The organism is Vreelandella zhanjiangensis DSM 21076, from assembly GCF_000377665.1.
Lineage (GTDB): Bacteria > Pseudomonadota > Gammaproteobacteria > Pseudomonadales > Halomonadaceae > Vreelandella > Vreelandella zhanjiangensis.
Genome location: NZ_KB898651.1, coordinates 115,343 through 230,685, shown reverse-complemented (window position 1 = coordinate 230,685; position 115,343 = coordinate 115,343). Strand labels below are relative to the sequence as shown.

Sequence of the window (115,343 nt, the reverse complement as noted above, 5' to 3'; positions counted from 1 at the left end):
CGATGGGGCGTGATTTAATCGATAAAACCCGCCACGCCCGCAGCCGGTTGGCCGGGTTACGCAAGCTTTCCCTGGCCTACTGGGGCATGGTGCTTGGCCATATGGGCATCGCCGTAACGATTGTCGGGGTGGCAGTCGTCTCCAACTATGCCAGTGAACGCACCGTACGTATGGCACCCGGTACAACAGTCGAGGTCGCCGGGTATCAGTTCACCATGACCGAACTGACCAGCCGTCGGGGCGCCAACTTTCTGGCCGACACGGCGGTGCTTGAAGTGCAAAATATCGACTCGGCACGCGGCTTTTTAATGCGTCCGGAAAAACGCTTTTATCTAGCCACCGGCATGCCCATGACGCAGGTGGCGCTGCGCCCTGGCCTGTTTCGCGATCTTTACGTGGCCATGGGTGAGGACCTGAACGACGGCAGCTGGGCCATGCGCATTCAATATAAACCCTTTGTACGCTGGCTATGGTTGGGTGGCCTGTTGATGGCGCTCGGCGGCGTGCTGGCAATTGTGGATAAGCGTTATCGCCGTGTAAAAGTGACGAATAAAGCCTCAGCCGCTACGCCTAGTCAGTCTGAGCCGCAGGAGGCCACGCTATGAGCCGCCGGTTGCTGTTACTGCTTTTGCCTGTGAGTTTTCTACTGGTAGCGCTGTTTCTGTATCAGCGACTGCAGCATGACCCGGCACAGCGCGACTCAGCGTTGATGGCGCGGGAATTCCCAGCGTTTGAAGCTACTACTCTGCGTGACGAGCAGCAAACGGTCGATCAATCACTCTTGAAAGGTGAGGTCACGCTGGTCAACGTGTGGGGCGAGTGGTGCCCGGCGTGCAAGCAGGAAATGCCGCAGCTATTGGAGCTCGCCGATCAGGGTATCCGTATGGTCGGGGTCAACTACCGCGATACCCGCGAGAAAGGCATGAGCTTTCTCAACCAATACGGCGACCCTTTTGAGATGAATATCTTCGACCCTGAAGGCAGTCTGGGGTTTGATCTGGGCGTATATGGTGCCCCGGAAACTTTCCTGGTCGATGCCGAGGGGATTATCCGCTACCACCATAAAGGCTATATCTCGCCTCAAGACGTTTCAGAGCGCATTCTGCCGGAGGTGGCCAAATGGCGTTAATACGTATCGTCACAGCGGCCATTCTGTTGGCTCTTACGTTAAGCGCAGCGGCCGGAGGGATCGAGCTACGCGAGTTTGACGATCCGGTGCTTGCGCAGCGCTATCACGACTTAACTGCCTCAATGCGCTGTCCGCTGTGCGAGAACCAGGCAATTGGCGATTCCGACTCGCCGATTTCCGGCGATATGCGTGAGCGGGTGTATCAAATGCTGCAAGACGGGCGCTCGGACAGTGAAATTGTAAGCCACATGGTGGAGCGCTTTGGCGACTATATCCTCTACAACCCCCGCCTGGAGAAGCGTACCTATTTGCTGTGGGGGCTGCCGGTGGGGTTGGGTATCCTGGGCTTTGTACTTCTGATGCTAATAATCCGCACCCGGCGTAAATCCTCGGCCAAGGCTCTGAGCGCTGAAGAGCGTGCCCGCCTGGACGCCTTGATTCAGCGCAGGAGGTCGTCATGACGCTATTATGGGTTGCCATGGCCCTGGTAATGCTACCGGCGATTGTCTGTTTACTCGCTCCGCTGCGTAAGGCGGGAGCGCTTTACGCCGAACAGCATGCCTTTGAAGCTAATGATACGGCTGCCGAGCAAAACGTCGCGATCTTTACGCGCCGCCTGGCATCGTTGGAAGCCGCTCATCGCCGGGGAGATATCAATACCGCCGCGTTTGAAGAGAGCCGCCTGGAGCTTGAGCGCAGCCTGCTCGAAGATACGCATACGCAGGCTATGCGGCCGCTCAAGTCGCCCCGCGCGGGTCGATTGGCGGTGCCTTTGATTGCGTTGGGTTTTGCCGTGCTTAGTTTGTTCTGGTATCTAGAAGAGGGCGCGGAAGGGGATCTTGCTCTTTACGAAGTTCAGCAGGCACTCCAAAGCGACCCTGCTGCCACCGCGGATACGTATATCGCTCGAATAGAAGAGCAGGCTTCGCTCCAGCCCAATAACCCGAGCGTGTGGGCCATGCTGTTCCCGCTGTATCGTGATACGGGCCATCAGGAAAAAGCCGTCGATGCTTTGGAGCGGCTGATCGCCCTTGAAGGCCGGCTTCCTGGGCTGCTGGCACAGCTGGCGCAAATTCGCTTTTTTATGGCGAACCGTGAGATGACTGCAGAAGTGCAGTACCTGGTGGATGAAACGCTGGCCCAGGACCCGCGCCAACCAACGGTGTTAGGCTTATTGGGCATTCACGCGTACGATAACGGCGACTTTAATAGTGCCATTGACCGCTGGCGCCGGGCGCTGGCAACGGTGGAAGACCCCAACACGGCAGCCTCGCTACGTGAAGGTATTCGCGCAGCCCAGGAGCGCCTGGCCGATGTATCCGAGAAGGCTGCGGTCGATGAGTAGTCAAGCCCTGAGTCAACACACCGCTGCCGAAGTCGTGATTAACCGTGTATTTTGAAACCCCCTCATGTTCATCAATAAACTCTTTGTAGGATCGGCATGCGCTTAACCTCTATTCGCCTTGTTGGGTTCAAGTCGTTTGTCGACCCGGTCACGGTACCTTTCGACGGTAATATGACCGCGATCGTGGGCCCCAACGGCTGTGGAAAATCCAATATCATCGATGCCGTACGCTGGGTAATGGGCGAGTCTTCGGCCAAAACCCTGCGCGGCGAGTCGATGGCCGACGTTATTTTCAATGGCTCCACCGGTCGCAAGCCGGTGGGCCAGGCCTCTATTGAGCTCAAGTTCGACAACCGCGACGGCACCATGGGCGGCGTGTATGCCCAGTACGCGGAAATCGTGGTCAAACGGTTGGTGACCCGCGACGGTCAGTCCAACTACTTCTTCAATGGCCAGAAGTGCCGTCGGCGGGATATCGCCGACCTGTTTATGGGTACCGGCCTGGGCCCACGCTCTTACGCGATTATCGGCCAAGGCATGATTTCAAGGCTGATCGAAGCCCGCCCGGATGACCTGCGCTCCACACTTGAAGAAGCCGCGGGCATCTCGAAGTACAAGGAGCGCCGCCGTGAAACCGAAAACCGCATGCGGCGGACCCAGGAAAACCTCGAGCGCTTGGACGATATTCGCGAGGAGCTGGATAAACAGCTTGAGCGCTTAAAGCGCCAGGCCGAGGCGGCCAAACGCTATCAGGAGCTGAAACAACAGGAGTACCGGCTGAAAGGCGAGCTGGCGCTGCTGCGTGGGCGTACTCTACGCGCCGAGCAGTCGCAGCAGGAGAGCCGGGTTCGCGAGCTGGAAATCTCGGTTGAAAAAGATGTGTTTGGCGTACGTCAGTGTGAAACCCGCCTGGAGCAGGCCCGCGAGCAGCATGACGAGCTTGCCGACGTGCTTGAGCGCCACCAGCAGCAGTTTTTCGAAACCACCACACGCATCGCCAGGCTCGAGCAGGATCAGGCGCATCGGCGTAGCCGTGAGGCCCAGCTGGCTAACGACATCGCCACCGCCCGGCGGGAGTTGGACGAACAGCGCCGGGTCAGCGAAGGCGACCGCGAGCGCCTGAGCGTTATCGACGAGCGCTTTGAAGCGCTTTCGCCCGAACACGAAGCGCTGGAAGAGCAGCTGGAAGCCCTGGAGCAGGCGCTTGCCGATGCCACCCCTGCCATGGAAGCCGCCGAGCAGCAGTGGTCTGAAGCCGAAAACCGCTGGCGGGACTCAAGCCGTGAGGCCGATCGCAGCCAGGACCAGCTACGCGATTTAGAGCAGCGCATTCAACGCCTGCAGGCAGAAGGCCAACGTCGGCGCCAGCAGCGCGGTGATTTAGCGGATCTTAGCGCGCTACGTGAAGAACACGCTCAGTTTCAGGCCCAGCTGGCAGAAGCCGAAGAGCGCTCCGAAGCCTTCACCCAAACCCGTGAACAGTGGCAGCAGCAGTACAGCGATGCCAAAAATGCCTATCAGCAGGCCACACGCACCCGCGATGACCAGCGCGCCAGTTTGAGCCAGCGCCAGGGCGAGCTGGCCTCGCTCCAGGCGCTGATTGATGCTGCACTGGCCGACCATGACCCGGATATCGAAGCAACCTTGGCGACCCACGGGTTGAGTAATGCCCCGCGCCTGGGTGAAACGCTAAACGTCACGCCCGGTTGGGAAACGGTCATTTCCTGGTTGCTTGCCCCCTGGCTAAATGCCCGCCTTGTGGCAAGCCATCAGCTTGCCGCGCTGCCGGAAGCCCTGGCGACCGACTGGTGTCTGATCGATGAAAAAGCGCCCGCTGTTTCAACTGGCAGCCAGCGCCTGGATTCACTGGTAAGCGGCGCCGGTGCGCTGGGTGAATGGTTAGCGAGTATTCACTACGTTGAATCCGGCGCGGAAGCCGAGCAGCTTGCGCCAAGCCTCGCTCCGGGGGAAAGCGTGGTCAGCCGCGACGGTGTCTGGTACGGGCGAGGCTGGTTGCATCAGCAGGCCAACGGCCAAGGCGTCGATGGGCTGCTGCTGACCCGCCGACGGTTTAACGAGCTGGATGCCCAGCGCGAACAGGATGAAGAAGTCCTGGCGCTAGCTGAAGAGCAGTGCGAGACGACCCGTGAGGCAATTGAAGCGCTGGAGCTTGCCCGCGAGCAGCAGGCCGAGCAGGAACGCAGCCACGCGGCAAGCCTTCAACAGCTGGCGATTAAAGAGCGCAGCGCCGCCCAGAAGCTTGAACATCTGCAAGGCCGGGCCACAGAACTTGATGCCGAACTTAGCCAACTGCAAGAGGATGAGGCGGAGTTAACGCTTACTTTGGAAGAGCAGCGTGCCCGCTGGCATATCGCCATGGAAACGCTGGAAGCGGCTTCAGAGGCGCGGGAAGTTGCCACCGAATTGCGCGGCCGTCAGCGTGAACAGCGCGAACGGTTGACCCGAGAGCACGCGCCGCTGAAAACCCAACAGCAGACGCTGGCCCTGGAGCGCGAACGCTTAACCGCTGAGCGCGATAGCCTGCGCTCCCAACAGGCGCGCTCAAGCGACAGCGAAGAGCGCTTGACGCTACGCATAGCAGAACTCGAAGAGTCGCGGGAAATGCTGCTTGAACCGGACGAGCTGGCCGGTGAAGAGCTTGAAGAACTACTTCATCAGCGCGAACAGCAGGAGCGCAGGCTTAACGAAACCCGCCAGCAGGCTCAGTCACTGGCGGAGCAATTGCGCAACGACGAACTGGCCCGCCAGCAGCACGAGCGCAATCTTGAACAAAGCCGTGAGCAGCTTCAACAGCGGCGCATGGACGTTCAGGCGCTGGCCCTGAAGGCGTCGACCCAGGATGAGCATCTGGCTGAATTGGGCCACGACGCCGAAGCTTTGGCCGAGACCCTGCCAACCGATGCCAGTGAGCAAACCTGGCAGGAGAAACTGGAAAGCACCGGCGAGAAGATCCGCCGTTTGGGAGCGATTAACCTCGCAGCGATTGAGGAGTACGACCAGCAGGCCGAGCGGCGCAACTACCTCGAAGCCCAGCACGCCGAGCTTACCGAGGCGCTGGAAACGCTGGAGCGGGCGATCAAGCGTATTGATCAGGAAACGCGGGTACGCTTCCGGGAAACCTTTGATCAGGTGAATAGCGGCTTGCAGGAACTCTTCCCGCGCGTGTTTGGCGGTGGTGCAGCCTGGCTGACGCTAACCGGCGACGACCTGTTGGAAACCGGCGTCGCGATCATGGCGCGCCCGCCGGGCAAGAAAAACAGCACGATTCACCTGCTTTCCGGTGGAGAAAAAGCGCTCACGGCGCTTTCATTGGTGTTCTCCATCTTCCAGCTCAACCCCGCGCCGTTTTGTATGCTCGATGAGGTCGACGCGCCGCTGGATGATGCCAACGTGGGGCGTTATGCGAAGCTCGTGAAAGAGATGTCGGAAAACGTCCAGTTCATCTATATCACCCACAACAAGATCGCCATGGAAGCCGCCGAGCGCCTGATGGGGGTGACCATGCAGGAGCCCGGCGTTTCGCGTCTGGTGTCGGTAGGGATTGATGAAGCCGCGGCGCTGGTAGATTAGGCGAGCTTGGATTCTGGCTTAACCTTCGCCCAGCTCGCGCATTACCGCATACAGCTTGGATTTGGCTTCAAAGCCCACGCCGGGGATGTCCGGCAGGCCGACGTAGCCATTTTCAACCTGAATGCCGTCGGCAAAGCCGCCAAACGGCTGGAATACGTCAGGGTAGGATTCGTTGCCGCCCAGGTGCAGGCCAGCGGCGATGTTAAGGGACATCTGGTGGCCACCGTGGGGTACCACGCGGCGCGATGACCAGCCAAGCTCATCCATCACCTTGAGCGTGCGCATGTACTCCACCAAGCCGTAGGAGAGGGCGCAGTCGAACTGTACGAAGTCACGGTCGGCACGCATACCGCCATGGCGCAGCAGGTTGCGGGCATCCTGGTGTGAAAACAGGTTTTCGCCGGTCGCCATGGGCAGCTCATAGTGATTGGCAAGCTCCGCCTGAAGTGCGTAATCCAGCGGATCACCGGCTTCTTCGTACCAGAAGAGGTTATACGGTTTCAGCGCCTCGGCGTAAGCAATGGCCGTTTCTAGATCAAAGCGCCCGTTGGCATCTACCGCCAGACGGCTGCCATCGCCGACTACTTCAAGCACGGCTTCAATACGCCGGATATCTTCCTCAAGCGGCGCGGCGCCAATCTTCATTTTTACTACGTTGTAACCACGCTCCAGGTAGCTCTTCATTTCGTCCTGCAGCTTGGTGTGGTCTTTACCGGGATAGTAGTAGCCGCCAGCGGCATACACCCAGACTTTATCATCGGCTTGGCCATTGCGGTAACGCTCGGCAAGCAGCCGGTAAAGAGGTTTGCCTTCAATTTTGGCCACCGCGTCCCAAACCGCCATGTCGATAGTGCCTACCGCGACCGAGCGCTCGCCGTGACCGCCGGGTTTTTCGTTTTTCATCAGGGTATCCCAGATGGCAAACGGGTCCAGGTTGTCGCGTTCTTGGTCGATCAGCGTGTCGGGGTTGGCTTCGGTGATTCTATCCAGAAAGCGGTCGCGCATTAGCGCACCCTGGCCGTAGCGGCCGTTGGAGTTAAAGCCGTAGCCAATCACTGGCTTGCCATCGCGGATCACATCGGTGACCACGGCCACCACCGAACAGGTCATCTTGGAAAAATCGATATAGGCATTGGCAATCGGGGAGGCGATCGAAACGGTTTTCTCGCGAATATCCACAATACGCATGGCAAGCTCCTTAAACGGTTAAGAGCTTAACCCTATGCGTGACAAGCGCCGCTGCCCAATGCTATTACTGCGTTACCCCATGCTGAAACGGCATTGCCCTATGGAACTTGTCTGGCTTGAAGATTTTACCGCCCTTGCCGAGCACGGCAGCTTTGTGCGCGCCGCCGAGGCTCGTCATATCACTCAGCCGGCGTTTAGCCGACGCATCCGTGCGCTAGAGCAGTGGATGGGCGTTAGCCTGTTTGTGCGTACCCCCCAAGGCACTACACTGACACCTGCCGGTCGGCATATTCAGGCGAGCGCCTTTGAAGCCATCGGCCGGCTTTACCGATTGCGTGCTGAAGCCCAGGAAATTGAAGGCAAGGCAACTAAAACGCTGCAGTTTGCGGCCACGCATTCGCTTTCATTTACGTTCTTCCCGCGCTGGGTAAGAACCCTGGAACAGGGCGCACCCATGGAGGCGGTACGGCTGCATTCAGATACCATGACTGCCTGCGAACAGTTACTGCTGCGCGGCGATAGCCAGTTTTTATTAAGCCATCATCATATAGCCGTACCTTCAATGCTTTCCCCGGAGCATTTCGAAAGTATCCAGATAGGCGAGGACACGCTGATTCCGTTAATGGGTAAGCAAATGATCAAGCCGCGGACACCGGAAGAGATGCCGTATCTGGCCTATGCCGATGCGTCGGGGCTGGGCCGCGTGGTAAATCACTGGCTTAAGCAAAATGCAGGTGCCCGGATATTCACTCCCCGCTTCAGCAGTCATCTAGCCGCGGTACTGATGTCAATGGTAATAGAAAACAAAGGCTTGGCATGGATACCTAAAAGCCTGGCGGAGCAGGAAATAGCGGAGGGAACGCTGGTTCGGGCACTCGATGAAGCCTGGGATATCCCGTTGGAAATTCGTCTTACTCGGCCACGCGTATTAGCCAGCACCTTTGCCGATGCCTTTTGGCACAGGCTCATCAAGCGTTAATAAACCGCTACAAGTATTAACATTTGTAGTTAAATTGATAAAAAAATGTGTAAAAAGGCTCAACTTATCTATATTGATCATTATAAAATTGTGGTTAATGCTATGGTGTAGTAGCTGGAACTGGTACAGCTAAAGCATAGCAATAACGATAAACTGTTTATGTATACAGTAATTGGTTGGTTAGTTCTCAAGTTGTTTAGGATTTACCGTTCTGAGTTTAAGTAAACATAATGTTAAGTATAAAGGCACTGGCTTATTAATATTAAACAGCAAATTTATGGCACTATTAATCGCCGCAAGGGTCTAGTCGCGATAAGCGTCAAAAATTTGCTCAAAAAACGTTAAAAACTGTGCCATAACGTGAAGATCGCCCATAAGTGGCCCTTTTTGTAGCAACCGCGCTATGCTGGTGATAATTATTAATCACCTTGAAGGCCAGCATTTTCAGGTATGGCGCTTTAGCAACCGGTAAGATGACCCATGGAATGTTCGACATGGAACTAAGAGAGTGGCTAATTATTCTAGGTTTGGCGTTGGTATCGCTCATCGTAGTCGACGGTGTGAGGCGACTTCAGCGCCAGCGGCGTGTCCCACGTCTGGATCAAGCGGTTAAGGATCTTCCCGAAGCGAAGCTAACCGACCTTGATGACGAAGCTAAAGAAGCAGAGATTAACTGGGAACTGCCTAACGGTGGTGCGCGGGTCGTTAAGCCTGCTGACTATACCGGCCTGGGTTCAAAACCCAAACTAGAGCGTCAGGATCATCCCGGGCCTTCCCGCGTACTATCCGAGTTCAGGCGCTCCTTCGCCAATGCCGTGCCCAAGCGCAAAACAGCTGCCGCACCGCCGGCTGCCGCAAAGCATGCTGCACCCACTGCGTCTAGAGCCGCGCCTGCTGCTTCGCCAGCGGCTACGTCACCAACAGATTATGAGCGTCGTGAACCCAGTTTCTCTTTAGATAGTTCTTCAGATGGTTCTTCAAATAGCTCTTCAAATAGTGCTTCAAATAGCGAGCCGTCCGCCACTCATGCTAAGCCCGCTAAAGCACAAGCGCCTCACGAACACACCAAGCCCATGCCGACAGCTGCCCAGGAAAGCCCGTCAGCGCCTGCGCCCGCTCAAAGCGAACGCCACATTGATGAGCCGTCTATCTCTTTATCTGCTACCAATCAATCGACTACCGATGAGCTGCCCGTTACTGATGAATTAACCACTGGCGATGCAGAAGTCGCCGCGGTTAATAAGGTAGATGCGGTTAATGAGGTAGATAAAGAGAGCGTCGCTGAACCTGCGCTGTCCACCGCCGCTACGCCAGCTGAACCTGTTTTACGTGCCGAGCCAGAAGACGCCGTGTTTGCCAAGCAGGATACGCCCAAGCGTCGCCAGCTGCGCGAAGATACGGTTGGCGAGTACGACGAGCTTAATGATGATGAAGTCGACGAATACCGGTTGGTCGATTTTGAAGGTATCGGCCGCTCCTTTAAGCGTCGTTTGATTATCCGTCGTAAAGAGAAGGCGCGTAAAAAAGCTGAGAAAGCCATACGTGCTGAAGCGCTGGCCAAGCAGAAGGCTGAGCGTAAAGCGCTGGAAGCTGAACAGCGCCGTGAAGCCAAAGAAGCCGCCGAAGCAGAAAAAGCCCGTATCGCTCAGGAGCAGGCAGAGGCACGCGAGGCCGCTGCTCTCGCCGCCGCTCAAAAAGCCGCCGCGCCGCGATATGACGAGCCAGAGCCCGCTTATGCGTATGACCAGCCGGTCGATGAGTACGAAAGCTACGAGGCTTATGATGACGCGCCGGTTCGTGCTCAGCGTGACTCGGTAGTACGTACTCACCCAACGCTTGAAAAAGCATTGCGTCATGATGTGTCTGGCGAGCATGCCAAAGAAACGCTTTCCAATGCTGATGAGGTTATCGTGATCAGCGTGCTTTCGCGTGACCCGGAAGGCTTTGACGGCAGCAAGCTGCTTGATCTCATTATGGCGTGCGGCCTGCGTTACAGCCGCCCGATGGGTGTCTTCCACCGCTTTGAAACCGAGAGCCCCGATAGCGAACTGCAGTTCTCGATGATCAACGTGGTCAAGCCTGGCACCTTCCCGATCGAGGAAATGGGCGAGTTTGTTACTCCAGGCGTTACTTTCCTGATGCCCTTGCCGGGAGCGGTCGACAGCTCAGCCGCTTTTGAAGCCATGGTCGAAACCGCCATGGTAGTGGTACGCCATATGGGCGGTGAACTGAAAGATGAACACCGCAGCGTCATGACGGCGCAAACCATCGAGTTTGCCCGTCAGCGGGTACGCGATTTCGAGCGGCGCCATCGTCTGCATCGCCATATGCAAGCCCACTAAGTAACGCTTGCGATTAAACACCCGCCTTCTTGCAGAAGGCGGGTGTTTTTGTTCTAAGATGTGTCTTTTTTGTGATCGCTTTTAGCCTGTACGATGGAAACCAACGTTAATGAGTCAGCCTGACCCCCAATTGCTGGAAGAAGTCACCCAGCTGCGCGCCGAGCTTGATGAAGCCAACTACCGTTACTACGTATTGGACGAGCCAACGTTAACTGACGCCGACTACGATCGTAGATTGCAGCGTTTAAAACAGCTGGAAGCCGAAAACCCCTCGCTTATCTCACCGGATTCACCTACTCAGCGGGTGGGCGCCGCCCCAGCCGATGGCTTTCCCTCAGTGGCTCACGCGATTCCCATGCTCTCGCTGGATAACGCGTTTAGCGCAGAGGATATTGTCGCCTTTGCCCAGCGCGTGGCCGAGCGTCTGGAATGCGAGGCTGATGAGGTTGAATTTACCTGTGAGCCTAAGCTTGATGGTGCGGCGGTATCGCTGGTCTATGAGCAAGGCGTATTGGTTAGCGGCGCCACCCGTGGCGATGGCCGTACCGGGGAGGGCATTACCTCTAACCTGCGCACGCTGCGCTCGGTGCCTTTAAAGCTGATGGGCAAGCACATCCCTGAGCTTTTGGAAGTGCGCGGTGAAGTTATCATGCGCCACAAAGGCTTTGAGGCCCTCAACGAGCGCGCCCGGGAAGAAGGCAGCAAGGTCTTTGCCAACCCACGTAACGCTGCAGCGGGCAGCCTGCGCCAGTTAAACCCCCAGATTACTGCTACCCGCCCGCTTGAGTTTCACGCCTACCAGGTTGCTCGTATCGATATGGCGAACTTGGATGACAGCGTAATGCCAACACATAGCCGTCAAATGCAACGGCTTAAAGATTGGGGCTTTCGCTCAAGCGCAGAGTTAAAAGTGCTGACCGGCCCGCAGGCTGTGGTCGAGTATTGCGAGCAGCTGGGCGCGAAACGTGATCAGCTGGGCTACGATATCGACGGCGTGGTGATCAAGGTCAATGCGCTGCGCTACCAGCGCGAGCTGGGGTTTGTGGCCCGAGCCCCCCGCTGGGCCACCGCGTTTAAATACCCTGCTCAGGAAGAAGTCACCACGCTCAACGACGTTGAGTTTCAGGTCGGCCGTACCGGTGCCATCACCCCGGTGGCAAGGCTTGAACCGGTGAGCGTGGCGGGCGTTATCGTTTCCAATGCCACGCTGCACAACGCCGATGAAATCACCCGCCTGGACGTCATGATCGGCGATACGGTCACCATTCGGCGCGCAGGCGATGTTATCCCTCAGGTAGTGCGGGTGGATGTGGATAAGCGCCCGGCCGATGCGCAGCCGATTGTGTTCCCCGAGCACTGCCCGGTATGTGGCTCGGATATCGAGCGTGTAGACGGTGAAGCCGTTGCCCGCTGTTCGGGCGGGCTGTACTGCGCCGCGCAGCGTAAGGAAGCGCTTAAACACTTTGCCAGCCGCAAGGCTCTGGATGTGGATGGCCTGGGTGTGAAGCTGATCGATCAGCTGGTGCAGCTTGATTGGGTTAAAACGCCTGCCGATCTTTTCCACTTGACCGTTGAGCAGCTGCAGAGCCTGCCGCGTATGGGTGAAAAGTCATCGGTGAATCTGGTCAACGCGCTGGATAAAGCCAAGCACACTACGCTCGCCCGGTTTATCTACGCGCTGGGGATTCGTGAAGTGGGTGAGGCCACGGCGGCCAACTTGGCAAGCCACTTTGGTACGCTGCAGGTACTTCAGGCGGCCGAGCTTGCAGCGCTTGAGGCGGTGAATGATGTGGGCCCGATTGTGGCAGCCCACGTGCATACGTTTTTCCGTCAGCCGCACAACCAGGAAACGATTGCCGCGCTGATTGAAGCAGGCGTTACCTGGAAGGAAGCCGAAGTCGCTCAAGGTCCCACGCCGCTTGAAGGCCAGACCTGGGTGCTGACCGGCGCGCTGGAAAGCATGACCCGCGATGAAGGCAAGGCGCGGCTGCAGGCGCTGGGTGCCAAAGTGGCGGGTAGCGTTTCGAAAAAAACCACGGCGCTGGTGGCTGGCGAAGCGTCAGGCAGCAAGTTAACCAAAGCTGAACAGCTAGGCGTTGAAGTGGTCGATGAAGCGACCTTTATCGAACGCCTTTCGCAGTGGGAGCAATCTGAATGAGCCGTTTTATTGAAGTACCCGCCCGCATGCTGCCCCCGGAAACCCTCGATGCGCTGCTGGAGGCCTTTGTTACCCGGCAGGGTTACGACACCACCGACACCGGTGAGGGAATGAAAGGCTGGGTGGAAGAGCTTAAAAAGCAGCTGGCGCGCAGCGAGTTGATTATCGCCCACGACCTGAAGCTTGAAATGACCGAAGTAATGACCCTGGCGCAGTGGCGTTCCTTCGGTCGGGATCTGGCGGATGATGAGGAAGAGGGCGACTACTGACCGCGAATGATCGCGCTGATGATACGCCGCCCGGCGTGAAGATGATCGACCAGCGGTGCCTCCAGAGGCATTGGGTCATCGCACAGCCGGGAGGCGATCACCTCAGCGCATAGCGGCGCGCTTGATAGCCCACGCGAGCCGTGAGCGGTCGATATCCACAAGCCGGGGTAATGTTCGCTAGCCACATCAGGTACTCGCGAGGCGTCTTTGCTCAATACGGCATACGCTGACTGCCAGGCAGAAGCGTTGGGCACCGGGCCTGCATAGGGCGTTTTATCCGGGCTTGCCGCGCGCACCGCCGCACGCCCTTCAAGCGCCTGTGGCGTCAGTTGGGCGCCTGTGCTTTCAAACGCTGTCTCAAGTTCTGCCACCAGTGCCGGGAGCGTTTGGCGAAGCTCCTCGATATTGCGCTGATGGTCGGTATCGGTCACTTCGGTAGAGTCATTGTTAGGCACAAAGCTTGCGCCAAAGGTCAGCACGCCTTCAAACGCCGGTGATACATAGCCACCCGCGCACACGACCCGCTCAGGGCCTTTTACGCCGGCGGGGAGGGTTACTTCACTAACCTGGCCGCGCACCTGCTGTAGAGGCGCAAAGGCCGTCTGAGTAAACGTGTTGGCGTAGTGAGCGCTTGCAATCACCACGTGGTCAGCATTTAGCGTACGCCCATCAGCAAGCTGCAGCTGCCAGTGTTCATGCTCACGGTTAAGCGACGTTACCTCACCTTGGGTAAGGGTAATGTTGGGGCTTTGAAGTAAGTGTTCACATAGCGCCTTGGGCCGCACCCAGCCTGCTTGTGGATAAAAAAGCGCGTGCTGGGCGTTAATGGCAACGCCGGCCGCCTCGCTAAGCCCTTGGGTCAGCGGTGACACCACGGCTTCTGGTAGCGCATGCTGCTCGCTAAAGCGTTGCTGGCGCTTGGCTTCTTTTGCGTTCGTCGCCAGCTGAACCACGCCGCAGGGTTGCCAAAGTGAAGGCGCTTTTAATTGGCTAAGCCAGCGCTGGCTGTACAAAAGGCCGGAGAGATAAAACCGGCTCTGGTGGTTAGTATCAGCGGCAAGCTTTACATAAAGCGCCCCCTGACGATTACCCGAACCGCCTGCCCCCGGCGCCGTGCGCTCAATCACGCTAACCTTGATGCCGCGCCTGGCAAGCGCCGCCGCCACGCTACACCCGGCAATCCCTGCACCAATCACCGCCACATGCTGAGTTTTGAGAGGCGCCGGTGGTGTAAACCAGGGCGTTGCTTCACGGCGTTTATCAACAGGCGGTGTTTCAATCATGCCTGCGAGAATTTCGCGCTTACGTCCGCAGCCTGGGACTTTTTTCCAGGTAAAGCCTGCCGCTTTCAAACCCCGCTTAACGATGCCTGCGCAGGTGAATGTGGCAAAGGTGGCCCCCGGCCGAGAGCGCGCCGCCATGGCTTCAAACAGCTCGGGTTGCCACATCTGAGGATTTTTGGAAGGCGCAAAGCCATCTAGAAACCAAGCATCGACCTGGCCGTCTAAAAGCGCCAGCCGCTCGGTGGTATCGCCATAATGCAGATCCAGCGTAACCCGGTCGCTCAGGTGCAGGCGGTGTACGCCGCTAACCGATGCGGGCCACTGCTCGCAAAGTATCTGTGAATAACCGGCAAGCGACGGCCAGGCGCGCAGGGCGCGCTCAAGTGACGTCCGATCCAGAGGATACTTTTCTGTGGATAACAGATGCAGCCGCGCCCCAGTGGGTGCGTGCTGTTCAAAGCAGGCCCAGGCGCACAGCATATTGAGCCCCGTCCCAAAGCCGGTTTCCCCGATTACAAACGCCCGCGTGCTTTCCCAGGCGGCAAAGCGTTCAGGTAAGCGGTTGGTATTTAAAAAAACGTGCTCGGTTTCTTCAAGGCCACCCTCACGGGAAAAATACACGTCATCGAAGTCATCCGAGTGCGGTGAAGTGTCACTCCAGGTGAGTAAAGGCGCGCTTAACGCCGTTAGAGGAGGCAAAGCAGTAGGGCGTTGAGGCACGCGGGTATCCGTAATGAGAGAAATGGTTAAAAAATAGCCAATTTGTTAATCGGGGCGTTATCTCTGGCTTAGCGCAAAGCGTCCGCTGGGTTTGCACAGAGTTTTCCACAGGCTCTGTGAATTAGCTGGCGGACCCTCCACACTAGCGACTTTCGGTCAAGGCAAAACTTTCTTGAACGGCTTAACAATTACCTTGGCATAGACACCTGCAATGATGTATGGATCGGCGTCAGCCCAGCTCTGAGCGGCTTCTAGGCTATCGAATTCCGCCACGATCAAGCTGCCGCTAAAACCCGCATCACCGGGGTTTTCGGTATCGACCGCCGGATGCGGTCCTGCCAATACCAGGCGGCCTTCATCGCGCAGCGCTTCAATACGGGCCAAGTGATCTGGGCGGGCGGCCATACGGCGCTCCAGGCTATTCGATACGTCTTCACTAATAATCGCGTAAAGCATGGGGATAACTCCTTAAAAGCATGCAGTAAAGCGCTCTATGCGGCATTGACCGCACTCGTATAAGCGCGCACCATGGCGAGCATTCGTGCACCACCGTTTCAGACTGAGCATTATGCCTGGTCGTGTACGACATCCCTATTCTGACAAACTCGCCACACGACGTCATGCCCATGCCCTTGATCCCCACGTTACTTCCTGCGGTGTTTGATGCCGATCAGCGCTATTCGGCTGATCTGCACATGCACTCAACGGCGTCCGACGGCGCGTTAACCCCCACGGAGCTGGTAGCGCTATGCGCTCAGCGCGGCCTTACCCACATGGCGTTGACTGACCACGACACCATGGGCGGTATCGACGAAGCCGGACAGGCCGCCAAGCAGGCCGGGATTTGCCTGGTACCCGGCTGCGAGTTATCCACCCGCTGGCAGGGCATCAATATTCACGTGGTCGCACTCATGCCGGGTGGCTTGCAGGGGCCGCTGGTGGAAGGGCTTGAACAGCAGCGCCTGGCGCGTATTCAGCGCGCAGAAGTGATTGCTGAGCGCTTGGAAAAGGTGGGCCTGACCAACGCCCTGGAAAAAGCCCGTGAGCAGGCGGGTAGCGACCGCCCGTTGGGGCGGCCTGATTTCGCCCGCGCGCTGGTTGCTGACGGCGTAGTGGCTGATTGGGCTACCGCGTTCAAACGTTACCTGGGCAGCGGCAAGAAAGGCGATGTAAAAGCCCACTGGCCGGAAATTAGCGAGGTCGTTGAGTGGGTGGTGGCTTCCGGCGGCGTAGCGGTCATCGCGCACCCGTTACGCTATGGGTTAACCCGGCGTAAACGGGGGCTTTTAATGGACACCTTTCAGGCGGCGGGCGGTGACGCAGCTGAGTTGGTCAGCGGCCAGCAGAACCCGGATGTCACGCGCGACCTGGCCCGCCAAATGGTCGAGCGTGGGCTCTATGCTTCATTAGGCAGCGACTTTCACTTTCCCGGCAGCCACGCCGCCCCCGGCAGCATGAGCATGGTGCCGCGCACGGCTGCGCCGCCTATCTGGCAGCACTCCCGCTTGGCGCACCTGCGCGACGCGCCCGCTGGGCCATTAGCCGCTGGGTCAGCTATGGTATGAGTACGCGTATATATAAGTAAGCGAACACCCCAATGGACTGAAACGCGCCCACGGGCAGGAGCAAACAATGAGTCAGTATTTTCAGATTCACCCAGAAAACCCGCAAAAGCGTCTGATCGATCAGGCCATCGAGATTATTCGCAAAGGCGGCGTGGTGGCTTACCCCACTGATTCGGGCTATGCGCTGGGCTGCCACCTGGGCGAAAAGAAAGCGATTGAAAAGATAAAGTGGCTGCGCTCGCTGGATGACAAGCACAACTTTACGCTGATGTGCTCGGACCTTTCGGAAATTGGCACTTATGCCAAGGTGGATAACGCCGTTTTCCGGCTGCTGAAAGCGCATACGCCGGGGCCGTATACCTACATCCTGGATGCCACCACCGAAGTGCCGCGCCTGCTATTGCATCCCAAGCGTCGCTCGATTGGCGTGCGCGTACCCGACCACCGGATTACCCACGCACTGCTTGAGGCCCTGGGCGAGCCGCTGATGAGCGTGACGCTGATCCCGGTGGGGGATGACCTGCCCATGAGCGACCCCGAAGAAATTCGCGAGCGTTTTGGGGCACATCTGGACCTGATTATTGATGGCGGCGCCTGTCATCTCGACCCCACCAGCGTAATTGATTTGCGTGAACTGCCGCCTAAAATTGTGCGTGCAGGACGCGGCGATATTACCCCGTTTGAAAGCTAAGCCCTGGCTTATCGCCATGCCCACGCGAGCGTGGGCATGGCGTTACTAGATTTTTTGATTAGCCAGCCAAGCTAGGGTTCTTTCTGCAGGTTTTCTTTGTGCGGGTCTTCCGTTGTTTCATCCAGCCAGGTACCGCAGCGCAGGCAATAACGAGCACGCTTTTCATGACGGTCATGGCCGCAGCCCGGGCACGCTTCATCAGAGTAGCGGTCTTCACGAATAGAGCGGATTACCTGGGCGGAAAAAATACCCGTGGGCACCGCGATGATCGAGTAACCAATCAGCATCAGAACCACGGTAATCGCTTTGCCCACCGCTGTACCGGGAACGATATCGCCATAACCTACCGTGGTAACGCTTACCACTGCCCAGTAAATAGACATGGGAATACTGGTAAAGCCTGTTTCCGGCGACTCAATGGTATACATAAGCGCGGCGAACATAGTAACGACCATCAAGATACTGCAGAAGAACAGCAGTACCTGATGAAAACTACGTTTTAAGGCATCGATCAGCAGGCGTCCTTCACCTACAAACTCCATCAGGCGCAATATACGAAAAATTCGCAGCACCCGTAGAATGCGAATAATCACCAGCGCATGAAAACCCGGCATTAGTAATACCAGCCAGGCGGGCAGAATGGAGATCATATCCACCACGCCGTAAAAGCTTTTCAAGTAAATAGACGGACGCTCAAGGCAGTAGATACGCACGGCAAGTTCCAGCGTAAACAGTATCGTGAACGCCCACTCCAGGTAATAAAACAGCCAGCCGTACTCCTGAGAGACGCCTTGAACGCTGCCCAGTAAAATCACCCCAACACTGGCCATGATCATTACGATCAGCGCAATATCGAATCCTTTGGCAGCCGGGGTATCGGATTCAAAGATAATATGAAAAAGCTGGGTGCGTAGCCCCTCAGCCGCAGGTGTCAGGTTGAAGCTCATGGCAATCCCAGTGAAATAAACAATCACTTATCTTGTGATTTGGCCTATTGGCAAACATTCTTGATATCCAGCACGTGTTCCAAGCCAGCATGGTCTGAACCGATGTCGCTTAAAACAGTATGAATGTCAGCTTAGCGCGCTTTGCAGTGCTAAACGATGTGAAAGCGTCAATAGATTAACGCCATAGGCAATGCCGGGCTGGCCATCGCCCAGAAGCGCTGCCGGTAAGGCTTTAGCCTGCATCTGCATGTCGGCAGACAAACCTGGATGTTCGGCCAGCTGGGCTAACGCGTCCTGGGCCACGTTAAGGTAGTGGCCTTGCTGGCTATCGTGATAGGCATCCAGAGCAAGCGTTGCCCGGTGAAGCCATTGCGCGGGAGTGGTAGCCTCAGGTAGTGACCACTGCTGGGCAGCCAAGGCGTTGCCGCGGGATGCTTTACTACTGTCAGACGGGCGCAGCGGGATCTTTTCGGCAAGCGCGATGGCTAACGACCACAGGGTTTCCGGATCACCGGCTTTTAACTCCAGCTCTAGTTCACAAATAGGCGTGCGATACGCGCCGCTCTCGATCTCGCCTTCATCCATTACCAACTCAATATGACTGCCTTGCCAGGTCAACTGCCAGCTACGCCGGATAAAATCGGTGCGCAGTTTGGGGGCAAGGCTTGCAAGCCGCTCGGCCAGCTCGCCTTGAAAGGGCGGTAGTGCGGCCAAGCCTTCCTGGTCCAACTGGTTGCCAGTGACCGGCCATTCCCACTCTTGGCGGCTGGATAATCCACCACCGCCTTTACCTGCGGTTTTCACGGTTTGCAGTACGCGTTCATCTATCTGGCGCAGGCGAACGGCCACGCGAGCGTTGGCTAAGTCGTTGGTTGGGGTATCGAAATAGGTATTGGCGAGAGTTTGCGTGAGCGATGGTTGAGACGCGAGTAACGGGTGGCTTAACAGGGCCTCAATGTTTGCAGGCGCAAGGGCAAGTTTTAGCTCTACTTCAATAGGAGTTGCATTTTTCATGACAATAGCCACTCTTAAGCGTGAAATGCTGATGAAATTTTTGCTACCAATATGAACTTTTCATGACGGCGGCGAGCGCACTCTTTATACTGGCGTCGCCATTTCCAGGCTCCCCGAAAACAGGCTAAAAGGCACTATGGTTACCTCCAACCCTTTTTCCGCGATGTTTGGCCGCTCGCCATTCCAGCCGTTGCTGGCCCACATCGTCAAGGCCAATGAATGCGCCGATCAGTTGTTGCCATTTTTTGAAGCATCCCTTGCTGGCGATTGGGATAAAGCTGCTGAGCTGCGTGAAAACGTGACCCGTCTAGAGCATGAAGCCGATGTGCTGAAAACAGACCTGCGGCTTAACCTGCCCAGCACCATGTTTTTGCCGGTTTCCCGGTCTGACCTGCTGGATTTGATTAGTGTGCAGGACAAAATCGCCAACAAGGTGCGCGACATTACCGGCATTATGCTGGGGCGTAAAATGCGCGTGCCTGACGAGCTCGCCGAGCCGATGCGCGATTATATGATCACTAGCGTGGCATGTGTTGCTCAAGCGCGCCAAGCACTTGAAGAGCTGATGGAACTCCTTGAGTCCGGCTTTGGGCGGAATGTTTCCGATGTTATGCACAACATGATTCGCGAGCTGCATAACTTTGAACACCAGGCGGACGCTCAGCAGGTCGCCATTCGTCGGCAGCTTTTTCAGCTTGAAAGCCAGCTGCCACCCGTCGATGTGATCTTTCTTTACAAGATCATCGAATGGGTAGGTGAAGTGTCCGACCGCGCTGAGCGTGTGGGCAGTCGCTTGCAGATTTTGACCGCTCGCTAAGGGGACTTCATGCATATTATTGCCCAGCACGGTGATATTTTTATCATTCTGGCCTGTTTGTTTGGCTTTTTTATGGCTTGGGGCGTTGGCGCAAACGATGTTGCCAACGCCATGGGAACCTCGGTGGGGTCGAAAGCGATCACCATCAAACAAGCTATTATCATTGCGGTTATTTTTGAGTTTTTAGGCGCCTGGCTTGCCGGTGGTGAGGTTACGGCCACCATCCGTGGCGGTATCATCGACGCCAACCTGCTTGAAGCGAATCCGCAGTTTCTGGTTTACGGCATGCTGTCCGCACTATTGGCTGCCGGTATCTGGCTAATGGTGGCTTCCGCCCGCGGTTGGCCGGTTTCCACCACGCACTCGATTGTCGGGGCTATCGTGGGTTTTGCCGCAGTCGGCCTGGGTGTGGATGCGGTTGCCTGGGGTAAAGTGGGCCAGATCGCTTCCAGCTGGGTCGTTTCTCCGCTGATCGCCGGTACCATCGGTTATATGCTGTTTAAATCAGTACACCATCTGATTTTTGAAAGCTCAGACCCGTTTGCGGCGGCCAAGCGCTATGTGCCGGGCTATGTGTTTTTAGTCGGCTTTATCGTGTCCATGGTGACGCTCACCAAAGGGCTTTCCCATGTTGGCTTGCACCTTACCTTCAGCCAGAGCCTGTTGCTGTCGATCTTGATTGGCGTACTGATTATGGGTCTTGGCGTGATCATGCAGCGGCGTATCAAGTACACCAAAAATGCCAACGATCATTTTGGCTATGCCAATGTAGAGCGCGTGTTTGGTGTGCTGATGATCTTTACCGCGTGTGCCATGGCGTTCGCCCACGGTTCTAACGATGTCGCCAACGCGGTTGGTCCGCTGGCAGCCGTCATTAGCGTGGTGCGCAGCGAAGGTATGATTGATAGCGCCGCGCTGGTGCCCTGGTGGGTGCTGGTGCTGGGCGGTGGCGGTATTGTGTTTGGCCTGGTTACTTACGGGCATAAAGTCATCGCGACGGTAGGTACCGGGATTACTGAGCTAACCCCAAGCCGTGGCTTTGCAGCAACGCTTGCCGCTGCCAGCACCGTCGTGGTTGCTTCGGGCACAGGCCTGCCAATTTCGACGACTCACACTTTGGTTGGCGCGGTACTCGGGGTCGGCTTGGCACGCGGTATGGCGGCGCTTAACCTGCGCGTTATCGGCACGATCGTTATTTCGTGGCTGATTACGCTGCCGGCTGGCGCGGGCCTGGCCATCGTGTTCTTCTTCATGTTTAAAGGCATGTTCGGCTAGCGGTAAACGCCTGACTCTCAGCGGCACCTTCATGCAGATTTGCGTTAGCCAATTTGCGATAGAAGGTGCCGCTGTTTTTTGCGCTCTGGTAAAGTAGCGCGAGTAGATTGGTAAACACTGAGTTTTTCTTTCACCTGCTGCCGGAGAGCGGCCTTGGATAAGCACTTCCCCTTTGTTGATTGGTTTCGTAACGCTTCCCCCTACATTAATGCGCACCGGGGGCGAACCTTTGTCATCTTGATTGAAGGCGAAGCCATGGCGTCTGGCCGCGGGGAACAGCTCATTCAGGATTTAGCCCTGCTGCATACGCTGGGCGTGCGGTTGGTGGTGGTATTCGGCACGCGCCCTCAGGTGCAGGAAGCGCTTACCCAGGCAAACGTTGAGCCTACGCGCATTAACGGCCGCTGGGTGGCCGACCGTGCGGTGATGACTCATGTAGAGCAGGTCGCCGCGCATCAGCGGCTCTGGCTTGAAGCACGCCTGTCACTCGGCCTACCCAGCACGCCGCTTCACGGCGTTGAACTCAGCGTTATTTCCGGCAACCTGGTCACCGCCAAGCCCTTGGGCGTGCGTGAAGGGGTTGATTTTGACCACAGTGGCGAAGTGCGCCGCGTACGCGCAAGCGCCATTGAAGGGCTGCTGGATAAAGGCTCGTTAGTGCTTCTACCGCCGCTGGGCTTTTCAAGCACGGGTGAAGTGTTTGACCTGGATGCCTCGGAAGTTGCCCAGCACGCCGCCGTAGCGCTCAAGGCCGATAAGCTGATATTGCTGGGCGACTCGGAAGGCCTGCAGGATGAAGAAGGTGCCTTGCTGCGCCAGCTAACGCCCGCCGATGCCGAACCCCGCCTTGAGAGCGCGCTGCCCGGTAGCGAGCTTGCCCGTCACCTTCAGGCGGCGTGTAACGCCGCACTTGAGGGCGTGGCCCGCACGCACCTGTTGTCGTGGCGCAACCACGACGCGCTGCTGGGGGAGCTATTCACCCGCGACGGTGTGGGCACCATGATCACCCAGCACCGCTACGAGCAGCTACGCCCGGCCAAGCTCAACGATATTGCCGGGCTTCTTGAGCTGCTTGAGCCTCTGGAGCGCCGCGGCATGCTGGTGGCCCGCTCGCGCGAGCGCCTGGAGCATGAAATTGATGACTATATGGTCATTGAGCGTGACGGCATGGTGATTGGCTGTGCCGCGCTGCACCTGTTCCCTGAGACCACCATTGCCGAGCTTGCCTGCGTGGCGGTACACGGCAGCTACCGGGGTGGCGAGCGCGGCGAACGTTTGATGGAAGCGCTGGAGCGCCGTGCCCGCCAGCGCGGTTTAACCGCCATATTTGTGTTAACCACCCACACGGCCCACTGGTTTGTGGAGCACGGCTTCCAAGCGGCCAGCCTGGATGATTTGCCGCCCTTGAAGCGCGAAGCCTATAACCACGCACGTAAATCCAAGGTGTTGGTAAAGACATTAACAGGCTAGCCAGGCGTTAAGGAGTGCAGGATAAAAGTAGCGCGTGGTAACGAGCGAAGCGAGGCACCCGCAGCGGCGGCCCGGCGCGAAAGGGCGGCAAAGCCGCCCCAGCTCTCTTCCGCTATGTACTCAATTCAGGTGTTTCGTTTAAGTATTTAAAATAACCCCACCATTAAGGTGCAGTGTCTGCCCGGTCATATACGAAGACTCTTCGCTTGCCAGGTACACATAGGCGGGCCCCATTTCGCTAGGCTGACCCGCGCGTTTCATCGGCACCTGGCCGCCAAACGAAGCCACCTTCTCATCATCGAAGCTTGCTGGAATCAGCGGGGTCCACACCGGGCCTGGCGCCACGGCGTTAACGCGAATGCCCCGATCCATCAACGACATGGCCATCGAGCGCATAAACCCTTGAATCGCCCCTTTGGTGGCACTGTAATCAATCAGCGTATCGTTGCCTTTAAAGGCGTTGATAGAGGAGGTCTCGATGATGGTATCGCCCTTTTGCAGATGCGGCAGCGCGGCTTTTGTCACATAAAAGTGGCTGAAGATATTGGTCTGGAAGGTACGCATTATCTGTTCATCTGGAACCTCGGTCAGATCGTTCCAGTCGTACTGCTCGGCGGCATTGTTGACCACAATATTGAGCTTGCCGAAGTGATCCAACGTCTTCTTGACTATCTCACGGCAAAACTCAGGGTCACCGACATCGCCCTTTAGCACCAGGCAGCGGCGGCCTTCGGCCTCTACCAGCGCTTTAGTGTCTTCAGCATCTTTATCTTCTTCCAGATGGACAATAACGCTATCGGCGCCTTCACGAGCGTAGTGCACCGCAACGGCACGTCCGATACCGCTATCGCCGCCGGTAATAAGGGCGACCTTATCTTTAAGCTTTTGAGTTCCTTGATAGCTATCGCGAATGAACTCAGGCTCGGGGTGCATTTCATGCTCATCGCCTGGCTGCTCATCCTGATGCTGAGGCGGTTGCTTTTGCTCGCTCATGTGCAATTACTCCTTGTTGGCACAGTAATCTTTCCAACACCGAAGGCGACGTCGCCAAGGCGCTGTTACGTCAATATTTACCCTAGCGCACACACGTAAAGAGAGCCAAACCGAAAGCTTGCTAAGCTGGCTTTTTTATTAATGTTAGCGGTTAACGCTAATAGTGGTGGCATTCAATAATCGATTTTTTAATGTCGGTGCATCTAAATAGCGTTGTCGTAGTTAGCCAGGTTTGAAATCAGGATTATACGGAGAAGGAGGTTAAGCTATTAATAAAGATGTCTTAATAAAGTAGGCGTGTAATAAAAGAGTAATCATTGCCTTGCGGGAAAGGGAGCTCATTGGCATTGAACAATCATTTATAAAGTTATCGCTCATATACTGATTCCGGTGTTTGGTTTTTATTTAAGTAATTGTAATTTATGAATAAAATTAAAAGTAATGGTGTTTTAATAGGATTTTTTAATATAGGTTAATAAATGTGTGTTGATAATGATTAAAGTTATTCGCTATTAGGGGGAGGGTGTGGGTATAAATTGACAGGGTAAGGAGGCGCACTATATTGAAAAGACGCTTAAATTAAGTGTTCCGTTAAATATTTAATGGAAAGCTTTATAAAGCGCTTCTTAATGTAGCAGTGGTCCAGTTCGTTTTGTTTCACCTAGCGTACTTGTTCGATACGGTCGCTAATGAGTGAAGCGACAAGGAGGAAGTGACTAATGATTGATCATGGAAAACAGGCTGACCCAGGTTCTTCATCCACGCCAAATACGGCTACCGGTTCGCCTCAATCGAATAACGGTACAGCGCATTCTCCCAATAGCGACCATCTAAAGCAGCAAGGTCGGGATGCCGTTCATGATGTAAGTGATGCAGCCCAGCATCAGGCTGAACACTTTTATAACCAACAGCGCGATACCGCTGCCGAGCAGACGCAAAAATTTACCAGCGTCTTTTATAAAATGGCAGATGAGTTCGACAATCAGCAGCAGCCCTATTTCTCCCAACAGGTTAGAAAGCTTGCTGATACCGCTGATCGTTTCTCAAACAAACTGCGTGACAAGGACTTAAAAAGTATTTGCCAGGAAGCGCAAAGCTACAGCCGTCGCGAGCCAGCTCTCTTCTTTGGTGGCGCGATTGCTGCAGGCTTTTTGCTAACACGCTTTTTACGCAGTTCTGGTCAGCATTCGCATTCATCAAGTGATCATTCTCACCAGTCCAGCGGTTACTCCAACCAGCCTTCGGGCGCATATTCCAGCCATTCGTCTCCAACGCCCGACAATCCCTCGTCAGGCATTATGCACGGCGCTTCTGCCGGGGTGGCGCACGACCCTACTCAGCAAAGCTCGTCGCTGCAGGGTTCTTCGCGCGGCCCAACAGTCAATCCCGGGGCTTCATCCGGTACTTCCTCAAGTACTTCTTCAAGTACTTCGCCCAGCACATCTCAAGGCTTGGCCAATGACCCCTTGGGTGGTTCGGGTTCCGTGAATAAGCCTAGCGGCCCCGGTGGAAGCATCTGACGGTTTTCTTTGGAGACTCGATGCGATGTGCGAGTAGCTCTAAGGTATTTTGATTAAACCCTCATGAGCTACTGCTTAACCCAGACCCAGGTTTAGAACAGTTGAGCGTTCTAAACGTCTAGCTAAGCGCCCTGGCTACCGGGCAAAGGAGGTTACGAATGGATTCAGATCATAAAACTTCGTCGCAAGGATCATCTGTCGGGTCGCTTCTATCGACGGTGATGCAGGAAATAACGTCTCTGGTGCGCAATGAAGCCGAGCTTGCCAAGGCCGAGATGTCGGAAAAAACGCATCACGTAATGACGAGCATTGCGGCTATTGCCATCGCTGGCGCAGTGCTGCTGGGCGGCTTTCTTACGCTGCTTGCCGCGCTGGTATTTGTGCTAAACGAAGTGCTGCCACCCGATATGACGCCTTGGCTATCCGCGATCATCGTCGGTGTCGTCGTGACACTGATCGGCTTCATTATGCTTAAAGGCGGTATGAAACAGCTTCAGGCGCGCAATCTAATGCCTAATCGCACGATCAACAGTTTGCGTAACGATAAGGAATTCGCCAAGGAGCATCAGCGCAACGTCAAGGAGGAGTTAAAATGAGTGACCACGATCACGATCATAAGCGCAGTGACCATATTCACGATGAGCGCCATGATCATCGCCCCGATCATCGAAGTACGGAAGAGATCGAAAAGGATATCCATCGTTCGCGTGAACGCCTTGACTCCACTCTGCACGAAATCGAGGAACGCTTTTCTCCTCAGCAGCTTTTAAATACGTCCTATGAGTATATCCGGCATGGCGGCGCCAACGAGTTTGTGTCCAACCTGGGCAATACCATCAAGCAAAACCCGGTGCCGTTTCTGGTAACTACCGCAGGCCTCGGTTGGTTGATGCTAGCTCAGCGCAATCCAAATCAAGGGCATAACTACCAGCGTGGATCTTCGCATCACTATATGGACGAGCATGCCTCTACCGGATATAGCGGCTCTCACGGATCGCCGGGTGTTCCTGTTCATGAAGGGACGCATACGCATGGTGGTACGCCGAACTATACCAGCACGCCAGGCTACGTTGCCGGTAACCCTGAGCACCATGGTGAAAGCAAAGGCCGGATGAGCAGCATGAAAGAGGGCGCGAAAGATAAGGCCCATCATCTCAGCGATAAAGCCAAAGACGTCGCGCATCAGATAAGTGACAAGGCGCATCATCTTGGCGAAAAGGCACAGCATATGGGAGGCAGTATGCGCGATTCTACATCCCACCTTCAGCACGGCACGCGGGATCACCTTCACAACATGTCTGATCGCGCCCGCCACATGGGCAGCAGCTCATCTGATTTTATTCAGGAGCATCCGCTAGTGGTAGGCGCCTTAGGCGTTGCCCTGGGCGCCGCCCTGGCAAGCCTGTTCCCGACCACGCGCAAAGAAGATGAGTATATGGGCGAGTACCGCGACCGCGCCCTGCATAAAGCAGCGGAGGCGGGGCAGGAACAGGTAGATAAAGCCCAGCATAAGATCCATGAAAAGGCAGAGCATATGAAAGAGGATTCGCATGGTGATAAGCACTCATCGTCCAGCGATAACCATCAGTCAACGTCTCGCTCCAGCACGCCGGGCAGCTCTTCGACCAGTAGCCAGGCACCAGGCCATAACTCGGCCTCAGGCATTAGCTCAAGCACTACCGGTACCACGCCGGATACCTCAAAGGGCGTTAGAGAACCAGGCCTGGCGGGCTCGAACACGCCTTCCGGTAACACTCAGGGCTCAGGTACCAACAAAGCCCCGTAAGCGATGAGCGTTATACTCTTATGAAAAGTAGTGCCCGGTTCCGGCCGGGCACTTTTTTTATGTGCGGTACTTTCGCAGGTACTTTCGCAGCGCCAACGCTGGCTAAAGCGATACTGCTCATTCCCGCCTAGGGAGAGTATTTGAGTAGGTATTAAGGTGGGCAAGATGGTCATCGGCGTCCTGCAGGGCTTTCAATGCCGAAGGGCGATCGAACTCGGCCAGCAACGTGCAGAGCACTTCCGAGACGGCCAGGGCAGGGGTCAGGGTATGAAAAAAGCTGTAGCTCTCGGTGGCGCAATAAATCGTATGCTCAGAAATTCCCGCCAGCGGTGATACCTCACTATCAGTAATCGAGAGAATAGCCAGGCCTTTCTCTTTTGCTAGCTGCGCAAGCGTCAGCGTATCTAACGCGTAGGGCTTGATGGATACGACCAACACTACCTCATCCGGTTTTGCACGAATCAAGGCGTCGCCACCCGTTCCGGCAGGGCCATCAAGATGAACCGAGCGCTCGCCCAGCAGCGACATCACGTAATGAAAATGCCAGGCCACCACATGGCTTGAGCGTAACCCCAACACATAGACTTTTTTGGCCGCCGCGAGCCTTTCGGCCATGGCGGTTAAGCGCTTGAGCGGCTCAGGCTCACAGAGCGCTGCCATCTGGGCGCTTAGCCCGTGCAGCATGTGATAGGCGATATCACTGTCTGGGGGGCTCGCCGCCTGAGCATCGCGTTGGCGTACCTTCGCCGCAAAGCCATCGTTTCGCTGACGTACCGTTTCAGCATAGTGGGCACGGATTTCGTTATAGCCCTGAAAGCCCAGCACCTTGGCAAGCCGCGTCATGGTCGCCGGCTGAACAGCCGCCAAGCGTGCTAATTCGCGCATGGACACCAATGCCACTTCTTCCGGATGCTCAAGTACATAGCGCGCAGCCTGTTGCAGCTGTGCTGACATACCATCGAACTGAGCAATGATCTGTTCTCTTAGCGGATCGCTCTGTGAAACAGGGCTTTGTGGCATAGGAAAGTGCCTCTTAACACGCCTAGGGCTTGAGGTGATTGCGCATGAGTGTAAACGCGGCTTTTCAACGAAAACAATGATCCATTTGTTTTATTGAATTATATAATGATTGTATTGTTGCATTGATAAGTGAGGTCATGCCACTCTTGCGCTGAACACAGCGTTTGAAAAGGAACGATAATAATGGCGCGTATTCTTCATCGCAGTATTGGCCAGGCGTTGCCGCATGCGGCGTCAGCGCAGGGCGTCTATATCACTGATACCCAGGGGCGCCGCTACCTGGATGGCTCAGGCGGGGCGGCGGTGACAAGTGTGGGCCATGGCCACCCGGAAGTGCTGGCGGCCATGCGCGCCCAGATTGATAACCTCTGCTACGCCCATACCGGATTTTTCACTACGGACGCCGCCGAGGAACTGGCCGAGAAGCTGGTGAACCTGGCACCAGACGGCCTGGATTACGTTTACCTGGTCTCCGGCGGTTCCGAGGCGGTAGAGGCCGCATTAAAAATGGCCCGCCAATATTTTGTTGAAACCGGCAGGCCAGAGCGGCGGCATATTATCGCCCGGCGCCAGAGCTATCACGGCAATACCCTGGGCGCGCTTGCCACCGGCGGCAACGCCATGCGCCGACAGCAGTTCCAGCCGCTTTTGCCCCAAACGCACCACGTTTCGCCCTGCTACGCCTACCGTGACAAGGCAAACGACGAATCTTTTGAGGCGTACGCCGCAAGGCTTGCCGATGAGCTTGAAGCCAAGATTCTCGAGCTGAGCCCTGAAAGCGTGATGGCGTTTGTGGCTGAGCCGGTGGTGGGGGCGACCCTTGGTGCGGTGGCCTCTGAGGCGGATTACTTCAAGCGGGTGCGTAAGATCTGCGATCAGTACGGCGTGCTGCTGATCCTCGATGAAGTCATGTGCGGCATGGGGCGCACGGGCAGCATGTTCGCCTGCGAGCAGGACGGCATAACGCCGGATATTCTCACCGTGGCCAAAGGCCTGGGCGGAGGCTATCAGCCGATTGGGGCTGTGCTATTGTCCTCCGCTATCTTTGATAGCTTCGCCAACGGTTCCGGTCTTTTTCAGCATGGGCATACGTACCTTGGCCACCCGGTCGCGGCGGCTGCGGCGAATAAGGTTGTCGAGATCATCGCGCGGCCTGAAACGCTGGCCAACGTCAACGCCATGGGCGCGCGCTTGCAAAGCGGTCTTGAAGCGGCGCTGGGTGCATCACTTTACGTAGGCGATATTCGGGGTAGGGGATTGTTTCGGGGCATTGAGCTGGTGGCCGACCGAGAACAAAAGACGCCGTTTGACCCCGCTCTAAAGATTCACGCCAAAATTAAACGCCAGGCAATGGCACGCGGCCTGATCAGCTATCCCATGGGCGGCACCATTGATGGCGTGTATGGCGATCATGTACTGCTAGCGCCTCCGTATACCATCCAGGCGGACGAGATCGATCTGCTCATTGAGCGGATTACCCAGGCGATTGACGCCGCAATAGCCGAATAACCCGACGCGATAGCCAAATAATACAAGAGGAAATACCAAGATGAAGCAGTCGCCTTGCCCGCCGATAACCGATGCCGACTGGCCAGAAGGTATTGCAGAGTTACGTGAAGGTTTTGCCGGGCGCTTAAACGTGTACCGCACCATGGCACATCACCCGGCTCTGTTAAACGCTTGGGCGCCGTTGCGGCAGCATGTGGTGAAAGACAATGCCTTGGGCCCCGAGTTAACCGAGGTAGTGATTCTGCGTGCAGGCTTTCGCTTGGGGTCTGCCTATGAGTGGGCCCACCATGTCAGCCGTGCGCTGGCGTTAGGGTTTTCTGAGGCGCGAATAGACGCTATTCGCGGTAAGCCTGAAGCGATTGACGGCGTTGATGGCCTGATTGTTAACGCGGTGGATGCGTTGCTGGACGCGCACCTGCTGGCAAGCGATCAGGAAGAAGCATTGGCTGAGGCGCTTGGGCGTGAGGCCGTGATCGACCTGATCGCCATGGTCGGCTTCTATTCGGTGCTGGGATATCTACTCAAGACCTATAACACACCGATTGATGAAGCCATTCAAACAGAGGTTAGGTCGAATCCAGGGCTGTTTTCACTAACGCCGCCGCCTGTATAGCAAGCTAAGGTCTCGGGCAGCCCTACGCGGTGGCGCTGTGAACCCTTCCCTGGGCGCTACTTTCGCCATCCTTGGCGAAAGACCCCCGCTACGGGCTGCCCGAGACCACGCAGTCATTCACGTAGGTATCCTCAGTGCAGCCCTACTTAAACCGCCGCTTTACCTCAACACTCAGCCTGCCTTCACCCAAACGCAGCGAGAGCTTCTGGCCGGGCTGGGTCTCCTCGGCACGGCGCACGATCTGGCCCTTGTCATCCTGAGCAATCGCATAGCCCCGGCCCAGCACCGCCAGCGGGCTGATGGCGTTAAGCTCCCGCGCCGCACTGGTTAAGCGCGCCTGCTGACGTTGAAGCTGGCGCTGCATGGCATTTTCCAGACGGCGGTTCAGTTGACCCACCCGCTCGCTTTCGGCGCGGTGCAGGCGCGCCATGTCCTGGCTCGCCAAACGCCTGCCCAGCTGCGTCACCTGTGTTTGCTGCTGGGTAAGGGTTTGCTGCATGGCGCGAGTTAAGCGCTGGGCAAGCGTTGCCACGTGCTGGCGCTGGCGGTTTAGCTGTTCACCGGGGTGCCTGAGCCGGGCACGCAGGCTATCCAGCTGTTGGCTATCGCGCTCCAATCGGCGCTGCATGGCGCGGTGCAGGCGGCTTTGCTGGTCGGCCAGTTGGCGCTTCAAAGCGTGTTGATCCGGCACTAAGCGCTCGGCGGCGGCAGAAGGGGTCGGGGCGCGAACATCGGCGGCAAAATCGGCAAGCGTGACATCCACCTCATGGCCGACCGCCGACATTACTGGCAGGCGCGAATGAAATATCGCCCGCGTTAAATGTTCGTTATTAAACGCCCACAAATCTTCCAGGCTGCCGCCGCCCCGGGTGATGAGTACCACATCGCGCTCAGGATCCAGCCGCGCCTGGCGGTTGAGTAGCCCAAGTGCTGCGATCATCGCGGGGGCGGCTTCCACGCCCTGCACCGGCACCGGGATTAGCGTGACATCCGCCAAGGGCCAGCGCGCCGCGAGCACGGCCAGCACATCGCGAATGGCTGCGCCGGTGGCCGAGCTTAAAATCAAAATCTTGCGCGGCGGAAAGGGCAGGGCGCGCGTATTGGCAAACACGCCTTCACCGTCCAGCTGGGCTTTGAGGCGCTCAAACGCGGCCAGCAGCTCGCCAAGCCCCGCCGCCTGCACGGCTTCGGCAATCAGCTGGTAGTCGCCGCGTGGCTCAAACAGCGACACCCGCCCGCGCAGCTTTATCTGGTCACCATCGCGCATGGGCGCCGACACAAAGCGCGCCCGCTGACGAAACAGTGCGCAGCGCACCTGGGCGCGGTCATCTTTGAGCGTGAAGTAAATATGCCCCGAGGCCGGGCGCGAAACATTGGAAAGCTCGCCTTCCACCCACACCTCGCCCACATCGCGCTCAAGCGCCTGGCGGGCCTGCTTGTTAAGCTCGCTGACGGAAAGGGCTTGGGAGGCGTCTGGCATGGCAATCACCTTGGTTGTCATGAAATAAAAGCGGTTAGTTTAGCCTACCACCAATGCAGAGTAGATAATTGGTCGCATGCTCACATTGCTGGGGCGCCCCTCAAAACGTTATAATGGGGGATTAACTTTTCACGCCCCTTCTTCCCACATCAAATTGGGTGTTGCCGCTATGCTACGTATGGCCCAAGAAGCGCTTACGTTCGATGACGTACTTCTCGTTCCTGGCTTCTCCGACGTCCTCCCCAAGGATGTCAGTCTCAAAACCCGCCTGACCCGTAATCTCTCGCTTAATATCCCGCTCGTTTCTGCTGCAATGGACACCGTGACCGAAGCGCGTCTGGCGATTGCGATGGCTCAGGAAGGCGGCATCGGCATCATCCACAAGAACATGACCATGACCCAGCAGGCTGCCGAAGTCCGCAAGGTCAAAAAGCACGAAAGCGTCATTGTAAAAGATCCCGTCACGGTTAGCCCCAAGGCCAAGCTTGAAGATCTTCTCGCGATGGCGAAAGAGTACGGCTTCTCCGGCTTCCCGGTGGTTGAAGGCGAAACGCTGGTGGGTATCGTGACCGAGCGTGATATGCGCTTTCAGCCGAACGTCGGCGACAGCGTGGCCGATATCATGACCCCGCGTGAGCGGCTGATTACCGTCAAGGAAGGCACCGACCTTGAAACCAGCAAGGCCAAGATGCGCGAACACCGCATTGAGAAAATGCTGATTGTCGATGACGCCTTCCACCTGCGTGGCCTGGTGACTTTCCAGGATATCGAAAAAGCCCGCACCTACCCGATGGCCGCTAAAGATAGCGACGGCCGCCTGTTAGTCGGCGCTGCCGTAGGTACTGGCCCGGAAACCCCGGACCGCGTTGCTGCACTGGCGGAAGCCGGCGTTGACGTCATCATCGTGGATACCGCTCACGGCCATTCCCAAGGCGTTATCGACCGCGTTAGCTGGATCAAAGAGCACTTCCCGGACATTCAGGTGATTGGCGGCAACATCGCTACCGGCGCCGCTGCCAAGGCATTGGCCGAAGCGGGTGCTGACGGCGTGAAAGTGGGCATCGGCCCCGGCTCCATCTGCACCACGCGCATCGTGGCAGGTGTTGGTGTGCCGCAAATCACCGCGGTTTCCAACGTGGCCGCCGCGCTTAAAGAGTACGACATTCCGTTGATTGCCGACGGCGGCGTACGCTACTCCGGCGACCTGGCCAAGGCGATTGCCGCCGGCGCCAGTGCCGTAATGGTCGGTGGTCTCTTGGCCGGTACCGAAGAAGCGCCGGGCGAAGTCGAGCTGTTCCAGGGGCGTACTTATAAAGCCTACCGCGGCATGGGCTCCATGGGCGCCATGGCGCAGAACCAGGGCAGCGCCGACCGCTACTTCCAGGATAAGGATGCTGGTGCCGAGAAGCTGGTGCCCGAAGGCATCGAAGGCCGCGTACCTTATAAAGGCATGATGAGCGCCATCGTTCACCAGATGATGGGCGGGCTGCGCGCTTCCATGGGCTACACCGGCTGCCGCGATATTCAGGAAATGCGCACCAAGCCGGAATTTGTCCAGATTACCGGTGCTGGCTTTAACGAATCCCACGTTCACGACGTGCAGATCACCAAAGAAGCCCCCAACTACCGGGTGAGCTAACCAGCGCTTTAAGTAACACGGCGGCGGGCATTGCTCCGCCGCTTGCTTTTCGGCCTTACAAGCAGCGTTTCCTCTGTTTAATCGAGATAACTCCATGAATGATATTCACGCCCATAAAATCCTGATTCTCGACTTCGGCTCACAGTACACGCAGCTGATCGCTCGCCGGGTACGCGAAATTGGCGTGTTCTCTGAAGTTCGCGCCTTCGATATCACCGAAGAAGAGATCCGCGAGTACAACCCCAACGGCATCATCCTGGCCGGCGGCCCGGAATCCGTCACCGAGCTGGATTCCCCGCGTGCGCCCCAGTGCGTGTTCGAAATGGGCCTGCCCGTGTTTGGCGTTTGCTACGGCATGCAAACCATGGCCGAGCAGTTGGGTGGTAAGGTGGAAGGTTCCCACAAGAGTGAGTTCGGCTACGCGCAAATCAGCATCGACGCTGAAAACGCGCTGTTCAAAGACATCAAAGACCACGTAGACACCAATACCGGCAAAGCCCTGCTGGACGTATGGATGAGCCACGGTGACAAGGTAGCCAAAGCGCCTGCCGAGTTCACCGTTACTGCTTCCACGCCAAGCTGCCCGATTGCCGCCATGGTCTGGGAAGAGAAGCAGTTCTACGGCGTACAGTTCCACCCGGAAGTGACCCACACCCTGCAAGGCCAGCGGATGCTTGAGCACTTCGTGCTGGATATCTGTAAAGCCGAGAAGCTGTGGACGCCTGCGCAGATCATCGAAGACCAGGTACAGCGCGTACGCGAGCAAGTAGGCGACCGCCACGTACTGCTCGGCCTTTCCGGCGGTGTGGATTCTTCTGTCGTCGCCGCGCTTTTGCACAAAGCAATTGGCGACCAGCTGACCTGCGTATTCGTGGATAACGGCCTGCTGCGTAAGCAAGAGGGTGACCAGGTCATGGAAACCTTTGCCAAGCACATGGGCGTCAAGGTCATCCGTGTAGATGCTGAAGATCTGTTCCTGGGCAAGCTGAAAGGCGAGAAAGACCCGGAAGCCAAGCGCAAGATCATTGGCAACACCTTCATCGATGTGTTCGATGAAGAAGCCAGCAAGATTGAAGGCGTCGAGTTCCTGGCCCAGGGCACCATCTACCCCGACGTGATCGAATCCGCCGCCTCCAAAACCGGCAAATCTCACGTGATCAAATCCCACCACAACGTGGGCGGCCTGCCGGAAACCATGAAGCTCAAGCTCGTCGAGCCGCTGCGCGAACTGTTCAAGGACGAAGTGCGCAAACTCGGCCTGGAACTCGGCTTGCCCTACGACATGGTTTACCGCCACCCCTTCCCGGGGCCGGGCCTGGGCGTGCGTATTTTGGGTGAAGTGAAGAAAGAGTATGCCGACATCCTTCGCGAAGCCGACGCCATCTTCATTGAAGAACTACGCGCCGCCGGCTGGTACGAAAAAACCAGTCAGGCGTTCGCCGTGTTCCTGCCGGTGAAATCGGTCGGCGTAGTAGGCGACGGCCGCCGCTACGAGTGGGTCATCGCCATTCGTGCGGTCGAAACCATCGACTTCATGACCGCCCGCTGGGCGCACCTGCCTTATGAACTGCTGGAGACCGTCTCTAACCGGATTATCAATGAGCTGGGTGGGGTGTCTCGGGTGACTTATGATGTCTCCAGCAAGCCGCCGGCTACTATTGAGTGGGAGTGATTTTGCATCGCTTAGAATGAAGATTGGCTAGATTCGTCAAGGCCGCTCGATGTAACGAGCGGCCTTTTGTTTGCCTGGCGAAGTCGGCAAACCCAGTCACCTGAAAGAATGTAGAGCCATTCCTGTTGAGGGAAAGCCAATCCGACTGGCAAGAGCGTCACTGGTCAACGGTGGGGGCTGAAGAAAGCCGTCCAACGGTACACAACGCAAGCGATCCTGCTTCGGCAATCAGCGGGAGTGCTCTAGCTACCCCTTCTCTGCTTGTTGCTCCGAGGTGCTCATACAGGCTATATCCCCGACTGAACTTGGAATCGTGTTCGGAGGTCTGTTTCAATCTCATTCCGCTCATCGATAGGAGAAAGTTCGTCTGGTGTAGGCAATCCACTTTCTTGAAGTTTCTTGAGCATTGCCCACGCTTCAAAGTCATGGAATGGATTCAGCCCGATCACATTGCCTAGCATGAGATCAATCTGATCTGGAGTCGTTGAAAGGCGTGCGAATAGTTCTGTAGCTTTAGCTAGATTCCAGTCACTTATGAACAGAAGAAGCGCAGATAGGGCAAGTACGCAGCTAGCAACATCGTTATCACTTCTCTTGCTGGCGGACGCCAAAGGCGCGTAGTTATGGGATATAAATCTTGCAAGGGAGATACTTTGAGTGTACTCCGTTTGGAGCACCGTCGGATCGAATACATCCTCGCCATGGTAGCGCTTTGCGAGGGACTCAACGCGAGCCGAGAGGGAGTGGATGTGCCAAAGACGCTCTTCCCGCATAGTGTCGAGAGTGGCTTTGTGGCGTTTAGCTAAGACGCGTGTTGCTTCTGTTTTCCAGTCGAAGCCGGGTATCGCAACAATGTCGGCTGACAGCGGGACCTCAATGTGTAACATATACCGTACAGGGCCGGTTATACGATGAAGGTTGTCTAGCCACTTGGGAAGGCATGGGTCTAGGTTCACATGAAACAACGCACTGGCTTTCTTTTGGAAAAACCACTTTCGCATATCTCGAATGGACTTCTGGCTAAATACACCTGCTTGTATGCCCTTGCATACAAGCTCTCGAATAGCTCGGGTTAGATTTGAGTTCGCCTTACCAAAAGCAACCAGGTTCTCCGGAGTGAAGCCAACAGAATCATTCCCGGCATAGTCGCATTCGGGCTTATGACCAGGAGAGGAAAACCGGAAGTAGCCTTGTCGTATAGCCTTCTTAGAGGTACGGGAGATACTTTCTCGGACAACATCTGCGCCTGTGACAAAACAACATGGGCATTCGATATCTGTTCGAAGAAATGCTCGCCATTCGCCCGGCATTTCATTTACATCCAGAGGTTTCTGTGTTCCATGGCGACGAGACAAGGAGTTCAGGGCCTGCTCAAGGTCAACCTCTTTTTGTTCTGATATGGAATAGGCTGTCAGGGGCATTCGGATTCTCTGGTTGAATAGGTTGAAGTAAAAGAACTGAGACACAGCCCTTTCACGTGTCGGCGAGTGGCCAGCGCAGTTTCCCGCGACCGATACGCACGACTTCCACAAGCTTTGTATTGCCCTGCAGTCGGCCCGAAAAAAGGCTGGGCTTAGGGTCGAGCGCTGGCTTCTTGAACACGGCGACCCGCTGATAGTCTGGAGTGACTAGCCAGGTTCGCCCATCACCCTCATAGGTGGCAATCCGATAGAGGCCAGTAGGTGGGGCAGTCCCAATATCGAGTAGACGCCTACAATGCCTGATCGACCATCTCTGTATGCCGCTGCTGAGGGCTTCTGTTCGGAACCGCGCCCATAGTGCAGCCGAGTCCGGAGTCGGCCAATCACCAGCATCGGTGTAGGCCGTGATCTCGTCGGATTCGAGCCAGGCCCGCATCTCTGCCGGCGTAACGAAGACCGGCTCAGCATCCTCTATTGCGGCCATTGCCGCACGTCGTGATGGAAGGCCGGCACGGATCAGCATCGCCATCATAAATTGCGGAACGCCAGTTTCGACCGCTGCCGCGGCACCACCCGCCACTATCTCCGGTGACCAACCGAGGGACATGCGGCGGGTACGGACAGCTTCCATCGCCCAGACCAAACGATAGGTGAAGGCCTCTTCGACGGCCCGCATATTCTGCGGTCCGATCTTGGTGACATCCTCGCCAGAGATCCAATTACGCAGGATGTCCTTCCAACTTGCCGGCAGCGCGTTCGCCTTGTCGGGGATGAAAGGCCGTATGAACAACAGGCGTTCGCCGAGACCACCAAGGGCTTCGACAAGTTCGTCGACGTCGCCACTCAATGCTGCAGTGTCAGCTCGATCGAGGAGCTCGGCAAGCTCGTCCGCCATGGCATCGATGGCGAGGCCAGCCTCTAGGCCAACCCCCATCGCGAAATGTCCGCGACGCGTCTGTACCGTTGTGGCCTTCCAAATGAGATCGGCGCGCGCCTCGAACACCTTTTTGTGCAGCGGGGCAACGTCCTCATCCTCGCGGGCGATTTGGCGGGCCCAGAGCGATCCCTTGAGGGCCTCGTCCAAAAGGTTGGGTAGATCGGCGCGATCGGCGTCCAGCGCATCAATCAGACCGAACACGGTCGCATCGAGGCGTTCGACAATCTGAGTCAGCGGCTCTTCGTCGATGCTTTCCTCGTAGCCGTCCTCATCGCCTTCATCATCGTCGTCGCTGTTTGTATCGTTTGTCATGGTTGAGGCCAGGCGCTCGGCTACCTCGGCCTCTTCGTCGGGTGATTTCCATGCCTCTCGGGCGTTGGCGAGATATTCCCAGGCATCGTCGCGATCGAGCACGCCCTCGCGCGACAGGCGCTCAAGGATTTCAGCAACGATCTGGATGAGACCGCTTTTCAGGGTGCGAGCCTTGGCGGAGACAACCAGTTTTCTCCACTCCTTTTTTCGCCAGGCGATCTTGTCAAACATGACATGGACGATGAGGCCTTCGACATCGACGAACGCGCGTCCCGCACGGCCGGCGACGTTGGCGAATTCCTCGCCCTTGATCTTCTCACCCGCACGGTAGAGCGCGGGCACCAGCAGGACGGCGGCATTGAGGTTGAGACCTTGGGCAAGTGTTGGCGAGGCAACAATGACCTTCAACACGCCTTCGGACAGGAGGACTTCCAATTCGCGCAAGAACGGACTCGGCAGGCGGCCATGGTGGATAGCGACGCCAGCCTTCAGGCTGGCTACTGCGGGATGAGCTTCGCCCAACCATTCCTTTCCAACCTCTAAGGCGCGAGCAATCAACGCCTCATCCTCCAGAAGCGAGTCCAAATAGCCTCGCTTACAAAGATCTACGACCTGCTTGCCGTAACTCTCGACCCAATTCGCCTGTGTGGAAAATATCAGGGTCCGCTTACCTTGGCCTGCGAACTCCCATGCAGCGAACAAGGCAAGATGCGAGTTCTTGCGCGGATATGGCTTCTTCTCTTTACCCCGCGCCGGCTTATGTAAGACGAATTTATCGAGGAAAGGACCGTCGTCGTCGAGGTCGAGCCGAAGCAGCGCATCCTTGCCTCGCCAGGTAAGCGCACCGAATCGCTGCCGCGTGGGGCGCCAGTCGGAAAGCACGGGTTCGCCGGGTTCGTCGGAGCGTATCCATGCGGTAAGATCGTCCAGTTCATCGCCACTGGGCAGGATCGCTGAGAGACATACGATTCGGCGCTCGCTTGTATCTGTGCGCCGAAGCAGGCGTTGCACCAGCGTCTCGTAGCGGATCTCACGCTCGCTCGGGCCGATCATATGACCTTCGTCGAGGACGATAAGGCCAACATCATCGATTAGCGATGGGTCACTTCGCAGGGCGAAATCGAGCTTTTCGGGCGTTGCGATGATGATTTCACAGGTGCGCAGCGCGTCTTCATCGCCTGCCGAAAGACCGCTGGCGCCGTAAAGGGAGGAAACGCTGAAGCCGAGCGGTGCGAAGGTCTTTCTGAAGGAGCGCTCGGTCTGTGCCGATAGCGCGCGTAGCGGAGTGACCACCAGCACCCGGCGAGCCGACGAAAGAGTCATCAGCGCGGCGATCTCTGCCACTCGTGTCTTTCCGGCGCTGGTCGGCAAGGCGACGACAAGGTCATCAGTCACGTCAGTGGAACGCTGGGCCGCTTCGCGCTGTGATGGCCATAGCTCTACCTCGGACGTCTTACGCGTGTAGAGCGACGAAATGAATAGTCGGCGCAAGTCTGGGTATTTTTCTTCTGAACCCTCCGGCGGCTCGATCGGCAGGTTTTGGTGCAATGAGTGCTGCCAAAGGTCGTCGATCAGATGACGGCAGAGGTTCGAGATCCACCACAGCGGAACATTCTCAGCGTTGTTTGCCAAGCTGACTGCATTGGCGAGCAAGACCCGTGAGTTTTCGGCTAGTTCAGGTTCTCCAGTTTCAAGTGCGAAGTCGAAAAACGCCAGGGCTCGGCAAATAGTTGTGTTGAGAATGGTCGACAGCACTTCGTCAACGTCAGGGGCTTCGCCTCGCAGCTCCTCTGCGATCTGCTCGTCGGTATGAGCCTCGTCGCCGAGCCATTCGCGAACGAAACCACGTAATTGATCGAGATCCCGCAGAATCAGATGGCGGATCGCCGTTTCTCCAGGCGATGTATTGAGGTCATCGGTCATCTCATTGAACAATGAATAGGCGACGGCCGAGAAGCCGGCCAGGTGGTAGGCAGCGGCGGCCACTGTTCGGCGGAAGCCGCGATCCGGGGCCTCAGGGTCACCATTACGCACTAAGGCTTCAAAAGCGTTCGCGGCGCGCTCGAAGGCCTTGCTGGTCAGTTCTGAAGTACCTGTCTGGGCGCGCATGGCCATTGCGCCTCGTAGCAAGGCGAAGCCATGCTCGGCGAGGTCTGTTTCAATTGTCGCGCCAAGAGGAGGGGCGTTCTCCGGTAGCACACCTTCCTCGCGCATGAGTGACCAAGCGGCACCACGATAGAGAAGGCGGCCAAGAATACCGTCGGCGGTCGCCGTCGTCAGGAACTCAGTTAGTTCATCAATCGTCTCCAAGATTTTCTGCCTCGATGTACATAGTTGCGATGAAGTCTTGGTGATCTTCGACGTGGATGTTCACGACATAATGGTCCCGATTAGCCTCAGCGGCGTCGAGATCATCTTTCAGAAAGACGTGTGGACCGTTGCCCGAAATTGTAAAGAGCATGTGGTCAATGCGATCAGCATGTAACGACTTCAGGCCAACCTCGTCGCGAAGGCTGCGACCCAGATCGTTGTCATCTAGGTCGTTGCTTTCCAGCAGGCGATTTGCAATGAACAACAACGAGTCGGGCGTACAACGGCCGCTATCACGGTTGAGTACCTTGCGAGCGCTCATGACTGTGGCTTTGCCCAGTACCTTGTTACTCTTGGCTTCCCCCTTCAAGAGCCAGAGCTTTTCACCCTTGCCGTCGTATCCGGCGCCGATAAAGTCGTCGCCGCGCATGGCCATGTTGCGGCCGTCCTTATAGCGAAATCGACGCACGGGAACACGAAGACCAACCTCTTCCTCGACCAGCTCGGTCGCGAGAATCTCACCGAGGTCGCCGGAGCGGCCCTTGGTCGTTTGAGGCATCGCAGAGTTGAGAATTTCACTGGCGACCTCGTATCCGAGTCGTTTCACATCTTCAGCGATGCGTTCGAGTCGATCGTAGTGTGAGCGGATGGTCTCTACGAGGTCATCCCGGATCTCGTCGCGGCCGCCATCCTTCTCAACATAGGTCCAGTAATGCTTGCGTTTGTTTTTTTCTTTGGTGGGCTCGCACCACTTCTCATATAGCCCCACGATGCTCCTCCCCGGTCAATCAGTTTCAGTTCTGATAGGCGGTCATGGAGTACCAGCGAGCACACCGTGACGACTTCGATTAACCAGTATGCTCCCTTCATGCAATTTCGAAAACTAGTGCGATTATGGGGAAGCCTACATTCACTGATCCATCTATGATGAACATAGGATTATTCATCCCGTATGATTGGATTTGCCGGGGTAGCGGTAGCACAGCCATTTAGCCTTCCAGCGCCTTCCCGCAAGGCTTGATATCTGCACTAACTGCCTTGCGTACCCGAAATACCTTCTGATCCAGCGCTCACTATTAGTATTAAGGTGATGCAGTCGTGTTTTAGTGCTACATCCTTTGGTTGATGATGGCGCGGAAAAAAAAGCCTCTGGAAAAAACACTGCATTACCTTTGGAAACAAAGAACCCCCTGATTCTGACGATAAAAGCGACGGTAGAGCCCAAGTTAATCTTTTATAAATTTTTTCCTTCAATGGGTTATAGCCCTCGTTGATGATTGAGTTGGAGTGAAAGCTAGTTAACTAATAGCTAAGGAGAGATTAAAAACATTTCTTTGATGAGTTTTTTTAAGATAGGGTCGAGTTAGTTACCCAACTCCTCAGAGCAGTTATTTCAGCAAACAATAATTTTTATATCGGCTGGATTGTAAGGTTACCTCTAAGTATAAGGGGAAGATATTCTACTGGGGGGCAGTCATGGCAATTTTTGACATCGTGAAAGACGAATTACTCCGGTTGTCCGATACTCAGCTAGAAGAGTTGATTGCTCGCCTCGCTGAGGCCGAAGTGGCAGCGCATGGATATAGTCCGGCATGCGTAAGCTGGTCAGGTTCAATCAATGCTCCTGACGGCGGAATTGATATTCACGTTCAAGTTTCTGCCGATCAACTGAGTACAGGATTTCTTGAAAGGCCTAATACGGTTCTTCAGGCCAAGAAGCACTCGATGTCGAAGGGTTCGATCGCAAAGGAGATGTCCTCTAAGGGGGAGCTTTCTGAGATGATTTCAGAGCAGGCTTCGAGTGGGGGTGGCTACATCATTGTCAGTTTGGAAGATGACTGTTCTCCTCTCATGAAGAAGGAGCGGCTCAAAGTGATGCGGAATGCCGTTAAGGATGATCTTAACAGTGGTGGTATCCACTTGGATTTCTACGACCGCTCAAAGCTGGTTCAGTGGGTACGTCAGCATCCTTCAGTTATGCTGTGGGTCAAAGGAAAGCTCGGACAAGGTTACTCCGGTTGGCAACCATACGGGCCTTGGAGTAATCCACCTCAAGGCTCAGATGATACGTTAATTTCGGCCCCTGGCGTTATGGTCACGTTACCATCGGGCCTGGGGCAGAAACTGAGCATAGAATATGCCATTGATCCAATGCGGAACCTCATACGTTCTACTACGAAGGCCATCCGGATTACGGGATTATCTGGAGTCGGGAAGACCAGGATAGTACAGGCACTATTTGACGAAACAGTTGGCACAGATGCTCTCGATCGAACCGTAGCCGTATATGTGGATACGGGGGCTGACCCAGACCCTTCGGCAACAGCGATGTTAGAGAGGCTTATCACTGAAGGCCGACGTGCCGTTATGATCCTCGATAATTGCCCATCAGAACTTCACTCTGCTCTTGCCAGCAAAGTATCAGCTGTGGGAAACGAGGTAAGACTCATCACCGTCGAGTACGATATTAAGGACGACAAGCCGCAGACAACTGAGGTAATCCATATTGAAGCGGTTGGGCCGGAAGTGGCCGAGCAACTTCTGATTCGGCGCTTTCATCACATTGGTAGAAACAACGCCCGCCGAATCGCAGAATTCGCCGATGGTAATGCAAGGGTGTCCTTGGCAATTGCCGAGAGGGTCGAGGAAGACGAGAGTTTAGCTCAGCTTTCTGATGCTCAATTGTTTGACCGCTTGTTTGAGCAGCGCAAACGTCCTGACGACGATTTGCGGCAACAGGCTGAAACCTTGTCTCTTGTATATTCCTTTTCGGTCTCAAACATGGAAAGTGGTAACAGCGAACTGGAAGTGCTGGGCTCGATATTCGGATATTCCCATACCCAGCTGTTTCGATCCGTCAAGAAGTTGGTGGATCGACATGTTGTACAGAAGAGGGCTCATTGGCGGGCTATCTTACCTCATGCCATAGCAAACAAATTGGCTGCATCGGCGCTTGATAGTATCCCGGTCGATCGACTCAATACGGCCTTTGAGGTTTCTGGTCATCAACGCTTGTTAATGTCGTTCGCGCATAGGCTGGGACTGCTGCATGATCATCCCGTCGCGAAAGAGATAGTTGAAGCTTGGCTCCAGCCTGATGGGCTGCTAGGTCGCATATCAACTTTGGAAGATACGGCAGTACGAATGCTGAACTATGTTGCCCCGGTCGCGCCTGAAGCCTTACTAGATAGAATCGAAACAGAGCTTACCGTGTCTGATTTTGAGGGTATGGGATCGCCTTACAATACACGCCGGAGGACAATTCTTAATCTTTTACAGTCGTTGGCATACGAAAAAAGCGCCTTTGAACGTTGTGTCAGACTCTTAATCCGTGTGGCGGATCTTGAAGACGAGAGCAATAACTATGATGCGGTTCGGAATAAGATCACAAGATTTTTCCAGGCATACCTGTCTGGCACACATGCTTCTCTAGATCAGCGCATAGCGATCATGGATGAATGCCTTTCATCAGGCGTGGCTGAGCGTAGGTCGCTAGGCTTCAGGATGCTTTCGACTGCTTTGAATGGGCCACCATGGACAGGGTTCGGGGCGAGTGAGTTTGGTGCTCGCCCAAGAGATTTTGGATTTCAACCTAATCATGATGAACTTGTTGAGTGGCGTGGAGCCTTTATAGACGCTGCAGTGTGCTTAGGAACCTCCGGCAATCCTGAGCTTGAAGGCCCCGCACGGCATATCCTAGCGGACACGTTTCGAGGGATGTGGCATCAAAAAGCCATTAGGGACAAACTCGTCGATGCTGCTCGCAAGTTACATGCTTACTACCCTTGGGGCGAAGGCTGGAAAGCTATCCGTTCAACAATCTATCTCGACTATTCCAAGCGCAAAGACGAAGTTGATCCAGCTCCGCTGCCGGACAGCCTTGCGATACTAGAGAGGGAGTTAGAGCCCTATGATTTGATTTCGACAATCATGACGTACGTGCTGAGCACGGGACACGATTACTGGGCGTTAGACGACGATTTTGATCATGAAGATACCAATAAGTATCGTGATGCGGGGAATCGGCTTGAAGCCAAGGCTCTCCGACTAGGTGAGGACTTTGCGGCATCAGACCATGTTCTTGGCGAGTTGAGTTCCGAACTCTTTTCCAACGATTGGATGCCCTATTGCACTACATTTGGGAGAGGGCTAGCGAAGGGGACACCTGATTTACAAGTTTATTGGAAGCAGCTCGTTGATCAACTGGAACAGCAGCCGGAAACCAGTAGGAATTTTGCAGTTTTTGCTGGCTTCATTGAAGAGACTGATTCTATTGACCAAGCACTAGCACAGGAGTTACTCGACCAGTGTGTACAGCATCCTAAACTTCGAAGTGTATTGGTTGGCTTACATCCTCGTCGGGAGTTCACAGAAACCGACCTAGATCGTTGCATGGCTCTTCTACATAATCCAGGTACTCACCCAGGGATGTATGGACCAATTCTGTGGAGGGACGATTATGCTAACTTGCCTAGAGAACGTGTTCTCGATCTTGCCCGGAAGCTCTTGAGTAAACCGAACGGTGATGACGTGGTTTTGGATGCTCTAAGTATGAAGCTACATGGCAAAGATTGCTCAGTGGATACGCTTGGTTCCGATCTTCGACTGGTCGGCCTAAAAGCAGCGATCCAGAGGCTACAAAGAGACCACAGTGATCCTGGAGGGATAGGGGCATATCACATTGAGTGCGTTATTGGTGCCACGCTCAGTTTTGAAGGTAACGAGGCCGAAAAGATAGAGTGGCTAGACACGATCTTTGCTGTTATTGATGAGTATTATGGCCATATTTATGAATTCGAAAGTGCCATCGAAACGACTATCGCGTTGATGCCAGACACTTTTCTCAATCGCGTTTTTGAGGGTACTGAAGAAGAACAATATCGAAAACTGCTCTTTATTCGCCATGGAGGCATGCGGCGTTCTCCTCTCGCCAAAATTGATGCGGACATTTTGATTGAGTGGTGTCGTTCTAGAAATGATAACAGCGTATGGGAGGCTATCGCGGCGGGTATCAGTCTTTGGTCTGAGGACAAAGATCAGAAAGTAGTTGAGATATCGGAGTCAGCGATCAAGTTGTTGGAAGCCTCCCCTGAGCCAGAAGTAGTCTTGGATGTATTCGCCGAGCGCAGTACACCTTCATCTTGGTCTGGCAGCCGAGCGAATGTGATGCAACCTAGAGCGGATGCCATTGCTGTATTGGTTGAACACAAGAATGCGCAGATCGCTATGGCTTCTAAATCGGTGTCTGCAAAACTGGTTAAGTTGATCGAATACGAGAAAGAGCGTGAACAGCGGGAAGACGAGGAGCGTGAACAGCGGTTTGAATGAAGCCTGCTCTGCCCGGACTTCTGCAGATTCAATTTCAAAATGCTGCAGCTTGTATGTATTTCAGCAGAGGTTGGCTCTTAAGTCGTCGACAAGGGCTGAACGCGTAGCTTACTCCCCTGACCAAGTTTCGGCCTTGCACCGCCCACCTCCTCCGTTTCTTCGCTTAAGACGTGATCTATTAGCAGCTTTTACTCAATAGAATGCGACACCTAATGCCACTCGTTGAGCTATCTAACGGGGGCAGTTAATTGAGAGGGAGACTGAAACAACACTGCCCTTGGGGCAAAAGGGGCGACCCGCCCCAGCCGCAGTATGCTTTACTATCTGCAACGGTTATTCACGGAGGAAGCATTCTTGGCCATCGGCGGCTTAATAGGATTACTGGATGACATTGCCGCATTGGCGAAGGTGACCGCAGCATCACTGGACGATGTAAGTGCCGCCGCTGGGTGTGCGACGGCGAAGGCGGCCGGGGTGGTGGTGGAGGATACGGCGGTGACGCCGCAATATTTGCAGGGGGTGGCAGCGGAGCGTGAACTGTCGCTTGTGAAGCAGATCGCGCTGGGATCGATACGCAACAAGCTGATTTTTATCCTGCCGGTGGCGCTGCTGCTGAATCACTTTTTGCCCGCTCTGTTACCAATCATCCTGATGGTGGGCGGCACCTATCTGGCCTTTGAGGGCGCGGAAAAAATCTGGCACAAGCTTTCCGGCAATCATGACGACGACAAGCCAGCGGTAGAGCAGGGGCTGGAAGCCGAGAAAAAGATCGTCAGTGTTGCCATTCGCACCGATCTGATTCTGTCCGCTGAGATCATGGTGATAAGCTATCACAAGCACCGGCGGTCTATACTGAACAGACAGCTTTGACTTACTTGCTTGGCTACCAGACATAGGGATGACTTTTTAATGGTACGTAAAAGTGTACTAAGAGCACTCTATAGTTCTGATTTAGGACAGCCGACACAACCAGACATGGAACAATGGGTTGGACAAAGCGCAAAATGGTTTGAGCGAATGAGTTTAAGCTGTAATCGTATTGGTTTTGTTAGACGCGAATGCTGCTATCAGATGTTGAAAGAGTAAACGCAATATTTTTTTATAGCATTTTAAGGGAAAGCTGCTTTTATTAATGTTTGAATAGCTCTTCAGCCATAAAATCAATAAATACACGTAGCTTGGGGGCCATGTATTTGCTGGTAGGCCACAGCATTCGAAAAGTCCCTTGATGCTCGATATAGTCATCCAATAAGGTAGTTAGCTCACCTCTGCTTATAGTTTCACGCACCATAAAGTCAGGTAAGCAGGCTATTCCTAAACCAGATATTGCCACATCAAGCAGCGCTTCAGAAGTATTGCATACCATAGCCGCATGTATCGTAGGTTCTGATTCCGTATCAGTTCGGATCAACGGCCACGCCTCGTATTTACCTGTGCTGGGAAACTTATGCTGCAAGCAAGCATGATCGATCAATTCGGCAGGGGTCTCAGGCTTACCAAACTTGGATATGTAGTCCGGTGAAGCGACAAGCAACAAGCGATATGTCCCAAGAGATCTGGACATTAGCCTGGAGTCTGTTGGCTCACCGGTGCGAATAACTGCATCGAATCCTTCTTCAACCACGTCCACCATTCGATCTGAAAAGTCGACATCTAACTCAATTAACGGGTATCGGTGCATAAATGAAGTAAGCACTGGCATAACCAAACTGCCAACCAGCGGTAGACTTACATGAAGTTTACCTTTGGGTTCCTTATGGATTTCTGATAACTCGAGTTCTGCTGCTTCAACCTCACTTAATATACGGCGGCAGCGCTCAAGAAATAATCTTCCCTCTGAGGTCAGTGTGATGCTGCGTGTGCTTCGATGAAGCAATCGAACTCCCAAACGGGCTTCCAGTCGAGCTACGCTTTTGCCGACGGCAGATGAAGATACACCAAGATTGCGCCCAGCCTCTGAAAAGCTTCGGGTCTCTGCCGCTTGTACAAAATAATCAATACCACTTAGCGCGTCCATATTTCACCATTAAAGAATTTTTTTCCGATATGTTTTGAACTCTAGCTTTATTGTCCCCTTTGTTCAACATACTTAAGGTAGGTATCTACTCTCACATGCGATAGGGAAGCGCTAATTGATAGCGTTACACCTTAGCTTTTAGCGGACTAGATAATATGGGTACATCAGAAACAAGCAGCTTAAATATGGACACTAGTGCTACAGGACAATCGGATCGTCTTCCGATTACGGCATTGCTCGCACTTGCATTGGCGGGGTTCGTCACAATTTTAACCGAAGCTTTGCCTGCTGGCCTGTTGCCCCAGATCGGAGCGGGGCTGGGGGTTTCAGACTCACTTGCTGGCCAGCTTGTTACCATCTATGCCATCGGCTCCCTTGTTGCCGCCATTCCGTTGGTGGCCGCTACCCAAGGGGGTCGGCGCCGTCCCTTACTGCTGGCCGCTATCGTAGGTTTTGCTATCGCCAATACGGTCACTACGTTCTCAACGAGCTACATCTTGACCATGGTTGCCCGCTTCCTGGCTGGTATGGCGGCAGGACTGCTGTGGGCGCTCTTGGCAGGCTATGCCGCCAGAATGGTTCCTGAACATCTAAAAGGGCGTGCTATCGCGATTGCAATGGTGGGCACACCCTTGGCTCTATCGTTGGGTGTACCGGCGGGGACTTTTCTTGGGACGCTGGTAGGTTGGCGTGCTTGCTTTGGGATAATGAGCGTTATGGCGCTAGTACTAATCGTTTGGGTTCGTGTAAAAGTACCTGACTTTGCAGGACAGTCTGCTGGCAAAAGACTCACACTGAGAAAGGTATTCACTATGCCTGGTATTCGTCCTGTATTGTTCGTAGTTCTTGTTTTCGTTCTCGCGCATAACATTCTTTACACTTATATTGTACCTTTTTTGGCTAATGCCAATTTGGCTGAACGAACTGATCTGGTTCTGCTAGTCTTTGGTACTTCCGCACTGATCGGTATCTGGATCATCGGTGTTTTGATTGACCGGTATCTTCGCATACTGACTTTAGCTAGTACTTTTATATTCGGATTGGCAGCGCTGGTGCTTGGAGTGGCTGGCGATGTGCCAAGCGCAGTGTATGTTGCAGTCGGTGCATGGGGGCTCTCATTCGGCGGAGCTGCTACTTTATTTCAAACAGCTCTCGCCAAAACAGCTGGAGAAGCAGCAGACGTTGCGCAGTCCATGCTAGTTACAGCCTGGAACTTGGCTATCGCAGGTGGCGGCATCGTTGGTGGTATATTGCTGGATCGTTTTGGTGCCGTTTCATTCCCACCCGCGCTGCTTGTCCTACTTGTAGTAACCCTGTTAGTTGTATGGTCTGCACGGCTACATGGTTTTCCGGCTTTAAAACGCTAGCAGTACGGCTAGAACCACCGGTGGTTAGAGCTATTCATAACTATCCGTGCCGCTTGTAAGTTCAGAACTGCAATCTAAAGAATGGAATATTGGTTCCCTTTCACATTAAATGAGATGAGTGTAGGCAATTGAAGCATCAATAAATTGCAGAGCATTGTAACGGCCTTGATTGGATGCGGGCTGACTCTAGATGATCATGCTTCAATGCTAATGGCGGGAAATATACCTACTGAGTGTAATGCTCAGATTTGAATTGGAGTAATTGATAGCAATGAATAATACGGGGCATAACTCGCGCACGTTACAGAACCATGGGGCTGATTGGAAAGTTGAGGTTCGGAGGGCGGCAGATTTTGTGATGAGCTATTGGGCTTTGCTGGGAATTGGAACACTGGTTCTCTCTGTTATTGCAATGCATGGCTATCTAGTAGAAGAGGCAATTCCGCTTAGTATCACCTCCCCTGATGTTGTTACGGGACTTCCGGCTCTTTTTATTCTCATCGCATATGCCATCTTCGTTTTAACATGCTCAGCTGCTTTACCAGCGATGGTATTGCTAGGTCGAAGCAAAGCTCTAAGTCGAAGCCTTTTAGAAGACATGTTGCTGAGTCGTAGTAACTATTCTTATGGTGAACATAAGGTCCGCATGCGTTTGATTATGTTTTGGAGTTTGGGGCTAACCGTTACTGCAATCATCGTTATATCGCTTTTATATTGGCCAGCATTCTTGAATTGGGTGGGGTACCCAGGTCTGTTGATTACTGCCACTCTGCTATTTTCCTTTTCTTTAATTCTAGCTGCACGTCAGATGTTGCCAGAGGGTTGGAAAGCCCATACTAAAGAAAAATGGGGTGGTTTTGTGTGGTACGGTGTCATTCAGACGTTCGTCATGATTAATGTAGGGGCAATTGTTGAGAAAAACGTAAGGACCGGGTTAACGGAATTATTTGGTTTTCTTATAATTGCTATGTTATTGCTATCTATATTCCAGATGGTGATTGTGTGGGGCATATGGGATGTCGCTCGAAAGCCTAGGCCGATTATACGTGCGGGAGGTATTGCTGGAATTGTTATTCTGGTGGTTTGTGCCATGCCGCCATTAAATCAGATATTTGTTGGTTATGCTATGTCAAGCTCGGCAACAGGTGGCCGTGGTTGTACTGTGTTCGTTTGGGCAGAGGAAGCTAAAGTTCTGTCTGAACTGCGCAGAGAGGATGACGGCTTGCAGAGTGTCGATCTAAGGATCCCTATGGCTACTAAGGATATTTTTTATGCTCGACCTTGGCAGGGCGACGTATCGAAGGAGATTGCTTTAATCCCATATACCAGTGTAGCGAAGGTGATGGAATGTGACTCTTGAATGTAGAGCCACTGCAGCGTAGAAGAACCTCTGGAAAAAGGCTGCTCTTGCAAGCTACCTAGTGTGCTTGAGCGAACAGTGGATGTGGCGATCGTCGCTATTAAGCGCCGAGTCGCCACTGTAACATTGTAAATTATCTAGCTACCTACCTCTGCTGTTTATACCGCGTTAATCGTATAAGTGAAGCCACCGTAATCGCTGCCATGCCGCTTATATAGGCGATCAGTGGCCAAGCGGTACCACCATTTAGCACTATTACCACGCCCGTTCCTATTACCCCGACGATAATACTCTGAACGCAGAAGTGCAGGGCAACGGCCGTGCCTGCCATCGCACTGAATTCCTGAAGTGCACCATTGGCTGTAACGGAGGTTATTAATACAATACCGATCGCAACCAACCACATGGGTAACACGAAAGACCAGAAGCTGGGTGTTAGGAATATTTCGCCCAACCCAAGCAAGCTCGCACTGAAAAGTAGCATTAGCATCCCACGAATTACGCAACCAGGGATCCCCCAACGTGCCAAGAAGCGCTTGGCGAAGCGCGTTGTGGCAATCATCACAACAGCTACCGTGGCAAAGGCAACGCTAAAACCCAGCTCGGACAAGCCTGCTCTCTCGATGAGTACCCGAGGCGCAGTAGAGAAAAAAACAAAGAAAGCCCCCATCGCAGTGCCAAAAGCCAGCGTATAAACCCAGAAGTAAGGGCTCCTAAGCACTAAACCAAAATCGGCGCTGCTTGAGTGCTGCCTATTTTGTCGTGTCTCATGCCATTTCGGTAATACAAAGGGGAGTGCCATGAGTGCTGAGATACATAGGGCAAGAAATATAGCTTCCCAGCCGAAATATCTCGCCATTAAGGCCCCTGCAATAGGCCCGAGCGCGGGAACGCAAGCCAACATCGCGTTCATTAAGCTATAGATAACGGCACTTTCGGGAGTATTCGCATAAATGTCGCGCACCGTTGCGAAAACGGCTACCAACATCGCGGCTGCCCCAGCAGCCTGTATTAGACGTAGTAAAACGAAAAGCCAAGCTGAAGTGGTCAGCGCGAGTGCCAATGAAGTTGCAGCGAATACTAATACCCCGCCAATTAGTATCGGGCGTCGGCCAAAACGGTCTGAAAGTGGCCCGAAGATAACCTGACCTACGCCAAGCATAATCATGTAGAGGGTAAGTGTTAGCTGCACCACCTCGGGCGCCGTTCCGAGAATTTCCGGCATCGCGGGCACTATCGGCAGGTAAATATCCATACCGAGTGACGCTAGAATATTAAAGGGGGCCAATAGCATCAGTGCTATCGGCAGGCTGTAAGTCCACAGCTTAGGATGTTTAGTAGGCACGATAAAGTCTCCGCGCAAATAAGATTATTTGGCGGCGGCCTACATGTAAGGAGTTGGTTTAAGCAGGCAGCCGCAACAACGAGAAAGGAAAGTTGTTGCGGCTTAATAGTCTGACTTTTTTGAACTCATATGTTTGCTCTTCGGAATGTGCCTTTGGCCCTATTAGCGTATCAGACAGAAGGAGCATAAGGCCATTCGGATGCATTAGTGGGCGGTGGAGGTTTATAAAAAGTATATTTTAGTCACTATGAGTGATCAAAGTGAGAGTAAATTAAACCTTCTGCTTGTACTGGCTAGCGCAATGACACCCATGCTTTGGCGATAAAAACAATGGCGAGGCATTGTTAGCGCTGCTCTTGGAGCAAAAGAGGCAATCCACCTAGCCTGCTATGTGCTTTACTATCAGCAACGGTTATTCACGGAGAACCCCCCATGGCCATAGGCGGCTTGATTGGGTTGCTGGATGACATTGCCGCCTTGGCGAAGTTGTCCGCAGCATCATTGGACGATGTGAGCGCCGCCGCTGGACGTGCGACGGCGAAGGCGGCTGGGGTAGTGGTGGATGATACGGCGGTAACGCCGCAATATTTGCAGGGTGTGGCAGCGGAGCGTGAACTGGCGATTGTAAAGAAGATCGCGCTGGGGTCGATCCGTAACAAGCTTATTTTTATCCTACCGGCAGCACTGTTGCTGAACCATTTTTTGCCCGCACTATTGCCGATCATCCTGATGGTGGGCGGTACCTACTTGGCCTTTGAGGGCGCGGAGAAGGTTTGGCACAAGCTCTCTGGCAAGCATGATGACGAGAAACCTGCGGTAGAAAAGGGGCCGGAAGCCGAGAAACAGATCGTAAGTGGTGCCGTTCGCACCGACCTGATTCTTTCTGCTGAAATCATGGTGATTGCGCTTTCCACGGTTTCCCATCAAGGGTTCTGGTCGCAGATGGTGAGCCTGGTGGTGGTTGCGTTTGTTATCACCATTCTGGTGTATGGCGTGGTGGCGATGTTGGTCAGAATGGATGATTTCGGCCTGAAGCTCGCCCAGCGGGAGAGTTCGGGCATGCAGAAACTAGGCCGTGGTCTGGTAACGGCCATGCCCAAGGTGCTAGCGACCATCGCCGTGGTGGGCACCATCGCCATGCTCTGGGTGGGAGGGCATATCCTGATGGTCAATCTGGGGGCCGATGGAACGGGCTGGTTCAATGCGCCCTATGAGTGGGTACATCATATTGAGCATGGGATTAGCGAGGCCACCGGTGCCTTGGGCGGCTTGCTGGGCTGGAGTTTCAATACGCTGTGTTCTGCGGTGATTGGCTTTTTGGTGGGCTCGGTGGTGGTGGGTGTGCTGCACTTCATCCCTACCCAAAAGGCACATTCGGCATAGGTGCGGCCGCAACTTCATTTGCTCGACAATCCGCCAGCGCCGGGCGCAATCACATGACTGCTTAACAGGTAGTGAATCCAATGGATCAGTAAGCGACGCGCTTGCAGTTGTCTTGATAGAGCGGGGCATCGGTGCCGAGCGCCAGTCGCTTGGTGTTGCTGTTGTAGTAGAAACGATCGGACTCGGCGCCTGCAAGCGCATAGTCGCCGCACACCCCATAGCCCTTGTTGACAGTCGCCAGGTTGGAGATTTTGGCCGGTGCTTGGCTCTCAAGACGCTCCGAAATCATCTCGGCGATGTGGGCATCACGCTGGGCCTCGGAATAGGCCTGGCCACCGAATATCAGGCCCGCCACGACGAAAATGGCGACGACGGGAATCCATAGGTTATGCATAGCGTGTCCAGTTAGCGAATGAAAAAGTGCATGACTTCGGCAGAAAATTATTTAGCGGGATAATAACTTTTTGCTCATCCCATTTCATTATGACGTTGTCAGCTTCTGGCCTATGAGCCGAATATACACCATAATCGGCTCATAAATTGATTCGAATAGGTGGGGCAATCGGCTCATGTATATCTGGGAACAGCAACATTGGCCGCATTTTGATTGGGATGAATCCCTACTGCAGCCTACGTTAAATGCCGTAAGACTGCTGCAAGGGCGGGTACTGGGCAGAACGGACGCGGCTCCCGAGAAGACGGATTTGGACGTGGAGATGGATGCGCTTATTCAGAACGCTATCCGAACCAGCGAGATCGAGGGTGAGCGCCTGGAAGTTGGCTCCGTGCGCTCTTCGGTTGCGCGTCATTTGGGGCTTGAGCAAGCGGGGGTATCCACCAGAACCACGCCGGAATCCGAAGCGTTGATCGAGCTTTTACTGCAAGCAACCCATCATCCGGATGAACCGATGTCCTACCAGCAACTCTGTGTCTGGCAGTCTCTGTTGTTCGTGCAAGGCTCTGGTGTGTTGGAGAAGGTACGGGTTGGTGAGCTGCGTGGGGATCATCCCATGCAGGTCGTATCTGGGCGCATTGATCAGCCCACGGTGCATTTCGAGGCGCCACCGCGTGGGCAGTTGGAAACTGAGATGGATGCGCTTATTACCTGGTTCAACCACCCACCCGAAGGTCTTGATCCCTTGGTACGCGCGGGTATCGCCCATCTGTGGTTAATTACGCTGCACCCGTTTGATGATGGTAACGGGCGTGTAACGCGTGCGGTAACGGATAAGGCGCTGGCACAGGCTGAGCGGCAGTCTGTTCGCTTTTATTCGCTGAGTGCGGCTATCATGGCGCGCCGTGAGGCGTATTACGCTCATTTGGAAAGCACCCAGAAAGGCAGCCTGGATATTACGCCTTGGCTGGTGTGGTTTCTTGATACGTTAAAAGAGGCACTTGAGCAGGCGCTGTTGCGCATCGACCGAGTGCTTTCAAAAACCAATTTCTGGCAACGTCATGCGACCACCGTACTGAACGAGCGCCAGATCAAGGTATTGAACCGCTTGCTGGATACGAACGGGGAGGAGTTCGCGCAAGGTATCAATGCCCGCAAGTACCAGTCACTGGCGAAGGTGAGTAAGGCCACCGCTACGCGGGATATGGCCGAGCTGGTAGAAAAAGGCTGCCTTTACAAGTTGCCTGGCGGCGGGCGCAGCACGCGCTACGCGGTGCTGTTTAGGTGAAAAGCGCCCCCTTGTCTAATGTGCAGTGGTCAATCAACTTGCTCGATACGTGGGCCTTATACCTTACGCTCGGCTACCTACCAGCCGAACGCCCATGCCGATGAACAACGTACCGCTGACACGACTGAACGCCGCTTTCCATCGCTGGCCCTGGAAGTGATGCCCCAAACGCCGCACGGCTAGCGCATAGCTAACGTGTACGCCGATGACAATGAGCGCAATAGTGAAATACATGATGGCAAACTGGCGGGTGACGCTTGCACTGTGATCGATAAACTGCGGCAGAAAAGCAGATAGAAAGAGTAGGGTCTTGGGATTGCTGATAGAGACTAAAAACGCTTCCAGCAATAGAGAGTGACGTTTTGATGCTACATCGCTAACTACCGGGCTGGCCGTCTGGTTACTCTTGAAAGAAGCCATCCACTGGGCCACGCCAAGATAGATAAGATAGGCCGCGCCGACGATTTTCAATACCGTGAACGCCACCGGTAGTGTGCTCAATAACGTACCCACCCCCAAGGCCACCAGCATGATAGTGATCAATTGAGCTAGAAGGTTGCCACTAAGCGCGATAACCGTACCGGTTGCGCCATACCGAAGCGTATTACGAATGACCAGGAGCACGTTAGGGCCTGGTGATAGGGTAATCAGAAGGTAGGCAATGAAAAAAGTCAGCCAAACGTGCAGAGACATAGGGTGTTTTTCCTGTAAGGACTCGCTTTTATTCGGATTTATTGATTCTGCGCTGGTCTGTAACGTTTATGCAAACAAAGGCTCATCCTTAGCAGAAAACTGGCTGGCGCCAGTTGCCTCTAGCACGACGGCAGTCTGTGTATTCGCCTCGAGTGACTAATTAACTATGTTCCCATCCTATTATGAATATTTCTAAACTTCCCATGAAATAAAGACATTTTTATTCATCTTCAGGCTCCTGTATAAAATCCACAGCGCTCTTCGTGATAGACCCTTCGCAGCTTCTTGTTGGCCAGGCTGTCAGGCACAAACGCTGTGAAGATGCCGGATTGAACCTGCCGAGCAGTCCAATAAGAGCGAAGAAAAGACTCCGTTTCCTCAACATTGGATGCCAGATAACGATGAATAACGACGTCGCATTTACTATCCAGCGTATCGGCTTCGATGAGAATTATCGTCCGTCGGACAATACGCGTATTACCACCAACTTCGCCAATCTGGCCCGGGGCGAGAGGCGGCGAGAAAACCTGCGTAATACGCTGGACATGATCAATAACCGCTTCAACGCCCTGGTGCATTGGGACAACCCGGAAGGGCGTCGTTACAGCGTCGAGCTCGATATCGTCTCCGTGAATATGGCGGTGGGTGCTGACGGCCAGGGCCAGCCGTTTCAAATCATCGAGATACTCAAACCCCGCTTTGTGGATACGCAAACGGATCGGCGTATTGAAGGCATCGTGGGTAACAACTTCTCCTCCTACGTGCGCGATTACGATTTCAGCGTGCGGCTAACCGAGCACAATAAGCACCAGTCGAGCTTCAGCATCCCGGACGATTTTGGCGTGCTGCACGGCAACCTGTTCAAGAGCTTCGTGAACTCCTCGGTTTACCAAGAGCATTTCGACAAGCCCCCGGTCATCTGCTTGAGCGTTTCCGATAACAAGGTTTATCACCGCACCGATAATCGGCATCCCGTATTGGGCGTTGAGTATCAGCCGAACGAGTCTTCGCTGACCGAGCAGTACTTCAAGAAGATGGGGCTTCAGGTTCGCTACTTCATGCCGGCCAACAGTGCCGCTCCCTTGGCGTTCTATTTTTCCGGGGATCTGCTCAACGATTACACCAATCTTGAGCTTGCCGGCACCATCAGCACCATGGAGTCTTTTCAGAAGATTTACCGGCCTGAGATCTACAACGCCAATGCGGCGGCGGGCAACGTCTATCAGCCCAACTTGAAGAACCCGGATCATTCGCTCACTCAAATCGTTTACGACCGGGAAGAGCGCAGCCAACTGGCCGCCGAGCAGGGGAAATTTGCTGAAGAGCATTTCATTAAACCCTACCAGGCGATGCTTGAGCAGTGGTCTTCCAACGGCTCGCTTTAACCTAATCAAATGCACGGGATGATGACTCATGAGTAAACGCTTACCCACCTCAACGGCAGGCAGCCTGCCCAAACCTTCCTGGCTTGCCGAGCCCGAAACCCTTTGGTCGCCCTGGAAACTGAATGACGAGGCGTTGATTGAAGGTAAACAGGATGCGCTGCGCGTGTCGCTCCAGGAACAGCAGCAGGCCGGTATCGATATCGTCAGCGACGGCGAGCAAACGCGTCAACATTTCGTGACGACCTTTATCGAGCACCTTAGCGGCGTCGATTTCGAAAAGCGCAAAACCGTGAGAATTCGCAATCGCTACGATGCGAGCGTGCCGACGGTCGTGGGTGCGGTCAGCCGTCATAAGCCGGTTTTCGTCGAAGATGCCAAATTCCTGCGCCGCCAGACCGACAAGCCCATCAAGTGGGCGTTACCGGGTCCGATGACCATGATCGATACGCTGTATGACGATCATTATAAAAGTCGTGAGAAGCTGGCATGGGAATTCGCTAAAGCGCTCAATCAGGAAGCCAAGGAGCTAGAGGCGGCGGGAGTCGATATCATTCAGTTCGACGAACCTGCGTTCAACGTATTCTTCGACGAGGTGAATGATTGGGGAATCGCCGCCTTGGAAAGAGCCATTGAAGGGCTCAAATGCGAAACGGCTGTCCATATCTGTTATGGATACGGCATTAAAGCCAATACGGATTGGAAAAAGACGCTGGGATCGGAGTGGAGACAATATGAAGAAGTCTTCCCCCGGCTGCAAAAATCCAACATCAATATCGTTTCGCTGGAGTGCCAGAACTCCCACGTGCCCATCGAGCTGATCGAACTTCTGCGCGGCAAGAAGGTGATGCTGGGTGCCATCGACGTCGCCACCAACACCATCGAAACGCCGGAAGAAGTCGCCGCAACGCTTAGAAAGGCACTTCAATTCGTTGATGCCGACAAGCTTTACCCGTGCACCAACTGTGGCATGGCGCCGCTGTCTCGCTCGGTCGCCAGAGGTAAGCTCAGCGCCTTGAGTGCCGGGGCGGAAATCGTTCGAAAAGAGCTTTGAACCCAGTGCCTGGCGCTATGAGTGCAATTCTCTTTTTGGTCTGATTTTACGGCTGTTAACCTATGAGCCGAATATAACCCGTAATCGGCTCATAAATTGATTCGAATAGGTTCGGTAATCGGCTCATGTATATTTGGCAGCAGCACGCGCAATTCTGTGCCGTTGGGTTAACTTCTAGATGGTGCAGCACGCCGGGGGCGTGGCATACCGTGGCGACCATCAAGTTGTCGAGAATTGATCAATAGGCGTGCTTATTACTCTTCCTCCTGGCGATTTGCCGCCTGGACGAAAGCGGTTGGCGATTGGCCAAGCACCTTACGAAACATGCTGGAGAAAGCGGCTGGGCTGTCGTAGCCGAGTTCCAGCGCGGTGCGAGTAACGGAACTGCCGGATAGCAGTTTGGGAATAGCAGCCATCAGGCAGGCCTGTTGACGCCATACGGCAAAGGACATGCCGGTCTGCTGACGGAATAGGCGATTGAAGGTGCGCTGGCTGCGGTGCAACTGCCGGGCCCAGTCCTCGGGAAGGCTGTGAATATGTGGCTGGCCGAGAAAATCTCGGCACAGACTGGCTAACGGAGGGTCATGGGGCAGGGGGGCAAACAGCGGCAGGGCCTGAGCCTGTTGCAGTTCGTATATGAGTAATTGTGCCAGGGCGCCGTCGCGGCCGCTTTCATCATAGAGTGCGGGTATATGGGCGGAAGCCAGCAGCAGGTGATGCAACAGAGGCGTCACGACCAGTACCTCACAGCTGCATGAAGCGCGTGGCGCGACATGGGGCTCGATATACAGGCTTCGGGTGCTCACCCCATTCATACGCACTTGATGGCGCTTGCCCGCAGGCAGCCAGACACCGCTATAGGGCGGCACCATCCAGGTGCCGTCATCCGTATTGACTTCCATCACGCCTGTCATGCCATAGAGAAACTGGGCGCGGCGATGGGTATGAAAGTCAAGGAGTGTGCCAGGGCTGTAGTCAGTGCCGATGGCCACCATGGGCCGTGCCACATGATCCACGTCTGTTAGAGGAGTATTGAGCATAGTCGTCATTCTGGCCGAAGCGCGATGATTATTGTCCAAAAGGCGAATGTTGGCCAGTTCTAGCCGGAATATTCTCTCTGCTATTGAGTCTTATTAGGAGAGTGGCGGTGTATAGCGTATTACTTCTTTGTGGCGGGTTGGCGGGCGTCACCACCGTGCTGTTCGGTTTCGGTGGTGGGTTTGTGGTAGTTCCCTTGCTGTATACCTTACTGATTGCCGTCCATGGGTCGGATAGCGCGGCAGGTCTGGCGGCCATGCATATTGCGGTGGCCACCTCGACTGCACTGATGATCTTCGCGGCTTCAATGGCAACATGGCGTCATCATCGGCGACAGACCGTGCAGTGGCATCTGGTACGTCCGTTAGTCGGCTATATCGCCATGGGGGCGGTGCTCGGCGCGGCAGTGGCAGTATCGTTAAGTGGGAACTGGGTCCGCTGGGTTTTCATCGGCTATCTTTGCATCACTATTGCGGACGCCGTTCTGCGGCCTGGTTTTCTGCATCAGACGGGGAGTGATGTGCGTCCTATGGGACGTGCGGTAACAGCAATGACGGGTACATGCATTGGTACAGTGGCCGCCTTGCTGGGCGTTGGTGGTAGCGTGATGACCGTGCCGCTCATGCGACGCAGAGGGGCCAGTATGACGGCGGCCACGGCCATGGCCAATCCGTTGTCGTTGCCCATGGCGGTGAGTGGCACCGCGACATATGTGTTGCTGTCGGCAAATCACACAGCGTTAGGAAACGGGTATGCAGGCTACGTGGATCTGCGCGCCTTGCTGGTACTTGCGGTGGGCTCATGGCTCGGTATCCACCTGGCGTCGATCTGGATCGGGCGCATCCCTGACCGTATTCATGCCAAGGTGTACCTGCTATTGCTGACAATGGTGCTTGTGGTGATGGTTTTCATACATTGAATCGACCCAGGCTTTAGCAAGAGACTGTTTGGCTGAAACAAGCGCAGGTGAGGTATTTGTTTGCTACAAAGCCTGAAACGCCTGATGGGATTGCAGGATGTTTTTAAAAGCGCTGGTCGCCTTTCTTGCCAAGATGCATGTCGAGTTTATATTGATCCGCTCACTCCTAGAAGACAACGGACGAATACCTCGCTTGCTGCTGGACGTAATGACCGTTAATGCGGGAGCTCAATCACTACCGTGCGCCCCCTGTTTCAATCGCGCTTGAGCAGGCCACTGCACGCACAATATGTTCGCGGGAAACCGTGATTTTATTAATTGGGTTTTACGAATCACCTCAACGCTCCAAGAGCTGATCGATAGGTGCCATCATAACAGCCATTTCGAATAGGCGTGATTGTCGTGGTCGATATTAGGGGTTTACCGTATCTGTATAAATAAACAGCTTTATGGTAAGTTTTACTTAGCTTAAAGGCAGGCTGGCTTGACTGTTTGCTGCAGCAAAAAGTACATGCTGCATTGAAGAGAGCTTGCTTTGGAAATGCATTGAGCTTGTAAACCTAAAGGAAGCGATCATGAATGACCAACAAATCCAGATATTCACCAGCGAAGATGGGCAGGCGCATCTTGAGGTAACGCTTGAACAGGAAACCGTTTGGTTAAGCCAGGCACAGATGGGCCACCTATTCGCTACTACGCCTGAAAATGTTCTGATGCACTTACAAAATATTTTTAAGGATGGAGAATTAGGCGAGCAGACAACTGCTAAGGATTTCTTAGTAGTTCGCCAAGAGGGAAAGCGCCAAGTTCGACGCCGGATCAAGCACTATAATTTAGACGCGATTATTTCAGTTGGTTACCGGGTTAGCACAAAGCGAGCGACTCAGTTTCGCAAATGGGCCACCCAAGTACTGAAAGACCATTTGGTACAAGGCTATACACTGAACCAGCAACGCTTAACCGAGCGAGGAATAGAGTTCGAGCAGGCGGTAAGTTTGCTCAGCCGCACCTTGACTAACCAAGGCTTGGTTTCAACAGAAGGTGAGGCCGTGGCCCGCGTGATCAGCGATTACGCCCGTTCCTGGAGCTTGCTGCAAGGCTACGATGAGCAGCAATTGGCCGAGCTAAACATCAAGCAACCTGGTATGAAGTCGCTAGGATTGAAAGAGGCTTTGAAAGCGATTAGCGAGTTGAAGCACACCTTAATCGCCAAAGGTGAGGCAACTGAGCTGTTTGGGCAGGTACGAGGCGATGGTTTGACGTCGGCCTTGGCTACTATCGAGCAAGGGTTTGGCGATGAACTGTTTTATCCCAATGTGGCGACTCGGGCAGCACATTTGCTTTACTTCGTGATTAAAAACCATCCATTGGCCGATGGCAACAAGCGCTGTGGCTCGTTTCTGTTCCTATGGTACCTGCGCCGCAACGCAGCCTTACTGGCCCGGCCTGTTGAGCAGTTGATCAACGACAACACCTTAGTGGCGCTGGCGCTATTGGTCGCAGAGAGTCTACCCGACCAAAAAACGCTGATGATTCGACTGATTGAGCATTTTATACTGCTGAAAGAAAGCTGATTAATCGTTCCACCCAGAAAGAACAACTCCGCTATTGGCAGTTAGAACAGCTCATTGGTGAATAAGCCAAGAGTTATATTGCTATTCAGCCATGAGGCATAGACATGTTGGTCTTTGAAAGTATAAAAGGGCCGTTCGTGGTTTAACGAACGGCCCTTTGTGCGTCTATACGTAATTGTAAAAAGACTTAAGCCTCTTCAACCCCATCAACAATAAACACGCGGTAGTCAGCACCCTGAAAACGGTGCTTGCGGGCTTCTTGGTAGGCGTCGCTTTGGTACCAGGCGCGGGCGGTGGCCATGTCGGGGAAGCGAAGGATTACCGCGCCTTCATGTCGCTGCCTTCCATTACTTCAAAGTCACCGTAGAAGGCGAGCGGCTTAGGGTCGTGGCCTTCGCGGGCGGCTTTGGCCTTGGTGGCGTATTGCTCCATTTCCTTGGCGTCGTGGGTGCGTTCACGAGTCAGTACAACTTAAGCCGGCATTCCATTCTCCTTGGTTAATTATCAGGAAAGCTTCTTTAACAGCGCTTGGGCGGTGGCTTCAGACGAGCCGGGGTTTTGGCCGGCAATCAGTAGGCTGTCCACTTCTACAGATATTTGGTAAGGAGTTCTGCTGAAAAATAAAAGTACTGGTTATGTAAACCTTCCAGTGCGTTGAGAAATACTCGTCCACGCCCGTAGAGTTAGTTTAAGCGCCAACGCGATAAGCAAAAAACGTGTAAAATCATTCTGAAAAAAGGCACTTATTCTCATGCTATGGGTTCCTGCAAGCTCCCCTGAAACCATCCTGATGTTAACAGTATAATAAGCGTAAGCTGGGCTAATGAATTTATGACACGCCATCAAAACCAAAGCAATGATGCACATGAAAGCGCTGATCTTTCCCCTAGTGAAGGAGTCGACAAAAACGAGGGTATTCCAGGTACAACGCCTTCGGGCACGGGAAACAAAGTCGTAGAGAAATATGCTGAAGATTCCGGCAAACGTCAGCTTGCGGGTTTTACTCTGATGGTGATGCGCTTAACGGCCTTATCCATGGCGATATTTCATCTTTACACAGCGGTTACCGGACCTGTAAATACGCAGAACGCTGTGCACCTTTTGTTTGCGCTACCGCTGATATTTTTAGCCTACAGCTGCCGGATGCGCGATACGCATCGCATTCCGTGGTACGACGTTGTACCTATCATATTGAGCGCCTTGGTCAGCGCTCATTATGTTATGAACTTTGACCGAATTATCTACCAGATGGGCTATCTGATGCCCACCACTCTCGATATCATCTTTGGCATTTCGGCTATTTTGCTGCTGCTTGAAGCGTGCCGCCGGGCTATTGGCTTGGCTTTTCCATTGCTGGTGCTGGTCGCGCTGGCCTACGCCGCTTTCGGCCAATATCTACCGGGTGTATGGGGCCACGGCGGTTTTCGTTGGGATGACCTGGTCGCGACGTTTTATATGGGGCCTACTGGTGTCTACGGTAGCCTGATGCGTACCTCTTCGACGGTCATCGTCATTTTCATCATGTTTGGTGCGTTGCTGGTCACCACCGGTGGCGGCGACACTTTCATGCGGCTTTCTAATGCCGCGACCGGACGTATGGCGGGCGGGCCAGCTAAGGCCGCTACTTTATGCAGCGCCATGTTCGGTAGTATCAGTGGCAGCACCGCCGCCAATGTGGCTACTACCGGTATCTTTACTATTCCCTTGATGAAGAAAAATGGCTACAGCCCCAGGTTCGCTGCGGCCACTGAGGCTTCCGCGTCGACCGGCGGTCAGATTTTACCGCCAATCATGGGAGCGGCGGCTTTTGTGATGGCTGATGTAATTTCGACGAGTTATCTGGAAATCATCGGTGCAGCACTGATCCCGGCGTTGTTGTTCTACCTTGCCATTTGGATGAGCGTGCACTTCGAGGCCAAGCGCTTGGGGCTGAACCCGATACCTAAATCAGAACGTCCAACGTTGCGTGAAGGGCTATTCAATATCGAGACGCTCGTGCTGCCGCTGGTGGTGTTAATCAGTATGCTGATGATGCGCTACACGCCAACCACGGCGGCGGTTTCTGCTTACTTTACTGCCTTGGCACTTTATCTAGTATCACCACGTAGCCCCGGTTCATTCGTTGAGCGTTTGAAGTCGCTTCCGGCGGCGCTGGAAGCAGGCGCGATGACCGCTGCCATGATTGCGGTCATCGTCGGCAGCGTGGCGATCATTGCTTCCGTTATTAGCTTGACCGGCCTGGGCCTGAAAGTGTCCTCGGTGATCTTGCTGGTAGGCGGTGGTGATGTGCTGATTACGTTGCTACTCGCCATGGTGGTGGCCATCATTCTTGGAATGGGACTGCCTACCGTTGCAGCCTATATGTTGGCTGCATCGGTTGTGGCTGCCGCCTTCGTTGAGGCTGGCCTGCCAAGCCTTTCATCGCACCTGTTTATACTCTACTTCGCCATTCTTTCGGGCGTGACGCCGCCGGTGGCGTTGGCTGCCTATATCGGCAGCGCCATTGCGGGTGCCCACTGGTTTCGCACGGCGCTTACGGCTACCAAAATATCCTTGGGCGGTTTTTTAATTCCCTTCATGTTTATTTATCACCCACCGTTGTTGGGTAATGGTACGCCTTTAGAGATTGCCATGGCGGTAGGGTCGGGTGTACTAGGGATTATTGCGCTTGCCGCTTCGACTATCGGCTATTTCCTGCGGCCCTGTTCCTGGCTGGAGCGTGGTTTATTGCTAGGTGCCGCATTAATGCTGATCAGTGGTCAGGCTATTACCGATGTTGTTGGGGTTGTACTAATTGTCATACTCTTTGCTTGGCAGTTTTTTCAGCAAAAGACTCATGGCTCTATTCATCCGGCAAGTGACGGAGAGCATCGTCAATAAATCTGAGAGTGGAGCGGTGCGGCCCTGGTATGGCTCACCGCCCGTTTAAAGAAAGAAACTGAGCTTTGTCCCATTACGCCAATAACAGCATCGCAAGCTGTATATGAAAGTAAAATAAGGAGAAAACATATGACACGCCGCTTACCCCTTACTCGATACGCTTCGTCGCTGGCATCAACGCTACTGGTTGCTTCACTTGCGGCGCCTGCGATGGCTAACGAAGCGATCAGCATTGGCGTAGCGCCGGCTGCTTCCGGCTGGTACTTCGGATACTCGGAATTGTCACGTTTGATTAGCGCCGACTCCCCGGTAGAAATCTCTGTTCGAGAGACGGGTGGTTCTCGTGAAAATACTATCCGCTTGGGCCGTGGTGAGATCGATTTAGCCTTGGTGGATGCTTCCGGTGCCTATGAAGCGTACAACGGAGAAGGCCGCTACGAGAACAACGCCATTGATCAGATGCGCATGATGCTATGGGTGGCGCCGTCGACGATGCACTGGGCAGTACGCCAAGATAGCGGCATTGAAACCTTTGAGGAACTCAATGGCGAACGCTTTAATCCCAGCAGTATCGGCGGTGGTGGCGAATACATCACCGAGCTGGTGTTTGATGCGCTGGATATCACCCCGGACTATCAACGTATGAGCATGGGTGACGCTGCCGATGCAGTGGTAGATGGCCGCATTATCGGTTTCAGCTATAACGGTATTCCACCAATTCCTGCTTTCACTGAAGTTCACTCTTCTCGGCCGCTGCACATCCTCTCGTTCGACGATGAGCAGATAGAGAAGGCTACCGAAGCGGTGCCTTTCTTGTCCCGAGCTGTGATCCCCGCCGGTACTTACCGTGACGTGGAAGAAGCCACCACTTTAGGCTCCTACATTGGTATTGCTGCAACGGATGAGCTGTCAGAAGAAGCCGCCTATGAAATCACTCGCGCTTACTGGGAAAATGTCGAGAATTTAGGCCGCACGTTCGCCCCTGCTGAAGGTATGACCGCTGAAGTATCGGTCGAGAACACCGCCACGCCATTACACGCGGGCGCGCTTCGTTACTACCGCGAGATCGGTATCGAAGTACCTGATGAGTTGGTGCCGCCTGAAGCGGAGTAACCCTAACGGGTATTAACGCTCGGCGAAGCGCAATGCTTTAAATCGGTTGCGCTTCTCCGAGCCTTCTGCTTTCTAATACCCTATCCGTAATAATTGTGTTCTTCAGTGGTACGTGTACTTGCGAACTTGGATCAGCGTACCTGACTCTCTTCCTTTTAGCTCAAGTGAATCAATCCAGATTTTTATCAGCGAAGATGGGCAGACGCATCTTGAGGTAACGCTCAGCAACGCTTAACCGAACGAGGAATAGAGTTAGAGCAGGCGGTAAGCTTACAAAGCTGATTAACCGTTCCACCTAAAAAGAACAACTCCGCTATTGGCAGCTAGAACAGCTCATTGGTGAATAAGCCAAGAGTTATATTGCTATTCAGCCATTAGGCATAGATATGTTGGTCTTTGAATATATAAAAGGGCCATTCGTGGTTTAACGAACGGCCCTTTGTGTTTCCAAGTACTACTGCAAAATGGCTTTACGCCTCTTCAACCCCATCCACAATAAACACGCGATAGTCAGCACCTTGAAAACGATGCTTGCGGGCTTCCTGGTAGGCGTCGCTTTGGTACCAGGCGCGGGCGGCGGCCATGTCGGGGAAGCGCAGGATTACCGCGCCTTCCATATCACTGCCTTCCATTACTTCGAAGTCGCCGTAGAAGGCGAGCGGCTTCGGGTCGTGGCCTTCGCGGGCGGCTTTGGCCTTGGTGGCGTATTGCTCCATTTCCTTGGCGTCGTGAGTGCGTTCACGAGTCAGTACAACGTAAGCCGGCATTCCATTCTCCTTGGTTAATTATCAGGAAAGCTTCTTTAACAGCGCTTGGGCGGTGGCTTCAGACGAGCCGGGGTTTTGCCCGGTAATCAGCAGGCCGTCGACGAGTACGTAAGAACTCCAGTCATCGCCTTTACTGTATTCGCCGCCGCTCTCTTTGAGCATATCTTCGACTAAAAACGGTACCACGTTTGTCAGACCCACGGCGTCTTCTTCGCTGTTGCTGAAGCCGGTGACTTTGCGGCCCGAAACCAGCGGTTTGCCGTCGCTGCCTTTTACATGGCGAAGCACGCCGGGGGCGTGGCATACCGTGGCGACCGGCTTGTTGGCGGCAATGGCGTCTTCGATCAGGCGCACGGACGTGGCGCTCTCGGCTAAGTCCCACAGCGGGCCGTGGCCGCCGGGATAGAACACCGCGTCGAACTCGGCGATATCGATATCGGCAAGCTTATGAGTGTTGGCCAGTGCTGCTTGGGCGTCGAGGTCCGCTTGGAATCGGTTAGTAGCCTCGGTCTGGGCGTCCGGCGCGTTGCTGCTGGGGTCGAGCGGCGGCTGGCCACCGGCGGGGGAGGCCAGGGTTAGCTCGGCGCCTGCGTCAATGAAGGTATAGTAGGGCGCAGCTAGCTCTTCGAGCCAGAAGCCGGTCTTGTTGCCGGTGTCGCCAAGTTTATCGTGCGAGGTAACCACAACGAGAATTTTCATGATTGAGTCCTTTCTTGGGTGAGAGAGCGGTTGGGGTCGAGATTTAACAGCGCGTAGGTGGCTTTGAAGGCGGCATCCAGCGGCACCCGGTCGCGGGTAATCTTGGCGCGCAGGCTGGCGCCTAGCCATAGCTGGTAGAGAGTGGTGGCTAGTTCCAGGGCACTGCCTTGAGCGCTGACAGATTGAGGCAACGAGCCATCAGCAAGCGCGGCTTCGATCGACTGCGCTAACCTGGCAATAATGCGCTCGGTGCCCTGTTGCAGCACGCAGCGCATGCGTTCTGAAAGATCACTGACTTCGGCAGCGAGCTTCACCGCCAAGCATTTGCCGCTGGGGTCGCAGTGGTGTTGGGTATCCCGCCAATGTGCCCAATAGCTCAGCAGGCACTCCGCATGGGAAGCGCCCGGCTGGGTAAGGCGTTTTTGCGTCTGCGCGAGATACTCAGTGAAGTAGCCTTGCAGTAGCGCTTCGCCAAACGCTTCTTTGGAGCTGAAGTAGTGATAAAAAGAGCCCTTGGGCACCCCGGCGGCTTTGAGGATCTCGTTAAGGCCCACTGCTGAGAACCCTTTGCCACCGATGATGACCTGGCCGGTGTTAAGAATGTGCTGCCGGACATCGCCGGTGACTTGTGTCATGTTCATACCGCTAGCTTACGCCTAATTAGACCAGTCGTCTAGCGGGCTTGATTGGCCGCGTCTATGGTTACTGTTCCCACATTGGCTTGAGCGGGCCGCCCACCGGAGCAGTGTCTGGAATGGTGACGGAAGCCACTCGCGCTTGTGCCGCTGCAAGCTCGGCCGGGTCGCCGCGCTCGTTCTCCGGGTCTTGTCCTGGTGGGTAGGCGCCGACCATGCAGAAATCGTCGTCAGCCTCTACGCAGGCATGCCCAACCCCGGCGGGCAGTACTAGCACATCGCCTGGATAAAGCACTGTTTCTCGGCCATTAGGACCGCCAAGCCGAGCTCTTGCCTGGCCCTGAAAAATGCCTAGCGCCTCGTGGGCGGTGGAGTGGAAGTGGTCAAAATCATATAGATAGTAACGCCACGCTGGCGGCCAGCCGTGCTGCTTGAACATGCTTTCAAAAGCATCGGCCCGCTCATCTGCACTGCTGAGGTCAAGAACCTCGCGGTAAATCAGTACAGGCAGGGGGGAGTTGGGGTAACCGCTCGTTTCATCGCTGTCAAAATGGAGTATTTCGGGCTGTGGGATGCGCACTGTGGCCTCCTTGCCTATGCCTTCTTAAGCTCAGTATGAAGTTTTAAGACTCTGCTGCCGTTCTCTTGCTTGATTAAGTACGCGGGGTTCTTCTCGCTACCTTTGCGAGTTACCTCGCTGCCCTGCAGCTTGCGGGTTACTTCTTCCTGAAATTTCCGGGTCACTTGGCCCTCGGCCCAGTTGTCTGCCCATTTCCATTTCACCCACTCGCGCTGCTTGAAGTCCGCCATTGCAAAACTCCTTTACTACAAACACTGTTCAAGCATTGTTCGTTTTTCGGGTTTCTGCAATGTCGGGCTTCACCACTGCTGTTGCAAAACAAGCGAACCTTCTGGGTTACTTGGGTAGCCTCGCAATCACTTTGATTTCAAAATCGAAGCCTGCCAGCCAGTTTACGCCGACCGCCGTCCAGTTTGGGTAGGGTTTATCTGGGAACGCGCGGGTCTTGGCTTCCAGCACGGTAGCGAATTGAGTTTCAGGATCTGTATGGAAGCTTGTGACATCGACGATATCGTCAAAGCTTGCGCCCGCGGCTTCCAGCACGCTCTGCAAGTTGTCGAAGGCAAGCTGAACCTGTGCGGCGAAGTCAGGCTCAGGCGAACCATCTTCACGGCTACCCACCTGGCCCGATACAAATAACAAGTCGCCCGAGCGGACGGCCGCAGAATAGGCATTCTTTTCATAAAGAGCCTGTCGGCCCTGGGGGTAAACTACGTCACGCTTTGCCATATGTTTTTCTCCATCAATCGTTCAATGCAGGTCTGTCCGTTGGGTGAATCTACTGTAGGCCTGCCTTCAAGCTGGATAAACGGAGAATCCTGATCAACACTGTTCGCACTTTCCAAACAATCACAAGGCGATATCGCTCTAATGGACCGTTTCAATGCAATGCAGGCATTTGCTCGGGTCGTCGAGACGGGCAGTTTTACCAAGGCCGCTGAAACGCTGCATATCAGTAAAACCAGCGTGACCCAGTTGGTGCAGCAGCTGGAGGCACGGCTGCGGGTAAAACTTCTCAACCGCACCACACGCAAAGTTAATGCGACGGCAGATGGCGCGGCCTACTACGAGCGCGTTATAAAACTGTTAGCCGACATGGATGATGCTGAAACCAGCCTCTCCAATGCGGTGGTTTCGCCTCGCGGACGGCTTAGAGTCGATGTGCCCAGCCCGTTTGCGCGAATGATTTTGATACCGGCACTACCGGCTTTCTACGCGCAGTATCCCGATATTCAGCTCGATATGGGGGTAAGCGATCGTATGGTGGATTTGATTGATGAAAGCGTGGATTGCGTGGTGCGCGGCGGAGAACTTACCGATTTATCTTTGGTGGCGCGCCGGGTAGGGGAGCTGAGGATGGGGGTTTACGCCGCCCCCAGCTATTTACAAAAGGCGGGGGTACCGTCGCATCCGCGAGCGTTATCCGCTCCGCCTCATTACATCGTTAGCTTCAAGTGGCGTGCCGGTTTGGCTTCTCTCTATACCCTTCGCCGCGAAGCAGAGAGTGTTAGCATCCAGGGACGCCATAGGATTACAGTCGATGATGGCAATGCGGGGCTAGCGGCAGGTTTGGCGGGGCTTGGTGCGATTTTGCTACCTGATTACATGGCCAGGGAACACGTCGCACGGGGTGAGCTGGTGCCTTTGCTTGAGGAGTGGCACCTGAATCCCATGCCAATGTTTATCGCGTTTCCGCCCAATCGTCATGTAAGCGCCAAGCTGCGTGTGTTCATTGATTGGGTAGTTGCACTGATGGCTGAGCGCGAGTCTGGGCATGAACAAAACCGCTCATAGACTAAAGTTCAGGGGCGCGAATCGCTCTAGAGGCGGCGTTACTTGGTACGCTAGCTGGGGTTAGCATTAAGGTTTCAAGTGTACGGTCACTTCTCCGTTTCCCGTGTCGAGTTAAGGCGAATTCATGATCATTTCAAGCCCTTCTGATTACCGGCAGGCTGCCAAGCAGCGTATCCCTCGTTTTCTGTTCGATTACCTTGATGGTGGCTCGGTGACCGAAAGCACGCTGCGCAATAACGTGGAGGCGCTACAGGCGATTCCTCTGCGTCAACGCGTACTGCAGGGTGGTGGCACGCCGTCGCTTGAAACCGAGCTGTTTGGCAACCGGTGGAAAATGCCGTTGGGGTTGGCACCTATCGGGGCAACGGGAATGTACGCCCGGCGTGGTGAGGTACAGGCCGCGCGTGCGGCAGAGAAAGCCGGGGTTCCCTACACGCTTTCCACGGTGTCGGTGTGTTCGATTGAGGAAGTGGCGAAAAATGCTCACGGCGAGCTTTGGTCGCAGCTTTACGTATTGAAAGATCGCGGCTTTATGAAAAACGCCCTGGACCGTGCCTGGGAAGCGGGCATGAAAACACTGGTGTTTACCGTGGATATGCCGCTGCCGGGCTCGCGTTATCGCGACCGTCGCTCGGGTATGTCGGGCCCCAATGCCAAGCTGCGCCAGTACGCTCAGGCAATCACCCACCCGCAGTGGGCGTTCGATGTGGGACTCAAGGGCAAGCCGCTGTCGTTCGGTAATATCGAGGCGTATACCGGACGCCAGATGAACATGGACGACTACATGGGGTTTCTGGCCAAAAACTTCGACCCTTCGATTAGCTGGAGCGAGCTTGAGTGGATTCGCGATAGCTGGAAGGGCAAGCTGATCATAAAAGGGCTGCTGGATAAAGAAGATGCGCGAGACGCGGTGCGCATGGGGGCTGATGGCATCGTGGTTTCCAACCATGGCGGGCGCCAGCTGGATGGGGCCATTTCCACCGCCCAGGCGTTGCCGCATATTGCCGAAGCCGTGGGCGATGAGCTGACGGTACTGGCGGACTCCGGTATCCGCTCTGGGCTTGATGTAGTGAGAATGCTGGCGCTCGGCGCGAAAGGCGTGCTGCTGGGGCGGGCTTACGCTTACGCACTGGCGGCAAGAGGTGAACAGGGCGTTTCTCATCTGCTCGACCTGATCGCTGCTGACATGCGCGTCACCATGACGCTGATTGGCGCCAACTCACCTGCTGAAATCAACTCTCGTCATCTTGATGCCGTGGTCAAAGAGCTAAAAATGAGCGAGTAACGCACACGTAAGCTGCGCCTCTAAATTGGCGAACATTGGCTGATGATGGCGTCAAACGGTATCATATTGATGATGTTGACCATCATTACGCCATTTATCGCGAGCTCTCATGACCCAATCTAAAACGCCCTTCATTGTGGTGCTGAGCCTGGCATTGACCATGATGCTGGGCCCGTTTTCCATGGATACGTATCTACCGGCTTTCCCGGTCATCGGCGAATCGCTGGGGATTTCTCAGCAGGCGGTATCGCTGAGCGTATCGGTATACGTGTTCGCGATGGCGTTGGGTCAGTTAATCGGCGGTGCGCTTTCAGACCGCTTCGGACGCCAGCGGGTGCTGATGAGTGGGCTGGCGATTTTTGCGATCTCAAGCATTGCCATCGGCATGGCGGATTCCTTGAACACCTTGCTGGGCGGGCGGGCCATTCAGGCGATTGGTGCTGGTTTGACCTTGGTGTCGGTACCGGCGCTGGTGCGCGACCGGGTGGCGGGCCGCGACGCCGCGAAACTGTTCTCGATGATGGGCTTTATCATGGTGCTGGCGCCGGGAATTGCGCCGAGTGTGGGCAGCGCGATTCTAGCACTAGGCTCCTGGCACTATATCTTCTTCGCCTTGGCAGCATACGCGGTGCTGCTGGTGCCGTTGCTGGTGCGAGTACTGTTTTCCGGCAAGGGTAAGGTGTCACGCGCCAAAAGCCCCCAGATGAGCCTGCTGGCACGTTACAAGCTTGTGCTATCTACCAAGCCAGCACTGCCGTTCATTGCCTGGCAGGCCGCGTCTTTTTCTACCCTGATGATGTTCATCACCTACGCTTCCTTTATCTATCAGGGACACTTCGAGCAGTCGCCTTCGAGTTTTTCGATGCTGTTTGCGGCTAACATTGTGGCCATGCTGATCTTCAATATTATTAATCGGATACTGCTTTCCAGATTGCCGTCGTTTCGCATTCTTCAGTTGGCAACGGGCTGCCAGGCGGTCGGCATATTATTGCTGGTGATGGCTGCCTTTATGGACTGGTCAATGTATGCCTTCCTGGCCGCCATGATGCTGACCATCGGCACGGTAGGGGCAATCTCACCCAATATTCAGGCCTGCTTTTTGGAGTTCTTTCCTACCAGCGGTGGCACGGCTGCAGCGCTTTTGGGGGCCGCCCAGTTCGGTATCGCCGGGATATTAAGCGCGCTATCCGCCGTGCTGCCGCATACGCTTGAAGCGGTCGTTCTGGCCATGGCCGCCTGTGGTTCGGTGGCGTATCTGCTGCTTGTTCGCTCAATTATTAAAGGGCGCGCTGCGGTCGAGGCTCACTGAGTTAAGCCGCACTCCCTTGCCAAAAGCCCCATGCTATCCAAAGCATGGGGCTTTTTTGTTGCGTGATCAGATGCCCTCGGCGGTATGAGCCCTGCCATGCCGTCCCAGCGGTATCATCATCGGTTTGCCGGTTACCGGGTCGTCTATCACCCGGCTTTCCAGGCCAAATACATCGCGAACCATCTGTTCGGTAAACACGTCTTCCGGTTCGCCAACGGCATAGACGTTGCCGCCCGCCATGGCGACCAGTCTATCGGCGTAGCGGGCGGCTAGGTTGAGTTCGTGGAGTACCATCACAATCGTCGTGCCGCGCGTCTGGTTTAAGTCGGTGAGTAGGTCGAGTACTTCGATCTGGTGATTGATATCCAGAAAGGTAGTCGGTTCATCCAGCAGCAGTACGTCGGTTTGCTGGGCAAGCGCCATGGCGATCCATACTCTCTGGCGCTGCCCGCCGGAGAGTTCATCTACCGCGCATTCTGCCAGGTCGGTCATATGGGTGGCGCTCAAGGCATCGGCTACGGCGGCTTCGTCGGCAGCGCTCCAGCGCTTGAAAAGCCCTTGGTGTGGGTGGCGGCCGCGGCTCACCAGTTCAAGCACGCTAATGCCTTCCGGCGCGATGGGGGATTGGGGGAGAAAGCCCAGCTGCTGCGCTAAACGACGGGTGGGTAGCCGGTGAATAGCATTGCCATCGAGTAATACCTCGCCTTGTTCAGGGGTGAGCAGCCGCGAGAGCACGCGCAGAAGTGTCGATTTTCCACAGGCGTTGGCGCCCACAATAGCGGTCGTTTTCCCGGCTTGAACCGTCAGGCTGACATCATTGAGTATGGTACGTTCGCCATAGCCTGCGACCAGGCTTTGGGCGAGTAGCGACGAAGCGCTCATAAGGTGCCTCTGCTTTTGTTGTCGCGAATAATCAGGTAAACCAGATAGGGGGCGCCTAGCACGCCGGTCACAATGCCGACCGGATAGCGGGCGGGTAACAGGAACTGGCCCGCATAGTCGCCCAGCAAAACAAGCAGGGCTCCCACCAGTGCGGAAGGTATCAACAGCGAGCCGTTACGGCCCGTTAGGCGTGACGCAATAGGGCCGGACAGAAACGCCACAAAGGCGATCGGGCCTGAAACGGCGGTGGCAAAGGCGACCAGTGCCACGGCGGAGGTAACAATAATGATACGCGTGGTGGCTAAGCGAATGCCCAACCCCGCCGCAATATCATCCCCTAGCCGCAGGGTTTCAAGATCGCGGCTGCGGCTTAACAGCAGCCCGCCGAACAGCAGCAGGGCAATCAATAGCGGCAGCGCCTGATCAAGCTGGGCACCGTTCACGCTGCCGGTAATCCAGCGCAGCGCTTCCTGTAGCGTCCAGCTGGGGGCACGCATTAGCAGATAAGTGGTAACGCTTTGTAGCATCGCGGCAAGCCCAATCCCGATCAAGATCAGCCGCCCGCCGGTAACGCCTTGCCGCCAGGAGAGCACATAGATCAATAGAGCAACGCCCAGCCCCGCGACAATCGCCACGACAGACACGGCCGGGCCGCTCATGGAGAGCACCACAATGGCGAACACGGCGCCGGTACTCGCCCCGGTGCTGATGCCGATAATATCGGGGCTGGCGAGCGGGTTACGCAGCATGGTTTGAAAGGCGATACCGCCCAGGCCGAAACAGGCGCCGGTAAGCACTGAAATCACCGTGCGGGGTAAGCGTAATTCACGCACGGTAAAACCTGCGCCGGGTACTTCGGCACCCCCCAGAATGCGTAGCACGGTCGTAAGTGGCGTAAATGACTGCCCCAGCGTTAGCGTCAGCATAACGCCTGCAAGCAGAACAGCCCCTAACATCGCCAGCATGCGCCAGCGCTGCCTGGCCTGTGCCCGGCGCATTTGGCTGAACCTGGCGGCCGGTTGATGCGTCAGGTGGCTCATAGGGAGCCTACTTTGCGGTTGCGTACGATCCAGATAAACACGGGCGCGCCAATAAAGGCGGTGACGATACCCACATCAAGTTCAGAAGGGTGCGCCACCAGGCGGCCAAATACATCCGAAAACGTTAATAGAACGGCGCCCGCCAAGGCCGAGAAGGGCAGTAGCCAGCGGTAATCGCCCCCGACCAGCAGCCGGCAGGCATGCGGCACGACTAAACCCACAAAGCCAATCGGGCCGCATACTGCGGTGATAGGGCCACACAGCAGTACTGCGCCTACCGCCGACATGGCCCGGGCAACGGCGACTTTTTCGCCTAATCCTGCGGCGGTATCGTCGCCCATCGCCAGCAGATTGAGCTTACGTGCTGCCAACAAGGTGATCAGAAAACCGGCAGTCAAAAAGGGCAGCACGGGCATGATTTGCTCATAAGTAGCGCCGCCCACACCGCCTACTAGCCAGGGTTGCACCAGCCCGCCGATATCGCCGCGTGGCAATATAACGGCGGTGGCAAGCGAGCTTAACGCCGCTGTGGTAGCGGCCCCGGCTAGTGCCAGCCTGAGCGGTGTGGCACCCCCTCGGGCGAGGCTGGCTATTGCGTAAACCGCCACGGCGGCAAGCCCCGCGCCCAAAATGGCGGTCCAGATATAGGTGGTGGTTTTATCGATCCCAAACCAGGCAATGCCTATCACAATCGCCAACGCCGCCCCGGCATTCACGCCTAAAAGGCCGGGGTCGGCGAGAGGGTTGCGAGTAAGGCCCTGCATAACGCCACCCGATACGCCCAGCGCGGCACCAGCAAGCACTGCCAGCAGGGTACGCGGCAAACGGCTGGCCACGGTGGCGTCGCCAATGGTGTCAACTTGCCCGCTTAGCGCGGCAACGATCTCTGGCCAGCCAACCTCTCGGGCACCGAACGCCACGGAAAGCATTAACGCAAGGGCAAGCAAGGCCAGCAGCAGTAGGCCACCCGCAAAGCGCGTACTCAGCTTTTTACGCGGCTGGCTGGCGCTAGAGGCTGGCCTGAGTTGAGGCGCTGTAACACCGCTACTCTGCGTGGCGGGCGGCTTCTGAGAGCAGGTCAGCATAATCGTCTAGCAACCATGAAATCGACATCGGAGTGGGGTTGGCCGCGGTACCCAGCGGGCTATTGTCGAGCAACACGATGGCGCCGCGCTCAACCACCGGAAGCCGGGAGGTGAGCGGGTGGGCTTCGAGCTGATCAATCAGCGCTTGCCCGCCATAGGTCACGAGAATATCCACATCATTAAGCTCATCGATCAGCTCAGCGCTGATTTCGCCCGAGAATTTACCGGGGGTGGAGTTCTGCTTAACTACCTCAGGCGAGGTCAGCCCGAGATCGTGGAAAAATCGCACCCGCGCATCGTTATCGGTGTAAAACGAGATGCGCCCCAGGTTGGTGGGGTCAAGGTGGGTAACGAACATGGCCGTTTTACCGGCAAGTTCGGGGTGGTTCGCGGCGGTATCGGCAATCTGTGCATCAAGGCGCTCGATCAGCGCCTGGCCTTCATCTGCCATGCCCATGCCTGCGCTGTTGAGGCGGATCATATCCCGCCAGTCCGTTGCCCAGGGCCCTTCGGAGTAGGCGACTACTGGGGCAATCTGGCTCAGGGTAGTGTAGTCCGCCTGGCTAAGGCCTGAGTACGCGGCAAGGATGACATCGGGCTGGCTGGCAGCCACGGCTTCAAAATCAATGCCGTCGCCTTCATCGAACAGCGCCGGGGGCGATACTTCGAGTTCTTCAAGTTTGGCGTCCACCCAGGGAAGCAGTCCATCGCCGTTGGGCGCGCCAAAGTTGGCGGCAGCAAAGCCCACCGGTACCACGCCAAGCGCCAGCGGCACCTCGTGGTTTGCCCAGGCCACGGTCGCGATCCGCTCGGGTTTTTCGGCAAGTACCGTCGTGCCCAGGGCGTGTTCGATTTCCAGCGGGTATTGCTGTGCGCTTGCCAGCGTTGAGGCAAGTGTCAGCGTGGCAAGTGCCGCCAAGCCGAGCGTTTTGCGGTTACGTAACCAGGTCATTAGGTTCTCCGGTTCAATTATGCGAGCGCCTCCACCCGGTGGATACCGAATGGAGGCAGTCTGTCAGCATGGTGCTATCACCGGCGCCAGCGTGTTAGAACGCGTAGCGCAGCGTCGAGGAGATGCTGCGTGGCTCGCCATAAACGCCGTAGCCGCCCGCATTGCTGTAGTACTTCTCGTCGAACAGATTCTTGACGTTAACCTGTAACGACAGTTCCGGCGTGAACTGGTAGCGGCCGAATAGGTTAGCCAGGGTGTAGCTATCCTGCTCGTATTCGTCAGGAATACCGGCGGGCGTTGTCAGGTTGCCGGCGAAAAGACTGCTTTGCCAATTCACCCCGCCGCCCACGGTCAGCTCAGGTTTTTGCGGCACGTTGTAGCTTGCAAACAGGTTGAACAGCGAGCGCGGCTGATTGATGTTGAGCGTGTCATCTTCGGTCTTCGCGGTGAAGTGAGAGTAGCCGACGGTCATATCCAGATCATCAGATACTGCGCCGCTCAGCTCTACTTCAAAGCCTTCGCTCACGACACCTTCAGCGGCGGTATAAAACGTCTCGGTCTGGCCTGGGGCCATCGGGAGGGCCGCGGCAACGTTGTCCTGCTCAATACGGAAGATGGAGAAGGAGCCGTTAATTAGACCGTTAAGCCAAGCCGCCTTGAGGCCGGTTTCGTAGTTCTTGCCCACCACCGGGTCCAGATACGTGCCGTCAACATTGAGATAGTCCTGCGGCTCGAAAATCTCGGTGTAGCTGGCAAAGGCCGAGTAGGTATCGTTGAAATCAAATACCAAGCCGCCGTAAGGCGTGACTTCGTACTTACTCTGGCTATCCGAGCGGCGGCTTAGCTGGGTCATGCCGTCCCACTCGGTGTAGCGCGCGCCGATAATCAGTGTCAGCGGATCGGCAAGCGAGAAACGCGAGGCGGTATAAACGGCTTTCTGACGCGTGCTGGAGGCTTCAGAGGGCGTAAACTCGGGCCAGCCTTCGTTGGGTGCCGAGCCATCCCAGTTGTTGAAATCATCGACGGTAAAACCATCGATAAAGGTATTCTCGTAGTTGTTGGTCTGGTCGCTGTAGTTGCCGCCGACGACCAGTTCATGCTCACGGCCTAAAAGCGCAAATGGGCCGCTTGCCTGAACGTCTACAGAGTCGACTTCACGGTGGCCACGATTCCACCCGGTAAAGAAGGTAACGCCGCCAGCCCCCATTTGATCCGGCAGGGTGGCTTCTACGTAGGGATAGGCCAGCTTGCTGTCCATATCGGTCTTTTCGTGGGCACCCACGACGCGCAGCTGCCAATCGTTGTCGAAGCGGTGGCTGATCTCGGCGAAGACTTTCTCAGACTCGAATTCGGAGTAGGACCAGTCGGGGGCAACGCTGAACGAGCGGCTATATCTGGTTTCGCTGCCATCACTGTACCAGAGCGGCAAGCCGCCCCAGGTGGAGGAGGACGTGTGGCTATCCTGGTAGTCAAAGCCTATCGACAATGTCGTCGCGTCGGTGACATCGGCATCGATCACGCCGTAGCCGAACTGACGGCGCTTGTCCTGGCGATCAAGATGCGCGCCACCCTCTTCATAACCTCCGATAAAGCGTGCCCGCACGTTACCTGAAGCGGTGAGCGGTGTGGTGACATCAACCGTGGCGCCTTGCTTATCCCAGCTGCCCAAGGTGCCCGCAACCGATCCGGTGAGTTCACGACTATCCGCACGTTTGCGCACGAAGTTGACCGACGCGCCCGGGTTGCCAGAGCCGCTTACCAGCCCGTTAGCCCCACGGATTACTTCTACGCGGTCGTAAATCGCGGTGTTAAGTCTGCCTTCGCCGAAGTACCAACGGCCATCACGGTTGAGCGTGGGAATGCCGTCGTACTGAAAGCTGTTGATACGAAAGCCACGCGATGAAAAGTTGACGCGCTCACTATCCACATTGCGCGTTGAAATGCCGGTGGTGTTACTCAGCACTGACTCGATGGAATCCAGATTCTGATCTCGAATACGCTGCTCTGTAACGATGCTGATAGCTTGCGGCAACTCTTTCTGACTAAGCGTTAAGCCGGTACCCGCACTGGTAGTGCGCCGTGTATAGCCAATGTTTTCATACAGGTTGGTGCCAGTCACCGTGACGGTACCCAGAGCTTCAGGATTATCGGCGCTTTGCGCGCAGGCGCTACTAGAGACGAGTAAAGAGGCGGAAACAAATGCGGTGAGCGTGGCATGCTGCACTGGCCGTCGGGCCGTGTTCAAGACATGAAGTGGTGACGTTTTCATAAGATCCCTGGCACGCCTTGGCGGCGCTTGTTCGCTGGTTTTATGTAAATTAGTAGCGAAAGATCATATAAAAATGGTTCTTAAATGTAAATGAATATGAGAATGCTTAATATTCGTGAAAAGTGTCATTAGGTAGGGCTGAACTAATAGTTATGTTTTTGAAAAAAGCGCAGTATAAGCAAGTTCTTACTGACTTTTTTCAAGCGATAGGGGGCTTGACACTATTGGTCGTCCATCGTTTAGGGGTTAAACGATGGAGCGAGATTGGAGGCTAGCCTATGCGGTTAGCGATAAAGGTAAGCGTAACGATGGTAGCAGAGTGTCCTAATCAAGCTCGGATGGCTTGGGTTCAAACACAGGTTCTGTCGTGTTGGCAGGAAGATCATTCTCCATCGCCGCCAAGGCAATCTCATAGCAGTCGTCGATATGGCTATTGCCCATATACTTCATCGCCGTAAAGCTAATACCGCCTGCCACGGCGCTGCCGATAAAGGGTACAAATTTGGTAGCGCCTTTCGCGGCAACCTTAACGCCCATCTTTTGTAGCAGCGATACAACCAGTTTTTTGGTGATGTATTTTCCGGCCATCTTGCTGCCGACATTGGAAATGGCGGTCATCACCATTACCTTGGATTCTGTATCCAGGCTTTCAATTTGTTCGGGCGTTAAACCGAATTTCTCATTAATTTTGGGAATCAGCCTTAGCAATATGGCAACGTCTGAACCGATATCCAATCCGGGAATGGGAATGATTGCCGTGCCAGCCGAAATGCTCGAGCTTTTGGTCACCATCGTGCGGCAGGTCTTTCTGATTTCGTCGAGTTCTTTCCTTGTTTCGATCATGTGCTACTCCTTGTTTACGATTACTCTAACCTCAGCGTAGACGACGCTGCGTGAAAATGAGGGAATTCAATTCCGCTTGCCACCTCCCTATTTACCTACTTTTTTATTACCTATGCCTTTATTATCTATGCCTTTATTACCAGCATCTCTTTACCCACAGCCGCGTTCGCTGCAGGTGTGGGTGTGGTCGTACAGCGTTTGAATAATCTGGCAGTCGGCGGCTTTGCCGCCCCGGCACTGTTGTACCACTTGGCGTAACTCAGCGGCGAGCGCTTGCAGCTTGGCAATGCGCGCTTCCAAATGCTGAAGATGTCGAGTGGCAATGTCGTCAGCTGCGCCGCAGTCGGTATCAGGGTGGTCAGAAAGTGCCAGCAATTCCTGAATACTATGTAGATCAAGCCCCAGACTGCGACCATGACGAATAAAACCTATACGCTCTAGCGCTGCTTGATCGTAGTGCCGATAGCCTTGCTCGCTGCGTTTTGGAGCAGGCAATAACCCCAGCTTTTCATAATGGCGAATACTCTCCGGTGAGCAGCCGGTGCGGGTAGCTACCTCACCAATGCGATAAGCGTTTTTCATCAGCTTGACCCTGTAACGATTACAGGGTTTAGGCTAGACCCTATTCCCTCTGTGGACAAGTAGGTGATGACATGACGCTGATATTCGAACTAATGCAAATCGCACTAACGGCAGCCCCGTGGCTGCTGTTGGGGCTGCTAATTGCTGGGTTGATAAAGGCATGGTTGCCGGAACATTTGCTCCAGCGCTGGATGGGCGGCCGCAGCCTTGGCAGCATTGTACGGGCGGCGTTCATTGGCATGCCGTTACCGCTGTGCTCATGTGGCGCAATTCCCACTGCTATTGCCTTGCACCGTGGCGGTGCCGGACGTGGGCCCACCACGTCGTTTCTAATCAGCACGCCTGGGGTAGGGGTTGATTCCATCTTGCTTACCAGCGTACTGCTTGGCCCACTGATGGCGGTAGTGCGTGTCGCAGGTGCGCTGGTAACCGCCATTGTGACCGGGCTGCTGGTCGGGTTTACGCGTGAAACTGAAACGCCAGTGCTGGCCACGTCCGGTGGCTGCTGCGCTTCATCGGGTTGCCATACGCCTGATTCAGACACCGGCGAACCCGTTGGCCTGAAAGCCGGCTTGCGTTATGCATTCAGCGATTTATTGGACGACATCAGTACGTGGATGTTTGCCGGGCTACTCCTGGCCGGCGTGCTGGTTACCCTGGTACCGCCGGATACGCTGGCTTATTACTCGGGCGGCCTGCTGGCGCTGGTACTGATGGCCGTAGTGGGGATTCCACTCTATATCTGCGCAGCGGCGGCTACGCCGGTGGCCGCCGGGCTGCTGTTGGCCGGGATTTCACCCGGCATGGCGCTGGTATTCTTACTGGCGGGGCCGATCACCAGCTTGGCGACACTGGCCATTCTGCGCCGCGAGTTGGGCAGTTCCGCACTGGCCGTATATCTTTCCAGCGTGCTTGCTGTGACGGTGCTGGTGGGCTGGCTATTTGATACGGTGCTCGATATGACAGGCTGGAACCCTGTCGAGCAGGCAAGCGAGGTGCAGGAGCTGCTGCCTGTTTGGCTGGAGTGGTCGGCGCTCGGCATACTGGCACTGGTGGCTATTCGGCCAGTGCGTAAGCGGCTGCTGGGATTTTAAGCATTTTCAGTACGTAAAAACGCCGGGTGGGGGATGCCCACCCGGCGTTTGATTGGCCCTTAGCCACTTGAGTCGCTGACCACTGATTGGATTATTCAGTGGTCTCTGTCACGGACTCGTCTGTTTCCAGGTCATCTGTTTCCAGGTCTTCTGTTGCAGAATCTTCTGTCTCAGCGGTGTCTGCTTCGGGCGCCTGTTGAGCGGGCGGATTATCCGGGGTAACCCGCCATATCGCGTTGGTCAGGTCGTCGGCGATGATCAGCGCGCCTTCTGGGTCAACGGTCACGCCTACCGGGCGGCCGAGCGCTCTACCATCATCGGTTAGAAACCCACTGGCAAAATCAATCGGATCGCTGTCCGAAAGTTGGCCGTTGTTGAAGGGGATGAAGCTTACCTTGTAACCAACCGGATCGGCACGGTTCCAACTGCCATGTTCGCCAACGAAAACACCCTCAGCGTACTCTTCGCCCATGGCTGGGGTAGAAAATGCCAAGCCAAGCGGGGCCACGTGAGAGCCCAGGCTGTAGTCAGGCGCAATGGCGGATTCTACCTTTTCAGGGTCTTCCGGTTTAACGCGCGGGTCGACATGCTGCCCCCAGTAGCTGTAGGGCCAGCCGTAAAAGCTGCCTTCCTGAACGGAGGTGAGATAGTCAGGCACCAAGTCCGGGCCCAGCTCGTCGCGCTCGTTCACCACCGCCCAGAGTTGCTCGGTGTCAGGATGAATGGCGAGCGCTGTCGGGTTACGCAGGCCAGTGGCATAAGGTCGGTGCGCGCCCGTTTCGGCATCGATTTCCCACACTTCAGCGCGATTAACTTCGGCCTCCATACCACGCTCGGTAATATTGCTGTTAGAGCCGATCCCCACATAAAGATATTGACCATCGGCGCTGGCGGTCATCGCTTTGGTCCAGTGGTGATTGATCTCTGAAGGTAGCTGTGCAATGACTTCAGGCGACCCGCTGGCTTCTGTCTGGCCTTCTTCATAATCAAAGCGCACCAGCGCGTCCTGGTTAGCCACATAGAGATTGCCATCTACCAGAGCAAGCCCATAAGGCGCGTTCAGGTCTTCTGCGAAGATCATCTGTTCGTAGTTGCCGTCACCATTTTCATCGCGCAGCAGGGTCAAGCGGTCGCCGCTTTCTACTGAGGTGTTGCCTTGATCCTTGATGTAGCCCGCAATCACGTCCTTGGGTTTTAACGCAGGCGCATCACCGCCGCTGCCTTCGGCCACCAGAATGTCGCCATTGGGCAGCATGATGGTTTGCCGGGGAACTTTAAGATCAGACGCGATCCTGGTGATGGTATAGCCCTCAGGCACCGTGGGTAGCCGATCACCCCATTCGGCGGGTTCGGGAACCGTCATGTCTGGCAGCAGCCCGCGCTGCGGTTCGGGGAGTGTGGGGTTGGGACCGAAGGGCTGTTCTACATCAAAAGCGTTAGCGCCGCTGGCAGCCAGCAGCAGTGCCAAAGGCGTTGTATAACGAAGTGCGAAATATTTCATGACGTTGCTCCGACAGTGCGCCGAGAAAAACCGATCCAAATCGCCGCGACGGTCAGTACGGTAACGATGATCGAAAGAATAAGGCCGGTGGGCATCATGGCCCAGGCATCACGCGCATGAACTAGCGCATTGATAAAGCCGAGTACCCAGATGACCAGCAAGAGCAATGGATAAACCAGCGTAAGTCCGCGGCGATGCTCGGCACGAAACAGGCCGATAATCGCACATAGAAAAGCCAGGCCTGCGAAAACAAGCCCTCCAGCAATTAACCAGGAAGAAAACGTGCTCCACTGGATATGGAAGTTTTTCGAGTAAGCGTAATCACTTAGCGTAGCGCCAAGAAAAAGTGGAAAAGTGCTCGCAAGTAATAGGGCATGAAGCGGGTGGATGCCGCTTAAATAGGTCGTCGGTGCAGACCTCGACATAGTACGTTCCTCCTTGATAAGTGACCCCAAAAAAACGTGGTCAGGCCCGTTTTTGATACAGGCTTCGGATGGCCAGCGCAATCGCTGCCAACCTGAGTATAGGTCAGGTTTTGCTTACCCCAAAAAACACTGGGTTTGTGCCTTTCATAAAATACGCACAGGTAAAGCAGTTAGATCACGACTTTAAAAATAAAATGTTCGTTAGTTGACAATTTTGTAGCGTTATGTGGATGGATTGGTGTCTGTTTTTATTCGATAAACAGGTCTTAAACTAATGTCTAGTTTTTAAGGTAATGTTTTATAAATCATGAAGATATGGATTATTCATTGAGAGGTTCGTTTTTTTATATTGTTTTTTTAAATACCCACTATAGGATGCCAAAAAGAAAGCGAAATTTTCAAAAAAGAACATCCGGCTGTTTCAAAGAGTGACCAGTCGATCAAGTGGGGTAGTTGAGTAGCAATGCTTGAAACAATTTTTCTACACGAAATAGCCGGTACGGCCGTATTAACGCTGTTGGGGTGCGGGGTGGTAGCTAACGTGCTGTTGAATAAAACCAACGGTAATAATAGCGATGGAATCGTTATCTTCTTGGGTTGGGGGCTTGCGGTTTTTTGTGCGGTTTATATCGCCTATGACACCGGCGCGCATATCAATCCCGCGGTGACGCTTGCGTTGTTGGTAGGTCCGGCGAACGAGTACGCCCCCGGCATTCCTATCAACGCTATGACTACCTCGGCCTACTTTACGGCTGAAGTTATCGGTGCCTGGTTGGGCGCAACCATTTGCTATCTGGCCTATAAAAAGCATTACGACGCTACTGAAAACGCCTCAAGCATATTGGCAACGTTCTCTACAGGCCCGGCCATCCCTGCCTACGGATGGAATCTGGTCACCGAGATCATCGGTACCTTTGTGCTGGTGTTTGTCATTATCATGTTTGGTCATACGCCGTCAGGGCTTGGTCCGTTGGCGGTGGCGCTGCTGGTAGTATCGATTGGTGCTTCGCTAGGTGGGCCAACGGGCTATGCGATCAACCCCGCTCGGGATTTGGGGCCGCGCATTGCCCACGCGCTACTCCCCATCAAGCATAAAGGGACGAGTAACTGGTCCTACGCCTGGGTGCCCATTTTGGGACCCGCTATCGGCAGCATCCTTGCCGGGCTTGCCGCCTATATTTATTAAGTCAGCCGGGTTTATTAAGTCAGTCGGGTTTATTACATCAGCCGGATTGGTTAAGCCAGCATGCTGATTTGATTTTAAAATAATCGTTTAACGTTAACGCTTGAGAGGCATTTCATGAGCCAGAAAAACTACGTCCTCGCTATTGATCAAGGCACCACCAGCTCGCGGGCGATGCTATTTGACCATGAAGGCCGGATAGCCAGCGTAGCGCAGCACGAGTTTGAACAGATTTTTACCCGCCCGGGCTGGGTCGAGCATTGCCCCCGCGAGATCATGACCAGCGTGCTGACCACCTTGACCGAGGTGATTAATAACAGCGGCGTTGATGTCTCCGAAATTGCTTCCGTCGGTATTACCAACCAGCGTGAAACCACCGTGGTGTGGGATAAACATACCGGGCAGGCCGTGCATAACGCCATCGTCTGGCAGTCACGTCACTCCGCCGAGATCTGCGATGAGCTGCGTGCCGCCGGCCACGCCGATATGATTCGCGATAAAACCGGCCTGGTGATTGACGCTTACTTTTCCGCCACCAAGTTGAAGTGGATTTTCGAGAACGTTGCGGGCGTTAAGGAGAAAGCCGAAAAGGGCGATCTGCTGTTCGGTACCATTGATTCATGGCTAGTGTGGAACCTGACCGGCGGCGCCGTCCATGCGACCGATGTCAGCAACGCATCCCGCACGATGCTGTTTAATATCCGTGATCGGCAGTGGGACCCGGAGCTGCTAGCGCTCTTTGGCGTGCCGGAGTCGATGCTGCCCGAGATTAAATCTAGCAGTGAAATCTACGGCAATGTGCTGCCTAAATTTCTGATGGGCCAGGAGGTGCCGATTGCGGGTATCGCTGGTGACCAGAACGCCGCGCTGTTTGGCCAGGCCTGCTTTAAACCGGGTATGGCGAAAAACACCTACGGTACCGGCTGTTTTACGCTAATGAACACGGGCACCCACGCCACGCCCTCCAAGAACGGCCTTCTTACTACGGTTGCCTGGGAAGTGGACGGCACGCTGGAATATGCTCTGGAAGGCAGCGTGTTTGTGGCGGGCTCTGTGATCCAGTGGCTGCGTGATGGCCTGAGAATGCTGGGCAAGGCGTCTGATTCTGAGGCGTACGCCACGCGCGCTAAAGATAATGACGGTGTTTATATGGTGCCTGCCTTTACTGGCTTAGGGGCACCCTACTGGAACTCCAACGTGCGCGGCGCCATGTTTGGGCTTTCGCGAGGCACCCAAAAAGAGCACTTTGTGCGCGCGGCGGTAGAATCGCTTGCCTATCAAAGCGCCGATGTTCTCAAGGCCATGCAGGCGGATGCCGACATTGCACTGACCGAGCTGCGCGCGGATGGCGGGGCGATCGCCAATGATTTTCTCGCCCAGTTCCAGGCCGATATACTGGGGGTGGACGTACTGCGCTGCGAGGTGAACGAAACCACTGCATTAGGTGCGGCTTATCTCGCCGGGCTTGCCGTCGGGTTTTGGAAATCACGCGATGAAATCGTCGAGCAGTGGGCGCTAGAGCGGCGCTTTACGCCACAGATGAAAGATGTAAAGCGTGACGAACTCTATGCCGGTTGGAAAAAAGCCGTCAACGCTACCATGGCGTTTCACGTAGAGTCCTAAGCTTGGCGCTGCAAGCTCAGATGTTTGACAAGCCCCCGGCCCAGGCCGGGGCTTTGCGTTAAAGGCAGCGGTAGCGCGTCGCTAATCACCGGCAAGGCGCCATGCCTTTTTCTTTACAATCGATTGTGCCTTCGGGTTTACTTGGATGTAGTTAATAATAAAGTGGTTATAACCATTAAAAAGCCCAAAGCTCGAGATGACCAAGGGAAGAAGCGCCTGAATATTTATGCCACCGTGGCAGTACATCGATTGATTTGCGTCAACCAGCGCCCGCTGGAGCGAGGGCATGAATAAAGCCGAACTCTATCACCAGTTAGCACCTGAAGCCTGGCATGAGAAGGGGTTGTCGAAACTCAACCAGCTTATCTGTGTGTTAATTCTGCTTGCCTCCCTTACCGCTATACTGGAAACCGAGTCGGCACTTCGAGCGATGGCGCCAGGGCTATTTACAGTACTGGAGGCTGTGTTTGTCGGTGCATTTACGATTGAATATCTGCTGCGGCTGTATGCGATAGGTGAAGACCCGCGTTATCGCGGTGTTACAGGGCGTATTCGCTATATTTTCTCGTTTTGGGCGCTGGTGGATTTGCTCGCCATTCTGCCTTTCTTCCTGGGTTTCATATCTCATAACAACGCCTTTCTACTGCGGCTGCTGCGTTTGGCGCGTATATTGCGCTTGGCGCGATTGGGGCGGTTTAGTCAGGCGTGGTCGGCCTTGGCGAGCGCTCTTAAATCGCGCACCCATGAGCTGTTGCTCAGTGCCGGAGTGGCAGGTTTGTTACTGCTGTTTTCATCCTGCTGCCTATATGTGGTGGAAGCCGCCGCCCAGCCGGAAGCCTTTGGCAGCGTACCGCGCGCGTTATGGTGGAGCATCGCTACCCTGACCACCGTGGGCTATGGCGATGTCACGCCGATTACCGCACTGGGTAAGTTTTTTGCAGGCCTAACCGCAGTGGCAGGCATCGGGATTATCGCCATGCCCACAGGCATTCTAGCCGCCGCATTTAGCGATGCGCTGCAAAATAAGCACAGTTCTTAAAGGGAATATCGGGCGTCAGGTTCAGAATGGCTGGATACTTTAGTTAATTCACTACTGACAGTTTTAGCCCTGCAAATACTCCCCAGGCAGGCGTTCGGCCAGAAAATCCATAAACAGCCGGGCGCGCTGGGATAGCGTGGCCTGGCGGTAGTAGACGGCATTGATGGCCTGCATTTGAATTTCGGTATGGCTGGGCAGTACATCGACCAAGGCGCCGTCCTTGCGGGGCGTGATGGTCATGAAGTCGGCCAGGCAGACGATCCCTTCGCCTTTAAGCGCTAGCTCAATCAGCGTGCTGCCGCTGGAGGCGGCGAGAGCGGGCGTAATGCGTAGGTATTCACCATCGGCACGGCGCAGCGGCCAGCGATTAAGGTGGTCAAGCTGGCTGAAGCCGAGCAGGCTGTGGTGCTCAAGGTCTTCAATACTTTGTGGAGTGCCCGCGCGCTCAAGATAAGCGGGGCTTGCCAAGAGGCGAAGCGGGCTATGGCCCAGGCGCCGTGCATGTAGCGATGAGTCGTCAAGCTCCCCAATACGGATGGCGAGGTCCACACGCTGTTCCAGCAGGTCTACAAAACGGTCGTGGGTATCCAGCTGTAGCGTTATGCCTGGGTAGCGGGCGCGAAACTCACCGAGTACCGGCACAATGACAAACTGCATGAAACTGGGCGCGGCGTTCACCCGTAGCCGCCCTTGAGGCTGACCGTGGCGATCCTGAACCGACTCTTCCGCGGCCTCTACGGCGGTTAAAATGCGCCGGCAGTGATCTAAAAACGTTTCTCCCTCTTCGGTTAGCTCTAAGCGTCGCGTGGTTCGGCGCAGCAGGGTGGCGCCCAGCTTGCGTTCCAGGCGATTAAGCGCCCGGCTGACGCCTGACACCGTAATGCCCAACCGTTCGGCGGCGCCGGTGATCGAGCCGCTGTCCACCAAGGTGATAAATGCCTGCTGCTCTTCAAGCGTGGTTTTCATGAGCGTTACTCGCACCTGTTCGGTTAACACATGTTTGTTGATTTTATATCAAAAGTCTCTTGCCAGGGGGCGGGTTTTTCCATGTTGGTGAGCATCCCATAATAGCCAACATTCAAGCCATGCCGATGGGGCTATCGCCCATCGACAGGTAAGGTCATCTATTGGGTAAGAGGTTTTTAACGATGAAGATTTTGTTAATCAATGGCGGTAAGCCGTTCGCCCATTCTGGCGGTGAACTCAACAATACTCTGCATGATGTCGCGTGGCGTACGTTAGCCGAGCAGGGCCATGAGGTTCGCGAAACGGTGATTGAACAGGGTTACGAGGTAGAGGCCGAGGTGGAAAAATTCCTCTGGGCGGACACCATCGTCTATCAGATGCCGGGCTGGTGGATGGGCGCGCCCTGGAGCGTTAAACGCTACATTGATGAAGTCTTCACCGCCGGGCACGGCTCGCTCTACGCAAGCGACGGCCGCTCACGCCAGGACCCTACCAAGCAGTACGGCAGCGGCGGCTTATTACAAGGGCGCCGCTATATGCTTTCGCTCACCTGGAACGCGCCGCTTGTCGCCTTTGATGAAGCGGATAATTTCTTTGAAGGACGCGGTGTCGATGGCGTTTACTTCCCGTTCCACAAATCTCAGGAATTTGTTGGCCTGGAAGCGTTGCCCACGTTTATCGCCAATGATGTAATCAAGGCGCCGGACGTTGAACGCGATATGGCGGCCTATGCCGATCACTTGGCGCGCCTGTTCAGTTAAACAATCTGCCTCGGCCTAGGTGGCATCTGCGCGTGTAGAAACAGGCGCTAGAAGCGCTCAAGCGATGAAGCAATAAACACGATACACAGTGCCAGCAGGCCAAGTATTCCAAAGGCATAGTGCAGCGAGATGAAGTGGGCGGTAAAACCGATCAACGGCGGCCCGAGCAGCATGCCGCCATAGCCCAAGGTCGCTACACTTGCGATGGCGACACCGGGCGGCGTATCGGGGTCATTGGCCGCGCGCGAAAATGCCAGCGGCATGATGAGCGCGTAGCCGATACCCAGGAAAAAGAAGCCAAACAGCGCTGCCATGAAAGTGGCGGGAATGACGGCGAGAAGCACGCCGATAGTGGCCGAACACCCGGCAAAGCGTGCCGCGTTGGTCGGGCCTAATCGGGAAATCACGCTGCCGCCGATCAAGCGCATGATGACCATTGCCAGCGAGAATACGGCGTATCCTATCGCCCCTTGGGCGGTGGTCGCCGAGGTAACGGTGACCAGAAACAGCGCGCTCCAATCGGCGATGGCGCCTTCGCCGAGCGAGGCGCACAGGGCAATAATCCCGACCCAGAGTAGAACGCCATGAGGCAAAGGGAAGCGTTTTGCCCCCGCCAGGCGCGGCCGCGTTTCAGATTGCCAGCCGATACTCGCCAGCCAGATCATGCTCACGTACAACACAATGCCGATAAGTAGAAAGTGGGTAAGCAGCGACAGTTCAAAGCTGATCGCCATATAGCCCACCGCGGCACCGATACCCGCGCCCAGGCTCCACATGGCATGAAATGATGACATGACCGGCTTTTCGATAAAGCGCTCTGCCTCGCCCGCCCAGCTGTTCATGGTGACATCCATGGCGCCGTGGCCAGCACCAAACAGAAACAGCGCCGCCGCCGTTAGCCAGAGGTTGAAAGCGCAAGCGATCAACACGAGAGCAAGGGTATAGGCGGCTGCAATCGCGAGGGTGGCGCGCGCAGCACCGAAAGTATCCGAGGCTCTGCCCGCCAACGGAAACGAGATCAGAGCGCCGGAGGCCAGCACGAGCAGCAGCAGGCCGAGCCGCCCGCCATCCAGGTCGTGCTGCAACGCCACCGTAGGAATGCGCGAAGCCCAGGTGCCGAACAGCCCGCCATTGAGAAAGAACATGGCGGCTACCGCAAGCCAGACTCTGCGTGGACGAGACATGCAGCACCTCCTTTGCCAAGTGACCAACTTCCGTCGCGTCTTCCGAATTAGAACCAGCGGTTTTGCTTGCCTCTCTACTGAACAAGCCGTTTTCTATCACTTGTTTAGTGGTCTTTTACTTCTTGAGTAAAGGGCTTGGCCGGCGGTTGAGGCTCACGCTGCGGGCGTTCCGCCATAATGCGCGCCAAGCGCTCAAGCGAGAGTTCCAGGCGTTCAATCAGGCCTTCCAGCAAGACGCGGCGGTCGGCGGGAATATCGCCGTGGGTGGCAATGGCATCTTCCAGCCGTTTTCCCGCTTCACGAATGCCTTGCGGCGCATGGCCGGTCGCGCTGTTTTCAAAGCCAACCGCTAACGTACGCAGCACATCTTGGTGCGCTTCACGAATAAGTGGGTGCGGCGCATCGTCAAGCCGGTCGCGCAGGCGCAGGGTGGCGGTGCCAAGGTCGAGCCCGGTCAGGCCCAGAATGAACAGGTGGCGCTGCTCTTCGGGCAGCATATCGTCGTGCTGAGCCAGGTGCAGCAGGCGATCGGCCATATGGCCGCTGAACCGGGTTTCGGCGTCGCGAATGGAGCGCCGTCTAAGCTCGTGAATATCGTTGGATATTGCCTTGATCAGGCGCCGCCGCCTAAGCCGAGTTCCGAGCCCTGGCAGCAGGCGAAAGCCCATGACGACGCAGCTCAGGCCGATTACCACTGCAACGACCCGGTTGGCAAAGCTATCGAAAGCGAAGTCCATGCCGTTGCCGGGCATCGTCAGCAGGATATTGAAGATGGTAAAGGCCAAGCAGTAGCCCATCGTGGCCGGGTTGGTTGCACCTAACAGGCCTAAAAATAGCGGTGTCCCGAAAATCAGCGCCAGCAGTGGAAAGCCGTTGGCCTGAGAAAGCAACACATGGCCGAACAAAAACGCGCTGGGAATGGCCGCCAGCATGCCTTTGTAGAACATCATGGTAATCGCTATGGGGTTGTCACGGCTGGCAAAGAAGGCCGAAAACAGAGTCCCCAGCATCATGGCGACCATGGCACTCTGCCAGGCGGTAACAATCCAGAAAACCGCGAGCAGCGAGAACACAACCCCTGAGCGTACTGCGTTGATTCCCGCGGCGAGGTGATCGCGATGCCAGGCCAACGGCGATGAGCGTAATTGATAGCGCCCGGGGGAGGCGATCGCTTCGCGGGCATCAAGCATCACCATGGCGTGGCCAATGGATTCGCGTAGCCCCAGGCGCAGGCGGCGATCCAGCGGTGCCAAGCTGGTTTCCTCGTTATTTTCATGTACCAGATGGCGTAGCCCCTGAAGCGTTTTTCTGGCTTCCGCAACACCTTTGTCGTGCTCGGCCTCACGAAACCCCTGGGCCACCTGACAGGCAAGTTTAAGGCTTTGTGGATCAAGCCGGTCGGCATGGTCGTGCATGAGTTGATGCAGCGCCTGCAAATTAGCTAAAAAGCGCAGCGTGCGCCGGGTGAGCACATGGGTTGCGCGCACGCGGCCAGGGCCTACCGGACCTTCAAAGCGGGCCGCCTGGCTATCGGATTCAAGAAGGGTTAACGGCCCTAGACTACCGCGCAGGGCCTTCTGCATGGCAGGAATGTCGTCGCTTGCCTCTAAGCGCAGGGCGGCATGCTCGAAGGCTTCGTTGATCACGCTGTCTGCTTGGGTCGCGAGGTGGGTTCCTACGTGGGATGGCCATAGCAGCGAGCTGACCAGCATTGCGCAGACCGCGCCCAGCCCCAGTTCAGAAAGGCGCGCCACTGCGATATCGAAAATCCCCGCAGGCGTGCTGCCGCTGGAAATGACCACAATCAGCATGGCGGTTACCGCGGCCATCAGGCAGCCGTAGGTGTAGTTGTTACGCCACAGAGAGCCGACATAGGTGCACAGCATGATCCAGCCGGTCAGAGTAATCAGCGCGGGTATACGCGCCTGAGCGAATAGGGCCATGATAACGATGCCCGCCACGGCGCCGATAAAGGTGCCGCCCAGCTGGCAGATGCCTTTTTCAATCACCATGCCGCTCATCGGACGGATCTGGAGAAACGCCGCCGACATTAGCGCCCAGTAGGGGCGCTCCAGATCAAAAAAAAGCGCCACATAAAGCGCGAGCATCATCGCCAGGGTGGTCTTGATGGCAAATTTGACCGCCGTGGCGTTGGGCATTAGATACGTTTGAACGAACGGCGACATGGGTTACTCAGGCCGTTCATTTTGGGTTTCGGGAGAGCGCTCGGCAGGGCGCTTTGCAGGGCGGACATGAACCGTAGCCGTCATGCCTACGCTCAGCAGCGTTTCATCGGGAATGTCATCCAGGGCGATGCGCACCGGGATGCGCTGCGCCAGACGCACCCAGTTGAACGTAGGTGAGACCTGGGGCAGCAACTGCTGGTTCAGGTTGGTGTTGCTGTCGGCAATGCCTCGGCCTATTCCCGCTACATGGCCATTGAGGTGCCTGTCGCCGTTCATTAAAACGACGTCCACCGGATCGCCGACGTTAATCGTGCTCATTTTGGTTTCTTCGAAATAGCCCACCACGTAGTAGGAGTTGGCGGCGATCAGCGCCAGTACCGAATTGCCACGATTGACGTAGTTACCGGCCGAAAACTGCACGTTAAGTACATGCCCACTGACCGGCGCGGTAATCTGGGTTCTCTCCAGATCTAGCTGGGCGCTTGCCAGATCAGCCTCCGCCTGCTGAAGGTCAGCGGCGGCAATGCGCGAATTCACCTGGGCAACCTGCTGGTCTTCAGCGCTGATCGCGCGGCTGTTGCGCAACTGATTGCGGCGACCTTCTTCGGCCCGGTTGAGCTCAAGGGTTGCCTGGCGGTGTTCCACCGTTGCCTGGGCTTTATCCACTGCCGCTTGATAGCGCGCATCGTCGATCTCGAACAGCGTATCGCCCTGGGCAACGTAATCGGTATCGGCCACATTAAGGGTGCGTACCCAGCCGGAGACATCGGGGGCAATGGTGACGACTTCAGCATGCACGCGGGCGTCGCGTGTCCAAGGCGTATAAAGGTAGTAGCGCCATAGCCAGGCACCGGCGGCAATGGCAATCGCGACAATAACAAGGGTGATCAGAATACGAAGCGAAGGGCGCATTTAAGGGCTCTCTTAAGGGCTTTCAAGCAAAATGGTGAAAATGAAGGTGGTGACGGCTGTGAAGATGACAAAAAGAGAGATATCGAACCATGCCTCGTACCACAGCGGAGTCTGCCCGACTATCCAGTGAAGCAAGGAGCGAGTCACTAAAGTCGCGACAAACCCGATCAATGTATAAATCAGTAAGGGGCTGAGATAAATGCCGCCAAAGGCGATTTCTTGAAGACCCATAACATCCTTGATGTGGCGTTAAGTCATGTAAAGAGACAAGCGCTGGGGGAGTTATCTGGTCAATGCCAGATGGTTTACTCTTATAGCATAGAGAGCTTACGTTGATTTTGCCTGATGGGTATAGGTCGAGAAGCGCCTTCGCGATGGTTTAAGGCGCCTCCCAGCCTGAACGCGGTAAATATCACTACTACACACGTCGGTTAAACATTAGGCTTTGTACGAAAACTGCTTGCGCTCGGCCATACGGCGTTAAAAATCAGCTCAAAATACTCATTTACCCCCAGTAAACTCGCGCGCGAGCCCGGTCCGTTTTTTCGCTGATTTTTGCCTTGTCTGGCCTTCGCTCAGCGACTTTTCGTACAAGCCCTAGGATTTAGCCATAAGTAATAGGCATGGCGCCGTTTCATCTTTCAGAATCGTGTGCAGGTTCAACGTTGGAGTGGAGATAATGGTGCAATGACGGCAGTTACTTCAATCAAATGCTTGTGCCTTATGGCCATGCTAAACCTCGTCTTCGCTGTAAACGCATTTGGGGCTGAAAACGCTTGTGCGGTGGCCACACCGGATAATCCACTAGCGCTGGAACGATTCGCCAATGGTGTCGTCGTGTTCCAGCCTTCGCTTGCCCCGGGCAGCAACACCAACATCGACGTCGTTTACTACCCCGCCGATGATGAATGTCGCCCGGTGAAGGTTGATGAATACGGCATTGAAGGAGGCGACCCTCGGCTGGAAGCCAGTTTCATCTATACCATTCAAGGCGAGCCCAATCTGTTCGCTATTGTCTCATGGCCGCTGCAGCATGCGGGGTTGGGCATGCATGGGCGATTCTATTCTGTGTATGCCTATTATCAGGCAGGCGCGAATCTTGAGTTGAATCCTTTCATTGCTGAAAACAGCGATGTCAGCGGCGGGATTGTAGGTACTGTCGAGGGAGAGGAGTACGCATTTCAAGGTGTGGACGAGGACGGTTTGATCTCATTGATGGCTTCTTTAGGGAAGTGGTCATGGCAAGCAGCCTGCGATCCATCGGGAGGCCAGCCCGCATTGAACGCATGCGTCTACGTGGCTCAAGCTGACGCTCAAGAGGCGCTTGATACGCTCCGTCAAGAACTTGCCATGCAATATTCCGCCGAGCCGAACCCTGAGTTTCTTGCTGAAGTGCTTGCCCGTTTCGATGCAGCGCAACGGCAGTGGCGGCTTCAAGTGCAGCACGACCTTGAGGCCTTGTTTCCTGTGCCAGAGGGCGGTGATCCTTCACTGTTATATGGTTCCGCGTATTCCATGCGCTACGTGTTGGCTCATACCTTTCTTATCCGCCAGCGCACGGAATTTTTACGCGCAATGTGGTTGCCCTGACCTTAACTTCAGTGGAAGGCGCTGGCACAACAGCGTAGTTGTCCCACCCCGTGGAGTGGGCTTTTCTGAGTCGTTCTAGTCTAAGTAGTTCTAGATAGCCTAGCGGTCTCGTTCCAGGCTTTGCACGGTTAGATCCAGCGTCTTGTACATATTCAGCCGAGCGGAAAGACCGATATCAGGATGATTCAGGTCATTGGCGCGTTCCGACGGTAAGATTGGTGCGGTCAGGTCATCGGCATCAGTCGGCTCGAAATCGTACTCTTCACCGATGGTCATGGCGCCGCGGCGGAGCAGAATGCGTAACTGCGCTGGCGTGAGTTCTGGGTCTATCGACATCATGGCGGCCAATAGGCCCGCCACCAGCGGGGTGGCGTAGGAGGTTCCACAATGAGCCTCGCCTTGCTCACCCTCTATCAGGGAAGACCCGCGCACACAGGCCGCCGCAGTGATATCCACACGCATATCGATATTCGACGCTTCGCGTTTGATCACGTAACGGGGATCTTCCACCGGGACGTCCTCATCGCTGCGCTCATGGCCACCCACCACGAACAGCTGCTCGGTCACGAATGAGGAGGGCAGCCGATAATCATCACTCCCAGAAAATGATGATGCATTGCCTGCTGAGTTCACTACCACTACATCCGGATGTTCTCGGCGCAGCCATAAGAAGAACTCTTCAAGCAGTTCTTCATAGCCACTCATGGCGATGCCTGAGCGCACTAATGAATCAACCTCGTCGCCGTTAATGTCGGTAGCGCCTATCCGGTGGATGCCCCAGCTCCAGTTGAGCACTCGGGCACCGTCTTCCACCAAGTTTACCGAGGCGGCGACATTGGCGGTAATGCCTGCATCTGAATTGCGGTCCACAATCACATCAAAGCCAGGGCCTACCTCGTCCAAGCCGCGTAGAAAACCACTGTTGCCACCTTCATTCCAGGCCGCGGCAAAAACGCCGGCAACCGTGGTGCCGTGCCCGTCGGGCTTGGCGGCATCGCGTGCATAAACACAGGTTCTTGACGAGTCTTTACGGCAGTCGCCCAGGTAATCGGCAAAATCCGGCGAATCAAAGTCGACTTCTCGCTCAATGACGCCAATGCGTATGGGCTGCGTCTCGGTATCCCCGTTCTGCGGTAGACGCCGCTGGTAATAGTTCACGGCATCCAGAAAGCGATTGGATGCCCATCGCTGGTCATCTGCATTGGGTAGGTTGTTTGCCTCACTCTCAGCGGTTTCTTCTGCGCTGGACTCTTCAACGACGACCGCATCGATGCTGACCTCGCTGCCTAACCTGAGGACCAACGCATCGCGCTCCTCCAGGTTGTCGACGGGTAAGCGCAATTGATAGGTATTGAGCGGCGGGATCATGCCGACGACTTCAGCGTTGTATTTTTCTGCCAGCCGCTGGGCCTCCTCGGCACCGTCGTAGTCTTCTTCAATGATCAGGCTGATCAGATCCACGTAGGTGGTAATGTCATCCATGTTCTTGGCCACCTCCTGATCGGTGGCCGCCAGCACATGGCTGCCCTGGAGGCTGACCCAGACCGGGTTGCTGGACTGCTCGTGCTGCTCAAACCATAGTGGGCCGCTTTGTGCATCTGCGCTTGAGATGCGCACACGCACCTTGTGGTTATCGTGGCTCAGATTTTCGGCCTGAAGCGGGGCGCCATTCAGCTTGACCTCAAAACGGGTGTCATCAAGCCCGCTCACGTGCAGGCAGAATTCCTGGCTTTCCAGCTCCAGCAGATTGCCACAGCGCTGGAGCTGTTCGATTCGCAAAGGCTGGTCAGCAGCAGTGATACTCGCCATTAACATGAGCGACAGTGTCGAAGCCAACAGGCCTGCGCGAAAATACGTTACTGCCATGGCATTACTCCAAGAGGCTTGATTGACGGCATGTAGCATAAACGTATTGCCTGAATGGAACATGAATGCGCAGGCTTCCCCCCGCTGATTTTGTTCAACACTTGTTATTGAACTTAACGCCACGGCTGGCTCCTACGCTATGCTAGTCATTACTTTGCTAATTATTAATTTGCCAATCTCCAAGGAGTTTTAGCGCATATGATTGAAGCAAGAGGACTTACCCGCCTGCCACTGCGCAACGTTGCCTTTGTTGCCTGCTGGTGTCTGCTGGTTATTTCACTCATAGGGCTGTCCTTCTCGCTTATATGGTTACTGGGTGTGGTGGTGTTTGGTGGCCTTGTTTTACTTGGGTTGCATGACGTGCGCCAGCGTAAGCGCACGGTGAGCCGTAACTATCCTGTGCTGGCGCATATTCGGTATTTTCTGGAGTCGATTGGCCCGGAAATACGCCAGTACTTTATTCAGTCGGATTTGGATGAGCGGCCCTTCTCCCGCGAGCAGCGAGCCCTGGTCTATCAGCGCGCTAAAAACGAGAGTGACAAGAAGCCCTTTGGCTCGCTGCGGGACATGTATCAGCCAGGCCATGAGTGGATTAATCACTCGCTGCGTCCCCATTCCATCGAAGACGCCGATTTTCGCGTTCAGGTGGGCGGTCGTCGCTGTACCCAGCCTTACCTTGCCAGCGTGTTTAATATTTCAGCGATGAGCTTTGGCTCGCTGTCAGGCAATGCCATTGAGGCGCTGAATGCAGGGGCGTCCAAGGGCGGGTTTTATCACGACACGGGAGAAGGATCGATCTCTCGCTATCATCGTTTGCATGGCGGTGATCTAGTCTGGGAAATAGGCTCCGGCTACTTCGGCTGTCGTCACGAGGACGGCACGTTTAATGCCGAGCGCTTTGCGGCTAACGCAGTGGATGATCAGGTTAAGATGATCGAGATCAAGCTGTCTCAGGGCGCGAAGCCAGGCCATGGGGGCATATTGCCTGCGGCCAAGGTAACCGCCGAGATTGCCGAGGCAAGAGAAGTACCTATGGGCCAGGATGTGATTTCTCCTGCCGCTCATTCGGCGTTCTCAACCCCGTTGGAGTTAATGAGCTTTATTGACCAACTGCGCACGCTTTCCGGCGGCAAACCGGTAGGTTTCAAGCTGGCAATTGGCCACCCTTGGGAGTGGTTTGCGATCGTTAAAGCCATGCTGGAAAGCGGCGAAAGGCCGGATTTTATTGTGGTGGATGGCGGTGAAGGCGGGACCGGCGCGGCGCCGCTTGAGTTTATCAACCGTATGGGCGTGCCGCTTACCGAAGCCTTAACGCTGGTGCATAACACGCTGGTAGGCGTTGGGCTTCGCGAGGAGATTCGAATTGGCGCGGCAGGCAAGATGACATCCGGGTTTAATATTGCCCGCACCATGGCGCTGGGGGCTGACTGGTGTAATGCGGGCAGGGGCTTCATGTTTTCGCTGGGGTGCATTCAGGCACTCAACTGCCACTCCGATAAGTGCCCAAGTGGGGTAGCCACGCAAGATCCCAATCGTAGCCGCCATCTGGATATCGCCGACAAAACAGATCGCGTATACAACTTTCATCGCAATACCTTAAAAGCATTGGCGGAAATGCTGGGTGCCGCCGGGCTTAGCCATCCTAGTGAGCTGGGGCCTGAGCATATTATCCGTCGGGTGTCCGAAAATGAGATTCAGTCGTACGACCAGATGTTTACTTTTTTAAAGCCTGATGAGCTGCTCACTGGAAAATGCGAACACACGGTTTTTAAGCAGTACTGGGAAGATGCCCGGTCAGACTCATTTTTGCCCTCTTCCAGAATTGCCCGACTGCGGCTTACCAAGCTGGAGTAAAGCTTAGGCGTAAGGCACGTTAGCGCCGCCTGGGTAGGACTAAAGCCTGACTAAGCTGATAAGACGGTCAGGCTTTGGCTTGCTTGATCCACATAGGTAGGCTGTAATTCGTTTCACCACTGACACGGATAAAACAGTGTTACCTACTGAACGTTGGTGGACAAACGTCGGCTCACCTCAATGGATAAAGTAATGATGAAAGCACACGGCTCGTGGCCTACATGGATAGTGCTGGTAATAGCATTGGTATTTTCCAGCCTCTGCACGGCGCAATCTCAGGGAGAAGAAGACCAGGATAGCCGTTGGTTCGCGATTAGTACGCTAAATGAAGGGTTGGATGAGACGCCTGACGACGTTCGACGCGCAACCCCGCGTGAGTCGATACGCAGTTTTTTGAGGTTAACCAATGAGGAAAAGTTTGCCGAAGCGGCACACGTATTGAATCTTAATGACCTGTCAGCGGAAGAGCAGCAGAGCCAAGGCGCGTTGTTGACCCGTCAGTTAGCCGAAGTATTGCGGCGCGGTGAGTGGATGAATGCCTCAAACCTTTCCGGTCGTCAGGACGCCGCTGTTGAAGACCCTACCGGGCAAAACCCCCTGGCGGGCCAGCCGCGCCGAGATATTGAGCTTGCGTCGCTGAAAATAGAAGGCCAGGACTACGATATTCGCCTGGGGCGCTACCGGTTAGATGACCAGGATCCGGTCTGGCTGATCATGCCCGACAGCATCACCTATATCCCGGATCTTTATGAAGAATACGGTCCTTCAATGCTGGAAGAGTATGTTCCCAGCAGCTTAAAGGCATCGTTTGGGATGCTCAAGATATGGGAATGGATCGCCATTCCGATTTTTCTGTTGGTGATTACCTTCGTGGGTTGGGGAAGCTACCACTTGGTTGAGCTGATGGCACGCTTGCTGCCGAGCGGGGCACGAAGCATCTTCGCTGCGCGAATTAAAGGTCCGATGGCATTGATCATGATGTCGTTGGTGACCCAAACGCTGCTCGACTACGTCGTGTCATTTTCCGCCGTGGCAACGACCACCTTTCGGGTATTGTTGATTGCCATTATGGCCTGGAGTCTCGGTACCATTGCGCTGCGCCTGGTAGATACCATCATGCTGCGTATGACACGCCGACTGGTGGGAGAAATCGACGACACCAAGCCCAAGGATGAGCGTAAGCTTTTAACCTCGTTATACGCCTTACGCCGGGGCATCATTCTGCTTACGGTAATCAGCGTTTCGATTTATGTTTTAAGCAAGATCCAGCTTTTTGAAACGTTGGGGTTATCGATTTTAGCTTCGGCGAGCGTTTTGGCTGTGCTAGTGGGTATTGCCGGGCAGACGGTGCTGGGTAATATCCTGTCTTCTTTCCAGCTGTCGCTTGCCAAGCCGATTCGTATCGGCGATTTGGTAATGTTTGAAGGTCAGTGGTGCTACGTAGAGGGCATCTTCTATACGTTTATCAGCTTGAGGGTATGGGATGATCGGCGGCTGATCGTGCCGGTCACCTACTTTACCTCTAAGCCTTTTGAAAACCTTTCGGTTAAAAGTGCCAAGATGTACCGCAGCTTGGAGCTGATTCTTCACTTAAGTGCCAATGTTGAGCTGGTCAGAGAAAAGTTTTTGGCTTTTGCCAAGGAAGAAGACAGCGTGGTCGAACACCACAAATTACTGTGCCATGTAACAGGACAAACCGCTACGGCTCAAACCCTTACCTGTTATCTGATGACGTCCGACCCGCTTTCCGGCTGGACTGCAGAAATGAATGTCAGGGAAAAGCTAATGGCGTTTATTCGCGATGAACATCCCGAGTGGTGGCCGCGCGAGGTCATGGTGATCAGCCATCATGATGTTGCTAAAGGCGAGCCGGTGACACGCAACGTCAAGGCCTCAGGCGATCAAGAGAGCTCGGCGCGCTCCAAGAATGAAGAGTGTTCGGATGAAGCGGCGCCTTCTTCTGACAAGGAAGATACGACTGAAGCAGAAAAACCCGAAGCAGAAAACCCAGAAGCAGGTGAGCATCGAAAGGAGAGTGAGGAAGAACACAGCGAACCTTTTGCGCAGAAAGATGACACTTTTGGTGAAGAATCGAACGCTGCTGAAGAGCCAAACGCTGATGAAGACAGCGACGAAGCTGCCAAAAAGGATGAGACCAAGGATAAAGCTAGCGGCCAAAAAGCTGAGAAGCCCCGGTACAGAGTGCCGCCTTCGCAAAATGAGTAGTGGCTAAAACAGTGGCTAAGTCGAGGTTAGCCTTCGCCCAGCTATCCACACTTCGCCCGCTGGCTTGGATGACCCATGCTCAGCGGGCGGTAGATACCGATCAGGAAAATACGCGGAAGCGCTCTTCGTCGTTCATGAAGGTCTTCTCGCCAAACGGTGCTTCATGAGAGCCAAACGGCATCTGGGCGCGCAGCCTCCAGGAAGAGGGTAGATCCCAGGTTTCAAATACGGCGTCATCGATGATGGGGTTGTAGTGCTGCAGGCTGGCGCCGATATCGGCTTCTGAAAGCGCTGTCCACACGGCAAACTGGGCGATACCGGTGGCGTGCTCTGACCAGACAGGGAAGTTGTCGGCGTAGAGCGGGAATTTGTCTTGCAGTCCTTTGATCACGTCCTGGTCTTCAAAAAACAGAACGGTGCCTGCACCGGCGGCAAAGCTATTAATTTTTTTCTCGGTAGGCTCAAAAGAGTCAGCCGGTACGATCTTGCGCAGCGTATCCATGACTAACTGCCAGAACTTGTCGTGCTGTTCATTGAACAGAATAACCGCACGCGAGCTTTGCGAGTTGAACGAGGTAGGCGCCTGCTTGACGGCTTCCTTGATCAACGCGGTCACCACCGTCTGGCTGATGGGAATATCTTTACCAATGACATATTGACTGCGGCGCTGCTTGTAAATATTGATCGCGGGGTTGGGCATAATGCATTCCTTGTTTTCGGATAGGGGGGCTTCGAGGAAACACCCTACCTCGAAATAGCCAGTAGCAATCTAATACACAATCAACTTAGAAACCATGGATAAAACTCAGCGTTTTTAGTGAATAAAATCTTCTAATTCACGCCGTGGTTGAGCGGTTAAGAGCAGACAGCGCTTTAAGATTAGAGGGCTGTCTGTTTTCGGGCTGGGCGAGCGCTATATCTTGAAATGCCGGCACGCGATTGCCTGCATCAAGGCGCTGGCTGCTTCTCGCTTTCGGCTAGTTTTTCCTGCGCCAACCGCTTGGCCCCTGCAATATCCTGCTTGCCAGAACCCAGACGGGGCAGGGTATCTACCGTTAGCCAGTAGCTGGGTACCATCATCGGCGATACGCTATTTTCCAGCATCGCGGCCCTGACCGTTTTAGCATCCAGCGGTGTCTCTGACAGCAGCACAATTCGCTCGCCTTTACTTGCATCCGGTATGTTGACCGCCATGATGGCCGTGTCCGGGTCGCTCAGCGTGGCTTTCACGGCTTGTTCTACTGAAGCAAGGCCGACTATTTCGCCGCCGATCTTGGCAAACCGCGAGTAGCGGTCAACGATGGTTAGAAAGCCATCCTCGTCTAGATAGCCTTTATCGTTAGTCACATACCACTGCTGATGGTCGATTTCGCACAGCGCAGCGTGGGTGCGTGCTGGATCATTCAGGTAGCCCTGCATGACCTGGGGGCCGCTGATCAGAATCATGCCCGCATCGCCCGTGGACAGCTCTTCAAAGCTTTCCGGGTCAACAATCTTGAAGCTCGTGCCGGGCAGGGGCATACCCACACTTCCCACCTTGGCCCCACGCTGAACCTGTAGATAGTTGATATCCAGCGCATCGGGCAGGTTGACTGCCGCCACGGGAGAGGTTTCTGTCGCGCCGTATCCCTCATAAATCAGCTTATGGAATTTAAGCTGGAACGCGCTGCGTACGCTGTCGTCGACCTTTTCCGCCCCGGCCACCACCACTCTTATACTATCCAGCATCAAAGGATGAACCTTGGGGCTACGTGTAAACAGGCGCAGGAACGTGGAAGTGCCGCACATAATGGTCGCCTGATACTTGGCCACCGCTTTTGCAATACCCACGGCATCGGTCGGGTCGGGATGGCACACCAGCGGTAGACCTTCAATCAAGGGCAAAAACTGGGTAACCGTTAGGCCAAAGGCATGAAACAGCGGGAGCGAGGCCATCATGACGTCGTTATGTTCAGTGTTCAACGCGTCGGAGGTCTGCTTCACGTTGGCCATCAGGTTACGGTGGCTGAGCATTACCCCCTTCGGCTGCCCCTCGCTGCCGCTGGAGAAAAGAATGGCAGCGGTGGCTTCGGCGTCATGCGCTCGGCAATATAGCAGGCGCAATAGCCCCGTGGGCAGCAGGCGTACTGAAAGCCAGGTAAACAGGCGCTCACCCCGGCCCATTGAGGCTTGCAGCGCTTCCAGGTAGACAACATTCTGCTTGGCAAGCAGCTCGGCAATATTCAGCCCGCGCTGTTCAAGCTTTTCGACAAAGCGCTGCGAGGTGTAAACGGTTTCAATCTCCGCCTGTGCCAATGCAGACGCCAACGCCTCCTGGCTTGCGGTGTAGTTGAGGTTGACCACCGTTTTACCCGCCAGCAGTGTCGCCATGTTGGCAAGGACGCCGGCGCTACTGGTGGGCAGTAGCAGGCCAACGTTTTGCGCCTTGCTCTGCTTGCGAATACGTTTGGCCATCAGAATGCTGGCGGTCAGCGCCTTCGCGGCACTCAGCGGGCGGCTGATGGTATCAGCCAGGGCCAGTTTGCCGGGGCGGCGCTTGACGCTGCGTATCCAGGCATCCGGCAGGGTATGCAGATTCTCCATGGATAGCTGCCAGGAGCGGGTGGCCTGCTCGAAAATACGCCGCTTAAGCACATCCGCCGGGGTCTCTTTCGGTAGCGTTTGACCAAACACCACGACGATTGAGCGGTGCAGCGGTGCATAGCGCAGCTCTTTCAGCTTGCTGGAGGAGTGCGAGAACTGGCTGCCCCATAGCCCGCGCAGATAAAACGGGACGGTTTTGACATCGGGGTTGGCCATTTTGCAGGCGCGCTCATAGCCTTTACGAAATTCGCCCAGCTGTCCCGTGCGGCTGATGGCGCCTTCCGGAAACAGACACACCACTTCACCGGCGTTGAGCTGGTCGGCAACGGCAGTTAGCGCCTCTTCGGCGCCAACGCCGCGCTCAATAGGAATACAGCCCAGCGCTTTAAAGAACCAGCGTAGATACCAGCGCTGATAAATGCTTTTAAGCATCACAAAGCGCACCGGCCGGGGGCTTGCGATCTGCACCATGGCCCAATCCACCCAGCTGATATGGTTACCCAATAGCAGTACGCCACCCTGGGCGGGCATATTTTCCAGGCCGTGGACATCCACCCGGTAGCGTCGGGTAAGCAGAAAGCCTAATAAAAAGCGCACTAAGCTTTGGGGCAGCTTAACGATGGTGTAGCCGCCGCCGATCATCGCTACGCTGGCAATCAATAGCAGTAGATAGTGGCTATCCACGCCCGCCAAAGCGAACAGCGCCGTGAGCACCAGAAAGCCCAGCATGGCAAGGTTTTGAATCCAGTTATTGGCAGCCAGTACAGTGCCCAGCTCGTTGTCAGCGGCATGGAACTGGATTAGCGCATTGAGCGGCACGATAAATAGCCCACCCATCAAGCCGATAAACACAAAGTTCAGCGCCTGACCTAGCGGCGACGTGAGTAGCGGCAGGCACCATAAGCCAACGGCCACGCCCACAGCGCCAACGGGAATCAAACCTGTTTCAATCCGGTTGCGGGAAAGCTTGCTGGCGAGTACCGAGCCCAGTGCGATGCCGATACCGCTGGCGGCGAGAATACCTTGAAGCACCAGCGTGTTACCTATGTCGAGTGCGCCTTTGGCATAGGCGGGGAAAGCCGCCAGCAGCACCTGGCCGACCGACCAGAACGTGGCCAGACCAATAATCGAAAGCTTTAATACGGGCTGGGATGCAACAAGGCGTAGATTGTCTTTTAGAGCACTGCCTTTAATGTAGCGTTGCCAGGTAAGCGGCGTGCCTGGCGAAGGTGGGGTATCCAGTGGCAAGCGATACAGAGCCAGCACCTGAATCACGCTGTTAACCACCAGCAACCAACCTAGCGGGGCAATCTGGCGCAACAGCTGGTCTGGGGATTGGTTCGCAAGAGGTGTCCAGGTTTCAAAGAAGGCAGTGAAAACCACCGTGCCTGCCAGAATGGCGCCGATGGTAAGCGCCTGGATAAGGCCATTGGCTTCTGCCAGGCGCGGCTTGCCAAACAGGGCTCTGACCATGCCGTACTTGGCCGGGGAGTAGAAGGCTGACTGGATCGCCAGAAGCAGCGTCATGGCGAAGGCGAGCCAGAACCAGCCCTGATAGTAAGCCGCGGTAATACCCAGTGAAATGGCCACCGCTGCCCACGCCGAAAAACGTAGAATGCGCACTTTGGGGTAGGTATCGGCGACATGACCGGCAGGGCTGAACAGCATGATAAAGGGCAGCAGAATCAGCCCGTTCACCAGTGCCGTCAGGACTATCTGGGCGGTGCCATCATAGCTTTTGAAGATCGTATTTTGAATCACGATCTTGTGCCCTAAATCCATAAAGGCATTGAGAAAGATAGCGATAAGATAAGGCCAGGCACCTGGCGTGCGGAGCAGTCGTTGCATGGTTCGTTAGCCTTGTTTGCGTCTCGAAGTCATCGGACTTTCCTTTACAGCTCTAATTTACGCAACCTTTTAAAGATGAGTTGCGTTATTTGTACGGTAAAGTATCGTTATTCGATACTTTTAAGCTAGGGGATTGCCGTGTCTCAAACCGACTCACTGCTTAATACTTTAAAGCGTCAGCTGCGAACGCAGGGAAAAACCTACGCCGATGTAGCTCAGTGGCTTGGATTAAGCGAAGCATCGGTCAAGCGGCTTTTTGCTGAACGCAATATCACGTTAGCACGCCTTGAATGTATCTGTGAGCAGCTCAACCTTGAATTTGCCGAGCTGGTGCAAGCCATGCAAACCGAAGAGCGCCGCCTGCAAGAGCTTACTCAGGCGCAAGAGCAGAGTATTGCTGATGACCCCAAGCTATTCTTGATTGCCGTTTGCGTAATCAATGGTTATAGCTTTGATGAGATTCATCATCAGTATCAGCTAAGCGAAGCGGAATGCACCCAGCAACTGCTTAAGCTTGAACGGCTTGCCCTTATCCAGCTGTTGCCGGGTAACCGAATTAAACGCAGAGTAGCGCCTAATTTTCGCTGGCGGCCTGGCGGCCCTATTCAGCAGTTCTTCCAGCAACATATTGCCAACGACTTTTTCCGATCGCGTTTTGACAGCGAAAGCGAAAAGCTGCTGGTCCTCAACGGCCTGCTCTCCCGGGCGGGTAATGACGAGTGGCAACAGATCATGCAGCGCCTGGCCAAGGAGTTCCATGAACTCTGTGAACGGGAAAGCAGCCTGCCCATCACCCAGCGCTTTGGTACTACCTCGGTGCTCGCGGTGCGTCAGTGGCAGCATGGGTTGTTCAAGGGCTATGCGCGCAAGCCGGAAAGCACTTAAGGGTGAAAAGGGGCGTCTTTAAATCGCGCCGCCTCCTGGGTCAACCACCCGACAAAGCGCCTAACTGCTTCCGGCGCTTCTCCATGGACAGGGAGGATAAGGTCGTATCCAGAGCGCGATACGAGCGAGTACTTCTCTTCAAAAGGACGTACTAGAACGCCGCTAGCCAGCCGGTCGGCAATCAGCGGATAACTCGCTAGCACGATGCCTTCGCCAGCAATGGCTTGGTCGAGCGCTAAGCTATAAAGAGAGTATTGTCTTGGGGCAGGCAAACGGTGATTTTTGATACCGACACTCACAAACCAGTCATTCCAGCTCGGTGCTTGGCAGGATGTCAGTGCATGTCGGTGCCATTCAACCGTCAATAGAGTTTGGGTCAGCAGATCCTCAGGCGCTTGTATGCTGTTTTGGGCGAGCAGCGCCGGTGAGCACACCGGAAAGAGTACATCTTCGAACAGCTGGATGCTGTTGACGCCTTGCCAGGGGCCTTGCCCGTAACGCAGTGACAGCTTGGCACGGTTAGGTAGCCATAGCGGCGACGTTAAATTGGCATCGGCATCCAATGAGATGTTGATGTTGCGCTCGCGTGCTTCGAACTGGTGAAGCCGTGGCAGTAACCAAAGCTGCAAAAAAGAAGGGGGTGCGCTGATTACCAGCTCGAAGGCCTCGCTAGAGCGCTGAGTAATCTGCTCCACTCCGCTTGCAATCAGTGAAAGCCCCGCCTGCACGTCCTCTAATAGTACTTTTCCTGCCTCGGTCAATAGCACGCCATTGGCGTGTCGCTCAAAGAGAGCGACTCCCAGTCTGGACTCTAACTGCTTGACTTGGCGGCTGACGGCGCCAGGGGTAACGCTGAGTCGTATAGCGGCTTTTTTGAAACTGTTTTCGCGGGCAGCTTCGGCAAAAGCGCGTAGCGCGTTTAGCGGTAGGCGTTCAATTTTCATAGGATGAGTTTTGCTGATCCTAGGCTGGAGAAGTAATCGGTTGTAGGCGATTTTCGCTCCTGATGCAATAGCCCTCTCATTGAAAAGGGGGGCTGTATGCGCCATTCACAATCCGCTATACCCACAGCGACTTACCAAAAAAGTGCTGCCTATAAGCGAAAACCCGTGGGGCTTTCGGCATCAGGGCTAATGCTGCTTTTCTGCCTGATACTCGGGTTTCAGCAGGTTGCTATCAAGGGCGTGGCTGAGGAAATCTCACCGCTTACCCAAATTGCGCTACGCTCGCTTTTTGCCAGCCTACTGGTTATCGCCTGGGCTCTCTGGAAGGGCGTTCGCTGGAGAGATGTCTGCACGCACTGGCGGCCGGGACTGCTTGTAGGTCTGGACTTTACCTGTGAGTTTTTGTTCTTGGCCTGGGGGCTTCATTACACGCTGGCTTCCCATATGTCGGTTTTCCTTTACACGGCGCCTATCTTTGCTGCCTTGGGGCTACATTTAATTGTGCCTGGGGAGCAGCTCGCGCATCGTCAGTGGTGGGGCATCGGCTTTGCATTTATTGGCATGGTGATAGCGATAGCACCTGGGCAGAAAGGTAGCATCGAGACAGATATACTGTTCGGCGATATGTTGGGAATATTAGCGGGATTATCCTGGGCCGCCACGACAGTGGTGATTCGTAGAAGCTCGCTTTCAGAACAGCCCGCTGAGCTTACGTTAAGCTATCAGCTAAGCATAACGGCATTGCTGCTAGTGCCTGCCGCTTTGGTATCCGGGCAGCTAATGAACGCTCAGTTTTCGTCAATGGCTATTTTAAGCCTTGGATTTCAAACGGTCATTGTTTCTTTTGGTGCTTTATTACTATGGTTTTCGCTCCTGCGGCGCTACCGCGCTTCGCAGTTAGGGGTGTTCTCTTTTTTGGCGCCGCTTTTTGGCCTACTTTTTGGTACTCTACTGCTCAACGAGCCTTTGAGCCTTAACTTTCTAATCGGTGGTGTGGCTATCATGCTCGGTATCGTAGTGGTGGTACGCTAACTGCTGACTTCTCCTTCTCTGAAAACTCAATTTATGTCATTTAACGCGTTTAAAGCCCTGGCCTGCCCGCTTGATGGCGACCCGCTGACTCAAGCCGAAGGTGCTTGGCGCTGCGCGGCCGGGCACAGTTTTGATATTGCCAAACAGGGCTATGTGAATCTTTTGCCGGTTCAGAACAAGCGTTCAAACGACCCAGGCGATAGCAAGGCCATGGTGGCTGCCCGACAGCGTTTTCTGAATGCCGGGTATTATCAGCCCATTGCAGACGCTATCAATCACGCTGCCTTGAACGGCGCGCCGGAAAATCTGCCGCTTAGCTGCCTGGATGCCGGTTGTGGTGAGGGCTATTACCTGCGTCAGCTGGCCCAGGCGGCGTCTGATAATACCCAGCTTGAGCTGATTGGCCTGGATATTTCCAAATGGGCGGCCATGGCCGCGGCCAAACAGAGTTTTCATAAAGAGCAGAGTCTTTATAAAGAGCAAAGCCGCCAGCAAGAGCAGGGTCGTCAAAAAGACCCGTCTGCCACTTGGGTAGTAGGCAGTAACGCTAACTTGCCTGTGCAATCTGCCTCGCTGGATAGGCTGCTATGCATGTTCGGCTTTCCCGTGATGAGCGAGTTTGCCAGGGTGCTCAAGCCGGGTGGGGTGCTGTTACAGGTAGAAGCAGGCGCAAATCATTTACGCGAGCTGCGCGAAATCATTTATCCAACGCTCAAGCCTGAGCGCAGTGGTGAGCAGTTAGTGCCGGAAGGATTTACTGCGCAAGTAGCTGAAACGGTCAGTTACTCGCTCACGCTGAATGGTAAAGAGTCCATTGCGGATCTGCTGGCCATGACCCCGCATCTTTATCGGGCAAGCGCTGAGGGCCGCGAAAGAGCGGCAGCACTGGAGACACTCATCGTGAGTGTTGATGTGCGAGTGATTAAATGGATTAAAAACGCATAGAAGAAGGGCGGGCAAGCCGTGATTGGCGGCTTGTTTGGTTTGGTCACAACTTTACTGGACCCAAACGCAACAAGGCCCGCCGAAGCGGGCCTTGTCAGTCAGACCCTAAGGTCTGAACAAACACTTAATAATAAATATTAAGAAGTTTGCTTGATGTTAGAAGCCTGAAGGCCTTTTTTACCCTGGGTAACGTCAAAAGAAACGCTAGCGCCTTCTTGAAGGGTTTTGAAGCCGTCAGACTGAATTTCGGAGAAGTGTGCAAACAGGTCGTCGCTGCCGTCAGAAGGAGCGATGAAACCGAAGCCTTTAGTGTCGTTGAACCATTTAACTGTGCCAGTTGCCATGTGTAAATCCTTTCGCGCATATGCGCTGTAATAAAGTTCCTGGTATTACCCAGATTAAGTAGCGGGTGAAACAAGGAATACAATATCAGGCTTGCCGAAAAAGATCGTACACTTCTGAAACCATGCTGCTTGCTAACCAACTGACGCTACAGTGTCACGATTGGCGTCGCGCGTCAAAGGGTTTTTGTATTTATTTTCCAGGCCGAGGCAATATTTCCTTCTTTCTTATCCGCTGACGGCTTGCCGTGCGCTAAGTATTTAATACTAATTGCTTAATGACTCCGCGGGCCCATGGTGAGCTGCACTAGTGCCCCGACGGCTGCTAGCGCACCGGCGCTTACAGCAAGTATCCAGACAGGTAATGCATTGGAAAGCATAAGCCCGCCAGCTACCGCCCCAATAGCGCTACCCAGGTATAGGGCTGATTCATTCAGCGCCACCGCCAGATTACCATCGCCATGCTGTTGGCGAACGCGCATTAGCGCATTATTTTGCGGTACCTGTAACGCCCAGCCAACGGCTCCCCATAAGCTGATAGGCACAAGCGCAAGCCATGGGTGCAGTGAGGCGGCGACTGGCAGGCTAATCAGAGAAACTGCCAATAACAGCATAATCACCAGCACAACCCTGGAGCCTTGGCTTTTATCCACAATCGGGCCAATTAAAAAGCTGCCCAGAATCCCGCCGACGCCCCAAACCCATAGGTAGAGCGCGATAGACGCGGTTTCGCCGGAAGAGGATGCCGCCATAAACGGTGCAATAAAGGTATACATGCCAAGGCTGGCTATGGCACCCAAGAGCGAGACGGTCAAAATGGTCAGCGTGGCGGGGTGCTTCAAAATAGTCAGCTTGCGCCACAGTGAAACATAAGGCGCGGCGGGAATGCCGGGTAGCTTAAGGTAAAGGCCTGCCAGGGAAATCGCGCCGAGCAGTGCAATCAGCCACATGGCTGATGTCCAGCCCAGTTGCTCGGCGAGTAACAGACTAAGCGGCACGCCGAGTACCGTACCGCTTGCCATGCCGCCCATAATGACCGCGATGGCTTTGCCGCGCTGCGCTTCAGGCGCCAGCGTCGCTGAGGCCGCAATTCCCAATGCCAGATAAACCCCGGCTCCCACGCCCGCCAGTGCTCGCCAAGCCACTAGCATTGCAAAGCTTGCGGCCAGCGCACTTGCCACATTCGCCACAACGAAAAGTGCTAGCGCGATAATTAACCCCGTTCGCTGCTGATTGCCTGGGAGCAGCGCGACCGCGATGGGCGAAATCAGGCCATAGGCCAGCGTAAACGCCGTCACTAACTGTGCCGCCATCGCATCCGAGACTAGAAATGCAGAGGTGATCAGGGGAATAAGCCCTGCGGTGACATAGGACGCCATACCTAATGAAAAGGCGCCCAAGGCAATAAGATAAATCGATAGTCGAGAAGAAAATGCCATCAGGCTCTCCAGTCAGGCTCATTATGTACTTGTTAGCGTGTGTTGCTGACCGCTACCAAGTGGTGAAGGCGCTATTCTGGAGAGGCTTTAAAGGGGGTACAATTTAACCATTTATACTATTACTAAAGGCAACAAGATGGCGCTTGAACGTTCGTTAAAACGCACCCGCACAGAGCTTGGGGAGTTTTTACGCAGCCGACGTGAGCAGGTAACACCTGAAGAGGTTGGCTTGCCAGTGGGCAAACGGCGCCGCACGCCAGGGTTACGCCGTGAGGAGGTGGCAGCGCTCGCAGGGGTAGGCTTGACCTGGTACACCTGGCTGGAGCAGGGTCGAGATATTCGCGCATCAGCGGATTTTCTAGACCGTCTTGCGCGCACGCTAAAGCTCGATGCCATTGAGCGACGTCATCTGTTTTTGCTGGCGCACCAGCGTCTTCCCGCCGAACCGGGAAAAACCTGGTGCAGCGTACCGCCGCTGGTACATCGGCTGATGAACGATTTGCCCACGCGCCCTGCGTACGTGTTGAATTTACGTTGGGATGTGCTGGCCTGGAACCACGCCGCAGACCGTCTGTTTGGCTTCTCCGAGCATCCTCCGGAGCAGCGTAATCTGCTGTGGCTGCTGTTTATGGATACGGCTACGCGCGCTCTTTTCGACCCCTGGGAAGCGCAGGCACGGCAACTGCTTGCCAGCTTCAAACGTGATGTGGCCCGTGCGCCTGAAGACCCGGCAATCAATCAACTGATCAAGACCTTGGTGAAAGTGGATCCGGATTTTAAAGCGTGGTGGGCAGGGCAGGATATCCACGGGCCTTGTCATGGCATTCGCCATTTTCATCTAGCGCCGTTAGGAGCGATCGATTTTGAACATACCTCGCTGATCGTCGATGAAGACCGCCATCTACGGCTGGTCTACTACGCCGCTAGCCACACCGTTCAAGACGAGGCGTTTGACTACTGGCTTCAGGAAGGTCAAACGCCAGCGGCATGATTAGCGGTTCGTGGCTGGCTCCAGTACCCAGCCGTCTGATGTGGCGCGCAGATAATCAGTTAGTGCCAGGTGGTGTAAGAAATCCTGGTCATGAGAGACCACTACCAGCGCCCCAGGGTAGCCTCTCAGCATGCTCTCGAGTGCCTGTAGCGAGGGCAGGTCGAGGTGGTTGCTGGGTTCATCCAGAAGCAATAGCTGCGCGGGCGGGTCGGCATAAAGCGCGCATGCCAGCGCTACCTTTAACTGTTCACCGCCGCTTAGCTTTGCGCAGGCAACGCTGATTTTCTCCGCCGTAAGCCCAAGGTGAACCAGCCGTGTTCGCAGCAGGCTGACAGGTGCCGCTCGGTTGGCCGCTTTTAACTGCTCTATAGCGCTCTGGGTTTTATTCAGTTGGGCCAGGTGTTGATCGAGATAGGCGCTTTTGACATGTATACGGCTTTCGCCTGTTTGGGGTAGAAGTTGCCCCGCCAGGAGTTTAAGCAGTGTGGATTTACCCGAGCCGTTGGGACCAACAATGCCTAAACGCTGCTGTCCTTGCAGGCTGAGGTTAAGCTTTCCTGCAACGTAAGAAAGCGTGATATCCGTTAGTTCAGCAATCATCCGCTTGGCAGGCTGCACGGCAATGTCATGTAGCGCGATATTAGTATCTTCAGCAAGCTGCTCCCGCGCTTGCTGGATAGCGCTTAGGTGCTGGCTGTGTGTTTCTGCCTGCTGGCGGGCGAGGCGCCCGGCGGAAAGTTCGCTGCGCTCCTTTTGGCGATCTAGCAGGATTTTTGCCTGATTGGCATCGCGCCGCTGGCGGTTGCCACGTGCCTGACGCCTTTCCTGGCGTTCCTGCTGCTGACTCAGTGCGCGCTCTGCACGTTTTTTGTCTTTTTGATGGTGTTCAAGGTTTGTTTGAGCCGCTGCCTGTTCACTCGCCTTTTGTTCGGCATAAAAGGAATAATTACCGCCGTAACTGCGTAGCCCAAGCGGCGACAGCTCCACGATACGCGGCAGGTGAGCGAGCAGTTGACGGTCATGGCTGACAACCAGCAGCCCTTTGGGCCAACGGGTCAACTGCTCGATAAGTGCTTCCCTGCTCGGGCCGTCCAGGTGATTACTGGGTTCATCCAGAATAAGAAAATCCGCCCTGGATAACAGCACACCGATCAGGGCAACGCGCATGGCTTCGCCGCCGCTCAATGTCGTGGCCGGGGTTGTCGCGTCAAGATGTGCAAGCCCACTGTGCTCAAGCTCTCGCTGTAAGGTCTGGCGGATATCCCAACGATCACCCAGCGCGTCAAAGTCGTCTGGATGTGGGCTGCCTGCCTCAATATGGGCAAGTGCCGCTAACGTGGTGCCCACGCCCGCCAGGTCGGCTAGCGTGCCGGAGGCTTCTTGGGTAACGCGTTGCGATAAATATCGCACCTCGCCAGTGCACATGCAGCGCCCCGTTGAAGGTGCGATTTCGCCCGCCATGAGCCTGGCCAGCAGCGTTTTTCCCATGCCGTTACGCCCTATCAGGCCCGTGGGCGTGGTGTCGAAGGTTTCTGTTAACTCGGAAAACAGAAGGCGACCGTGGGGCAGCGTATAAGAAACGCGTTCGAGCGAGATAAACGTCTTCGTCATCGGATGTACCTATCAATGCCTGACATTCCCCTTTTAATAAGGGACGGAGAACGTGGCCGTCGAAAACAGGACGGCGGCATTAATAGCGCATTGGACGAATACCTTTAATAAGAGAGAGGATCTCTAGCCTAGTCAACTTATGTTGCTTTTCCAAGCCTTTCGCCGCGCTGCCTTCACGCTGACCTACACTTTTTATCAGGAATTGGTACCTGGTTAGGTACGCGCAATAAGCACTCAATGGAAAGAGAGCAAGCGATGATATACGACGTGGCAATTGTAGGCGGGAGCTATGCAGGAATGGCCGCTGGGCTGCAACTGGCCCAGGCGCGGCGCAAGGTGGTGATCGTTGATGAAGGCAAGCCGCGTAATCGCTTCGCCACCCACTCGCGAGGGTTTTTGACCCAGGATGGCAGGTCGCCCCATGACATTAAAGCGGCAGGTTACGCTGAGCTTGCACAGTATCCGACGGTTGAATGGTGCATGGGCAAAGCAGAAACGGTCACGGGAGAAATAGATAATTTTACCCTCACGCTTGCAGGCTCCATGGCAGCAGAATCACTTCGTGCTCGGCGAGTGATTCTTGCCGCGGGCGTAGGGGATGAGTTGCCGCCATTGCCTGGGCTGGGCGAGCGATGGGGCCAATATGTTTTCCATTGCCCTTACTGCCATGGTTTTGATCTGAATCGCGGGCGTATCGGCGTGCTGGCCACTTCGGTGGCGGCCATGCATCTGGCTTTATTGCTGCCCGACTGGGGGCGGACCACCCTGTTTCTGAACGATGCGTTCGAGCCTGATAAAGAACAGCTGGAAAAGCTTGCCAAGCGCGGCACGCATATCGAGCGTGGGGCGGTTGCACGCTTGACGGGAGACGCTCTGGAAGTAGTGATGGCGGATGGCCGTGTGTTCCCCCTGGATGGACTGTTTGTTGTCACCCAGACCGCCCCCAGCGTGCTGGCCATACGGCTCGGGTGCGAACTTGATGTCACGCCGCTAGGGCGGGTTATCAAAACCAGCGCCGCCAAAGCCACCTCCGTGCCCGGTGTCTTCGCCTGCGGTGATATCGCCATGCCCGTGGGCAATCTTTCACTAGCGGTCAGCGACGGTGCGTTGGCTGGGCAGGCCGCACACCATTCGCTGGTATTCGATTTGTAAATCAAACCGCGATGGTGCGGTCGACCAGTATCTTTAAAGGTTGTATTTTATTCCCGGCTCCTTAGGGTGGTTTTTTTAGTTGTTGTTGGGTTCTTATAAGCTCTCTTGGTAAAGGTGAATGCATGACGGCGCTGTTGAAAGGGTATATGCGTTCTTCGTTGATCCTACGGGTCACGATTGCACTGTTACTGGGGCTGGTCGTTGGTTTGTTCGGCGGTGACGCAGTCGCCACCTGGCTTGGCCCGGTGGGCGATCTGCTGCTGCGTCTGCTGACGTTTCTTATCGTGCCTATTGTGCTGTTTACCCTGATGGTGGGTATCAATCAGTCGCGCGAGGGGAGTGTAGGGCGCGTGGGAGGCAAGGTGTTTGCCTACTATCTCGTCTCCACGGCGCTGGCGATTGTCGTGGGACTGAGCGTGGCCTCGCTGTTCAGCCCCGGTAGCGGCATGACGCTGGATGAAAACGCCAGTTTCACGGCGCCGGAGAATCCGGGGCTGGTCGATGTCGTTCTCGGTATTGTGCCGAGCAACATTATCGGCGCCTTTGCCGAACAGAACCTGCTGGGCATCATTTTCACCGCGCTGGTGTTCGGGTTTGCGCTGTTGAAACTTCGCCAGCAAGCCACCCAGCCAGGCAGTGCCGAGCGCTTGTATGAAGTAATCGAAGGATTGAACGACGTCACGCTCAAGGTCATGGCCGGCGTGCTGCACGTGGTGCCTATCGGTGTGTTCGCCATTGTGGCCGAGACGGTCAGCCAGCAGGGCCTGGAAACGCTGCTGTCGTTGGGCGATATGGTGATGGTGTTGTATATCGCGCTGGCCCTGCAGCTTTTAATCTACTGCGTGATCATGCGCCTGTTCGGGGTAAAGCTTCGGACCTTCTTTCGTGAAGCGCGCACGCCCATGGCCACTGCGTTTGCCACCCAGAGCAGCTCCGGCACCTTGCCGTTGACCATCAACGCGGCACGGCGCCTGGGGATTTCGCGCAGCGTGTACGGGTTCGGCCTGCCGCTGGGAGCCACTCTCAATATGGACGGCGCGGCGATTCGCATCGCGATTTCCGCCGTTTTCGCCGCCAATGTGATCGGCGCGCCGCTCGATTTTGTCAGCATGGTGCAGATCGTGCTGGTCGGCACGCTGGTTTCGGTAGGTACCGCTGGCGTGCCCGGGGCGGGGATCATCATGATCGCCACGGTGTTTTCCCAGGTGGGGCTGCCCATCGAAACCGTGGTGCTGCTGACCGCCATTGATGCTCTGGTAGGCATGGGCGCCACGGCGTTGAACGTGACCGGCGATTTGGTAGGCACCACG

Annotated in this window: 94 protein-coding genes (2 of these 94 running past the window's edge); 50 read left to right on the top strand and 44 right to left on the bottom strand. The window is 55.1% G+C overall.

Going from position 1 to position 115,343, the window contains the following annotated elements; translation table 11 throughout:
• The 5 genes from D467_RS0113335 to smc all read left to right on the top strand — a co-directional run.
• Window positions 1–605 carry the 3' portion of a heme lyase CcmF/NrfE family subunit gene (locus D467_RS0113335; RefSeq protein ID WP_018918025.1) on the top strand. 1,405 nt of this gene lie to the left of the window's left edge, so the window shows 605 of its 2,010 coding nt (coding positions 1,406–2,010); its start codon lies off the left edge, out of view; the stop codon is at window positions 603–605.
• Window positions 602–1,129 (top strand): DsbE family thiol:disulfide interchange protein, encoded by a 528-nt coding sequence (locus D467_RS0113330; protein WP_018918024.1) that lies wholly within the window; start codon window positions 602–604, stop codon window positions 1,127–1,129. Before D467_RS0113335 ends, D467_RS0113330 begins: the two co-directional genes overlap by 4 nt.
• Complete coding sequence (locus tag D467_RS0113325) at window positions 1,120–1,590, top strand: cytochrome c-type biogenesis protein (RefSeq protein WP_018918023.1); 471 nt, start codon at window positions 1,120–1,122, stop codon at window positions 1,588–1,590. The genes D467_RS0113330 and D467_RS0113325 overlap by 10 nt, the downstream gene beginning before the upstream one ends.
• Window positions 1,587–2,474, top strand: a complete 888-nt coding sequence (gene ccmI, locus D467_RS19240) for a c-type cytochrome biogenesis protein CcmI (RefSeq protein ID WP_018918022.1) — start codon at window positions 1,587–1,589, stop codon at window positions 2,472–2,474. Before D467_RS0113325 ends, ccmI begins: the two co-directional genes overlap by 4 nt.
• A 96-nt stretch (window positions 2,475–2,570) precedes the next feature.
• Window positions 2,571–6,065: a chromosome segregation protein SMC gene (gene smc, locus D467_RS0113315; RefSeq protein ID WP_018918021.1), complete on the top strand. Its 3,495-nt coding sequence runs from the start codon at window positions 2,571–2,573 to the stop codon at window positions 6,063–6,065.
• 18 nt (window positions 6,066–6,083) lie between these two features.
• On the opposite strand, the gene D467_RS0113310 is transcribed toward smc, so the two are convergent.
• Window positions 6,084–7,253, bottom strand: a complete 1,170-nt coding sequence (locus tag D467_RS0113310) for a mandelate racemase/muconate lactonizing enzyme family protein (protein ID WP_018918020.1) — start codon at window positions 7,251–7,253, stop codon at window positions 6,084–6,086.
• Between the two features lie 34 nt (window positions 7,254–7,287).
• Here D467_RS0113310 and D467_RS0113305 point away from each other — a divergent pair, with 34 nt between their 5' ends.
• The 4 genes from D467_RS0113305 (at window position 7,288) to D467_RS0113285 (ending at window position 13,001) form a co-directional block, all read left to right on the top strand.
• A complete protein-coding gene (locus D467_RS0113305) occupies window positions 7,288–8,232 on the top strand; it encodes a LysR family transcriptional regulator (protein WP_018918019.1) in 945 nt (314 codons plus the stop codon).
• A 494-nt stretch (window positions 8,233–8,726) separates the two neighbouring features.
• Window positions 8,727–10,574, top strand: coding sequence for a cell division protein ZipA (zipA, locus tag D467_RS0113295; protein ID WP_018918017.1), 1,848 nt, complete (start codon window positions 8,727–8,729; stop codon window positions 10,572–10,574).
• Window positions 10,575–10,683: 109 nt separating this feature from the next.
• A complete protein-coding gene (gene ligA, locus D467_RS0113290; RefSeq protein ID WP_018918016.1) occupies window positions 10,684–12,732 on the top strand; it encodes an NAD-dependent DNA ligase LigA in 2,049 nt (682 codons plus the stop codon).
• Window positions 12,729–13,001, top strand: a complete 273-nt coding sequence (locus tag D467_RS0113285; RefSeq protein WP_018918015.1) for a YheU family protein — start codon at window positions 12,729–12,731, stop codon at window positions 12,999–13,001. The genes ligA and D467_RS0113285 overlap by 4 nt, the downstream gene beginning before the upstream one ends.
• On the opposite strand, the gene mnmC is transcribed toward D467_RS0113285, so the two are convergent.
• Together mnmC and D467_RS0113275 are read right to left on the bottom strand one after the other, a co-directional pair.
• On the bottom strand, window positions 12,995–15,004 hold the full coding sequence (gene mnmC, locus D467_RS0113280; protein ID WP_026285766.1) for a bifunctional tRNA (5-methylaminomethyl-2-thiouridine)(34)-methyltransferase MnmC2/FAD-dependent 5-carboxymethylaminomethyl-2-thiouridine(34) oxidoreductase MnmC1: 2,010 nt from the start codon (window positions 15,002–15,004) through the stop codon (window positions 12,995–12,997). The two genes, D467_RS0113285 and mnmC, sit on opposite strands and share 7 nt — an antisense overlap.
• 156 nt (window positions 15,005–15,160) lie before the next feature.
• Entirely contained in the window at window positions 15,161–15,460 is a 300-nt protein-coding gene (locus tag D467_RS0113275; protein WP_018918013.1) for a YciI family protein, read from the bottom strand.
• Window positions 15,461–15,630: 170 nt separating this feature from the next.
• Between D467_RS0113275 and D467_RS0113270 the strand changes: the two genes are divergently transcribed.
• Together D467_RS0113270 and D467_RS0113265 are read left to right on the top strand one after the other, a co-directional pair.
• On the top strand, window positions 15,631–16,569 hold the full coding sequence (locus D467_RS0113270; protein ID WP_018918012.1) for a PHP domain-containing protein: 939 nt from the start codon (window positions 15,631–15,633) through the stop codon (window positions 16,567–16,569).
• Window positions 16,570–16,636: 67 nt separating this feature from the next.
• The gene (locus tag D467_RS0113265; protein ID WP_018918011.1) at window positions 16,637–17,260 is read left to right on the top strand and encodes an L-threonylcarbamoyladenylate synthase; all 624 of its coding nucleotides are present in this window, start codon (window positions 16,637–16,639) and stop codon (window positions 17,258–17,260) included.
• Window positions 17,261–17,331: 71 nt separating this feature from the next.
• Here D467_RS0113265 and D467_RS0113260 read toward each other — a convergent pair whose 3' ends face one another.
• Both D467_RS0113260 and D467_RS0113255 read right to left on the bottom strand, forming a co-directional pair.
• Window positions 17,332–18,207, bottom strand: a complete 876-nt coding sequence (locus D467_RS0113260; protein WP_018918010.1) for an ion transporter — start codon at window positions 18,205–18,207, stop codon at window positions 17,332–17,334.
• Between the two features lie 126 nt (window positions 18,208–18,333).
• Complete coding sequence (locus D467_RS0113255; protein ID WP_018918009.1) at window positions 18,334–19,221, bottom strand: CYTH domain-containing protein; 888 nt, start codon at window positions 19,219–19,221, stop codon at window positions 18,334–18,336.
• Window positions 19,222–19,357: 136 nt separating this feature from the next.
• Here D467_RS0113255 and D467_RS0113250 point away from each other — a divergent pair, with 136 nt between their 5' ends.
• From D467_RS0113250 to argA, 3 genes are all read left to right on the top strand, one after another.
• On the top strand, window positions 19,358–20,038 hold the full coding sequence (locus D467_RS0113250; protein WP_018918008.1) for a TIGR00153 family protein: 681 nt from the start codon (window positions 19,358–19,360) through the stop codon (window positions 20,036–20,038).
• A gap of 9 nt (window positions 20,039–20,047) precedes the next feature.
• Window positions 20,048–21,313, top strand: coding sequence for an inorganic phosphate transporter (locus tag D467_RS0113245; protein WP_018918007.1), 1,266 nt, complete (start codon window positions 20,048–20,050; stop codon window positions 21,311–21,313).
• A gap of 153 nt (window positions 21,314–21,466) precedes the next feature.
• Window positions 21,467–22,783, top strand: coding sequence for an amino-acid N-acetyltransferase (gene argA / locus D467_RS0113240; protein ID WP_018918006.1), 1,317 nt, complete (start codon window positions 21,467–21,469; stop codon window positions 22,781–22,783).
• A gap of 138 nt (window positions 22,784–22,921) precedes the next feature.
• Here the strand turns inward: argA and D467_RS0113235 are convergent, their stop codons facing one another.
• Entirely contained in the window at window positions 22,922–23,776 is an 855-nt protein-coding gene (locus D467_RS0113235) for an SDR family oxidoreductase (RefSeq protein WP_018918005.1), read from the bottom strand.
• A gap of 719 nt (window positions 23,777–24,495) precedes the next feature.
• Between D467_RS0113235 and D467_RS20010 the strand changes: the two genes are divergently transcribed.
• From D467_RS20010 to D467_RS0113220, 3 genes are all read left to right on the top strand, one after another.
• Entirely contained in the window at window positions 24,496–25,296 is an 801-nt protein-coding gene (locus tag D467_RS20010; RefSeq protein WP_018918004.1) for a hypothetical protein, read from the top strand.
• A 158-nt stretch (window positions 25,297–25,454) separates the two neighbouring features.
• Window positions 25,455–25,892 (top strand): phage holin family protein, encoded by a 438-nt coding sequence (locus tag D467_RS0113225; protein ID WP_018918003.1) that lies wholly within the window; start codon window positions 25,455–25,457, stop codon window positions 25,890–25,892.
• On the top strand, window positions 25,889–27,082 hold the full coding sequence (locus tag D467_RS0113220; RefSeq protein WP_018918002.1) for a DUF3618 domain-containing protein: 1,194 nt from the start codon (window positions 25,889–25,891) through the stop codon (window positions 27,080–27,082). The genes D467_RS0113225 and D467_RS0113220 overlap by 4 nt, the downstream gene beginning before the upstream one ends.
• A 117-nt stretch (window positions 27,083–27,199) precedes the next feature.
• Here D467_RS0113220 and D467_RS0113215 read toward each other — a convergent pair whose 3' ends face one another.
• On the bottom strand, window positions 27,200–28,102 hold the full coding sequence (locus tag D467_RS0113215) for a MurR/RpiR family transcriptional regulator (protein WP_018918001.1): 903 nt from the start codon (window positions 28,100–28,102) through the stop codon (window positions 27,200–27,202).
• Window positions 28,103–28,285: 183 nt separating this feature from the next.
• Here D467_RS0113215 and D467_RS0113210 point away from each other — a divergent pair, with 183 nt between their 5' ends.
• Entirely contained in the window at window positions 28,286–29,611 is a 1,326-nt protein-coding gene (locus D467_RS0113210) for an aspartate aminotransferase family protein (protein ID WP_018918000.1), read from the top strand.
• Between the two features lie 40 nt (window positions 29,612–29,651).
• Window positions 29,652–30,224: a carboxymuconolactone decarboxylase family protein gene (locus tag D467_RS0113205; RefSeq protein ID WP_018917999.1), complete on the top strand. Its 573-nt coding sequence runs from the start codon at window positions 29,652–29,654 to the stop codon at window positions 30,222–30,224.
• A 142-nt stretch (window positions 30,225–30,366) separates the two neighbouring features.
• On the opposite strand, the gene xseA is transcribed toward D467_RS0113205, so the two are convergent.
• On the bottom strand, window positions 30,367–31,704 hold the full coding sequence (gene xseA / locus D467_RS0113200) for an exodeoxyribonuclease VII large subunit (protein WP_018917998.1): 1,338 nt from the start codon (window positions 31,702–31,704) through the stop codon (window positions 30,367–30,369).
• Between the two features lie 169 nt (window positions 31,705–31,873).
• Between xseA and guaB the strand changes: the two genes are divergently transcribed.
• Window positions 31,874–33,343 (top strand): IMP dehydrogenase, encoded by a 1,470-nt coding sequence (guaB, locus tag D467_RS0113195; RefSeq protein WP_018917997.1) that lies wholly within the window; start codon window positions 31,874–31,876, stop codon window positions 33,341–33,343.
• Between the two features lie 94 nt (window positions 33,344–33,437).
• A complete protein-coding gene (gene guaA / locus D467_RS0113190; RefSeq protein WP_018917996.1) occupies window positions 33,438–35,015 on the top strand; it encodes a glutamine-hydrolyzing GMP synthase in 1,578 nt (525 codons plus the stop codon).
• Window positions 35,016–35,302: 287 nt separating this feature from the next.
• Here the strand turns inward: guaA and D467_RS0113185 are convergent, their stop codons facing one another.
• Genes D467_RS0113185 through D467_RS0113175 form a run of 3 tightly spaced genes read right to left on the bottom strand, consistent with a single transcriptional unit; the run spans window position 35,303 to window position 40,764 of the window.
• Complete coding sequence (locus D467_RS0113185; RefSeq protein ID WP_018917995.1) at window positions 35,303–36,436, bottom strand: hypothetical protein; 1,134 nt, start codon at window positions 36,434–36,436, stop codon at window positions 35,303–35,305.
• A 52-nt stretch (window positions 36,437–36,488) separates the two neighbouring features.
• Window positions 36,489–39,995 carry a DEAD/DEAH box helicase gene (locus D467_RS0113180; protein WP_018917994.1) on the bottom strand — a complete coding sequence of 1,169 codons (3,507 nt, stop codon included), beginning with the start codon at window positions 39,993–39,995 and terminating at the stop codon, window positions 36,489–36,491.
• A complete protein-coding gene (locus tag D467_RS0113175) occupies window positions 39,982–40,764 on the bottom strand; it encodes a HamA C-terminal domain-containing protein (RefSeq protein ID WP_018917993.1) in 783 nt (260 codons plus the stop codon). The genes D467_RS0113180 and D467_RS0113175 overlap by 14 nt, the downstream gene beginning before the upstream one ends.
• A 707-nt stretch (window positions 40,765–41,471) precedes the next feature.
• Here D467_RS0113175 and D467_RS0113170 point away from each other — a divergent pair.
• Together D467_RS0113170 and D467_RS19230 are read left to right on the top strand one after the other, a co-directional pair.
• Window positions 41,472–45,323 carry a hypothetical protein gene (locus tag D467_RS0113170; protein WP_018917992.1) on the top strand — a complete coding sequence of 1,284 codons (3,852 nt, stop codon included), beginning with the start codon at window positions 41,472–41,474 and terminating at the stop codon, window positions 45,321–45,323.
• Between the two features lie 354 nt (window positions 45,324–45,677).
• Window positions 45,678–46,193, top strand: coding sequence for a DUF808 family protein (locus tag D467_RS19230; protein ID WP_244147834.1), 516 nt, complete (start codon window positions 45,678–45,680; stop codon window positions 46,191–46,193).
• Between the two features lie 259 nt (window positions 46,194–46,452).
• Here D467_RS19230 and D467_RS0113160 read toward each other — a convergent pair whose 3' ends face one another.
• A complete protein-coding gene (locus D467_RS0113160) occupies window positions 46,453–47,340 on the bottom strand; it encodes a LysR family transcriptional regulator (protein ID WP_018917990.1) in 888 nt (295 codons plus the stop codon).
• Between the two features lie 185 nt (window positions 47,341–47,525).
• On the opposite strand from D467_RS0113160, the gene D467_RS0113155 reads away from it, so the two are divergent.
• Complete coding sequence (locus D467_RS0113155) at window positions 47,526–48,707, top strand: MFS transporter (protein ID WP_018917989.1); 1,182 nt, start codon at window positions 47,526–47,528, stop codon at window positions 48,705–48,707.
• A 358-nt stretch (window positions 48,708–49,065) separates the two neighbouring features.
• Entirely contained in the window at window positions 49,066–50,067 is a 1,002-nt protein-coding gene (locus D467_RS0113150) for a hypothetical protein (RefSeq protein ID WP_155826493.1), read from the top strand.
• Between the two features lie 145 nt (window positions 50,068–50,212).
• Here D467_RS0113150 and cml read toward each other — a convergent pair whose 3' ends face one another.
• Window positions 50,213–51,412 carry a CmlA/FloR family chloramphenicol efflux MFS transporter gene (cml, locus tag D467_RS0113145; protein WP_018917987.1) on the bottom strand — a complete coding sequence of 400 codons (1,200 nt, stop codon included), beginning with the start codon at window positions 51,410–51,412 and terminating at the stop codon, window positions 50,213–50,215.
• A gap of 432 nt (window positions 51,413–51,844) precedes the next feature.
• On the opposite strand from cml, the gene D467_RS0113140 reads away from it, so the two are divergent.
• Window positions 51,845–52,795: a DUF808 domain-containing protein gene (locus D467_RS0113140; protein WP_018917986.1), complete on the top strand. Its 951-nt coding sequence runs from the start codon at window positions 51,845–51,847 to the stop codon at window positions 52,793–52,795.
• A gap of 85 nt (window positions 52,796–52,880) precedes the next feature.
• On the opposite strand, the gene D467_RS0113135 is transcribed toward D467_RS0113140, so the two are convergent.
• A complete protein-coding gene (locus D467_RS0113135) occupies window positions 52,881–53,189 on the bottom strand; it encodes a hypothetical protein (RefSeq protein ID WP_018917985.1) in 309 nt (102 codons plus the stop codon).
• 175 nt (window positions 53,190–53,364) lie between these two features.
• Between D467_RS0113135 and D467_RS0113130 the strand changes: the two genes are divergently transcribed.
• Entirely contained in the window at window positions 53,365–54,477 is a 1,113-nt protein-coding gene (locus D467_RS0113130; protein WP_018917984.1) for a Fic family protein, read from the top strand.
• A 63-nt stretch (window positions 54,478–54,540) separates the two neighbouring features.
• On the opposite strand, the gene D467_RS0113125 is transcribed toward D467_RS0113130, so the two are convergent.
• Window positions 54,541–55,170, bottom strand: coding sequence for a LysE family translocator (locus D467_RS0113125; protein ID WP_018917983.1), 630 nt, complete (start codon window positions 55,168–55,170; stop codon window positions 54,541–54,543).
• Window positions 55,171–55,571: 401 nt separating this feature from the next.
• Here D467_RS0113125 and D467_RS0113120 point away from each other — a divergent pair, with 401 nt between their 5' ends.
• Both D467_RS0113120 and D467_RS0113115 read left to right on the top strand, forming a co-directional pair.
• A complete protein-coding gene (locus tag D467_RS0113120; RefSeq protein WP_018917982.1) occupies window positions 55,572–56,555 on the top strand; it encodes a DUF1852 domain-containing protein in 984 nt (327 codons plus the stop codon).
• Window positions 56,556–56,583: 28 nt separating this feature from the next.
• Window positions 56,584–57,606, top strand: coding sequence for a methionine synthase (locus D467_RS0113115; RefSeq protein ID WP_018917981.1), 1,023 nt, complete (start codon window positions 56,584–56,586; stop codon window positions 57,604–57,606).
• A gap of 254 nt (window positions 57,607–57,860) precedes the next feature.
• Here the strand turns inward: D467_RS0113115 and D467_RS0113110 are convergent, their stop codons facing one another.
• Window positions 57,861–58,646 carry an AraC family transcriptional regulator gene (locus tag D467_RS0113110; RefSeq protein WP_026285764.1) on the bottom strand — a complete coding sequence of 262 codons (786 nt, stop codon included), beginning with the start codon at window positions 58,644–58,646 and terminating at the stop codon, window positions 57,861–57,863.
• Between the two features lie 107 nt (window positions 58,647–58,753).
• Between D467_RS0113110 and D467_RS0113105 the strand changes: the two genes are divergently transcribed.
• Window positions 58,754–59,563: a sulfite exporter TauE/SafE family protein gene (locus tag D467_RS0113105; protein ID WP_018917979.1), complete on the top strand. Its 810-nt coding sequence runs from the start codon at window positions 58,754–58,756 to the stop codon at window positions 59,561–59,563.
• A gap of 575 nt (window positions 59,564–60,138) precedes the next feature.
• The gene (locus tag D467_RS0113100; RefSeq protein WP_018917978.1) at window positions 60,139–61,137 is read left to right on the top strand and encodes a virulence RhuM family protein/type II toxin-antitoxin system death-on-curing family toxin; all 999 of its coding nucleotides are present in this window, start codon (window positions 60,139–60,141) and stop codon (window positions 61,135–61,137) included.
• A 187-nt stretch (window positions 61,138–61,324) separates the two neighbouring features.
• Here the strand turns inward: D467_RS0113100 and D467_RS20220 are convergent, their stop codons facing one another.
• Entirely contained in the window at window positions 61,325–61,438 is a 114-nt protein-coding gene (locus tag D467_RS20220; RefSeq protein WP_444972175.1) for a DUF1330 domain-containing protein, read from the bottom strand.
• Window positions 61,439–61,968: 530 nt separating this feature from the next.
• Here D467_RS20220 and D467_RS0113090 point away from each other — a divergent pair.
• Both D467_RS0113090 and D467_RS0113085 read left to right on the top strand, forming a co-directional pair.
• Window positions 61,969–64,017 (top strand): TRAP transporter permease, encoded by a 2,049-nt coding sequence (locus D467_RS0113090; protein ID WP_018917977.1) that lies wholly within the window; start codon window positions 61,969–61,971, stop codon window positions 64,015–64,017.
• A gap of 129 nt (window positions 64,018–64,146) precedes the next feature.
• A complete protein-coding gene (locus D467_RS0113085) occupies window positions 64,147–65,130 on the top strand; it encodes a TAXI family TRAP transporter solute-binding subunit (RefSeq protein ID WP_018917976.1) in 984 nt (327 codons plus the stop codon).
• 470 nt (window positions 65,131–65,600) lie between these two features.
• On the opposite strand, the gene D467_RS0113080 is transcribed toward D467_RS0113085, so the two are convergent.
• From D467_RS0113080 to D467_RS0113055, 6 genes are all read right to left on the bottom strand, one after another.
• On the bottom strand, window positions 65,601–65,897 hold the full coding sequence (locus D467_RS0113080; RefSeq protein ID WP_018917975.1) for a DUF1330 domain-containing protein: 297 nt from the start codon (window positions 65,895–65,897) through the stop codon (window positions 65,601–65,603).
• 21 nt (window positions 65,898–65,918) lie between these two features.
• Window positions 65,919–66,596, bottom strand: a complete 678-nt coding sequence (locus D467_RS0113075) for a type 1 glutamine amidotransferase domain-containing protein (RefSeq protein WP_018917974.1) — start codon at window positions 66,594–66,596, stop codon at window positions 65,919–65,921.
• Window positions 66,593–67,237, bottom strand: a complete 645-nt coding sequence (locus tag D467_RS19220) for a TetR/AcrR family transcriptional regulator (RefSeq protein WP_018917973.1) — start codon at window positions 67,235–67,237, stop codon at window positions 66,593–66,595. The genes D467_RS0113075 and D467_RS19220 overlap by 4 nt, the downstream gene beginning before the upstream one ends.
• 61 nt (window positions 67,238–67,298) lie before the next feature.
• Window positions 67,299–67,811 carry a cupin domain-containing protein gene (locus D467_RS0113065; protein ID WP_018917972.1) on the bottom strand — a complete coding sequence of 171 codons (513 nt, stop codon included), beginning with the start codon at window positions 67,809–67,811 and terminating at the stop codon, window positions 67,299–67,301.
• A 14-nt stretch (window positions 67,812–67,825) separates the two neighbouring features.
• Complete coding sequence (locus tag D467_RS0113060) at window positions 67,826–68,041, bottom strand: hypervirulence associated TUDOR domain-containing protein (protein ID WP_018917971.1); 216 nt, start codon at window positions 68,039–68,041, stop codon at window positions 67,826–67,828.
• Between the two features lie 106 nt (window positions 68,042–68,147).
• The gene (locus tag D467_RS0113055; RefSeq protein ID WP_018917970.1) at window positions 68,148–68,540 is read right to left on the bottom strand and encodes a RidA family protein; all 393 of its coding nucleotides are present in this window, start codon (window positions 68,538–68,540) and stop codon (window positions 68,148–68,150) included.
• Between the two features lie 141 nt (window positions 68,541–68,681).
• Between D467_RS0113055 and D467_RS0113050 the strand changes: the two genes are divergently transcribed.
• The 3 genes from D467_RS0113050 (at window position 68,682) to D467_RS0113040 (ending at window position 72,199) form a co-directional block, all read left to right on the top strand.
• Complete coding sequence (locus tag D467_RS0113050; protein ID WP_018917969.1) at window positions 68,682–69,605, top strand: LysR family transcriptional regulator; 924 nt, start codon at window positions 68,682–68,684, stop codon at window positions 69,603–69,605.
• A 124-nt stretch (window positions 69,606–69,729) separates the two neighbouring features.
• Entirely contained in the window at window positions 69,730–70,890 is a 1,161-nt protein-coding gene (gene lldD, locus D467_RS0113045; protein ID WP_018917968.1) for an FMN-dependent L-lactate dehydrogenase LldD, read from the top strand.
• A gap of 109 nt (window positions 70,891–70,999) precedes the next feature.
• Complete coding sequence (locus D467_RS0113040) at window positions 71,000–72,199, top strand: Bcr/CflA family efflux MFS transporter (RefSeq protein WP_018917967.1); 1,200 nt, start codon at window positions 71,000–71,002, stop codon at window positions 72,197–72,199.
• Between the two features lie 66 nt (window positions 72,200–72,265).
• Here D467_RS0113040 and D467_RS0113035 read toward each other — a convergent pair whose 3' ends face one another.
• From D467_RS0113035 to D467_RS0113005, 7 genes are all read right to left on the bottom strand, one after another.
• Window positions 72,266–73,081: an ABC transporter ATP-binding protein gene (locus D467_RS0113035; RefSeq protein WP_018917966.1), complete on the bottom strand. Its 816-nt coding sequence runs from the start codon at window positions 73,079–73,081 to the stop codon at window positions 72,266–72,268.
• A complete protein-coding gene (locus D467_RS0113030) occupies window positions 73,078–74,121 on the bottom strand; it encodes a FecCD family ABC transporter permease (RefSeq protein WP_018917965.1) in 1,044 nt (347 codons plus the stop codon). The genes D467_RS0113035 and D467_RS0113030 overlap by 4 nt, the downstream gene beginning before the upstream one ends.
• Complete coding sequence (locus D467_RS0113025; RefSeq protein ID WP_018917964.1) at window positions 74,118–75,206, bottom strand: FecCD family ABC transporter permease; 1,089 nt, start codon at window positions 75,204–75,206, stop codon at window positions 74,118–74,120. Before D467_RS0113025 ends, D467_RS0113030 begins: the two co-directional genes overlap by 4 nt.
• Window positions 75,166–76,158 carry an iron-siderophore ABC transporter substrate-binding protein gene (locus tag D467_RS0113020; RefSeq protein WP_018917963.1) on the bottom strand — a complete coding sequence of 331 codons (993 nt, stop codon included), beginning with the start codon at window positions 76,156–76,158 and terminating at the stop codon, window positions 75,166–75,168. The genes D467_RS0113025 and D467_RS0113020 overlap by 41 nt, the downstream gene beginning before the upstream one ends.
• A 94-nt stretch (window positions 76,159–76,252) precedes the next feature.
• Window positions 76,253–78,427, bottom strand: a complete 2,175-nt coding sequence (fhuE, locus tag D467_RS0113015) for a ferric-rhodotorulic acid/ferric-coprogen receptor FhuE (protein ID WP_018917962.1) — start codon at window positions 78,425–78,427, stop codon at window positions 76,253–76,255.
• A gap of 324 nt (window positions 78,428–78,751) precedes the next feature.
• The gene (locus D467_RS0113010) at window positions 78,752–79,270 is read right to left on the bottom strand and encodes a hypothetical protein (RefSeq protein WP_018917961.1); all 519 of its coding nucleotides are present in this window, start codon (window positions 79,268–79,270) and stop codon (window positions 78,752–78,754) included.
• Window positions 79,271–79,420: 150 nt separating this feature from the next.
• Window positions 79,421–79,852 carry a MerR family transcriptional regulator gene (locus tag D467_RS0113005; protein WP_018917960.1) on the bottom strand — a complete coding sequence of 144 codons (432 nt, stop codon included), beginning with the start codon at window positions 79,850–79,852 and terminating at the stop codon, window positions 79,421–79,423.
• A gap of 71 nt (window positions 79,853–79,923) precedes the next feature.
• Between D467_RS0113005 and D467_RS0113000 the strand changes: the two genes are divergently transcribed.
• Entirely contained in the window at window positions 79,924–80,946 is a 1,023-nt protein-coding gene (locus tag D467_RS0113000) for an SO_0444 family Cu/Zn efflux transporter (protein ID WP_018917959.1), read from the top strand.
• Window positions 80,947–81,037: 91 nt separating this feature from the next.
• Here D467_RS0113000 and D467_RS0112995 read toward each other — a convergent pair whose 3' ends face one another.
• Window positions 81,038–82,447: a PQQ-dependent sugar dehydrogenase gene (locus D467_RS0112995; RefSeq protein ID WP_018917958.1), complete on the bottom strand. Its 1,410-nt coding sequence runs from the start codon at window positions 82,445–82,447 to the stop codon at window positions 81,038–81,040.
• Window positions 82,444–82,872: a DUF2231 domain-containing protein gene (locus tag D467_RS0112990; RefSeq protein WP_018917957.1), complete on the bottom strand. Its 429-nt coding sequence runs from the start codon at window positions 82,870–82,872 to the stop codon at window positions 82,444–82,446. The genes D467_RS0112995 and D467_RS0112990 overlap by 4 nt, the downstream gene beginning before the upstream one ends.
• Window positions 82,873–83,335: 463 nt before the next feature.
• Between D467_RS0112990 and D467_RS0112980 the strand changes: the two genes are divergently transcribed.
• From D467_RS0112980 to D467_RS0112960, 3 genes are all read left to right on the top strand, one after another.
• Window positions 83,336–84,058 (top strand): MIP/aquaporin family protein, encoded by a 723-nt coding sequence (locus D467_RS0112980; RefSeq protein ID WP_018917955.1) that lies wholly within the window; start codon window positions 83,336–83,338, stop codon window positions 84,056–84,058.
• Window positions 84,059–84,172: 114 nt separating this feature from the next.
• Complete coding sequence (glpK, locus tag D467_RS0112975) at window positions 84,173–85,678, top strand: glycerol kinase GlpK (protein WP_018917954.1); 1,506 nt, start codon at window positions 84,173–84,175, stop codon at window positions 85,676–85,678.
• A 286-nt stretch (window positions 85,679–85,964) separates the two neighbouring features.
• Window positions 85,965–86,717 carry a potassium channel family protein gene (locus tag D467_RS0112960; protein ID WP_018917951.1) on the top strand — a complete coding sequence of 251 codons (753 nt, stop codon included), beginning with the start codon at window positions 85,965–85,967 and terminating at the stop codon, window positions 86,715–86,717.
• A gap of 63 nt (window positions 86,718–86,780) precedes the next feature.
• Here the strand turns inward: D467_RS0112960 and D467_RS0112955 are convergent, their stop codons facing one another.
• Window positions 86,781–87,683 carry a LysR substrate-binding domain-containing protein gene (locus D467_RS0112955; protein WP_018917950.1) on the bottom strand — a complete coding sequence of 301 codons (903 nt, stop codon included), beginning with the start codon at window positions 87,681–87,683 and terminating at the stop codon, window positions 86,781–86,783.
• A gap of 182 nt (window positions 87,684–87,865) precedes the next feature.
• Here D467_RS0112955 and D467_RS0112950 point away from each other — a divergent pair, with 182 nt between their 5' ends.
• The gene (locus D467_RS0112950) at window positions 87,866–88,444 is read left to right on the top strand and encodes an NAD(P)H-dependent oxidoreductase (RefSeq protein ID WP_018917949.1); all 579 of its coding nucleotides are present in this window, start codon (window positions 87,866–87,868) and stop codon (window positions 88,442–88,444) included.
• 47 nt (window positions 88,445–88,491) lie between these two features.
• Here the strand turns inward: D467_RS0112950 and D467_RS0112945 are convergent, their stop codons facing one another.
• The 4 genes from D467_RS0112945 to D467_RS0112930 form a co-directional block, all read right to left on the bottom strand.
• Window positions 88,492–89,628, bottom strand: coding sequence for an MFS transporter (locus D467_RS0112945; protein WP_018917948.1), 1,137 nt, complete (start codon window positions 89,626–89,628; stop codon window positions 88,492–88,494).
• A gap of 104 nt (window positions 89,629–89,732) precedes the next feature.
• Window positions 89,733–91,814 (bottom strand): FUSC family protein, encoded by a 2,082-nt coding sequence (locus D467_RS0112940; RefSeq protein WP_018917947.1) that lies wholly within the window; start codon window positions 91,812–91,814, stop codon window positions 89,733–89,735.
• Window positions 91,815–91,817: 3 nt separating this feature from the next.
• Window positions 91,818–92,726: an efflux RND transporter periplasmic adaptor subunit gene (locus D467_RS0112935; protein ID WP_018917946.1), complete on the bottom strand. Its 909-nt coding sequence runs from the start codon at window positions 92,724–92,726 to the stop codon at window positions 91,818–91,820.
• A 12-nt stretch (window positions 92,727–92,738) separates the two neighbouring features.
• The gene (locus D467_RS0112930) at window positions 92,739–92,957 is read right to left on the bottom strand and encodes a DUF1656 domain-containing protein (RefSeq protein WP_018917945.1); all 219 of its coding nucleotides are present in this window, start codon (window positions 92,955–92,957) and stop codon (window positions 92,739–92,741) included.
• A gap of 456 nt (window positions 92,958–93,413) precedes the next feature.
• Here D467_RS0112930 and D467_RS19575 point away from each other — a divergent pair, with 456 nt between their 5' ends.
• Window positions 93,414–94,316, top strand: coding sequence for a lysozyme inhibitor LprI family protein (locus D467_RS19575; RefSeq protein WP_155826492.1), 903 nt, complete (start codon window positions 93,414–93,416; stop codon window positions 94,314–94,316).
• Window positions 94,317–94,415: 99 nt separating this feature from the next.
• On the opposite strand, the gene D467_RS0112920 is transcribed toward D467_RS19575, so the two are convergent.
• Window positions 94,416–96,182, bottom strand: a complete 1,767-nt coding sequence (locus D467_RS0112920) for a S8/S53 family peptidase (RefSeq protein WP_051081746.1) — start codon at window positions 96,180–96,182, stop codon at window positions 94,416–94,418.
• A gap of 198 nt (window positions 96,183–96,380) precedes the next feature.
• On the opposite strand from D467_RS0112920, the gene D467_RS0112915 reads away from it, so the two are divergent.
• Together D467_RS0112915 and D467_RS0112910 are read left to right on the top strand one after the other, a co-directional pair.
• Window positions 96,381–98,036 (top strand): FMN-binding glutamate synthase family protein, encoded by a 1,656-nt coding sequence (locus tag D467_RS0112915; RefSeq protein ID WP_018917942.1) that lies wholly within the window; start codon window positions 96,381–96,383, stop codon window positions 98,034–98,036.
• Window positions 98,037–98,231: 195 nt separating this feature from the next.
• Window positions 98,232–100,262, top strand: a complete 2,031-nt coding sequence (locus tag D467_RS0112910) for a mechanosensitive ion channel domain-containing protein (protein ID WP_155826498.1) — start codon at window positions 98,232–98,234, stop codon at window positions 100,260–100,262.
• 100 nt (window positions 100,263–100,362) lie between these two features.
• Here D467_RS0112910 and D467_RS0112905 read toward each other — a convergent pair whose 3' ends face one another.
• Window positions 100,363–100,962 (bottom strand): nitroreductase family protein, encoded by a 600-nt coding sequence (locus tag D467_RS0112905; protein WP_018917940.1) that lies wholly within the window; start codon window positions 100,960–100,962, stop codon window positions 100,363–100,365.
• Between the two features lie 248 nt (window positions 100,963–101,210).
• Window positions 101,211–104,693: an acyl-[ACP]--phospholipid O-acyltransferase gene (locus tag D467_RS0112900; protein WP_018917939.1), complete on the bottom strand. Its 3,483-nt coding sequence runs from the start codon at window positions 104,691–104,693 to the stop codon at window positions 101,211–101,213.
• A 138-nt stretch (window positions 104,694–104,831) separates the two neighbouring features.
• Here D467_RS0112900 and D467_RS0112895 point away from each other — a divergent pair, with 138 nt between their 5' ends.
• A complete protein-coding gene (locus D467_RS0112895; RefSeq protein WP_018917938.1) occupies window positions 104,832–105,578 on the top strand; it encodes a helix-turn-helix domain-containing protein in 747 nt (248 codons plus the stop codon).
• On the opposite strand, the gene D467_RS0112890 is transcribed toward D467_RS0112895, so the two are convergent.
• Entirely contained in the window at window positions 105,575–106,522 is a 948-nt protein-coding gene (locus D467_RS0112890) for a LysR substrate-binding domain-containing protein (RefSeq protein ID WP_018917937.1), read from the bottom strand. The two genes, D467_RS0112895 and D467_RS0112890, sit on opposite strands and share 4 nt — an antisense overlap.
• Before the next feature lie 96 nt (window positions 106,523–106,618).
• Between D467_RS0112890 and D467_RS0112885 the strand changes: the two genes are divergently transcribed.
• Entirely contained in the window at window positions 106,619–107,554 is a 936-nt protein-coding gene (locus tag D467_RS0112885) for a DMT family transporter (RefSeq protein WP_018917936.1), read from the top strand.
• 33 nt (window positions 107,555–107,587) lie between these two features.
• A complete protein-coding gene (locus D467_RS0112880; protein WP_018917935.1) occupies window positions 107,588–108,499 on the top strand; it encodes a putative RNA methyltransferase in 912 nt (303 codons plus the stop codon).
• Window positions 108,500–108,636: 137 nt separating this feature from the next.
• Here the strand turns inward: D467_RS0112880 and D467_RS0112875 are convergent, their stop codons facing one another.
• Together D467_RS0112875 and D467_RS0112870 are read right to left on the bottom strand one after the other, a co-directional pair.
• Complete coding sequence (locus D467_RS0112875; RefSeq protein WP_018917934.1) at window positions 108,637–108,843, bottom strand: cold-shock protein; 207 nt, start codon at window positions 108,841–108,843, stop codon at window positions 108,637–108,639.
• Window positions 108,844–109,115: 272 nt separating this feature from the next.
• A complete protein-coding gene (locus D467_RS0112870; RefSeq protein WP_018917933.1) occupies window positions 109,116–110,279 on the bottom strand; it encodes an MFS transporter in 1,164 nt (387 codons plus the stop codon).
• 136 nt (window positions 110,280–110,415) lie between these two features.
• Here D467_RS0112870 and D467_RS0112865 point away from each other — a divergent pair, with 136 nt between their 5' ends.
• Window positions 110,416–111,270, top strand: a complete 855-nt coding sequence (locus D467_RS0112865; protein WP_018917932.1) for a helix-turn-helix transcriptional regulator — start codon at window positions 110,416–110,418, stop codon at window positions 111,268–111,270.
• Here D467_RS0112865 and D467_RS0112860 read toward each other — a convergent pair whose 3' ends face one another.
• Window positions 111,271–112,881, bottom strand: coding sequence for an ABC-F family ATP-binding cassette domain-containing protein (locus D467_RS0112860; protein ID WP_018917931.1), 1,611 nt, complete (start codon window positions 112,879–112,881; stop codon window positions 111,271–111,273).
• 237 nt (window positions 112,882–113,118) lie between these two features.
• Between D467_RS0112860 and D467_RS0112855 the strand changes: the two genes are divergently transcribed.
• Window positions 113,119–114,033 carry an NAD(P)/FAD-dependent oxidoreductase gene (locus D467_RS0112855; RefSeq protein WP_340139692.1) on the top strand — a complete coding sequence of 305 codons (915 nt, stop codon included), beginning with the start codon at window positions 113,119–113,121 and terminating at the stop codon, window positions 114,031–114,033.
• Between the two features lie 122 nt (window positions 114,034–114,155).
• Window positions 114,156–115,343 carry the 5' portion of a dicarboxylate/amino acid:cation symporter gene (locus D467_RS0112850; protein WP_018917929.1) on the top strand. 87 nt of this gene lie beyond the right edge of the window, so only the first 1,188 of its 1,275 coding nucleotides appear in the window; the start codon lies at window positions 114,156–114,158; its stop codon lies off the right edge, out of view.

What these genes read in the sequence shown, in the direction of transcription:
- D467_RS0113170 (WP_018917992.1), top strand. Translation starts at nt 41,472, where the DNA reads ATGGCAATTTTTGACATCGTGAAAGACGAATTACTCCGGTTGTCCGAT.
- D467_RS0113050 (WP_018917969.1), top strand. Translation starts at nt 68,682, where the DNA reads ATGGACCGTTTCAATGCAATGCAGGCATTTGCTCGGGTCGTCGAGACG.
- D467_RS0112930 (WP_018917945.1), bottom strand. Translation starts at nt 92,957, where the DNA reads ATGGGTCTTCAAGAAATCGCCTTTGGCGGCATTTATCTCAGCCCCTTA.
- D467_RS0113155 (WP_018917989.1), top strand. Translation starts at nt 47,526, where the DNA reads ATGGACACTAGTGCTACAGGACAATCGGATCGTCTTCCGATTACGGCA.
- D467_RS0112870 (WP_018917933.1), bottom strand. Translation starts at nt 110,279, where the DNA reads ATGGCATTTTCTTCTCGACTATCGATTTATCTTATTGCCTTGGGCGCC.
- D467_RS0113025 (WP_018917964.1), bottom strand. Translation starts at nt 75,206, where the DNA reads ATGCTGACCTGCTCTCAGAAGCCGCCCGCCACGCAGAGTAGCGGTGTT.
- ligA (WP_018918016.1), top strand. Translation starts at nt 10,684, where the DNA reads ATGAGTCAGCCTGACCCCCAATTGCTGGAAGAAGTCACCCAGCTGCGC.
- D467_RS0112935 (WP_018917946.1), bottom strand. Translation starts at nt 92,726, where the DNA reads ATGCGCCCTTCGCTTCGTATTCTGATCACCCTTGTTATTGTCGCGATT.
- D467_RS0112910 (WP_155826498.1), top strand. Translation starts at nt 98,232, where the DNA reads ATGAAAGCACACGGCTCGTGGCCTACATGGATAGTGCTGGTAATAGCA.
- D467_RS0113130 (WP_018917984.1), top strand. Translation starts at nt 53,365, where the DNA reads ATGTATATCTGGGAACAGCAACATTGGCCGCATTTTGATTGGGATGAA.
- fhuE (WP_018917962.1), bottom strand. Translation starts at nt 78,427, where the DNA reads ATGAAAACGTCACCACTTCATGTCTTGAACACGGCCCGACGGCCAGTG.
- D467_RS0113075 (WP_018917974.1), bottom strand. Translation starts at nt 66,596, where the DNA reads ATGAAAATTCTCGTTGTGGTTACCTCGCACGATAAACTTGGCGACACC.
- D467_RS0112900 (WP_018917939.1), bottom strand. Translation starts at nt 104,693, where the DNA reads ATGCAACGACTGCTCCGCACGCCAGGTGCCTGGCCTTATCTTATCGCT.
- D467_RS0113255 (WP_018918009.1), bottom strand. Translation starts at nt 19,221, where the DNA reads ATGAAAAATGCAACTCCTATTGAAGTAGAGCTAAAACTTGCCCTTGCG.
- D467_RS0113215 (WP_018918001.1), bottom strand. Translation starts at nt 28,102, where the DNA reads ATGCCACAAAGCCCTGTTTCACAGAGCGATCCGCTAAGAGAACAGATC.
- D467_RS0113250 (WP_018918008.1), top strand. Translation starts at nt 19,358, where the DNA reads ATGGTTACCTCCAACCCTTTTTCCGCGATGTTTGGCCGCTCGCCATTC.
- guaA (WP_018917996.1), top strand. Translation starts at nt 33,438, where the DNA reads ATGAATGATATTCACGCCCATAAAATCCTGATTCTCGACTTCGGCTCA.
- glpK (WP_018917954.1), top strand. Translation starts at nt 84,173, where the DNA reads ATGAGCCAGAAAAACTACGTCCTCGCTATTGATCAAGGCACCACCAGC.
- D467_RS0113035 (WP_018917966.1), bottom strand. Translation starts at nt 73,081, where the DNA reads ATGAGCGCTTCGTCGCTACTCGCCCAAAGCCTGGTCGCAGGCTATGGC.
- lldD (WP_018917968.1), top strand. Translation starts at nt 69,730, where the DNA reads ATGATCATTTCAAGCCCTTCTGATTACCGGCAGGCTGCCAAGCAGCGT.
- D467_RS0112885 (WP_018917936.1), top strand. Translation starts at nt 106,619, where the DNA reads ATGCGCCATTCACAATCCGCTATACCCACAGCGACTTACCAAAAAAGT.
- D467_RS0113085 (WP_018917976.1), top strand. Translation starts at nt 64,147, where the DNA reads ATGACACGCCGCTTACCCCTTACTCGATACGCTTCGTCGCTGGCATCA.
- D467_RS0112855 (WP_340139692.1), top strand. Translation starts at nt 113,119, where the DNA reads ATGGAAAGAGAGCAAGCGATGATATACGACGTGGCAATTGTAGGCGGG.
- D467_RS0113040 (WP_018917967.1), top strand. Translation starts at nt 71,000, where the DNA reads ATGACCCAATCTAAAACGCCCTTCATTGTGGTGCTGAGCCTGGCATTG.
- D467_RS0113210 (WP_018918000.1), top strand. Translation starts at nt 28,286, where the DNA reads ATGGCGCGTATTCTTCATCGCAGTATTGGCCAGGCGTTGCCGCATGCG.
- D467_RS0113330 (WP_018918024.1), top strand. Translation starts at nt 602, where the DNA reads ATGAGCCGCCGGTTGCTGTTACTGCTTTTGCCTGTGAGTTTTCTACTG.
- D467_RS0113265 (WP_018918011.1), top strand. Translation starts at nt 16,637, where the DNA reads ATGAGTCAGTATTTTCAGATTCACCCAGAAAACCCGCAAAAGCGTCTG.
- D467_RS0113005 (WP_018917960.1), bottom strand. Translation starts at nt 79,852, where the DNA reads ATGAAAAACGCTTATCGCATTGGTGAGGTAGCTACCCGCACCGGCTGC.
- D467_RS0113270 (WP_018918012.1), top strand. Translation starts at nt 15,631, where the DNA reads ATGCCCTTGATCCCCACGTTACTTCCTGCGGTGTTTGATGCCGATCAG.
- D467_RS0113160 (WP_018917990.1), bottom strand. Translation starts at nt 47,340, where the DNA reads ATGGACGCGCTAAGTGGTATTGATTATTTTGTACAAGCGGCAGAGACC.
- D467_RS19220 (WP_018917973.1), bottom strand. Translation starts at nt 67,237, where the DNA reads ATGAACATGACACAAGTCACCGGCGATGTCCGGCAGCACATTCTTAAC.
- D467_RS0112950 (WP_018917949.1), top strand. Translation starts at nt 87,866, where the DNA reads ATGAAGATTTTGTTAATCAATGGCGGTAAGCCGTTCGCCCATTCTGGC.
- smc (WP_018918021.1), top strand. Translation starts at nt 2,571, where the DNA reads ATGCGCTTAACCTCTATTCGCCTTGTTGGGTTCAAGTCGTTTGTCGAC.
- D467_RS0113110 (WP_026285764.1), bottom strand. Translation starts at nt 58,646, where the DNA reads ATGCTCAATACTCCTCTAACAGACGTGGATCATGTGGCACGGCCCATG.
- D467_RS0112995 (WP_018917958.1), bottom strand. Translation starts at nt 82,447, where the DNA reads ATGAAATATTTCGCACTTCGTTATACAACGCCTTTGGCACTGCTGCTG.
- D467_RS0112865 (WP_018917932.1), top strand. Translation starts at nt 110,416, where the DNA reads ATGGCGCTTGAACGTTCGTTAAAACGCACCCGCACAGAGCTTGGGGAG.
- D467_RS0113305 (WP_018918019.1), top strand. Translation starts at nt 7,288, where the DNA reads ATGCGTGACAAGCGCCGCTGCCCAATGCTATTACTGCGTTACCCCATG.
- D467_RS0112940 (WP_018917947.1), bottom strand. Translation starts at nt 91,814, where the DNA reads ATGTCGCCGTTCGTTCAAACGTATCTAATGCCCAACGCCACGGCGGTC.
- D467_RS0113030 (WP_018917965.1), bottom strand. Translation starts at nt 74,121, where the DNA reads ATGAGCCACCTGACGCATCAACCGGCCGCCAGGTTCAGCCAAATGCGC.
- D467_RS0113120 (WP_018917982.1), top strand. Translation starts at nt 55,572, where the DNA reads ATGAATAACGACGTCGCATTTACTATCCAGCGTATCGGCTTCGATGAG.
- D467_RS0113010 (WP_018917961.1), bottom strand. Translation starts at nt 79,270, where the DNA reads ATGATCGAAACAAGGAAAGAACTCGACGAAATCAGAAAGACCTGCCGC.
- D467_RS0113220 (WP_018918002.1), top strand. Translation starts at nt 25,889, where the DNA reads ATGAGTGACCACGATCACGATCATAAGCGCAGTGACCATATTCACGAT.
- D467_RS0112980 (WP_018917955.1), top strand. Translation starts at nt 83,336, where the DNA reads ATGCTTGAAACAATTTTTCTACACGAAATAGCCGGTACGGCCGTATTA.
- D467_RS0113020 (WP_018917963.1), bottom strand. Translation starts at nt 76,158, where the DNA reads ATGACCTGGTTACGTAACCGCAAAACGCTCGGCTTGGCGGCACTTGCC.
- D467_RS0112945 (WP_018917948.1), bottom strand. Translation starts at nt 89,628, where the DNA reads ATGTCTCGTCCACGCAGAGTCTGGCTTGCGGTAGCCGCCATGTTCTTT.
- D467_RS20010 (WP_018918004.1), top strand. Translation starts at nt 24,496, where the DNA reads ATGATTGATCATGGAAAACAGGCTGACCCAGGTTCTTCATCCACGCCA.
- D467_RS0113325 (WP_018918023.1), top strand. Translation starts at nt 1,120, where the DNA reads ATGGCGTTAATACGTATCGTCACAGCGGCCATTCTGTTGGCTCTTACG.
- D467_RS0113140 (WP_018917986.1), top strand. Translation starts at nt 51,845, where the DNA reads ATGGCCATAGGCGGCTTGATTGGGTTGCTGGATGACATTGCCGCCTTG.
- D467_RS0112875 (WP_018917934.1), bottom strand. Translation starts at nt 108,843, where the DNA reads ATGGCAACTGGCACAGTTAAATGGTTCAACGACACTAAAGGCTTCGGT.
- D467_RS0112890 (WP_018917937.1), bottom strand. Translation starts at nt 106,522, where the DNA reads ATGAAAATTGAACGCCTACCGCTAAACGCGCTACGCGCTTTTGCCGAA.
- D467_RS19575 (WP_155826492.1), top strand. Translation starts at nt 93,414, where the DNA reads ATGACGGCAGTTACTTCAATCAAATGCTTGTGCCTTATGGCCATGCTA.
- D467_RS0113235 (WP_018918005.1), bottom strand. Translation starts at nt 23,776, where the DNA reads ATGAGCGAGCAAAAGCAACCGCCTCAGCATCAGGATGAGCAGCCAGGC.
- D467_RS0113000 (WP_018917959.1), top strand. Translation starts at nt 79,924, where the DNA reads ATGACGCTGATATTCGAACTAATGCAAATCGCACTAACGGCAGCCCCG.
- D467_RS0113245 (WP_018918007.1), top strand. Translation starts at nt 20,048, where the DNA reads ATGCATATTATTGCCCAGCACGGTGATATTTTTATCATTCTGGCCTGT.
- D467_RS0112960 (WP_018917951.1), top strand. Translation starts at nt 85,965, where the DNA reads ATGAATAAAGCCGAACTCTATCACCAGTTAGCACCTGAAGCCTGGCAT.
- D467_RS0113135 (WP_018917985.1), bottom strand. Translation starts at nt 53,189, where the DNA reads ATGCATAACCTATGGATTCCCGTCGTCGCCATTTTCGTCGTGGCGGGC.
- D467_RS0113285 (WP_018918015.1), top strand. Translation starts at nt 12,729, where the DNA reads ATGAGCCGTTTTATTGAAGTACCCGCCCGCATGCTGCCCCCGGAAACC.
- D467_RS0113275 (WP_018918013.1), bottom strand. Translation starts at nt 15,460, where the DNA reads ATGCTTTACGCGATTATTAGTGAAGACGTATCGAATAGCCTGGAGCGC.
- D467_RS0113090 (WP_018917977.1), top strand. Translation starts at nt 61,969, where the DNA reads ATGACACGCCATCAAAACCAAAGCAATGATGCACATGAAAGCGCTGAT.
- ccmI (WP_018918022.1), top strand. Translation starts at nt 1,587, where the DNA reads ATGACGCTATTATGGGTTGCCATGGCCCTGGTAATGCTACCGGCGATT.
- D467_RS0113115 (WP_018917981.1), top strand. Translation starts at nt 56,584, where the DNA reads ATGAGTAAACGCTTACCCACCTCAACGGCAGGCAGCCTGCCCAAACCT.
- D467_RS0113060 (WP_018917971.1), bottom strand. Translation starts at nt 68,041, where the DNA reads ATGGCGGACTTCAAGCAGCGCGAGTGGGTGAAATGGAAATGGGCAGAC.
- D467_RS0113310 (WP_018918020.1), bottom strand. Translation starts at nt 7,253, where the DNA reads ATGCGTATTGTGGATATTCGCGAGAAAACCGTTTCGATCGCCTCCCCG.
- D467_RS0113150 (WP_155826493.1), top strand. Translation starts at nt 49,066, where the DNA reads ATGAGCTATTGGGCTTTGCTGGGAATTGGAACACTGGTTCTCTCTGTT.
- D467_RS20220 (WP_444972175.1), bottom strand. Translation starts at nt 61,438, where the DNA reads ATGGCCACCGCCCGCGCCTGGTACCAAAGCGACGCCTACCAAGAAGCC.
- D467_RS0112990 (WP_018917957.1), bottom strand. Translation starts at nt 82,872, where the DNA reads ATGTCGAGGTCTGCACCGACGACCTATTTAAGCGGCATCCACCCGCTT.
- D467_RS0113185 (WP_018917995.1), bottom strand. Translation starts at nt 36,436, where the DNA reads ATGCCCCTGACAGCCTATTCCATATCAGAACAAAAAGAGGTTGACCTT.
- D467_RS0113125 (WP_018917983.1), bottom strand. Translation starts at nt 55,170, where the DNA reads ATGTCTCTGCACGTTTGGCTGACTTTTTTCATTGCCTACCTTCTGATT.
- xseA (WP_018917998.1), bottom strand. Translation starts at nt 31,704, where the DNA reads ATGCCAGACGCCTCCCAAGCCCTTTCCGTCAGCGAGCTTAACAAGCAG.
- D467_RS0113225 (WP_018918003.1), top strand. Translation starts at nt 25,455, where the DNA reads ATGGATTCAGATCATAAAACTTCGTCGCAAGGATCATCTGTCGGGTCG.
- D467_RS0112905 (WP_018917940.1), bottom strand. Translation starts at nt 100,962, where the DNA reads ATGCCCAACCCCGCGATCAATATTTACAAGCAGCGCCGCAGTCAATAT.
- D467_RS0112880 (WP_018917935.1), top strand. Translation starts at nt 107,588, where the DNA reads ATGTCATTTAACGCGTTTAAAGCCCTGGCCTGCCCGCTTGATGGCGAC.
- D467_RS0113205 (WP_018917999.1), top strand. Translation starts at nt 29,652, where the DNA reads ATGAAGCAGTCGCCTTGCCCGCCGATAACCGATGCCGACTGGCCAGAA.
- D467_RS0113055 (WP_018917970.1), bottom strand. Translation starts at nt 68,540, where the DNA reads ATGGCAAAGCGTGACGTAGTTTACCCCCAGGGCCGACAGGCTCTTTAT.
- D467_RS0113100 (WP_018917978.1), top strand. Translation starts at nt 60,139, where the DNA reads ATGAATGACCAACAAATCCAGATATTCACCAGCGAAGATGGGCAGGCG.
- D467_RS0112915 (WP_018917942.1), top strand. Translation starts at nt 96,381, where the DNA reads ATGATTGAAGCAAGAGGACTTACCCGCCTGCCACTGCGCAACGTTGCC.
- D467_RS0112955 (WP_018917950.1), bottom strand. Translation starts at nt 87,683, where the DNA reads ATGAAAACCACGCTTGAAGAGCAGCAGGCATTTATCACCTTGGTGGAC.
- D467_RS0113080 (WP_018917975.1), bottom strand. Translation starts at nt 65,897, where the DNA reads ATGCCGGCTTACGTTGTACTGACTCGTGAACGCACTCACGACGCCAAG.
- guaB (WP_018917997.1), top strand. Translation starts at nt 31,874, where the DNA reads ATGCTACGTATGGCCCAAGAAGCGCTTACGTTCGATGACGTACTTCTC.
- zipA (WP_018918017.1), top strand. Translation starts at nt 8,727, where the DNA reads ATGGAACTAAGAGAGTGGCTAATTATTCTAGGTTTGGCGTTGGTATCG.
- D467_RS0112860 (WP_018917931.1), bottom strand. Translation starts at nt 112,881, where the DNA reads ATGACGAAGACGTTTATCTCGCTCGAACGCGTTTCTTATACGCTGCCC.
- D467_RS0112920 (WP_051081746.1), bottom strand. Translation starts at nt 96,182, where the DNA reads ATGGCAGTAACGTATTTTCGCGCAGGCCTGTTGGCTTCGACACTGTCG.
- D467_RS0113260 (WP_018918010.1), bottom strand. Translation starts at nt 18,207, where the DNA reads ATGAGCTTCAACCTGACACCTGCGGCTGAGGGGCTACGCACCCAGCTT.